Below are 115,343 nucleotides of genomic sequence, written 5' to 3'. Positions count from 1 at the left end.
AACTCTGCCAATGGTAACGCATTCATTAACAACCAAGTAGGCATGCCTTTTGGGGGAATTTATGGATACCGTAAAAAGACAGACGCTGCGGGAAGAATTATTTATGATACCAACTCTAACCTACCTCTACAAACTGATAACAACCAGTTTTTGGGCAATGGTGTTCCTCCTTACACAATGGGTTTAACGAACTCATTCAAATACAAAAACTTCTCATTAGATGTATTAGTTGATGGTAAGTTTGGTAGTAGTATCTTCTCAGTAATGGAAGTATATGCTACTCGTCTAGGATTGTTGAAATCTACCTTACCAGGTCGTGAAAATGGTTTAGCATTAAGCGGTGTTACTGCCAACGGAGATGCCTATTCTTATACAGTACCTGTGGCTAATTTGCGTAGTGCATACTATAATAACTTAAACAGATATACTGAATTATTTGTGCATGATGCAAGTTTTGTGAAACTACGTCAGATTATTATTTCTTACCGCCTACCTGCTGGTTTCTTGAAAGCATTAGGTATCCAGTCGGCAAGCGTATCATTAGTAGGACGTAACCTCCTGATTTTGTATAAGAAAACAGACAATTTTGATCCAGAGCAAAGCTTGACCAATGGTGCAGCACAAGGTATCGAGTCAGTTGGCTTACCTCGTACTCGTTCATACGGTTTGAACCTGAATTTGAAATTCTAACAAAAAGCAAGACAATGAAACAGTTATTTTCAAGATATACATTCCCTTTACTCGCAGCATGTAGCATGTTTCTTACATCCTGCGATGGAGATTTCGCTGAAATCAATACCAATCCCAATGCGGTATCCGTCCCTACTACTCCCTATATATTTAGCAAAGCCCTGTATGATGGCGCAGCCAATAGTGGAAATAAGGGTAGCCTTTTATTTGGGTTGATGCAATATACTACCAGCTATAATGACGTAGAAGGTTTTGGATCTAAGTATGTAGCATCACAAGTGAATGCTACAGGGGGCGTATTTACGAACTCTTATCCAAACCAAATTAATGAAATTGGGGAGGTAATTAAAGCAGTAAAAGATGACCCTACAAAGGTAAATCTGTATGCAACAGCGCGTATTTGGCGAGTATATTGCTTCAGTCGCCTTACCGATTTGTATGGTGATATTCCTTATTCACAAGCAGGACAAGGCTATAATCTTTCTGTATTTCAGCCTAAATATGATGCTCAGAGTACTGTTTATGCAGATATGTTGAAAGAATTGGAGGCGGCAGCTACGGCCTTGACAACTTCTAATACTACTACTTTCGGTAACTCTGATTTGATTTACCAAGGAAATGTTACTCAATGGAAAAAGTTTGCCTATTCGTTGATGTTACGTTTGGGTATGCGTTTGACAAAAGTAGATGCAGCAGGTGCACAAAGCTGGGTGACTAAAGCCGTTGCTGGTGGTGTAATCAGAGACTATGCAGACATTGCCAAAGTGAGCTATACTTCTGGGGGACAGAACATCAATAAAAACCCAGTGGCATGGCAATTGCTGAATGATAATTATTTACGTGCTGATGGTGTGAACAATACTGAAGGGGGTAAATATCAGCAGGTATTTATCAATTCATTAAAAGCTAATAACGACCCACGCTTAGGAGTGCTTTCTGTAGTATATGTAAATGGAACTGCTAGTTCAGATGAAAGTATTCAGAAAGGTATGCCTGCTACGATTAATGGAACCAAGCCTTCTGATTTTGTTACTTATTCAGAACCAAAGCAAACAACAGTATTAAAAGTAGATGCTCCTCTATTGTTGTTTACGGCAGCAGAATCTAATTTCTTATTGGCAGAAGCTGCTTTAAGAGGTTGGTATAGTGCCGAAACGGCTACTAGTTTATACGAAGCTGGTATTCGTGCATCGATGAGACAGTGGGATTTGATTAGTGGGACAACCAACGTTATTGACAGAACTCGTATTGATAGTTATGTGGCGGCTCATGCTTTAAAGACTACTGGTTCAGTAGCTACTCAAATTGAACAGATTTACAATGAAGTTTGGGTAGGCCTTTTCCCTGATGCTCAGGAAGTATATAACAACTACCGTCGTACGGGTTATCCAGCTTTGACACCAAACGTATATCCAGGTAATGCTACTGGTGGTAAAATATTCCGTCGATTCTTGTACCCTGTTTTAGAGCAGACGCTTAACAGAGCTTCATATAACGAAGCAGTACAAAGACAAGGGGTGGATGATTTATTAACCCGAGTTTGGTGGGATAAACAATAGACTATTATCCAATTTTATATAAATACTTCATCTGTATTGACGAACGCCTCAATGTTCGTCAATACGGGGTGAAGTACTAAAAATCAATAAACTTTTGTAATTTCATAAATTGCTTAATCACAATTGTTTATCATAAGATTATGTTTTTAAAAAAGATAGTAATATTCTTGATTTGTATTTGTTTTACGATACAAATTCAGGCACAAAAAGTACAAATAAATAACAAGCCAGAACGCATAAATTGGTTTCAAGATTTAGCTTTTGGGATGTTTATTCATTGGAATGTAGATGTCTCTTTAGGAGCAGTTATCAGTCATTCCTTGGCAGGAGCTTCAAACGAATATGTTGAAAAATACATCGACGAATTACCCAAATACTTTAATCCTAACAAATTTAACCCTACTGATTGGGCAAAGAGTGCCAAGTTAGCAGGCATGAAGTATGTAGTTTTTACGGCGAAACATCACTCTGGTTTTTGTATGTTTAATACACAAACCACGCCCTTCAATGTGATGAACACTCCTTATGGAAAAGACCTTACCAAAGAAATTATTGATGCTTTCAGAAAAGAAGGAATTGCCATTGGAATTTATTTCTCGCCAGAAGACTTTAACTATTTTCATAAGAACAATATCCAGATAGGTCGTTTACAATTGCCAGAGCACTTTCCTGCTAATAACAAAGGCTTGATGGATTATGATAAAAAGCAATTGAAGGAATTATTGACTAATTACGGCAAAGTAGATATTCTTTTTATTGATGGGCCAGGCGATGGACTACGTGAATATGCTTGGAGTTTGAATCCAGAATTGGTGATTACGCGTGATATCATGACAACGCCTGAGCAAAATACACCTGATGAACCGATGGCGCGTCCTTGGGAGGCTTGTTATACGATGGGCACAGATTGGCAGTACAAACCAACGAATGACCCTCATAAATCTGGTACAGAAATCATCAATATGCTCGTTGAAATCAGGGCAAAAGGAGGTAATTTCTTATTGAATGTTGGCCCTAAGCAAGACGGAGAGTTGCAGATAGAACAACAAGCACTTTTACAAGAAATAGCCCTTTGGAATTTTGCCAATGCTGAAGCCATTCATGCCGTAAAACCCCTTTCTGTCGTGCGTGAAGATAATATTTGGTACACGCAGTCGAACGATGAAAAGTACATTTATGCTATTGTGCAAAGAAGTGGATTTGAAGACTGGAGATATGGAACACGCAAAAACTTTGTGCTGACACATATAGAAGGAAATGCCAATACCAAAGTGAGTATTTTGGGCTATAAAAGCGAATTGGTAGAATACAAAAAAGATTTTGATGCTAAAATCTACAATGCTCCCACCACCATTGGGTTAGTCGTAAGTGCCGTAAATGGTCAACGCTTTTACACTAACAATCAATGGAAAAATGCGGCAGTATTGAAAATTGAAAATGCAAAATTCAGAAAACTCAATACCCCAAAAGCAACCCAAAGTTCGATAGACGGTGCGAAGTAGGACGTCAGCATATTATTACTTTCAATCCGTTATTGACAGGATAAAAATTTGTGAAAATAATTCTCTTAATTAATGCTGTAAGGTGTTCATTTATAGTAAATTAATGAAATAATTCACGGATTTTCTTCATAGAAAACGTCAGGATTGATAAGGGCAACACTTATATTACTTTTTTAAACCTTGCAAAATGCATGATGAAGGTTTTATGAAAAGCTTCATCAACACAAATTTGAAACAAAAACAATTACTATTATGAACGTTATTGAATTACTTAGTCCAGAACAATCTTTTGAAACGCTCGGATTATCCCTACCTCCAGCACCTCTTCCTTTAGGTGTTTATAAACCTTACTTAATAGATGGCAAATACCTCTACCTATCTGGACATGGCCCTGTAAGAGACGATAAAAGCTTGATCATTGGCAGAATTGGCAAAGACTTAGATATTGAAGAAGGAAAATTAGCGGCTTGTCAAGTGGGCTTAACCATGCTTTCAACCATCAAAACACATCTTGGTAGTTTAGATAGAGTAAAGCGTGTTATCAAAATTTTGGGCATGGTCAATTGCGTGTCAGAATTTGAGCGCCATCCTTACGTCATCAATGGTTGTAGTGAGCTTTTTGCCAAAGTATGGGGAACAGAAAACGGCATTGGGGTAAGAAGTGCAGTAGGTATGGGAACACTTCCAGATAATATTCCTGTAGAAATTGAGGCGATGTTTGAACTTCATGAAGACTAGGCCATGAGTAATAACACTATTGGGTACAACATTGAAAATATTAATACGCTTGATACGCCTGCATTGGTAGTTTTTCCAGACATCGTACAGCGTAATATCCAAAAGCTTGTTGCTTCTATTGATGATGTCAGCCGTTTGAGACCACACATCAAAACGCATAAAACCTTAGAAGTAACCAAGTTGTTACAAGAAGCAGGTATTCAGAAATTCAAATGTGCTACCATTGCAGAAACTGAACTCTTGGCAATTGCTAAAGCCAAGGATGTACTCTTGGCATATCAGCCAGTAGGGGCTAAATTGTTTCGTTTGATTGAAATCATCAAACACTTTCCTGAAATAAAATTTTCGTGTCTGGTCGATTCTCTGGCGGTAGCCAAAGAGATGGCGAAAATCGCTCAGGAGAATGACCTTACTTTATCGCTTTATGTCGATTTGAATGTTGGTATGAATCGCACAGGGATTTTACCAGAAAATGCATTTGAATTAATCCTTTCTTTAGAAGATATAAAAGCCTTGTCAGTGGAAGGCTTCCATATTTATGATGGTAACATCAAAGATTTAGACCTTGATGTTCGTACTCAACAATGCAATACGGCTTTCCAAGCTGTAAATGATTTAGTAGAAAAACTAATAGGAAAAGGCATTCAAAACCTCAATATTGTAGCGGGAGGAACACCAACGTTTCCGATTCATGCGAAAAGGGATAAGGTAGAATGTAGTCCTGGCACTTTTGTGTATTGGGATAAAGGTTATCTAGATTCTTTCCCTGAGCAAGATTTTGAACCAGCAGCGTTAGTGATAAGTCGGGTAATTTCTCTGCCTGATAAAAATAAAATCTGTTTGGATTTAGGGCACAAGTCTGTAGCAGCAGAGAACCCTTTGGATAGAAGAGTATTTTTCTTGAATGCTCCCGACGTAACTTTTATCGGACAAAGTGAAGAACATTTGGTGCTGGGTGTTCCCGAAAACCATAGTTATCAAATCGGGGACGTTTTTTATGGATTACCTATTCATATTTGCCCAACATGTGCTTTGTACGAAAAAGCAAATATTGTAGTGCATGAAGTATTGACAGGGGAAAAATGGAAAATTATTGCCAGAGACAGACAAATCAATTATTGAGGGCGATTAGTGAATATTGTTTTATATCATTAAATAAGGCTTGACAATTGTTATATAGACTTTCCAGAGACTTTTTAGGACTGGAAAGTCTTTTTGCGCATCATATCTGAATTCATTGAAAAATCTGACAAGTTCAACACTTGTCTTATACGAAATAGCATATGTTTACAATAGACGCACATCTTGACCTTAGCATGAATGCGATGGAATGGAATCGTGATTTAAGATTATCAGTCTCTGAAATTCGGGAGAGAGAAAAAGGCATGACCGATAAACCAGATCGTGCCAAAGGAACGGTTACTTTTCCTGAGTTAAGAAAAGGAAATATAGGATTGGTCGTAGCAACACAAATAGCACGTTTTGTAAAACCTGATAGTACCTTACCAGGTTGGGCATCGCCAGAACAAGCGTGGGCACAAACCCAAGGACAAGTAGCATGGTATAAAAGCATGGAGGAATGTGGCGAGATGGTTCAAATCAATAACCTTGAATCATTAGAAAAACACCTTGCCCTTTGGAATGATGGCACACCCAACGAAAGTAAGCCTATTGGTTATATTTTAAGCTTAGAGGGAGCAGATTCGCTAGTGACTATCAATCATGTAGAGCGAGCCTATCAATATGGTTTGCGTGCTATTGGTCCTGCACACTATGGTCCAGGACGTTATGCTCAAGGAACAGATGCGACTGGTTTTATGGGTAAAGCTGGGCAAGATTTACTGAAAGAAATGGAAAGACTCAACATCATTTTGGATGCTACGCATTTATGTGATGATAGTTTTTGGGAAGCCATGGATCATTTCAATGGGGCTGTTTGGGCAAGCCATAATTTATGCAGAAGCTTAGTGAACCATAATAGACAGTTTAGCGACGAACAAATAAAGGAATTAATTAGTAGAGATGCCGTAATTGGCGGAGCATTAGACGCTTGGATGATGGTTCCTAATTGGGTAAGAGGTAAATCGACACCTGAGGGAATGAACTGTAACTTGGCTGTCATGGTAGACCACCTCGACCATATTTGTCAACTGGCAGGGAACGCCCTTCATGTAGGTATAGGTTCAGATTTAGACGGAGCTTTTGGCACAGAACAAGGTCCTTATGATTTAGATACCATTGCTGATTTACAGACGATACCAGCCATTTTAGAGAAAAGAGGTTATTCTCAAACAGACATTGAAAACATCATGCATGGCAATTGGTTGAGATTTTTAAGAAAGAATTGGAGTAAATAGCGTTGAGCAATAAGCGTTGATTTTTTTTGTTTTTGAGGTATTATAATTTTCAAATATCTCAAAAACATTTTTCGTTTTCAATCCATCCCTTCTCATGTCAAAAATGAAAAATCGTTTTAGTCTCATTTTATCGTTGGTGTTTTTTGTAGCATCAAATGCCTCTTTTGCCCAAAGCATTGCTATTATTCCCAAGCCCGTTTCTGTTGTGCTTAATAAAGAAATATTTCAACTAAATACGAATACGACCATTGTCAAACCATCGGCTTCGCTTGCAAAAAATAGTGGTTTACTTCGCGAAGCACTTTCTTCATTAACACGTTATTCTTTTCCCATTTCAACCCAAACAAAAGCAAATTATATTAGTCTGAGAATTGATTCAAGCAAGGTTTTAAAACAAGAAGGCTATCAACTGAATATTACTAAAAATGCTATTGAAGTAATCGGGCATGATGAAGCAGGCGTTTTTTATGGGATTCAAAGCTTGATACAAATCGTTTATCAAGCTCAAAATAATGGCTTTAAGTTAGCGGGTTGTCGTGTGAATGATTATCCAAGATTCGCTTATCGTGGTTTGCATTTAGATGTTGGTAGGAATTTATTCCCATTATCTTTTCTGAAGAAATACATTGATTTACTCACCTTTTATAAAATCAACACTTTCCATTGGCACCTTACAGAAGACCAAGGTTGGCGAATTGAAATTAAGAAATACCCCCGCTTACAAAGTGTTTCAGCGTATCGGGACGAGACTATTATTGGTCATAAAAAAGACTCACCACATCGATTTGATGGAAAAAAATACGGTGGATTTTATACCCAAGAAGAAGTAAAAACATTAGTAAAATATGCTTCCGAAAAATATATTACCATCATTCCTGAGATAGAAATGCCTGGTCATGCAGTAGCAGCATTAGCGGCTTATCCGAATTTAGGTTGTACAACAGGCTCTTATAAAACGGCTACTTTTTGGGGTGTTTTTGATGATGTTTACTGTGCTGGAAATGACAGTACATTTATCTTCCTGAAAAATGTATTAGATGAAATAATCCCTCTTTTCCCTTCAAAATATATCCATATTGGGGGAGACGAATGTCCTAAAACACGCTGGAAAGTTTGTCCTAAATGCCAGAGACGTATGATAGAAGAGCATCTAGCCGATGAGCATGAATTGCAAAGCTATTTTATCAGAAAAATAGAAAAGTATGTCAATAGCAAAGGACGTGAAATAATCGGTTGGGATGAAATCTTAGAAGGTGGATTGAGTCCCAAAGCAACCGTAATGAGTTGGAGAGGCGAAGCAGGAGGCATTGCTGCGGCTAAGCAAAAGCATGATGTAATTATGACGCCTGAGAGTCACCTGTATTTAGATTATTATCAGTCACTACAAGCAAATGAGCCTACGGCAGCAGCGGGCTTCACACCACTTTCAAAAGTATATAGTTACGAACCTATTTCGGCTGAATTGAGACCCGAAGACGAACAATATATCAAAGGTGTACAAGCAAATGTTTGGTCGGAATATATGCCGACAACGAAGCATGTAGAGTACATGGCTTTCCCAAGAGCGTTGGCTTTGTCAGAAATTGCTTGGTCGCAAAAAGAACTTCGTAATTATGATGATTTTCTGGTTAGATTACGTCAACACAGAGCTATTCTTACTCAGAAGGAAGTAAACTTCTTCGACCGCTTTGAGGAATTTACGTATGATTTCTTGATGGATAAATCGGGTAATACAACGGTGCATTTAGCTAGTACATTACCTAATACAACTATTCACTATACGTTAGATGGGAAAATACCAACGATAAATGATAAGGTATATAGTAATCAGATAGTTATTGATAAAAGCGCATATTTGAAAGCCCAAATATTTGTGGGTAGTAAACCTTATGGACAAGCATTTGAGCAGGTATTTAGCTATCATAAAGCCATTGCTAAAAAGGTGACATTAGGCAATCAACCTAAAGCTGGTTACAATCCTGCGGTACCTTTTGTGTTGGTAAATGGACTGGCTGGAAATAGTAGGTACAACAATATGCAATGGGTGGGCTTTAGCGGAGAAAATGTAGAAGCAACCATTGATTTAGAAAGTGTTCAGTCAATTAGTCAGATAGGAATTAATATTTTGAAATACCATTGGCAAAGAATGTGGGAGCCGAATAAATTGGTTTTTTCATTGTCGGAAGACGGCATTCATTATCAAGAAGTATATCGTACCTCTGATTTTCCTGCGAATGGAATTAATCAAATTAGCGCTAAAATAGCCACAAAGAAAGCTCGTTTCATAAAAGTACAGGCAGAAAATAAAGGCATTATTCCAGCAGGAGAATATGGAGCAGGGGGCAAAGCTTGGTTGTTGGTTGATGAGATTTTTGTGGAGTAATATTGACAATATAATTAGAACTGGAGTCGGATCAAAATAGTAAAATCAACGGAAATAATTAAACTATAATTTAATGAAAAGTCCTCAAAAAACATTCATTTTTTGTTTGCTAATCCTTTTGTCTTTCAATGTAAAGGCTCAGCATTTCAAGTACTTAAAAGCTGCTGACGGACAACGCATTGCTTATGAAGATACTGGAAGAGGCAAGCCTGTTGTCTTGTTACATGGTTTTATCAATACGGGTGCAAACTGGCGAAAAACTTTATTATATAAAGATTTGATAGCAAAAGGCTTTCGAGTGATTGTGCCAGATTTGCGTGGAAATGGTGCTTCCGACAAGCCCCATGAGGATAAGTATTATCAAAATGATGCTGAAGTAAAAGATGTAATGAGTATTGTTTCAGCCTTGAAAATTAAAGATTATATCTTAGTCGGCTATTCAAGAGGGGCTATTGTAGCGACTAAATTATTAACGAAAGACAAAAGAGTAAGTAAATCTGTTTTGGGGGGCGTAGGTCAATACTTTACCAATCCTGAGTGGGACAGGAGAAAGATGTTTGCTGATGCCTTTAGCGGAAAAGCACATTTACATCTTGAGACACAAGGAGCTGTTGCTTATGCCAAATCAATTGGAGCAGATACGATAGCCTTAGGTTTTCTCCAAAAATATCAGCCCGTTGCCTTGCCTTCTGAATTGATGAAGCATAAAAAACCTGTATTAATTATTTGTGGAGATGAGGATTTAGATAATGGAGACCCTAAAATACTACAAACATATTTCAAAAATGCTACCTTAAAATTAGTAAAAGGGAATCATAATGGAACTTACAGAACACAGCCTTTTTCGGATGAAATTATGAGTTTTTTAGCAGAGTAAAGACATTTTCAATCTTAGGAATATAGCTGACTAACGGAACGATACAATACAGAGACATCTTCATGCGTAATTTGAAGATGTCTTTTGTATTTTTTATGGTTAGATGATTTTAATGCTTTCGTCAATTACTCTTCGATAACTAATTTAGAAGAAGCAACCCTATTCCCGCGGGTAGATTTAATAATGTAGTTTCCGCTTTTTATGTTTTCTAAGTCTATCTCTAAGGTTCTATCACAAGACTGTACTGTATAAGTTTTTTGACTGACCACAGTTCCCAACATCGAAACTACATCAATCTGTACTTGTGTGCTTGCATCATTCGGGAGTGAAATAGTAGCGTTACTTTTTGCTGGATTCGGATATAATTCTGCTTCATTCTGAGAATTTTCTGATTCATAATCAGTTGCTGCAACCCTAGCAAATGGATTACTGGCCGTTAGAGAAGCAGGGCGAACAGAAGTCTTTTGAATACTATAAGTATTATAAAAAACAATATCTTGTGACCATTGACTCACCCAATTGCCATATATGCCATCAGTAGTAATGTCATGTGAACGAGCCGCCTGACAGTCACCATTTTTAACCACTCCCCATGACCAAGCTAACCAGCCGATTTCATTCGTTTGACAAATCTGCATGACATATTTATAGTCAATATTGGTATTACAATCCCATGCTTTTTGCTGTGGTCCTTCGCCAAAAATAAATGGCATATTATTGTTTTTAGCATAATTGACCATATCCAAAAACTTAGCATTTCCGCCATCTGTCCAATAGGTATGGGCTGAGAAAATGATTTTCTTCAAAGGGTCATGGTTCAATAATTCACTCCACGTATCTTTTAACATTTGAAGGTTCTGTCCGCAACCATTGGCATCAATCATAATCGGAATAGTATATCCCGCATTGCGTAACTGTGTGATAGCACTTTTATAAGAACTTAAATATGTGGCTTTTGATACATTGCCATCTCCTGCTTCATTGGCGATATTCAAGACAGTCCACTTCTTAAAATCCATCATAGCCGCTTTGACGTCAGCTTTTAGCCAAAAATTTACACAAGTTTGTAGCTTACTAAAATCACAAGTGGCATCATTAACGGTAACTACAGGAATGGCAGAGCCTCTGGTAACGCAGTTATAAATAGAGTTCTTGAGGTCTGATACTGAGCCTGTCGTATTCCATGTAATGCGTATCATATTGGCGCCTGATTTTTTAATTTCAGGATAGGTGCTATATCCAGACTTATCTGCAGCATAAATAAACATTTCATTGACTCCTCGTGGAATCACCTTTTCATTATTTTGGGTGTACAGAAACCTACCCGTTAATTTCATTTGAGCATTAGCCATAAGCGATATAGCTAACAAGACGATTGTAAGTAACCTTGTTTTCATAATTAATTTAATTTGAGAGTTGAAATTTAATATTTGTAGTTTAACAACAGTACAAGATGATTTCAATAGTTTTGCTCATGAAATAAATGATGAATGCTGAAAATTTACATGACAATATTAATATTAAATTGAACTTTATTGTTAATGGTAAACCCTTGATTTTAAAATCAAGGGTTTACCATTAATTAAAATACATTAGCTTATGAATAAGATATTTTGATAGAAAATGCATGACCATCTCTTTAGATTTTGCTATAGAGATAACTGTACGAATGCTGTGTTTGACGATTAATTAGAAGGAAATAGGAGGGAGGGAATTAGTTATTTTGAACAACAAAGACGAGATTATTTTCCCTCATTATTATTAAAATAGCGTTCAATGTATTCGCTTGGAGACTGAGTGGTAATGCGTTTAAATACCCGATTGAAATTTGTAATACTATTGAACCCACAACTATAAGCCACATTAGCGATGGTCTCGTTGTTGCTGTTGGTTAATTTTTTACAGGCTTCATTGATTCTTACTTCGTTAAGAAACGACAAAAATGTATGTCGAGTATGTTTTTTAAAATACCTACAAAAAGCATGGGGTGTCATGTGGGCTTTATTCGCCGCATCCTCAAGTGTGATAGGCTTTTCGTATTCTTGCATGATAAAATTATAGATGTTGCTGATTCTTTGGCCTTCGTTTTCGCTGTAGTTCTGCGGTTGAGTACTCATTGAAAGGGGTAAAAGGGAGGGAATTAAAGCGATACTTTTAAGCAAATCGATAAAATGTAGCATTTGGCTAACCCCAGTACTCTTTTTAATCAATAGTATTTTATTAATTACTTCCGCTACATTTTCTTGCGGAATTTTAAAGCCATTAGAGTGTTGTTGTAGAAAACGTTTTAGTAGGTTAATTTCTGGTAAGTCGAAAAATGAAGCTAATTGTCCGCTTGGGTTAAAGAAAATAGCAGTAGCTATTACTTTCTTTTTGCTTTTTGGCTGAAAATACGAGGCTTCGCTTTTAAAAAGATGAGGTTGGTTAGCGCCCAACCAATAGATTTCATTGGAACGAAATCGGTGCATATTATTATCAGCAATCAATGTGCCTTCTCCTTGCTGAATCCACATAATCTGAATTTCCTGATGTCTGTGTAAGTGGGGATAAAAATGAGGGAGAACGTCCTTTTGAACAATGATGGTTTTATCATGAGGCACTGGAATCGTAAATGGTAGGACTTTCATATTGATTGTATTTGTTAATGAATTAGAAGCTATCATATTCTAATTACATAAAAATAAAACATTAGCTTTATTTTAACAAGTACAAGCGTAAATTATTCAAAATGATGTTAATATTCGTGTACTCATTGGTAAGATACGTTCATTATCAGGCAACTAATCATTGCCTGATAATGAACATGAGTTATTATAAATTTTTCACTTTTATATTACGCCATTTTACCTTTATGCCACCACCACTATGAATCTGAAGGGCAATAATACCTGCACGTCCTCCAATTTTATCATCATTCAGGGTGATCATTTCTTGTCCATTCACCCAAGTTGTTACTTGATTGCCCACCACTTTTATTTTCATGGTATTCCATTCGCCCATTTTCAAGGCTTTGTCTTTATCATCTGTTGGTTTAATCAGCCATCCTCTACCATAAGACTCATAAATCCCACCAGTCCAACGCCCTGGAGGAGCTACTTCTGCTTGCCAGCCTGTAATTTTTGTACCTTCTATGCTTGAGTGAAAAAACACCCCACTGTTACCGTCAGCTTCTTGTTTAAACTGAAGACTCAATTCAAAATCCTGAAAGCTTTGCTCTGTACCTAGATAGCCATATTCTTTGTCTGGTCCACTTTCACAAATCAATTCACCATTCTCAACATACCATTTTTCGGTACCATAAATCTTCCAACCACTTAAATCTTTTTGATTAAAAAGATTAATCCACTTACCTTTTTTAGGGGTTTGAGCCTGTGTAATAAAGCTTACTAACAAGCTTAGGATTAGTAAATACGCATTGATTTTTTTCATGTTTATTATGTTAAAATGACTTAAAGTCATCGTTTATTGATTTATTTATCACTCCGCATTCTAAACTCAAAATTCCTCACTTTACAAGTTTCCTTTTCTCAATTCTTTTACGGCATAATCTGCAGCACGGGCAGTAATGGCCATAAAAGTTAATGATGGATTTTGGGTTGACGTTGAGGTCATACAAGCACCATCTGTCACGAATACATTTTTACAAGTATGCAACTGATTCCATTTATTCAACAGAGATGTTTTTGGGTCTTTTCCCATACGAACACCGCCCATTTCATGAATATCTAGTCCAGGTGCTTTATTAGGCTTATCATGAGTTTGGATATTGATAAAGCCAGCTTTGGTTAACATTTCAGACATCTCATTATGAAAATCTACAATCATTTTTTCATCATTATCATCATAAGCCACTGAAATTTTCAATTGTGGAATTCCCCAAGGATCAACTAGATTGCTATCTAAAGCTACAAAATTACTTTCTTTAGGAATGGTTTCGCCCATCATGTGTGAGCCCACTCGCCAATTTCCATATTGTTGCTCGTTTAAGCTTGCTTTTAACGATTCGCCTATGCCCGAAGTATCATTTGAAGTAATTCTGCTTGAGCCAAATCCTGCGGCGTAGCCCCTTAAGAAATCCGTTTCTTGCTTGAAAATATTTCTAAAACGAGGAATGTAACTACTGTTTGGACGAATACCTTCTGTAGTAGTATTTAAAAACCCTTCGTACTCAGCCGTAATAGTAGTTCTGAAATTATGGAAAGCCATATATTTACCCAACAAACCATTATCATTTCCTAAGCCGTTCTGGAAACGATTTGATTTAGAATTCAGCAAAATCAAGTTAGAATTCAACGTAGCCGCATTCACAAAAATGATTTTAGCATAATACTCCGTCATTTCCTTCGTATGCGCATCAATCACCCTAACGCCTGTTGCTTTGTTTTTCTTTTCATCAAAAATGATAGAATGTACTACTGAATCAGGCTTCAATGTCATTTTGCCAGTACGAGCCGCCCAAGGTAGGGTAGAAGAGTTACTACTGAAATATCCACCATAAGGACAGCCACGTTGGCACAAGGAACGGTTTTGACACTGCCCTCTACCTTGTTGTAAATGAATTGGTTGAGGTTTGGTAAGGTGCGCACATCGTCCGATAATTACAGGACGAGTATTATTATAATGCTTGGCTGTTTGTTCACTAAAGTGCTTTTCTACACAAGACATCTCGTGGGGTGGTAAAAATTCGCCATCTGGTAAACTTGCAAGCCCATCTTTATTCCCTGAAATCCCTGCAAATTTTTCAACGTAACTATACCAAGGAGCAATATCTGCATAACGAATGGGCCAATCTACCGCAAAGCCATCACGAGCAGGGCCATCAAAATCATGTTCTGACCAGCGTTGTGTACCTCTTGCCCACATCAACGATTTCCCACCTACCTGATAGCCTCTAATCCAATCAAAGGGTTTTTCTTGTACATAAGGATGTTCAGCATCTTTTACGAAAAAATGGGCTGCGTCTTCGTTGAAAGCATAACATCTACTGACAATAGGATTGGCATCTTTAATCGCTTTTGGCAATTGACCAAGGTGTTCAAACTCCCAAGGATTCATCATCGTGGTAGGGTAGTCGGTAACGTGCTTTACATCACGGCCACGTTCCAATACTAAGGTTCTTAGTCCTTTTCCTGTTAGTTCTTTTGCAGCCCAACCACCGCTAATCCCAGAGCCAATCACGATGGCATCAAATGTACGGTCTTTTATAGCGTTGATATTTAAATATGACATCTTATGATTCATTTAATAATTGAGTGAATGAGTTGTGAATTAACATCACCTTAAAATTTTAGGCCGAAGCTGATGACCGACGACTGAAGGCTATCTAGGAATCGGTACACAGCCATGATAATAACCAGGAGCCATATTGAATTTCAATTGATTCACCATATAATATTCTGAATTGGTGTAGCCCTGAATTGTCAATCGTTTAATCATGTCTGCAAATTGCTTTGCTACAGGATTAGCCTCAGTATTCATTTTAAGTAATACATTGGTACGTTGATTGACATTACTTTCCAGAAAAGTCTTATTATTTATTTGTTGAGAAAGTTCATTGACTAACACAAGACCTTGTTTGAGCGTATTCTGCGCGCCTTCGCCATAACAATCATTAATCATGCGCATGGCGAATTGATGTACTTTTAATGATTTGGCACCGGGGGTATTCGTTTCTGGAATGATGGTCTCTACAATCTCAGCTAGAAGAGCTTCATCATTGATGGCTAAAGTAGAAAATTGTCCGATACTTTGGCTCGTCCAACCCGAAGCCCAAGTAGGTAAACTTACCAAGCCACCTATAGCCATCGATAAGTTCTTAATTGCAGAGCGTCTTTTCATTACATTTAAAGGTTTGTTAATATTAAATCTATACAAATCTATATTTTTTAATCTGTATACCTTACAGTGTTTTGACCTGCAATGCAATATATTGCTGATTGTTTATTTAAAATTAATCATTTTATTAATTTTAAATAGAAAAATGGATACAAATAACATATTTGTGACTAAAACAGGATAATTGTTATCTTTGATGTAATTAGTTTTGATAATCGTAATCTCAATTTTAATATTCAAATTTCATGACACTTCAAAAACAATCTATCAAAGTCCTCGTAGTGGGTTGCGGTAATATGGGAGCTTCTCATGCTATTGCATATCAGCAAACCGAAGGCTTTGAAATTTGCGGAATCGTTTCTACTGGAAAAAGTAAAGAGGTACTCAACGAACGTTTGGGTGGGGGCTATCCACTTTTTAGTGATTATGCTGAAGCACTAGCCGCTACACAACCTGATGCCGTTTGTATTTCTACTTATCCGGATACACACGAAGCATTTGCAATGATGGCTTTAGAAGCTGATTGTCATGTATTTATCGAAAAGCCTTTGGCAGATACCGTAGAAGGAGCAAAAAGAGTAGCTGATTTTGCAGCCGAAAAAGGAAAGAAAGTAGCAGTCGGGTACATCCTAAGACACCATCCTTCTTGGGAAAAGTTTGTAGAAATTGCTCAAGAAATGGGTAAGCCTTTGGTTATGCGGATGAACTTGAATCAGCAAAGTCATGGGGTGATGTGGAATGTACACCGTAACCTGATGAAAAGTTTAAGTCCGATTGTGGACTGTGGTGTGCATTATATTGATGTAATGTGCCAAATGACACGCTCGAAACCAATACAAGTAAATGCGATTGGAGCGAGATTGACAGAGGATATTCCCGAAGGAAATTATAATTATGGACAATTACAGATTCGTTTTGAAGATGGTTCTGTAGGTTGGTACGAGGCTGGTTGGGGTCCTATGATGAGCGAAACCGCATTTTTTATCAAAGACGTTATCGGTCCAAAAGGTTGTGTGTCTATTGTAGCCAAAGAAGCTGGCGGGGCTGGAAAGTCTGATAATGTAGATTCTCATACCAAAACGGAATCTTTAAGAGTCCATTATTCAGATATTAATTCCGAAAATGCTTTTGTAAAAGCTGATGAGTGGATTAACCTTACTGATGAGCCAGACCATCAGGAATTGTGTAATCGTGAACAACGTTTTTTCTTAAAAGCAATTCAAGAAGACATGGACTTGACAGACCATCTGGAAGACGCTGTAAATAGCCTTCGCATTGCTTTTGCTTGTGACGAATCTGTAAGAACGGGCTTACCTGTGATGTTATAGTGAATCTAGTTTATCTAAAATGGTAGCATCTACTGCTTCATTGAATTTACGCGCAAAGAGTTTTCCTGAGTTAAGAAGGGTTGGTAAGTCATTGATAGTAAATATTTTAGGACTAGATTGCCCTTCCGACCAGTCTATATAGCGAAGGTTATCATTTACCATATCTTTTTGGTAAATAGAATTATAAAGGAGTGTCTGAAATACGAATTCGTCACTTCCCCATGTAAGTTCAAAGAAACGTCTTACATGTTTGTGTTGTGCTAAATAATCTACGATATACTTAGCATGCGTTTGAGTAATAGCAAACCATTGAGAACGCCCAACAGGAATCAGATTGTTGGGCATTTTTCTTTTAGGCAAAAGCATATTAAGATATTTTTCTACAGTATGTTTTCTCCAAAAATTATAATTAGTTAAATGATATTTTGTTACCCTTTGAATTGCCTCGTGCCATTCTTGCTCAATAATTAAAGTCTCCATAAAAGCCTTTCCCGGATTTTCCTCAAAGTATTGGTGTATCTCAGCTGTGCTTTTTAATGGATAGTCTTGTCCACTTAGCAAATTAATATAATCGTATTGTTTTCCAGATAGTAATATCTCTTCCATGCTATTTACTGTTGCTTGTACAATACTGTACGCACCCCAATACACACTTTCACGCTTTTTGACAAGGGTTACATGGTCATTAGCCAAAGCAAGAAACGGAGTAATATCTGTTTTGAAATCTATATGGATATAAAAATCTGCATCTGGATGAGCCAGACGATTTACTAATCTTTGTAATTGCAAAGGATTTGCATGAGCTAAAATCAAATGGGCAATCTTCATTATCCAACTGTTTTGTTTTTGAATACGTACTCCTGCAATATCATTCTAATTTCGATAAATCCAGTTTTAAAAAATCCGAATAGCGTAAAATCAAGGTATTTTCTTAACCAATAATATCCAAACGCCACACCTGATAAAAATGTAAATAAAGTGGCTAAACCTACACCGACGATATTTCCGAAAACATAAATACCAATGAAGTCAAAAGTAACATTTATCGCAAGCATTACTAATACTTTATAAAAGTTAATCTTGGGTTGATGGATAATATCCAAGGTAATGCCCAGAAACCTATCTATAGGAAAAAATAGTGCAAATGACATTAAAATACGATAGACAACTACAGCATTTGTACCAGAATATTGTTTTCCTCCTAATAGCGTAATAGCAAAATCGGCGAATATAATTGCCACGACAGATACTGGAAATAACGCTAGCGTAAGCGTTCCAGCATACTTTTGCATGATTTCTACGACTTCTATTTTATTCCCTCTATTGAATGCCCCTGACATAGAAGGCATGGCTGTTGACAAAAAGCTTCTTAAAGGTATTTCTATGATTTCCATCAAACGCATCGGAACAGTGTACATCGTTACAGCGGCTGGCCCTGCTGCCCCTAAAACCGACATAATAATAAAAGTATCCGAGCTTCTAAGTAAGTTTGTGCTAATAGTAGTTCCTACACTGTATTTCCCAAAATGGAATAGCTCCATGATGCTTTCTCTTGTCCTCTTGCTCAATGTACTGATGCGTGTCCAACCTTTAAAAATACAATATAAACTTACGATACCAGAGCTCAATGCATTGATAACTAATAACAAATCAAGGCTTAGTTTCATAAAAAAGATAACAAGCAAAACCATGATAATAAATGCTCCTTGGGTAATAAAACGCAATAATAAAAGCCTATCAAAGCGTTCATCCGACTGTGAAATCCAAGAGGCAATCGCAGAAGGCAAAGTAAATAAGAACGTAATACCAAACCATTTGATAATGCTAATAATACCGATACTATCAATATAAGGCAAAAAGAATGCTGCGATAATATTTACACCAACGAGCGTTCCTGTAATCAATAAACTCAAAAACCAAACAGACCCTAATACAGTATCAGCTCTGCTTTTTTCAGCACCAGTATAAAACTTTATCATGGCAATCTGTAAGAAGCCAACCCTAAAAGTATCCAATAAAACAAAGACTGACTGAAAGAAAAACCAATAGCCAATTTCCCCAGGCTCCATATTACGGAGTAATATACTCACAGTTAACATTGCCAAAACAGACATTGAACCATTACCCAGAAGAGACAAGAAATGTTTGTTTTTTAGTTTTAAGATGATATTCTGAATGTCCATATGTGGTAGTAAATATGTTTTGCTGAGAATTCCGTGTTTGTTTTTGAATAAAAACAGGAATATATCTGTTGATTTCGTTTAAGCTAGCTTTTCAGCAATTGTTCTTGTACTGAATAAATCTGTGCTACACAAGCTTCCCAAGTATGGCTTTTTGCACAGACAATAGCGGCTTTTCTTGCTTCTTCGCTTTGTGGTAATAAAGCCTTACTGATGGCTTTATTATACCCTTCTGTTCCCAGAGCCAGCTCTACATGTGGTAAAAACATTTTCATCGCTGGTGTTTCTGTTGCTACGGTTGGTTTTCCCATGGCCAAGTATTCATCTATCTTCCTTGGGTAATTTCCTATTGTCAAAGCATTTACCAATTGAGGGTTCATGCATACATCCAAGTACTGCATATAGGATGGCAACTGGCTTGAATCTTTTGAACCTAAGAAATGTACATTCTTGATTTTGTGTAAGCGGCTTTGTTGAAACATGATTTCTTCTGGGCCGATTAGCACTATTTGCCAAGTAGGGTTTGCATCTGCTATGTTTTCAAGCAATTTAATGTCTAATCTTTCGCCTGTCAGAAAACCCACATAGCCAATTCTAGGATGAGGAATACTAGCCAAATCAGTAGGCTCGGTATAAGTAAAGTCTGCTTGGTAAATATCTGTTTCACATCCTTGACCAATATCTAAACTAAGGGGATTATGCTTTCGTGCATAGTCAGCTAAGTATGCTGAATTGGCAAAAACAGCATCTGCTAATGCGACAGTTTCAGGTTCAAGCCTAGTACCATGATATTTAAAGTAGGGATGTTCAACCAAATTATCTCTGATGTAGTAAAAACTCAATAATGGTTGGAGATATTTTTTGGTAAAAAGGCCAGTAAAGATTTGACTATCATTCAGTACTACAACTTTGTCATGATGCCACCCCAATTTTCTAAGCGCATTGTTCAAACTCTTAAAAAAACCTTTACCATTGCGTTCATTTAAGAAATTATAAAGGCTTAAATTCTTCAGCTTATTGACAGAATAGCTAATCGTAGAAGGCGTATGAACCCATAAGTTCTCGCCGACTTTGACGGTATCTTCCCCAAAACCCAGCGAAATTTTTAATCGCTGTTTTTCATGGGCAGTTTTTGTTTGAGTCAGGAGCGTCTTGATGCCCATTGCTGGATTGACATACAACACAGGTTTAGACTTGCTAAACTCCACTGCCAAGTTTCTGGCATTACTTCCCAAGTCTAATGCCCATTCTTGTTGTGCAATAACGATATATGCTTCAACTTTTTCTGACATTTCTTCTATTTTTAGTTTTTAAACCTTGCATAAAGCCCCATGTGAGGCAAATGATGGCTGGTATGGCTATGACTCCCCAAGGCATATTTTTAACTGTTTAATGCTCACTATCTCCGTGAGGCGTATGGATAAATTGCTTACGTGCTTTACCGATTTTCATCATGGCTTTCATCATAGAAATTATCGCTCCAGGTATTTGTAAAAATGCCATCAAAAGTTGTCTGTTATACCATCTTGTAGGAATCCCTAATAATAGCGAAATAGCAAAGAGAATAAATAAGCCTATGCTGTAATTTAGGTATCTTGAAGAAACAATAAAAGAAACCGCCAACCAAAGTAACATTACTGCTACAAGCATTACCCTCGGAAATATCAAGGTTTGAAATGCTTTATTAAAGAAGGCGATATTTCCTTTAAAAAGCTGTACCCAGCCTTCTACAAAGTACTTCTCTAAAACTTCAATTTGCATGGCAAACCATCTACTGCGCTGTTGAACGAATACATCTGACTTGGCTACTTTTTCGTCATATACATATTGTCCATCCAAGAAAGCTATTTGTTTACCTTGTCGGGCAATTCTAAATTCTAATTCTTTGTCTTCACCCGAAGTATCGCCAATATCTTGTATGAAATCTACAAATAATTTCCAGTCAAATGCCATTCCGCTACCAATCAATGCTGAAGGTAAGCCTACTGCTACATGACCACGGCGGAAAAAGTTGTTATTCATTTCTTCTGTACAAGCATCCAATAAGGCAAAAGGAGTTTGAAGGTTTTTAGCCGTTCTATGCCCCTGTACTACTTCGTATCCTTGTTCAAAAGCATCGTTTACGGCATGTAGGAATCCTTGCGCCATGTGGTTATCCGCATCAAGGATTAATAAGATATCGACTGGGTCATTGATGGTGGCTTCAATGGCTTTTTGTAAGGCTTTTCCTTTGGTACTTTTCTCAAAGCTTACTTCTATTACTTTGATGGGTAAAGAACGAAGAGTACTAAGAGTCTTTTCACTGAATGAGTCTGCAATGATTACGACTTCAAATAAATCTGCTGGATAGTCTTGTTTGATGGCTTCACGGGCTGTCGCAATGATAACAGCATCCTCTTTATAACCGGGAATAAAAATGCGAATTTTTCTGAGTTTACTTGCCTTTGGAAAATGTGTTTTCTTCGCAAATGTTCCTGCTAATGCAAAAAAGAGCAAGTAAAATATCTGAATAGATAAGTAAACAAGGATGATTAATTGGATAGCGGTACCTATTTGCTGTATCATTTTGTTATTTAATGGTTTTGGTTCCTTTAAAAATCATTTGAATATTCGTACTTGTCAGATATTTCGGGCGTATTTAAGGCAATATCATCTGCTTTATTGACAGGTGTATCCCATCGTGGACTCAGCCAGATTAATGCCCAACTAATATATACAACTGCCGATGTAGGCATGGTATTCAATACTTCATTGCCATAACTACATAATAATATCCCTGTTGAACCAGCACATAAGCATATCAACTGGTTTTTAAGCACGGGGTCTCGTGTTTTCCAAATAATCCCTGCTGATTTTCCAGTAATATACAACATTATTCCGAACCAAGTTAGAAAACCAACAATACCGTACATACCCCATATTTTTACATATAAACTATCAGGGGCGATATGTGAAATATACTTGTCGCTATTGAATGATTCTCCCCATTGTCCCATGGTGCCAACTCCTGCTCCAAAAGGCTTAGAACTCAGATAATCGCTTAATCGCTTTTGATTCATGAACCTTAATTGCAACGATGGGTCATCGGGGTCTAGTGAACTCCTAAGACGTACAATCTCGGCACTACCGTTTCCGATATTAGTATATTTTAGTATTCCAATAAAGGTTAGCCCAACAACAGCACCAACAATCAAGATTTCAGTTTGCTTTATCAATACTAAAAAAGCAAATCCCCCTCCAATTAAAGCAAACATTGCACCCCTAGTACCAGAAATCAACATGCCATAAAGGATAAACATCCCTGCGATAAAGTACCATAATTTTTTCTTGAAACTATACGGACCCGTAGCCAAGATAATGCACATGATAGCTAATTGAGCTTGAGAAGCTCCAAATTGGGCGGCATCAAAATAGTATGAAAAAATTCTTAATTTCCCGAAGATAACGTGTGTTACTTTCCCTCCGTTTTCCAGCCAAGTATTTTCGGCATCATCAAGTCCAATGTACAATTGCTTCATACCATACAATGCTCCAGCAAAAGAAAATAGGATGATGATATTAAGAAATAAATCAATGTCTGATCTCTTATTTAGCAATAGTATGGATAATGAAACAGTGAGAATCCAATACAACAATAGCGTTCTCATTTCATAAACCCATCCCAAGATGCTAGGTCTTTCTGGGTTTCCAATTTGCAGAATAGTCATAATTCCCCAAGCCACGATTACCCAAAACAAATCTATATTCAAATGTCTTTTTCGGAACCTGTTACTCTGATGGAATATTACGGCAAATAGGGTGACAAATAACAATGCTTCCATCCCTAAACCAACTTGTAGCCCTGCTATATGCCTACCAATGGTGGGCATAACAAAACAATAAATCAAGAAACCAATAATTCCGAGACGTGGTCTAAAAAATATCAAAATCATGAAGCCTGCGGCAAAGGGCAAAACCAACAAGAGAAAGCCAATGGCAATACCTTTTTTAGCAATGACAATGCCCATAAAAACAGCAAACATGATAGCTGGAATAAGCCAGATATTACCTAATTTATTTCTTGAAGTATAAAATAAATTTTTGTCCATGCAGGTTTTTCGTCTTCACATTACAATGATAGTTATTTCTTTTCAGTGTAAACCCAACTCTTTTTGCCAAATTTTCTGTTAATCTCTTTTGCTTCAGCCAATGCTTCGGTCTGTGAAGAGAAAGCTGCAAAAGCTACTCGAACAGAACTTTCTCCTTGTTTTGGAGTAATTATTTGAGCATTTGGGAAACCTGTGTTATTGAGCTCTTTTACATACGCTTTAGCATTGGCTTCACTACTAAAATTACCTGCAACAACAAAATAATTATTGGTAGATGATATGGGTGCTACTGTATTCTCCGATGTTTGTGCGGGAGTATTGAAGTCAGTAGTAGCGCCAAATCCATCGTCTGGTTTTGATGCAAAAGTAGTATCTGGCTGTTTCTGTACAACTAACGTATCAGCCTTTATAGCAGTTTTGCTGTTTTTGCGATACATATAAATGGCAGCTGTGGACAAAAGAATGCCTGTTATCAACCCAAAGATGACGATTAAGTTGCTTTTTTTAGCTTTATTGTTGGGCTCTTCATACCTAACACTACCAGTATGTGCATTATTTGCAGCTACTATTTTATCAATAGATTTTCTATTACCAAACTCAAACTTGGCTACTCTTTTAACAAATGCACGTAATAGATTTCTTTTCTTTGGTACTTCGCCGATATACTCTTCTGCAAAATTTATATCAACACCATTTAAAATAAACCAAGGTTTGTTACCAGTAGTTTTAGTAAAAATAGAAATCATTTCTTTATCTATTTTAGTCCAGATTCTATTGGCTCTGCATAACAAGATGGTAGCATTTAACCTTGGAAACGATTCAGGTTTGATAATCATGTTTTCTAATGGAGGAAACTCAATTAAACAAAAATCTGCGTTTAGGCTTTCTCTGAAATCATAATCATTATTCCAGCTATGTGTTTCTACGCTATAGTCTAAGTCTGTTAGTTCCTTCGCTAGTAAGTAGGCAATGGTAGACTTTCCTTCGCTTTTTTGAGTACTAATCAAACCAATAGTAACGGGTTTCTGGGTGAGGTCAACTGTTGCGAGCAATTGTTGCATTAACCTCAAGTTTGATTTTAATAAAAAAGAAGGATTTTCATTGAGCAAAGGGTATACGCCTAGTAAGGGTAGCCCGACAATATTTTTAGCCCGTTGGGGTTCCATCAAAGTTTTATTGATAAGCGCCTGCGTAAGGATAAGTGCTAAGACCAATACAAAGCCAACCAAAAAACCTACGATTACTAAAACCATTCTTTTGGATGCGTTGGCCTTCAATGGTAAGAACGGAGGGTCTACCACATTAAGCTTGGCCGTAATTTCTGTATTTTGTTGATTTAGCTTTGCGGCATTCAAATTGTGGAGTAAATCAAGGTATTCTTGTTCTGAAATAGCAATAAGTCGCTCAATTTTTTTCAACATTGCTCCCATTGGGGCAAACTTTCTATATTCTTCTTGAAACTCCGCTTTTCGTTTATCCATTACAGTTAAACGCGCTTTACTTTGTTCAAAAGCAAGTGTTGTACTTAGCCATTGGTCTAATACTGTTTTGGTTGGTATTCCACTTGGCGTCATCGATTCCACATAGAGATTCTCTAAAGATGACTTCAACTTTTTTTCAAGTCGAGCAGCCACCGTCTTTAGGCTATCCATTTGGCCGTTCTTCTCGCCTTTTTTGTTCATTAAATCTTCAAGGGCAATTTTGCTGTAGATATCTGCCAGTTTCTCTCTTTCTTTGATTACGTCGCTTCCGTATAAAGTCTGATATGTTCTACCCTTAATATTTTCGTTTACTTTGGCTAAAGAAGAGCTTGATGCCATTTTATCCATTTCTAGATTATGGTTCATCGCATATAAAACCTCTCGTTCCCCTGCTACAGCTTTGGTTTGTTCATAATAGTTAATGATGTCGTTATCTTTGTTGAATGCCAAAAATAGGCGCTCAGCAGAGTCTAATTTAGAAAACGCTTTTTTAGTTTCGATTTCAAAATAAGTCAATGCACTTGTAGTCTGACCTTCTTTTAACTGCCTATGTTTCAACATAAACACTTGCTCCAATAATTCAAGTGTACGTTTACAGATAAATGGGTCGTTAGCTTCATAAGAAATCTTAATCAAGTCACTATTACTAATTCTTGAAGACTTTATTTTATTAAGTACATCAATAGAATAGTAATGATTGTCAGAGTGAATGAGTTTGTAAATAGGGTTCTCTTCACTTTTTGACATATAGGCAACTACAGCGTCTCGTGTTTCGGCTACAGTTGATTTAACAAGTTTTCTTCTAAGAGATTCAGGAATTAGCTTTTGTAGTTCATCGTAGGCTCCCCATGTAATTACGTTAGGGTCGTGTTTTTTTAAGAAAAGGTGTTCTGAGAGTAGTTGTACAGCTACTTCTTCTTTGGTCTCTCTTGAATCAATTACGGTAAGTAAGTTGTCAAATGCGTTACTGGTAGCGAAATAATCGGCTTTTATAATTCCACTAAGACTGTAGCCAGAGGCTATCCCTGTATAAATAATAGACTCTGAAGAATATACTTTCTTTTCTTTTCTGGTAAGGTAAAAAATGGTAAATGCCAAAGCACAAGGGATTAAAATTAACCACTTTAGATTTTTGACAATTAGTCTTATAAAATGTAAAAAGCTCATTTAATCTGTTGTAATAATGTTGTAAGATTTACCCCAACCACAACTTCAAGTTGCATGAAAATTAATTGGAAATTATTGAGGGCAGTCTCATATTCTACTTTTGCTTTATTAAAGGATTCAAGCACACTTGATACTTGATCGATAGTAATCTGATTCTGTAAAAATTGTTTCTCAGCCAAAGAGCTATTCGACTTGGCAATTTGCAGGTTATTGCTATTGATGATGAATACCTTTCTTGCCAGTCTTAACTGTTGATACAAACCTATTATTTGCTGTTTAATTTCAAGCGTGAGGTTCTCTTGTTCAGCTAATGCAATGTTTACTTGCGCCTGACTCGATTTCAATAAGTGCTTTCTGTTGATAATATTGGTTATAGGAAGTGATGCTGCAACCCCAAAATTGTAAAACCCAGTTTGTGCTGTCGTAAAAGAATTTGCTCCGGGAACAGAGGTTGCTGTATTATTTACGGCTGAATAGTTTGTACCATAATTGTATGAAGAGATAAGGCCTATTCCACTAAAGATAACATTTTTGTTGGTTTTTAACGTTGATGTTGCGATATCTACGCTATTCATACTTCTCTTTATTTGAGGAGACGACTTTGTTGCAGCATCAATCAGCAAGGGCAAAAACTCTTCCGAATCTAAAGCTTTTGCTAATAAGGCATCAGCAGGAAGTGACTGCCCAGTGACCTCTAATTTACTTATCCATAATACCAAAAATAAAAAAATGCCAATAGTATATCTTCGTGACCCAACCATAAAAAAACTATTTAAAGAAATTTAATATTTCCTATCTTCTTTTAGAATCAAGAGATTCATGTTAAAATTTATTATTTACGAATATCAAATATACTTCGTTTTTAATAACTAATAAATGGCAAGGTTGTTTTTAGGCTATAATCCTTCTTCTTCCATTCTTTTTAAATCCTCGGTTACAATCTCTTTTACTTTAACTACCTCTGGCGAAAGTGCATTATAACGTCTTATTAATTCGTCTCCTGTTGGATTCCCTTTTGCATAAAGCTCATATTCATGAATTTTTGGGCTAATTTCAGGAAAGCCAATCATCGAGAAACATGGTTTAAATTGATGGGCTAATCCGCCTACTTCGGCAAACTTTTTTTGTTGTAGTTTAGTCTGAATATCCTCCCAAATAGGTAAACTATCTTCTAAAAAAGACTCAAACATTATTTTTACAATTGTTACATCATCTCCGTAAATATTATTGAGGTGATTCACATTAACTTGAGAATTAAAGCTGAACATATCTTGGATTGTTTCTTATAACTAAATTGACAAAAACTATACCATAAAAATGACTGAATTAAAAAAAACGTGATATTTGAAGAATTACTTTCTAATTAAACACAGTCATAATTCTGTTTAACAACTATTTACAACGATTAAAAGTACTGAAAACTCGACAAAATTAAAACTTATCATACAGTATTTTAAAGATTTATTTGCTTTGAACTTCTTTAAAACGCTACCCTCTAAGAATTTATTGAGGTATATTATCAAATATCATTAGTAATCAGGTAGTTATAAAAAATTCGGTTAGGGCTATCGAAAAAAATAGATAGCCCTAACCGAATTCCTAAATCTATCAATATCGCTTACTTTTTGCCTGTAAGCGCTTTAATTACCTTTACTTCTTCTGGTTTATAAGCCGTTCCGTCTGGTCTGAAAATATCATGGAACCACAATTCTGGTTCGTTTCCATTAGGCATTGGCTTGTCCCAAGCGTAAATCGTGTTGGTTTTTCCTGCTACTAAACCCCAGTTATAGGCTGCGATATTCTCTTTCTTTAATAAAGGCATAATACTGCTGAATAAGCTATTTCTGCTTCTGGCCATGTATTCAGTACAAAGCAGTGGTCGCTTTGATAATGTTCTTAGCTTCGCTATATCATCAGTATGATTCTGTAAATCACCATAATTATGATAAGTAGTAACGTCTGAGTTTTTAATCTGGAAATCAGATAGTTCTTTCAAACTCCAGTTCCAAACACCTGCAGAAAGTGGCTGGCTTGGGTTGGCTTCTCTACCCCAAATAAATACCTTTTCTAGCAACGGCATACTCTTATTGCCATAGCCTGAATTGCCAGGTTCATTGTATAAATCCCATAATACTATTCGCTTATCATTCTTAAAAGTTGTCAAAACATCTTTTACATATGCTTCTAATTTCTCAATGACTTTCGGGTCATTGAAAATCAATTCACCTGGGTCACGTACCCATCCCGAGTTATGAACTCCAGGTTTTGGCGCAGGTTGTTTCCCAGCACTGTATGTTGGGTTCCAGCAATCATCAAATAATACAAAAAGCGTAGAAATATGATGCTTGTTAGCGATTGTCAAATATTGGTTAACACGACTTTTAAATCCTTTAGGGTCAACTTCCCACGCTAAATGATGTAGGTAAACTCTCATAGAATTCATTCCGATGCTTTCAGCATAACCTAATTCTCTGTCGATAGTGGTGGGGTCAAAACTCTCTGCTTGCCACATTTCTAATTGATTGATGGCTGTGCTTGGTATAAAATCACTACCACGCAACCAGCCTTTTGTTTTGTACCAAGCATTTGCCTTTTCAACTGACCAAATTTCTCTTGGGGCTGATTGTGCCACTATACTTTGAGACAATAAACTGAAAACCAGAAGGCTCAGTAATATTTTGACAATTTTCATGCGATTAAAATTTATTTATGAATTATTTTGAATTGTTTGCTAGTGTTTTTCAATGCTTTTCATTCTTTAGATTTTTTTATTATTACAGTATTCTCATAATTAGCAGGACAAAGTGAAGAATAATTATTTGATTTTTCTGTTCAAAAGTTATTCAAAATGTCTCAATTTGTGTTAAAAATGAAATTTAGGATACCAAAAAGCTAATCTATTCTTGTAAATCTCTTTTCTTTAAGCCTTACCAAATAGATGTAATGTGATAAACTCTGCATTATCTTTCCCCAAGACCCATTAAATAAAAAACGGTTTCGACTTATCGTCCAAACCGTTTTAAAAAATATCTAAAGATTAGATTACTTACCTGCCGTTATTTCAAGTAAGTCTTTATCATGATGAAATTTTTGAACACATTCATTATCCAAAATCATAGTTGCACCATTTTCAGCAGAATATTTTTGCCAAGTTGGTAAGCCTTTGTGATTTGGATTCCCCGATTTAGCGAAGTTTATCCAAGCCTGACTGATTTTATTGGAAAGAGCATAAGCACTACTTCCGCCTCCAGTCATTTCTTCGCAACGAGCGATATTATCAAATACAAAAGGGATTTCGATACAGTGAATAGCCTTGTACATACCATCCATGATAGGCGACTGCCAAGTAAACATATACATATAAACGGGTGCGGCATCAGCAGTAGCTTTCATATTTGCTTGTTTAACAGCCCCTGGACGAAACGTTGACACATCAATATCTATTAAGTCAGATGGTTTAGTCGTATTAGGATAAGCTTTCTCCACTGCTTTTAAATAAGCTTCTGTTTTATCTCCGTATTTTTTCTGTAAAAATGCCTTCGCTTCGTCTGTTGAAAAATTTCTAATAGCAGGGTTAATCAGCGATGCCATAAATTCATTCTTTGTTGAACCAATCAATAAGGGAATATTTTTAGAAATTTCAATCCCTGCTGGATCTACTTGCTGATAAGGTAAATAGTTTCCATCATGACTTGGTCCCCAGCCTAAACCACCACCCACAAAAGCTTTTCCTTCTGCTTTCATTTTGGCTTGTACTTTTTGCTGAGCTCTTTTGCCCGCTGCATTTAAAACATCGTATGGTATTTTTTGCAAAGAATCTACTTGACTAGGCTGTAATCCTAACTCTTCTAATAAAGCTGCACTTACTTTCTGAGCATCTTCTTTTTCTAAGAAACTAGTTCTGTAACTTCCACTTTGTACAATAGCTTTCTGAAAAAAGCCTTTTGCTGAAGGGGCATACATCAACGTTGTTACTTTAGCACCACCGCCCGATTGACCGAAAATCGTTACGTTATTAGGGTCGCCACCAAAATTAGCAATATTTGCTTTTAACCAATGTAAAGCCGCCTCTAAATCCATGATGCCAACATTGGCAGAATATTTATATTTATCACCATAAGCCGATAAATCGCAAAAGCCCAAAATATTCAGACGGTGGTTTAAAGATACAACCACTACATCGCCTTTTTTACTCAAATTTTCACCATCATAAGAAGGGAGTTCAATAGAAGAACCTGCTGTAAAACCACCACCATGAAGCCACACCATCACTGGTCGTTTTTTCTGGTCGTTGATTCCTGAACTCCAAACATTAAGGCTTTGGCAACTTTCATTAGTATAGCCCCAATTGTGATTAAATGCGAACTCAATTACATCGTTTACCGAAGTCGTTGCATCCATCGGACATACTGGACCATAAGTCATTGAACTTCTTACGCCTTCCCACGCTTTTGGTTTACTCGGAGGCATAAAGCGTTCTGATACGGCATAAGGAATCCCTTTGTAAGTATAGATGCCTTTATGAACATAGCCTCTTACTTTACCAAATTCAGTCTGCACAACGCCAGTGCTAGAGTTGGCTATGATAGGAGCAGCAGTAACAGTTTTTTTCTGACTAAAACTCAACATAGGAGACAAGCTCATGAGCAATAACGACAGTATTATGGATGTTTTCTTTTTCATTGTAAATAGAAGGTTGGTATAAAATTGAATTTTTGAAAGGTAAAATTTATTATTGTCTCAATTTGAGACTTTATAAAACAAAAGTCTGAAAAAATATTGGAATTATTCAATATTTTTTCAGACTAAATAACAAAATTTGTTTAAAGATTAGTTATAAAGGTTTTCACATAAAAATGTTGAGTTAATAATTGCTAAAGTTTAACCAACATATTTTATAATAAAGTAAATTTGATAAAACAATAATATCATGGAGGCTACTTTTAAAATTCCTGTCAACGCATTACCAAATATTGTAAAATCAATTAAATCTTTATTTGGCTCTACTGTAATGATAGACATTACCGTAAAAGAAAGCGAGCAAAATAAGGATATTGATTATACAGAAATGTTTAAAAGAACGGAACTAACAAGATTGAAAAATGAAGCGATTAGTGTTCCTGAAGGTTTAGACTTATATGCCTTGGCAAATGAAGTAAACTTATAATGTTATGCTCTATTTTGATACCGATGTTCTAATCAACTATTTATTTAATCAAAACCAACTTAGCCATAGTAAAGCGATTGCCGTTTACGAACAAGCCATAAAAGATAAGGTATTTTTTACATCACTTCTAACCTTACAGGAGCTTAGCTATGTTGCTAATCGTTTAGGTTGTCGAGAATCTGATGTCGAAATAATGATTCAAGACTTTATGATTGCAAAGCCGGTTGCTTATACAACAACAGATTTTATCAGAGGTATTCAATTAGCAAAATTGATTGGCTTTCAACATATCAATGATTGCCTACATACAGCAATTGCAGAGAATAATGGTTGTACTGAAATTTACACTTTCAATAAATCTGACTTCCAAAAAATACAACGTCATACCAAAGTAAAAATCACTATCCTATAACTATGTATTTAAAATGGAGTTTTTATAGTTGTATTATTACTTCCGATAATTAAACATTATCATAACTAAAAGTATATTTGTAAAGCTTAAACCAAAATCAGCGATGCAAGAAATCTCAACTGTGGATAATCAGACTTTGGCAAATATTCAGACACTCGCTGAAAAAATAGATGCTTATGGTCGCAAAGGTTTAGAAGGTGCAGCAAATACACAAAGAGCATATCGAGCAGATTTAAAGCATCTCAAAGATTGGTGCGAAAAAAATAACCTCACAATGATGCCTATTTCGGCTACTACTTTGGCTGGCTATGCAGCATATTTAGCAGATACTCATAAGTGGTCAACTATCAATCGTCGTTTTGCAGCCATTGCCAAATTACATCATTTGAATAATGTAGATGTTCCACTGCAAGACCGCCAATTCAGAGCGGTGATGGAAGGGATTAAAAGGACAAATGGTATTCGTCAAAAGCAAGCCCCTGCTTTTAATATCAAAGAAATCAAAAATGTGTTGCGTAGTATAAAAACAGACACCCATACTTTATTACGTAACAAGGCTATTTTGTTATTAGGATTTACTGGGGCGTTCAGACGCTCAGAATTAGTGGCTTTAAACTTGGAAGATTTAACATTTTCAGAAGACGGGCTTATTGTATCAATGGGAACAAGTAAAACCAATCAATATGGCGACTACGAAGAAAAAGCAATATTCTATAGTCCAGAGACAGTCCTTTGCCCAGTACGAACTTTACAAAATTGGATGACTACATTAGAAAGAACTACAGGTCCATTATTCGTTAGGATTAGAAAGGGAAACCAATTAACAGACGAAAGGCTCAACGATAAAACGGTAAATGATTTAGTGAAAAGCTATTTAGGTGAAAAATATTCTGCCCATTCCCTTAGGGCATCTTTTATAACCATTGCTAAACTCAACGGAGCCGACGACAGTGAGGTAATGAGACAAACAAAACATAAAACATCGGCCATGATTATTCGTTATACTCGCCTTGAAAATATCAAACAACATAATGCTGCGATGAAACTTGGTTTATAAACTGATATGATGTCTTTTTAAATTAATATCTTGTTAAGAAAATTAAAAGTATTTCAATCTTATCCGATTTCTAGTAGCTTTAATCTACTTAATTATTCCCTCATATTTCATGCAAGATTTTACATTTTTCGACAGAGATATTAGCTGGTTATACTTTAACGAACGAGTATTAATCGAAGCCCAACGAAATGAAGTACCATTATTAGAAAGAATAAAATTTCTTTCTATTTATTCTTCAAACTTAGACGAGTTTTACAGAGTAAGAGTTCCAGCTCTGATGGCGCTAAAAAAGCTTTCGGAAAAAGATGAGCTGGACGATGCTGGAAAAAACAAAGAGGTTCTCAATCAAATCAAAGAGATTGTGAACCGTCAGTTGCAAAGTTTTGGGAAAACGCTTTCAGAACAAATATTACCTGCCTTAAAGGGAAACAATATCCATCTTGTTTATAATGAACCCATCCCTACTACTATTTTGGATGCTACAAGAGAATATTTCTTTACGCAAGTACTTGCCTTTTTACAGCCTATATCATTATTAAAAAGCGATAAAAGCTTTTTCCCTGAAAACAATAAACTGTATGCCTTAGCTGTATTATCATCTGAAAAACACCCAGAAGAACAAATTCAAATCATTAATATTCCATCGAATGATTTACCACGATTTCACAGTATCGTTAAGGATAAAATACAATACATTGTATTTTTAGAAGATATTATCAAAGAGCATCTTCATCTAGTCTTTAAGAAATCAACCATCACAGGTTTTTATACTTTTAAAACTACGAGAGATGCAGATTTGACATTGGAAGATGACTATAAAGGTGATTTAGTAGAAAAGCTAGAAAAACAAATTGCGAAAAGAGATTTAGGCTTTGCCACACGTTTTTTATACGATGCCAAAGTACCTAAAAACCACTTAGATACGCTAACGGAATACCTTAATCTGAAAAAACAAAGTATCATAGAAGGTGGAAGTTATCATAATTTAAAAGATTTCTTTTCCATTCCCATTCATCATGCTACTTTGAAATACGACAATTGGCTCGCTATTCCTCATCAAATTGCTGAAGACAAAACACTTTTTGATGAAATTAGTCAGGGAGATATGATTTTTCATGCGCCTTATCAGTCTTATGATACAGTACTTCGTTTTTTTAATGAAGCGGCTATCAACCCGAATGTCGAAGAAATTTATGTAACCCTGTATCGAGTTGCCAGCGATTCAAGAATCGTAAATGCATTAATTAGCGCGGCAAAAAATGGCAAAAAAGTGACTGTGTTAGTTGAATTGAAAGCAAGATTTGATGAAGAAAATAATATCAAATGGGCAAAAAGAATGAAAGCCGAAGGTGTAAAAATCATCTACAGCGTACCATCTCTGAAAGTCCATGCAAAAATCGCTTTAATCAAGAAAAAAATGGGTAAGAAAACCTATTACTTCGGCTTACTTGCCACTGGCAATCTCAACGAAAGTACTGCTCGATTTTACACAGACCATATTCTATTGACAGCTCATCAAGAAATGCTTCAAGAAATGGAATTGGTCTTTCGCTTTCTCAGTAAAAAGAAACGAAAACCAAACATTTCAGATATTAGTAATTTCAAACATTTATTGGTTGCTCAATTCAACTTACAGCATAAGTTTATCGCTTTAATAGACCGAGAAATTAATAATGCTAAAAATGGATTACCTGCTTCTATTACCCTCAAAATGAATAATTTAGAGGAACGAGTGCTGATTAGTAAACTATATGAAGCGTCAAATGCTGGTGTAAAAATCAATCTAATTATCAGAGGAATCTGCTGTTTAATCCCCGGCATTGTAGGCATGAGCGAGCATATTAGTGTACGCAGAATTATTGATAAATACTTGGAACATGGTAGGGTTTTTATCTTCCATAATCAAGGAAATAAAGAAGTATATATGGGTTCTTCGGATTGGATGGATAGAAATATTTATCGAAGAATTGAGGTGTGTTTTCCTATTTATAATGAAACTATCAAACAAGAAATATTACAAATCATTGATTTACAGCTCCGCGACACCATTCAAGCTGTTGCGATTGATGATTCATCAAACAATGTATTTTTCCCAAAAGATGAAACTGCTTTACGCTTACGTTCACAAGCGGAAATCTATCGTTTGCTAAGTAAATAGTTTTTGGATGGTCATTTTAAATTAGGATGACCATCCAAGAAAATTATTTCTTAAAATTATAGGCATTCAACATTTTATCAAAAATCTGATTGTTGAAATAAATGCCAGAAAAAGCTTCTGCTCCTACTCCATAAGCATACACAGGAATCATTACACCCGTATGACCTTTTGTAGTGAACTTTCCTTCAATATGTCCTTCTTTATCAGCATCAATCAATGAAAAACCTCCTGTTTCATGGTCGGCAGTGATGATTACTAACGTGTTTCCATCTTTATCTGCAAAATCAAATGCTTCACCAATGGCTTTATCAAAATCAGTCATTTCATTGATAATATACTGAGTATCATTAGCATGTCCACCCCAATCTATTTGTGAGCCTTCAATCATTACAAAAAAGCCTTTCTTATTCTGCTTTAAAATATTCAACGCTGTTTTAGTAGATTTTAATAACTGCTCACCTCTCCCTTCTGATATTTTTACTTGTTCTTCATCTGCTAAAAACCCTGCTAATTTGCCAGATTTTACTTTTTCTACGTCATCAATATTGTTGGCTATTTGATAATTTTTAGCTCTCAAACTATCAATTAAGTTTCTACCATCTTTACGCTTTGCAAAGTGATTTCTACCCCCCCCTACAAAAACATCAATGTCTGTTTTCAAGAAATCATTCGCTATTTCTTCAACCATACTTCTAGAAGGCTGATGTGCAATAAATGAAGCGGGCGTAGCATGGGTAATAGAACAAGTAGCCAATAAGCCCGTTGCTAAACCATTCTTCTCAGCTATTTCTAAAATACTAGGTTGAGCTTGTTTCAAGCTATCTACTCCGATAGACCCATTGTATGATTTTTGTCCAATAGCCAATGCTGTTGCCCCTGCTCCAGAGTCAGTTACAAAATCATCTGTTGCTTGGTTTTTATGAAAGCCAATGTATTGACTTCTTTCGATATTCAAATGTCCTTTGTTAGCCACAATGCCTGCATAAACTTGTGCAGTCCCCATACCATCACCAATTAATAAAATAATGTTTTTAGGATGTTTTAGCTGTTTCTTGTTTTGTGAAAAGCTTGAAAAAGAGATTATTAGCAATAAAATACAGAAAATATTTCTCATGAAATTGAAGGATTATGGTAGTGTTTATTATTCCGAAACCGTTGTCGATTTCTATTTAGCAATGCGATAATAAACAATTCTATATTCAAAAAATAAAGCTAACACAAAACATTATTAATTCTTAATAATGCTTTTATGTTAGCTTATCCATATTGAAGTGTAATAATATTAAATCTTTACTTTTACTCTACTTCTACATTTGGTGTAATTTTATGTTTTTTGTCTCCTCCTGCAAGCCTTTCAATGAGTACAAAGAGTACTGGCACTACGAAAATCGCTAAAGATGTTGCCGATAACATACCTCCGAAAACCGTCCAACCGATAGTCTTACGAGATTCCGCAGCTGCACCACTAGCAAAAGCCAACGGTAAAACCCCCAGAATAAAGGCAAGTGATGTCATGATGATAGGTCTTAAACGAAGCTGAACAGCCTCTAAAGTTGCTGGAATCAACTCCATTCCTTTATCCACACGCTCTTTCGCAAATTCTACAATCAGAATGGCATTTTTTGCCGCCAGACCAATCAAAGTAATCAAACCAATCTGAGCATAAATATTATTAGACAAGTTTGGTAATAAAGTAAGTGTTAGGATTGAGCCAAAAGCACCAATCGGAACAGCAAATAATACTGAGAACGGAATAGACCAGCTTTCATATAAAGCAGCTAGGAACAAGAATACGAACACAATAGAAATTCCAAAAATCAATGTCGTACTATCCCCTGCTTTTAACTCTTCACTACTCATACCCGAGAATTCGTAACTATAACCCGTAGGCAAAGTGCTAGCTGCTACTTCTTTTAAAGCCGTGATAGCTTGACCACTACTGAAACCTGGTTTAGGAGAGCCATTGATTTCTATAGAACGATATACGTTATAGTGTGAAATCAAAGCGGCATTTTCTACTACCTTTGCTTTTACTAAGGCTTTTAGGGGTACCATATTGCCCACATTGTTTCTTACATAAAATTGTTCTATTTTATCTAGAGACGAACGGAAGCTACTATCTGCCTGAACCATTACCCTAAAGTTTCTACCATATAGTGTAAAGTCATTAATATATGAACTACCCAATAAAGTAGAAAGCGTTCCGAAAACTTCTGATACTTGTACCCCTTGTTTTTTGGCTTGGTCACGATCTACATCAATCTGATAACCTGGTGTGCGTGAGCTAAAAAAAGTAAATGCCATCCCAATTTCTGGGCGTTGGTTTACTGCAGCCAAAAATTTACGCGCTACTTTTTCAAATTGTTGTACATTATCTGGACTAGTTGTTTGCAATAATTCAAAAGTAAACCCTGCGGTTTGTCCTAATCCAGGAATTGCTGGCGGAGCAATCGCAAGGACTCTGGCTTCTTTAATATCAGCCGTACTCTTTTTAATTTTATCAATAACCGCCTGTACTTGGTGCTCTTTCCCTTCTCTATCAGACCAAGGCTTTAGGTTCACAAAGAAAGTACCTACGTTGGTTTTATTAGAAAAACTTACAATATTCAACCCTGCAATACCACCCACTACTCTTACCTCTGGTAATACTTCTAGGCGTTTCATGATAGTATTAAATAATGCTACATTTCGGCTAGTAGATGTTGCTTCTGGCATTTCGTAGGTTACATACAAACGTCCTTCATCCTCTGTAGGAATAAAACCTGTTGGTTTAGATTTAAACAAGAATGTTAAGCCTACGAACAAACAAACCATCATCACCAACACCATTGGTGTTGCTTTAATCCATTTCGCTACGCCTCTGGTATAAGCAAAAGAAAGACTTTCAAATTTGGTATTGAACCAAGCGAAGAATTTCTCTAAACCATTTTTTCTTGCATTCTTATCTTTCGAAGGCTTCAGCATAATAGTACATAAAGCTGGTGTTAAAGAAAGTGCTACAAACGCAGAAAGCATAACCGAAACAGCAATAGTAATGGCAAATTGTTGATATAATCTACCTACGATTCCCGGCACAAAACTTACTGGCACAAACACCGCTGCAAGGATTAATGCAATGGCAATTACAGGACCAGAAATATCCTTCATAGCCTTCACCGTAGCATCCTTAGGTGTCATATCATGTTCATCCATATTATGCTGTACGGCTTCTACTACCACAATGGCATCATCCACCACAATACCAATCGCTAATACAAAGGCAAATAGTGTAAGCGTATTAATCGTAAAGCCAAAAGGAATAAAGAAAATGAACGTACCAATTAATGACACAGGTATTGCCAAGATTGGAATCAAGGTTGCTCTCCAGTTTTGAAGAAATAAGAATACCACCAGAATCACCAAAATCAAGGCTTCTACTAAAGTGTGCATTACTTCTTCAATAGATACTTTTACTACTGAAGCAGACTCTAAAGGCACAACATAGTCAATATCTTTAGGGAAAGTCTTTTTCATTTCTGTCAAAGCCGCTACAACACCTTCATAGGTTTTTAGGGTATTTCCTCCTGGAGCAAGGTAAATAATTACAAAGGCAGCTGGTTTTCCCGAAACAAAAGCATTCACACCATAGTCAAACCTCCCTAATTCTACTCTGGCTACATCTTTTAAATACACAATACTTCCTGTAGCTGGTACAGTACGCACAATGATATTTTCAAATTGATCTTTTGTATTTAAACGACTATTTGTCAGTACACTATATTCAAACGCTTGTGTAGACGGTTGAGGATTCCCCCCTACCGTACCTGCTGCAATCTGAAGATTTTGTTCTGCTAAAGCTGCTGTAATATCACTTGGCGTCATTCGCATGGCAGCCAACTTTTCTGGGTTCAACCAAATTCTCATCCCAAAATCATCTGCTCTCGATACAATATCACCTACCCCTTTTACTCTTTGCAAGGCATCTTTTACATAGATGTTCGCAAAGTTTCCAATGAATTTGGCATCATGTGTTCCCTTTGGCGAATATAACGCCAAGGCCATCATGATACTTGGATTACGCTTACGAACAGTTAATCCCAAACGCTTAACGGCATCTGGTAAAGTTGGCTGAGCCACACTTACACGGTTTTGTACATCTAGTGCGGCAATATTAACGTCAGTACCAATGTCAAATGTTACGTTAATGCTACTTTGTCCACTACTAGTACTGTTACTCGACATATAAGTCATGCCCGGAGTACCGTTGATTTGAGTTTCAATCGGTGTCGTAGTTGTTTGTTCTACCGTCTGGGCATCCGCTCCTGTAAAATTACCTGTTACAGTAACCGTTGGCGGAGTAATATCTGGATATTGTGAGATAGGCAATGTAGTCAAGGCAATGATTCCCACGATGACTAACACCAACGAGGTAACGATTGCGGTGATTGGCCTTTTTATAAAAACATCTGCTATCATTTTTATATTTTTTAAATATTGTATTAGTTTATAGCCAAGAGCTTTGAACCTCCCTAAGCTTTGATACTATTAAAATCTATTGTTGTTTTAGAAAAGAGTAAAAAAAACCTTTTCTAAACTTATCATTCTACTTATTTCTTAGCAGGTGTTGCCGCAGGGATTTCTGTAGTAAAAACTGCTCCTTCGCGTAGGTTTTGAATTCCCTCAACAATAATTTTATCTCCTTCTTTCAAACCATCTTTCACAATGATTTTTGTACCTAAGCTTGTACCTAATTGTACTCTTTTCTGAGTCACTTTACTGCTATCACCTGGCACATATACAAAGAATTCTCCCAATTGTTCTGAGATAGCTTTGTAAGGAATTACCACTGCTTTTTTAGAAGTACTCAATACCCTAACTGTACCCGTCATACCTGAACGAAGTAAGTTTTTAGGATTTGGGAAAGCTAATCTCGTCTTTATCGTTCCTGTTTGTGGGTCAACGGCTCTATCCATCAAAAGAAGTTTCCCTGTATAAGGATAAACGTCGCCACCAAAAGCAAGCGTAAAAGTTGAATCATTATTAGCTTTCCCTTTTTGGATTAAGTTGGTGAAGTAGTAAATATCTTTTTGGTCAACATTAAAGTCAACCGCTAATTGATTATCAGTAGAAACAGTATTCAATATTGTTTGGCCTGCTGTTACAGCCGCCCCTTTTTTCACTAATGAAATACCGATAGCTCCGTCAAATGGGGCATATACTTTAGTATAGCGCACATTGGTTTGCACACCCTTGATATTAGCTTTTGAAGCCTCAACTTGTTTTTTGGCTACTTCCAAGGCAGCATCTGCATTATCTACTAATTGCTTGGCAACGGCATCATTTTGAGCTAATTCATGATAACGATTAGCATCTTTTTGTGCTTTTACTAAATTAGCTTCCTGAACACTTAGGTTAGCCACCGCTTGGTCATAGTTAGCTTCATACAATTGTGTATCAATCGAATACAACAGTTGTCCTTTACGTACTCTACTACCATCACTAAAATGTACTCCTGTAATAAAACCGCTTACTTGGGGTCTTAATTCTACTACATCCAATGCTGTTACTGTGGCTGGATATTCATCATGATACGCAGCATCCATTACTTGTACGGCCTCAATCGTTACAGGAACCGCTGGAGGCGCTGGCATTTGTTGAGCTTTTTTATCACCGCATGAGCTTAATAAAAACAAAGCTGCAATGATTGAATATTGTGTTGATTTATTGAAAAACATGTTGCTTCTATTCGTTTAAGTTGTCTGTTATTTCCCTGCTCTTATTAGCAGCAGTAAATGATTTAGTATTGAAATGAGAGAAATATGAATGCTATCAAAATGTCAGCCTTTAATAGTTAAGTTGACCTAATGCTTTTTGAACATCTACTTTGCTTGATAATACCAAGTAAAGCGAATTGTAATAATTAATTCTGGCTGTACGAAGGTCGGTCTCAGAAGTGATTACTTCTAAATAGGTTTTGATACCCGAACGATATTGCAGTTGAATCAAATCATATACTTCTTTAGCAAGTTCCATGTTTTCTTTTTGTGAGAGAAACACGGCTAAATTGCTTTTGTAAGTAGCTAACGCTTGTTGATATTCTGTATTTACACTTAATTTCAGGTTCTTAACATCTAAGTCTACTCGCTTCAACTGCCATTCGGCAGAGTTGATGTTAGCTTTACGCTTTCCTCCTTGAAAAATTGGTAACGAAAGCGTTACGTTAGCAAATGAATTAGGATAGTTTTTTGAATATAAATCTGTAAAAGTGTTATTCAAGAAGTTAAGGTTATAAGCTCCGTTGAAGGAAACAGCAGGTAAATAACTCCATTTATTATACTTCAATTCAGCTTCACGAAGGTTTTTTAACGTAGCTAATTGTTTGTATTCAATGCGTGAGGTAAAATCTGACTGTTGTAAAGTATCAATCATAATATCTCTGTCTACTTGTAGGGTATCATACACAATTACTAATTCTTCATTTTCAGGATAAGCCATCAACGACTTCAAATTTTGTAATCTAGCCTTCAATAACTCTTCGTTACTTTTCTTCAAAGCCAATGTATTGTTCAACGTAATGCTTACACGTTTATAGTCTATTTTGTCAGTTGTTCCAGCACTGTATTGATTCTTAGTATCTTTCAAGCTTCTCTGCAAACGAATAATGTCTCCTTCTGTCACTTTAATCTGTTGCTTCGTTGCCAACACTGCATAAAATGCTTTTGAAACATTTGCTGCCAAATTAATTTTGGTATTTGTTGTAGCCTGACTTGCTTGCAAACGAACATCGTTTTGGCTTCTATTCGCTAAAAGAGCATCTCGGTTAAAGATATTCTGTGAAACAGAAAACTGCGCAGCCGAAGTATTATCAACCCCTAGCTTTACAGGATTGCCCCCGATGATACTTGTTTGAACCAAAAAATTATGCTGTAAATTGTAGTTAAAGTTAATCTGCGGATACCAGTCAGCCAGTTTACTCTTTATCGTGTTTTCAACGATTCGCTGGTCGATAAATGACTGTTGAATTTGTGGATGATTCTTAATCGCATATTGAACGACATTTTCGAGTGTTGCATCTTCTAGTTTAGAAGCCGTTTCTGTTTTGCTAGACAGATTTTCTTGAACAACCGTTTGAGCATATAGTTTCGAGGGAATTTTTAAAACCAATAACGTTGTCAAGAACATTATCGGTAGTATTTTTCTAGTCTGGTACATGAACATTGATAGGTAAAATTGATCGTTTTGAATAAATATTAATGCGTTTTGTATGTTATTTGGATATTAACATGACTTTATAACCTATAAAAAATGATATTCGTTCACGATTTCAAAAAAATAGACAACAAAATTGACTATTTTTTTGAAAATAGGACTTTCCCATTTTTCTTTTAAGCTCATTTTTACAAGAAATAGTCATTTACTTCTAAATACAACTGCTATTCTTAGTTAAGAATGTGTCTCTTTACCTTCCAAAATAAGTATTAATTTTCAATAAATGATGGTTTTACTGAGCCTCAATTAATAGAATAAGCATTTTCAGAAGATTAAAAGGTTTTGATGATACAATTCTTTCTACAAGCATTTTACATTGAAATAGATTGATTACATCAGGATACAAAGTTTGCTCAATAATCGAAATTAAATGGTATATAAATTACTGGAATTCCTACCTATATTCCTGATACTGTTACGTTTTGGCTAATGCTTACTAGCATTAGGAAAGGGCGTATTGTATAGCATAAATTATAATATTAACAACCTACTAAACTTAATCCTAAGGCTGCTAACAACTGATTTTGATGAAATTCAAACATTTACTAAATGATTAAGTTTTTGCTTCATTCGGCTTAATTGCTGATTCACAATGTGCTAAACATACTTAAATCTTGCTCCTTCTATTTTTCTTCAAAGTAAAATTTCCGTAAAATCTTTTCATATCTCTTTGAAGTTTTTGCGCATATTATAGATTAATTCTAATGAGTAATTGGACATAACTTATAAGATTACCCATAGTAGTTTGTTTAGGATATTTGAGGTAATAACTTTGTTTGATGAACTAAATATTGGATAAATCCTATTATGAATATCCAATTTTCAAACTGATATAATTCATTTTTTCTTTTTTTAGAGTTGTCCAAAAAATTAATTGATTTATGAATAGTACAAATAGTAATTCAGACAAGGTTCTTGATATAGTTTTGATTGGTGCAGGAATTATGAGTGCCACTTTAGGTGCCTTACTCAAAGAACTACAACCAGATTTAAGTATAGAAGTTTTTGAACGCCTAGACATTGCCGCAGCTGAAAGTTCGGACGCTTGGAATAATGCTGGCACAGGTCATTCAGCTTTTTGCGAATTAAATTATACGCCTCAACTCTCTGATGGGTCTGTAGATATTTCAAAGGCAATTTCTATTGCAGAGTCATTTGAAGTATCCAAGCAGTTTTGGTCATACCTTGTACAAAAAAACAAAGATGTGTCGCCAGATACTTTTATCAAAAGTACACCACACATGAGCTTTGTTTGGGGAGAGAAAAATGTAGAATATCTTCGTAAGCGTTATGAACGTTTGCAGGAATCACATTTATTCAATGGAATGGTATATTCTGAAGACCGCGAGCAAATTAGTGAATGGATACCTTTAGTAATGGAAGGCCGAGACCCTGCTGAAAAAGTAGCGGCTACTCGAATGGATATAGGAACGGATGTCAACTTCGGTGCTTTAACTAGAATTATGTTTGAAGATTTACAGCATGATCAAAATGTATCTATTCATTTCAATCATGAAGTAAAGAAATTGAAGAAGAAAGATGGCAACTGGAAGATAAAAGTAAAGGATTTAGCAACGGGTGATAAAAGAGTAATCAGGACCAAATTTGTATTTATTGGTGCTGGCGGTGGTTCGCTACCTTTATTAGAAAAAGCGGCTATTCCTGAAGGAAATGGTTTTGGAGGTTTTCCCGTAAGTGGACAGTGGTTGAAATGTGTAAATCCAGAAGTTATCGAACGCCATAATGCTAAAGTATATGGAAAAGCTGCCGTTGGCTCTCCGCCAATGTCGGTACCTCACTTAGATACACGCATGATTGATGGTAAAAAAGCATTACTTTTTGGTCCTTATGCTGGTTTCTCTACGAGATTCTTGAAAAATGGTTCTCTGTTAGATTTACCTTTATCTATCAAACCCAACAATATTGTTCCGATGATTTCGGCAGGTTTAGATAACATCCCACTTACAAAATACTTAATCGACCAAGTGCGTCAATCTCCCGAAGACCGTCTGGAAGCATTAAAAGACTATCTACCTAATGCTAAAATGGAAGATTGGGAATTGGAAACGGCTGGACAGCGTGTACAAGTAATTAAGAAAGACCCAAAACATGGTGGAATCTTAGAGTTTGGAACAGAAGTAGTTAGTGCTGCTGATGGTTCTATTGCCGCTTTATTAGGAGCATCTCCGGGAGCATCAACGGCTGTTTCTATCATGCTTACTTTATTAGAGCGTTGTTACCCTGAGCAATTAAGTACGCCAGCATGGCAAGCAAAATTAAAAGAAATGATTCCTTCATTCGGTGAATCGTTGAGCAAAAACGCTGAACTAAGCGAAAGTGTAAGAGAGCATACAGCTGAAACATTACAGTTAGTACATGAATAATTACTCCAATATGAACATGAGTCATCCCGAATTTTTCCTAAAATTGTGCGTTTTGGAGACAATTTGAGAGGTTTTCTAATTAATTATTGTCTAGCCCTTACTTTTCTTTCCTTGATGAAAGAAAAGTAACAAAAGAAAATCAAGAATTCCTAAACTCGCTCCGCTCAAACAGTAGGAATTCGTTGCCAATCAATCATAAAAAAGCGGTCGAAAAACTAATTTAGACCGCTTTTTTATGATTTTAAAATTTGGGATGACTCATGTTTTTGCTTTACGCCTACTGCTTCATAAAACAATACCAATTAAAAGAGGATAGAAAAAGGATGAGTATATACTTAAATTTAGCCTAACTAAATTTATACTTAACTATATCCATGATTCAGCGCAGACTATTATTAATCACCTGCTTGTTTTGCTATATGATAGCTTCTTTTGAAAGCAATGCACAAAAACGCTCTTCAACCTTCAAAATAATAGGCTTTTATACGGCCAAAAATGACCAAGCACACATTAGTTATGTTCACGAGGCTAATAAATGGTTTGCTAAAATGGCCGAAGAACATCACTTTATTTATGATTCTACCAATAATTGGCAAAACCTTAACCTTGATTTCCTTTCACAATATCAGGTAGTACTATTTTTAGATACTCGCCCCGAAGCGCCAGAACAACGAATCGCTTTTCAGCAATATATGGAAAAGGGTGGTGCATGGATAGGCTTTCACTTCGCTGGTTTTGCCCTTAACAATTCAACCTACCCTCAAAATTGGGATTGGTATCATGAGCAATTTTTAGGGTCAGGTGAATACAAAAGCAATACTTGGCGACCAACGTCGGCAGTATTGAGTATTGAAAATCCTAAACATCCTGCTGTTAAGCATTTACCAAAAACGTTCAGCTCTGCTCCTAATGAATGGTATAGATGGACAAACGATTTAAGAAAAAATGCCAACATTGACGTACTCCTTTCTATTCATCCTAGCAGTTTCCCTTTAGGCACAGGGCCTAAAGCACATGAAATCTGGCATAGTGGCGATTATCCTGTGGCATGGACAAACAAAAACTATAAAATGCTTTATGTCAATATGGGTCATAATGATATTGATTATGAACATAAAACGAATAAAGATTTATCAAATACCTTTCAGAATACAACACAAAGTCAATTTATTCTTGATGCTCTTTTGTGGCTGGGCAGAAAATAAAAAATCCCAAATGGTCATGATGACCATTTGGGGTAAACGGTTATTTCTTTTACCCTAATTTGGAAATTAATAGAACTATTACTTTATTTGACTCAATAAAAATCTACTAACTACCTTCACCTTGAACTTTTCAGAACAACAAGTAGAGACACTTGCTCCAGATACCGCTTCTTTAAAAGCGGGTAAAGCATTATCTAATGCCAATCAGTGGTTAATAAAGCAATTTAATGAGCGTGTACTTTGGGGCGAAATCAAAGGGAGTGGCTCAAAACCATACCGTACTCAAATTGATTTACAAAATATTGCTTATAAGTGTTCTTGTCCTTCCTTCAAATTTCCCTGTAAACATGGTATTGGTTTAATGCTAGCTTTTGCGAAACAACCTACACTGTTTTCAGAAACTAACAGTGAACCAGATTGGGTAAAAGAATGGATTGATAAAAGAAACTTAAAAGCTGAAAAAAAAGTAGAAGTAAGTCCTGAAACATCATTAGATACAGAAGAAAAAGCACAAAAAAGTAAAGAAAAACGGCAGAATGAACGCCTCTTACAAGTTGAAGGTGGAATAGTAGAATTGGAATTGTGGCTAAAAGACTTGGTAAGAACGGGTTTGTTAGCTTTACCTAATAAGGATGCTAGTTTCTTCGAGAAAATTGCCGCTCGTATGGTCGATGCCAAAGCAACAGGATTGGCAGGGAGGGTTCGGGCTTTTAGAGATTTAAATTATTTAGGAAATGACGATTGGCAAAAGGACTCTCTCCGGATTGCTGCTGAAATATTTTTACTCATTGAGGCCTTTAAAAATTCCTCAAAATTATCTCTGGAATGGCAACAAAGCCTTAAAAGCCTAGTTGGCTGGAATCAATCTCCAAAAGAATTATTGCAAAACCCTAATGCCGAAAAAGTAAAAGATGTATGGATTGCATTAGGGCAAGAACAACAAGAGTCGGAAGGGATTATAATACAGCGAAATTGGTTGTTAGGGGCAAAAACCAATCGTTCTGCCTTGATACTCAATTTTGGTACGCCCTATTCTCCGCTCGACAATATCGTTTTGCCAGGTGCTTTGATAGAAGCCGAATTGGTCTTTTTCCCTTCCGTTTTGCCACATCGAGCCGTTATTAATCTACAAAAAGGATTTGTCCAAAAATTAGATAAAATTCCTGAAATGTTCAATGATTGGACTGATGCATTCCAATTTCGCGCTGAACAACTCAGTAAATATCCGTTCGTCAATGACATTCCCATGGTTATCAATAATTTACGGTTCGTTTTAGACAAAAAACAACATATTCTCTGTGATGCTACCATGCATTTCCATGAAATTAGTCATTCGTGGACTGAAGAAAAAATGTTAACGCTTTATGCTTACGCAGGAAATACATCTGTGAATTTGGCAGGTATTTTTAGGCGTGATGGCTTTTTGCCATTGGGGATTTTTGAAGGAGATAATTACTTAATGTTATAAAATATGTTACTACAACTTATCAATACAGCACTCCTTGGTACAGACAAAATTGGGTTTGATGAAAAATTATTGCCTGAAAGTATTCGGATTATCGTCGAGAAAATGTCTGATACAGATAAAGAAGCTAGATTTTTAAAAACGGCTGCACTTTTGGCATTTTATGAAGAATCAGGACAAAAACCTAAACGGTTTGTAGGAGAATTCCCAATAGAAAACCAACATAATAATGCTGTAGTTTCTCCTCAAAAATTTGCTGCTATTTTGAATGAAATTTTGGAGATGCCATACAACCTTAGGAATGATTTATTAGCTCTTTGGCTTGATAAATTGATAGAAAGGGAACAAGTATGTACTGCAAAATCAACTGTTTCGCTCTTGATTTTGGCAGAAAGTTTACCTAAAAAATTCCATTCTAAAATCATTAAAGTACTTAGTAAAAAAGGGTTAGACTTATTGACTTTCAAAACGAGTATTACGTTAAAAGAACTGGCTTCGGAAGAACAAATCTGGAAAGAAGGAAAGCTTGCAGAACGACGTGAATTATTTATTGAGCTTAGAAATGAGCACCCTCAAAAAGCTTTATCATTGTTAGAAACGACATGGAAAGAAGAATCTCTGAACGATAAAAGGGCTTTTATTGAGACCATAAAAACAACTTTTCAATTGTCGGATGTAGCTTTTTTAGAAAGTATTATTCCCGAGTTTACTTTTAAAATAAAAGAACGCAAGACCCAAAGAGAAATCAGGGTAATAATAAAAGGCTTGCTAATGGGCATTGTGGATACTGATACTTATATCTACACAACCAAAGCCTTAGAAATATACTTTAACCATGAAAAAGCCAAAGGGATTATGGGTTGGGCTGGTAAAAAAAACATAGTTATTTCATTATCTAATGATGACGATAGCTTTATGAATATCAGCATGATGGAATCTGAATATGGGTTTGAAGTATCTCCAGACATTGCCATTTTCACGACAAATCAGCATTATTGGCTTGCCTGTTTTCTAGAATATTTACCTTTTGATTTTTGGATTAATCACTTAGAAAAAGATTTAGAAGCAACAGTAGAATACTTTATTTCATCACCATTTAAGGTGAAATTATCAGGAAAGGAAGTCTCATTTTTTTTAAATGCTATCATTAAAAATGCTCTTCTCTACAAAAATATAGCTTTGGCAAAAGTTTTATTTAAGATTACTACTTTACAAGACCAGCGTCTACTTTTAGGCTTATTACCTAAAAGTGAGCAAGAGCAATACATCATTTCAACCAAACAGTTAACTTCCCTTCAAGTCTTAGAAGCCTGTTTTGCTAATTGGAATGGCACATGGTCAGTAGGATTTTCTGATAAAATATTAAAGGAGACTTATACTATCCTCATTGAACAAAATACTTTTATTCCAGAGCAACTTGCTATTTTCATGGTAAAACATTTACATCCATCTGCTATCAGTTTCTTACAAAATGCTAAAGTATATCCTATTGTTTCGGCAAATCCATATTACAGGAATCATTGGGAAAAACATTTTGTAGATGCAATCATGAAAGCAATGGAAATAAAACAAAAAATATATTCGTAGAGACGCTCTAAGTAACGTTTTTACTTTAAACAATGATAACATGAATCTTATACGCCAACACGCAGAAGTACAATTTTCGGAAGAATTAGCTGAACTCAAAAAACAAGATACTGGACATTTGCCACCCAACTGGTTACTAACTCCACAGGCAGTAGTTACGTATTTAATGGGTGGAAAGCTCAAAAATGGCTTTGAGGTTTCACCAAAATACATTGGTGACCGTCGTTTAATGGAAATCGCAGTTGCGACACTCACAACAGACCGAGCTTTGTTACTTTATGGTTTGCCCGGAACAGCCAAATCGTGGGTTTCGGAACATATTACCGCTGCTATATCAGGTGATTCTACCTTATTAATTCAAGGAACGGCAGGAACTGGCGAAGAAGCCATTCGTTATGGATGGAATTATGCTCGTTTATTGGCAGAAGGTCCAACCGAAAAAGCCTTGGTTACTACACCCATGATGACTGCCATGAAGAATGGAAAAATTGCCCGAATAGAAGAATTAACTCGTATTTCAGCCGACGTTCAAGATACGTTGATTACAGTACTTTCTGAAAAAACAATGCCTATTCCAGAATTGAGCATGGAAGTACAAGCAATCAGAGGGTTTAATGTAATAGCCACCGCTAATAACCGAGACAAAGGCGTTAATGAGCTTTCTGGAGCATTAAAGCGACGTTTTAACACCGTTATTTTACCCCTTCCAGATAGTGCAAATGAAGAAGTAGACATTGTACGTAGGCGTGTAGCCAGTCTTGCAAAGAGTTTAGAATTGCCCGTACAAGCTCCTGCTTTGCAAGAAATTGAACGCATCGTAAAGATTTTTAGAGAATTAAGAAACGGCGTAACTGAAGACGGTAAAACAAAATTGAAATCACCAACAGGTTCACTAAGTACTGCCGAAGCTATTTCAGTAGTGAATAACGGATTAGCTTTAGCCGCTCATTTCGGTGATGGTAATATGAATGCTCAAGACTTAGCCGCAGGAATCATGGGGGCAATCGTAAAAGACCCTGTACAAGATAAAATTGTTTGGAAAGAATATTTAGAAACCGTTATAAAAAGCCGAGAGGGATGGAAAGATATTTATCGAGCATGTAGGGAATTAAGTTAGAGCAAAACGATTCAGATAGAATATTTTACAACAAAAACACCTGCAAATCATATACTTATATCATTTTTAATAAAGAATGATGATGATTTTTTGACTCATGAATTTAACAATCCTCGGTATTCGTCATCATGGTGTGGGGTCGGCAAAAAATGTGGCTGAACGTCTGGAACAATTGCGGCCTGATATGATTTTGATTGAAGGTCCACCCGAAATCACAAATGCGTTAACACTAATTGGGCATTCCGACTTAAAACCGCCTGTTTCGGTGATGATTTATAACACTGAAAATCCCAAGCAATCGTCTTTTTATCCATTCGCTGAGTATTCTCCTGAATGGGTTGCGGCCATTTATGCCAATAAAAATAACATTCCTTTGCGGGCAATGGATTTGCCTGCCGCAATCTCTTTCCAGATAGCTTATCTAAAACAGCAAGAAGCTCAAGCTGTTGCTGAAAAAGATAATGATACCCCGATTATCGATACTGAGCCTATCCATTTGCTTGTCCCTCGTGATCCACTTAGCTACTTAGCCGAAATCTCCAACTTTAGTTCTGGAGAGGCTTTTTGGGAACATTATTTTGAGAAAAACTATATTAAGGATACCGAAATTGACCATTTTGATGCTGTTACTTTGGCCATGACTTCTCTCAGAGAACAACAGATTTTATCATCTTTAGATGAAGAAAATGTCTATCGTGAAGCCTATATGCGTGAAATTATTCGGAAAGCACAGAATGAATTATTTAGCAATATCGTCGTGATTTGCGGGGCTTGGCACGCACCCGTATTACAAGAATTGAATAAATCTGCAAAGGCTGATACAAAGATTTTAAAGACTTTGCCCAAAACTAAAATCAAAGTATTGGCAACTTGGATTCCATGGACAAATCAACGACTATCGATACAATCGGGTTATGGAGCAGGGATTTATTCGCCGGGTTGGTTTGAACATATCTGGAAAACACCCCATGAATATGATTTACGTTGGCTGACCAAAGTAGCAGAAGTTTTCAGAAAAAAGAATGTAGATATTTCTACTGCTCATATCATTGAAGCTGTTCGCTTGGCAGAAAATTTGGCAGCCTTACGGAACTTTTCTAAGCCCAGTTTAGAAGAACTAAATGAAGCCGTTTTAGCCGTTATGTGCATGGGTGATAAAATCATGCTGAATTTAGTACGAGAGCAACTAATTATAGGGAAAAAATTAGGCAAAGTACCTTCTGATATTCCAAAGGTACCTTTACAAGAAGATTTTGAGCGAATCATCAAATCTCTCCGTTTACCACTGACTGCTAATGCTAAGCAATATGATTTGGATTTACGCAATGAAAATGATTTAAAAAGAAGCATTTTTTTGCACCGGCTGGAGATTCTAGGAATTCCTTGGGCAAAACGAATAGATAGTAGAAGCAAAGGTACTTTCAAAGAATCATGGAAATTAGAATGGGAACCTGAAATGATGATTTCATTGATTGACAAAGCATTTTTTGGCAATACTATCCAGATAGCTACACAGCAAATTATTGTGAACCAATTAGACAATGAAACGTCGGTCGGAAAGGTTGCCGAATTGATTCAGAAAACAATTCCTGCTGAATTATTTGATATTATTGGCGTGCTTTTAAACAAAGTAAACGAGCTTGCTACTATTTCAGCCGACATCATGGATTTAATGTTTGCCTATCCCCCATTAGTACAGGTAAGCCGTTATGGAAACGTTCGTAAAACCGACCTTTCAATGATACAAGGTATTGTCGATAGCCTAATCACTAAAATATCCATTGGCTTATCTAATGCCTGTTATGGATTAGACGAAGCCAATGCTGAGAATATGTTTTTAAAAATTGGACAAGTAAACGACGCAGTTCTATTGAGTGATAAGCCAGAGATAGACCAAATATGGATGGATGCGTTGAGTAAACTACTAGATAAATCAGGTGTAAACCAACTCATAAAAGGCTGTACCTGTCGCTTATTATTAGATGCACAATATCTTTCAGAAGAAGAAACAGACAGACAATTATCTTATTCATTATCAGCCAATAATGAACCTATTGAAGTAGCAGCATGGATTGAAGGGTTTTTAAGGGGTAGTGGAATGATTTTGATTTATGACCATAAATTATGGAACCTAATTTATCGTTGGGTAGGTCAAATTCAGGAAGAAGTTTTCATGGAATTATTGCCTATTTTGCGTAGAACATTTTCCAAATTTGAATATGCTGAACGCCGTCAAATTGGCGAAAAAGCAAAAGAAGGAATTATTACGCAAGATTATACGAAAGCATCCAAGATAGAGCAAGAATTAGACAAAAACCGAGCAGAAATGGTTTTGCCTGTGTTGGAAATGTTGTTATTCTAAACGTGAAGAAAATACTAAACATTATTAACAATGAATGAAGAGCAAAAAGGCAATAGTTTAACTGAACAAGAACAAAAACTAGAGCTTCTAAAAGTTAGAAATATTATTTCGGGGTACTCGTGGGTTAATACTAATCAAAAGAGCCTCATGAATGCTGTTTTTGATTATTTATTAGGTTTAGATTCTTTTCCTCAAGGTATTATTTATGGCACCATTTCAAATTATATTATTCCGAATAAAATCATAGAAGCAATAAATCCATTAGATGCTCTGACAGATATTGATGATAGATTTTTTAACCTTGTAACATCTTATTGGAGCATGGGGGAGGGATTAATGATTCAATATTTAGTGAAATATATTCCTTTTGAAAATGGAGTAAATTTGATTGATTTATTATCATTAAAACTTTCAGGATATCAAGTTTCCATTAGCAAAAATAATCTATTAAGGAGTTTATTGTATAAAGGGGGTAATGTATTACGGAATGGAGAACGCTTAACTTCTGGTGGAATCTTTGTCAAAGAACAAATAACCAATGACTTTAATAATGCCTATCAAGTACCTTTTCAAGATAATAAAGAACATATTTTTTGGGATTTTTTATTTTTTGCCAATCCTAATCTTGCGGAACAGCATATTGAAAGGTTTTTTGCATCAAATTGTAAGATTGCAGATACGTTATTGGTAATAAAAATTCTATTAGAGAAGAATACAGAAAAATATTATCCTCAGATAATAGCCTTTCTCAATGAGAAAAAGAATGCTAATTTACTTGCTTCTTGTTTTGGCCTTTTAGAGGAATATGCTCCAAAACATTTTGAAGAAGATGAGCTAGAGCTTGCAAAAAAATATTTTGAATTTGGGTATAGCTTTTACTTTTACGAAACAATAAGTATAGACCCATTTTCTGTGTCGTTAAAAATTATTTTGAAGCACTGTAAATCTTCAGAGGATTTCCTTATAAATTACCCTAAAAAAGGATTAGCAATTACTTTATCGGAAAAATATCTCATGCTAATATTTGAGGCTTATGGCGACAAAAGTCAAATTATATTTGAAGAATTATTTGAAAACCATATTTCTGAGAAAAGTAATAATAAAGCAATTTTTGAATTTATTGCGAAATTCAACTTCAATCATCTCATTCCCAAACTCCTTGTTTTTGTAAGGAGTGATAATAGAACATGCCGAGATCAAACCGTAATTCTATTAGCAAAACTTGGCGACCAAATTATACCTGAGGCAGTGAATTTGTTAGAGGAGAAAAATATCGAGAAACGGAAATCTGGAGCAAAAATTTTATCCTTAATCAAATCTGAAAAAGCCCAAGAAATTTTAACAAATTTTATTGATACAGAGAAAAATGATGATACTCGTGACACCATGTTAGAAGGTATCATAGCCATTATTTCTAACCAAAATACACGAGAAGACATTCTCCAGAAAGTCCAAAAAGCAAAAGCAAGAGAAAAATTAGAAAAGCCTTTAGAAAAATGGCTAGATGAATCAACACTTCCTGCTATATATTGGAGTAGCTCTAATCAAATAATTGATCTTGAAACAATTAGGTTTTTGTTTTACCGTATGAGTAGAACAAAAGATATTCGTACCGATATTGAAGCCAAGCCATTAATTATGTTGATTGATAGAACGTCGAGTGGTGATTTCGCAAAGGCTTTGATTAAAACGTATTTTGCAAATGGTGCAGATGCAAAATACAAATTTTGTTTAACCTTGGGTGGGCTTTTAGGAGACGATGAAATTATCGATTTATTGTATAAAAAGGTAATCGAATTTGCCGAAACGAGTAGAGGAAAAATGGCAGAATATACAGTGAAGGCACTAGCGTTGCAAGGTTCAACAAAGGCTTTGAGAGCTGTTGAGTTTTTTTCCAGAAAGTATAAAGCTAAAAATAAAAATATTGGAGCAGCCGCTAATGAATCTTTTATACTCGTTGCAGAAGAGTTAGGTATTTCGCCTTATGATTTAGCCGATTCAATTATTCCCAATTTTGGTTTTGATGGGTTATTTAGACGATTTGAAGTTGGAGACGAAATTTTTCGTGCTTTTATTAATACTGATTTTAAAATCATGTTTTTCAATGAAGACAATAAATTATTAAAATCCCCTCCCAAGGGCATCAACAAAGAATTGGCAGAAGAACTAAAGGAAGTTTCAAAAGAAATCAAAGATATTGTAAAATCTCAATCTAATCGATTAGAACAATACTTAATCATTCAACGAAAATGGTCTTCTGAAAAATGGCAAAGCTTTTTCCTAGAAAATCCAATCATGTTTGTATATGCTGTTCGACTGATTTGGGGCGCTTATAATTCATCAGGAGAATTACTATTTACTTTTCGATGTGAGCAAGACCAAACACTTATTAATGAAGATGGCGATGAGATAGAATTATTACCAGTATTGCAAATTGGAATGGTGCATCCAATTTCACTTTCATCTCAAAGTATTGATTTTTGGAGTAGTAGTCTTTATGATGCTAACCTTATGCCTATTTTCCCGCAACTTAACAGAATGGTAGTATTGTTAAAAGAGGAAGAGCGTTCATTAAAAATGAGTGAAGAGTTTAGTAATGTCAAAATTGGAGGCTATTCTTTTGTAAACAAAATGGATAAATTAGGTTGGATTCGAGGGTCGATAGTAGATGCTGGCGGAATAGCTAGTTATTATAAAGATTTTTCAGAAGCAGGAATTACTGCTATCATCATACAAAAAGGAGTGATTGGCATAGGTTATCTCGAAGAAAATGCTGAATTAGGAAGTTTGATGTTTGTTCATAAAGGAAAAGTTGCATTTGGAAGTTATGTTTATGACGAGCCAGAAAATATCTACGATACACGTCTAATTGACTTTGAGAATGTTCCATCAATTGTTTATTCAGAAGTTATGGCAGATATGATTTCATTAAAAGCAATTCAGGTTCAATAATGGAAAACGAAGAACAACTTAAAAAGTGGCGGTTAATTCTAGGTGGGGATGAAGCCGATGGTATTGGTTGTCAATTATCTGATTCAGAAATGCAGATAGATAAAGCTTTGACTGCTTTATATGATTTCGATAAAAAGCAAAAATTTGATTATACTCAGTCAAAAAGTAAAGGTGGTAGCGAAGGTTCAAGACCAAGTGTTGCTCGTTGGTTGGGCGATATTCGTAGTTATTTCCCACAATCAGTTGTGAAAGTCATGCAAAATGATGCCTTAAAACATCCAGAATTGCAGAGAAAGATGATGCTTGAACCCGAGATTTTAGAGCAAACTACACCCGATGTTCACTTGGTGGCTACGCTGATGGAATTAGGGAAATTAATCCCTGAAAAAACGAAAGATACTGCTCGACGAGTGGTTGAAAAAGTTGTAGATGAATTGATGCAAAAATTAGAACAAAAAACAATTGCAGCTTTGTCTGGTGCATTAAATCGTTCTGTCAGAAATTATCGTCCTCGCTACAATGAAATTGATTGGAATACTACTATTAGAAAAAATCTAAAACATTATCAGCCTGATTATAAAACCATTATCCCAGAAGTAAAAGTAGGTTATGGACGTAAAGCAAAGCGTTCACTCAAAGATATTGTACTTTGTTTAGACCAAAGTGGTTCTATGGGGACATCAGTAGTGTATTCGGGAATTTTTGGAGCGGTGATGGCTTCTTTGCCTAATGTAAAAACCAAGATGGTTGTATTTGACACACAAGTGGCTGACCTTACTGAAGACCTACAAGACCCCGTTGATTTACTTTTTGGCGTGCAATTAGGAGGTGGAACTGATATTAATTTGGCTTTACAGTATTGTCAAGAGATTATAAAAAAACCTGACGATACCATTTTAGTACTGATTACAGATTTATTTGAGGGCGGAAATCTTGAACAGATGAAAAAACGTGCTGTCGCTTTAGTCGAATCGGGCGTTCAAGTGATTTGTTTGTTAGCTCTCAATGATGATGGAAGTCCTTCTTATGAGCCTTCAAATGCTAAATTCTTTTCTCAGCATAATATTCCTGTCTTTGCTTGTACACCTGATATATTTCCCGATTTGATGGCTTCTGCTATCCAGAAAAAAGACTTGTTTCAATGGGCAGGCGAAAATGATATTGTGTTAAAAGGAATTTCATAAGCCAATAAAAAGAGCTTTAGAAAAGAAGTGCATTCTTGGTACATACCAGATTCTTTCTTTATACTAAAGCTCTTTTAAATAATTTATCTTTTAATCTTCTTCTAAATAATCCAAATCTTTACCATGCGTTTCAGGAATGGTTAAAATAGAATAGAATGCTAGGATAAAACAAATTATGCCAACAATAGCAGCGGCATGAAATACACCTATTCCTACTTTCAACTTTGCATAAAGTAAGGTCATCCCGATTACCGTTCCGCGTACCATATTCGGAACAGTTGTTGCGGCTGTTGCTCTAAGGTTTGTTCCAAATTGTTCTGCTCCGATAGTAACAAACATTGCCCAATATCCTACTGAAAAACCCATACACATACATAATGTATATAAACCAGAGGCTGTAGAAATACCCGCATAAAGGAAGATAATGCTACAAATCAATGAAAGGATTAATAGAATTGTAACGGCTTTCTTTCTAGATTGTAATACCTGACTTATTACACCGCTAGATAAGTCGCCTATGGCAAGACCTACATAACAAAACATAATAGCTTTGCCTGGCTCAATGTTTTCTGGAATACCCAATTTCTTTCCAAATTCATCAGCGAATGTTGCCAAAATACCTATTACAAACCATGTAGGCATACCAATGGCAATACACTTTAAATATCGTTTTAATCTATCAGCATTGGTAAAGAGCGAAAAAAAATTGCCTTTACTGACATGTTTCTGTTTCTTAGCATTTTCAAACATACCCGATTCAAAAACACTTATTCTCATCAATAAAAGGATAATTCCTAATCCGCCTCCGATAAAGTATGCATTACGCCATCCCCCAAATTGAGTTACGGTAAAATAAGCAGCTACGGCTCCGAATAAGCCAACACCAGCGACTAAAGAAGAACCTAGTGCTCTTAACTCTTTAGGCAATACCTCCGAAACTAATGTAATGCCTGCTCCTAACTCGCCTGCTAAACCTACGCCTGCTACAAATCTTAAAATAGCGTAAGTAGTAGGGTCTTGAATAAAGCCACAGGCGATATTAGCAATAGAATAAGTAATGATTGACCCAAACAATACAGACAATCTTCCTTTTTTATCTCCTAAAACACCCCATAAAATTCCTCCAATTAATAAACCTCCCATTTGCCAATTAAGGATATCTTTTCCGACCGAGGAAATTGCTTCTTCATCCAAACCTAGGTCTTGTAAACTTGATCGACGAACAATGCCAAATAGAAGGAGGTCATAGATATCTACAAAATAACCTAAAGAGGCCACAATCACTGGGATACTTAAAAGATGTTGTAAAGGAGTTTTTGAAAGCGTGGTAGTCATATTCAATTTGTTAAAAACGGGTTTGTTACAAAAATCGTAAGGAAAAATAATCAATCCTATTTTATTTTCAACATTTATAGCACTAGTCAGATTTTGTATATGATTTTAATCAGATTTAATATAAGACAATATCATAGCCTTGTGCAATCTTTCCATAGTATTATTGTACAGACAATTTATAATAGGTATTTTTTTGTTACTCTTTTCAATCAATTTCCGACTAATGTCTTTGAAATCTCGTATGTATTTTTGAAAGTAGTTTTTTTAGCAAAATTTTCTAGAAAATAGAAATTAGAAGAATAATGGTTATGAAAATAACCATTATTAAGTTCAGCGTTAAGAAATCATTTTTTTTAGACCTTAAAATACATTTTTTGTTAAAAATTTTAATATTTTTTTGCAATTTTTATAAAAATTGCAAACTTAATTTCTTAACTTAGAATAATAAATTCTTCATTTGCTTCAAAAAGGCAAATAAAAGTTATAAATATTATTGAATTTATCTTATTTTTTTTCTTTTTATTCACTCCATTTTTAACCGCCAATAAACAATGGAAAGACGCTTACTTTTGCTTGTGCTATTTTTAATAGCACCACTTGCTGTTTTTTGCCAAAGCCCAGAACGCATTAAAATTTCTTCTATTACTCCTAGCGAAAACACAGGTCAAGATTTTAGCCCTTGGTTAAATGATGATTTAAACAACCTTGTTGAATTTGTTTGGTCTGGTAATTTCAAATGGGTAGATGTTACCTTGAAATTAGAAAAACGTAGCAAAATCACTAAAGTCTCTTTATACGACCATCAAGGTTCTTTCGAAGGTACTCCCGTTTCTGTATATGCTTTAGACGGAACTACTAAAACTTTATTGGGAACTTTTAATGGTACTGCCTATATGTCTTTTGTGGACATCGTGGCAAAAACACCATTAGATGCTGATGCTATTATCATTCACAAATATGCTAATGCTATTCCGCAAAAAGTACAGGTATATGGCACTGCTGCTACTACAGAAGCTGCTAAACCAACAGAACCTGTAGTTACAATCCCTGAACCTGTAGTTGTAGTAACGCCTACTCCAGCTCCTGTTGTTTCTACAGTTGTTGCTCCAGAACGCATTAAAATTTCTTCTATTACTCCTAGCGAAAACACAGGTCAAGATTTTAGCCCTTGGTTAAATGATGATTTAAACAACCTTGTTGAATTTGTTTGGTCTGGTAATTTCAAATGGGTAGATGTTACCTTGAAATTAGAAAAACGTAGCAAAATCACTAAAGTCTCTTTATACGACCATCAAGGTTCTTTCGAAGGTACTCCCGTTTCTGTATATGCTTTAGACGGAACTACTAAAACTTTATTGGGAACTTTTAATGGTACTGCCTATATGTCTTTTGTGGACATCGTGGTAAAAACACCATTAGATGCTGATGCTATCATCATTCACAAATATGCTAATGCTATTCCGCAAAAAGTACAGGTATATGGCACTGCCGCTACCACAGCCGCTGCTAAATCAGCAGAGCTAGTAGTTACAACCCCTGAACCAGCGGTTACCACTCCAGAGCCCGTAGTTGTAGTAACGCCTACTCCTATTGTAGAAACTCCTGCAATTGTTGCTCCAGACCGTGTTAAAATTGCTAAGATTTCAGCTAATGAAAACACTGGTCAAAACTATACTCCTTGGTTGAATGATGATTTGAACAATTTAGTTGAATATGTTTGGACTGGTAACTCTAAATGGGTTGACGTAAGATTAACTTTTGAAAAACGCAGTAAAATCACTAAAGTTTCTTTGTATGACTATGAAGGTACTTTCGCTGATAATCCTGTTTCGGTATATGCTTTAGATGGTGCTAATAAAATTTTCCTAGGCTTGTTTGAAGGCCTTGCTTACAAAACATTTGTAGATATTATCGTTGCAACTCCTTTTGATGCAGATGCTATCGTAATTCATAAATTTGCGAACAATATTCCTCAAAAAGTACAGGTATTTGGCTTAGAGGCAACTAGTGTTTCTACAGGTTTAGTGGATGATAGCCCAGTTGTTACTACTCCAACACCGACTCTTCCTGTAGTGGTAGTAGCTCCAGCACCAGTAATTGCTGGTACTAAAATAGAAATCAACCCAAAAAGATGGTATCAATTAAACAACAATAGCAATGGTTTAGAACAACTTTTTGACGGTATCTTAGATGCTTCTGTGAATACAGGATGGGGAAAAATATTAGATAATTATGATGCTTATTACCCACTTCTTGACGACGAGCAAATGACATTGCAAAGTATTCGTTTTTATGACGGACAAGGTATCTTCCAAGATAAGCCTATGACGCTTTCTGTGATTACTGATACTTGGGAAAGAATTCAGATTGCAAAATTCACAGGAGATTTATACAATGCTTGGGTAGGTCCAGATCCTCTTAATCCAAATACATTTTCTTTGAGCAATATTCCAGCAGGTAAAATCAGATATTTGGTAATCAACACTTACGGAAACTTACCTACAGAAATGGAGTTGTATGGTACACACATAGCAAGTAAAAAAGCTGTTACAGCAGCACCTTTGAAAGCTATTAAAATGAAAGATGGTTTTGGCGTAAATGGTTTTGAATGGGACTTTTTTGACCCATATCACCCAGATTATGTTGACGAAACAAAGGTTAAAGCTATCAAATCATTCTCAGGTTTCCGTCACTACATAGATTGGGATAAAATTGAGTTCAGTGAAAACAAATATACATTCAACCCAACATATAGCGGTGGTTGGAATTATGATGCAATTTATGAGCGTTGTAAAACTGAAGGTATTGAAGTATTAGCTTGTATTCAAGTTGCTTCAACTTGGTTGGTTAAAACATATCCTGAAAGTATCCAAGATTATAACGTTATTCCTGTAAAATACGGAAAGTCTATTACAGACCCTGCTTCATATATTGAACAAGCTAGAGTAGCGTTTCAATATGCTGCCCGTTATGGAAGCAATAAAAATGTTGACCTGTCTCTTTTAAGTGTTTATGACAAACCAAGATGGACTTTTGATAACATCAATACGGTAAAAGTAGGCCTAGGTGTAGTAAAATACATGGAATGTGGTAATGAGCGCGACAAATGGTGGAAAGGCAGAGGTGCTTACCAAACTGCTCGTGAGCATGCTGCTAATTTATCTGCTTTTTATGATGGACACAAAAACACAATGGGCCCTGGCGTTGGTGTAAAAAATGCTGACCCTAATATGAAAGTGGTAATGGCTGGTTTAGCATTCGCAAAAACTGACTATGTAAGAGGTATGATTGACTGGTGTAAAGAGTTCAGAGGTTATAATGCTGATGGAACTGTTAATTTATGCTGGGACATCATTAATTACCACCAATATTCTGATAATTCAGGTTCTAAACAAGATGGTACATCTTCTCGTGGTGCTGCTCCAGAAGTATCAGAAGCAGCAAAAACAGCGAAAGAATTTGTTCAAATGGCTCATGATTATGCGAATGATATGCCTGTTTGGATTACAGAATTAGGCTTTGACCTTAACCAAGGGAGCCCATTAAAAGCTATTCCAATTGGCGATAAAAGCGAATATGTTACTCAGGCAGACTGGGGTTTAAGATCATCTTTGATGTATAACCGTTTAGGTGTTGAAAAATCTTTCTTTTATGAAATATATGACGACAACTTTGAAAACCCTATTCAGTTTGGTTCATCTGGCTTAATTGGCCCTAATCAAAAACGCAGACCAATTGCAGATTACCTCTATCAAACAAACAAATTAATGGGGAACTATGTGTACAAAGAAACTATCTCTCAAGAGCCAATGGTAGATCGTTATGAGTACAATGGTAAATCTGCTTATGTTTTGTTTATCGCTGACGAAAAAGGACGTACTGCTGATTATACGTTGAATCTTGGTAATGTTTCAAAAGCAAATTTATATAACTTAAAAGTGGGTGCAGATTCAATGAGTGTTTCATCTTTGGCTGCAAACGGCGGAAAATTTACATTAAATGTTACTGAAACGCCTATCTTCTTGATTCCGACAGAGACAGCCTCTACAAATCAAGCTGGTAATGTTAAACCAACAAGCAATGTAATTCCAACAACAGAAATGAATAGCCGTATTGCAGTTAGTGAAAAATCAGGTCCAGAAACACCACTATTGGGTTCATTAAATACATATCCAAATCCAACTACTGATTATGTATTATTGACGCTAGATAATGAAAGTACTGAAAACCTTGAAGTAAAAATTAGTGACTTGACATTCGGCAGAGTGATGTTACAAAATATATTCGAAAAATCTGGAAGCAAATTTTCTGAAAAATTAGACATCAGAAACTTACCTGCTGGAAACTACGTGATAGAAGTAATTCAAGGGAAAGAACAAATGGTTAAGAAAATTGTAAAGGCGGGTTAAAACAAGCTTAGCTGTCCTAAAATCTTTTTAGTGGCAGCTAAGTATGGTTTTCTTTTCCCAGAAATTATCAATTTAACATCTGTTCTGAAAACTGTACCAACTTGCATTTGATTTCGTTGTTTTCTAGAACAGCTAACCCACAAAACAGGCACCTTCTGCCCCTCTGTAGGACGAACCCTGATTCTCTTACTTTTGGCGTCGTAAGTAGTTAAAAGGCAAACATTGGTAAAATAAATTGATTCGGCCATAACTGTTTAGTATATAAGCGATTACAATTTAACAAAAAACATTCATATTCAGTAAAAGAAGACTTCTAATTAATTAGGAGTCTTTTTTTGTTTTAAACCCACATTATACTCTGACAAACCTTTAAAATGCTGTTATCTACTATTTTAAGCATTTTATCTACTTCAAAAGAAGTAATATTTTACTTTTAAATATTTTTAATATTATATTTTTTATTGATAAAATTCTATAATTTTGCAAAACAAAATACTTAACCAACAACGATATACTTTAAAAGTAAATAAGAGATATAAGGCTTCCTGAGAGTTTGTTTATTGTATGAAGAACTGTTTCTTTAAAATTTAGTTATGTTACATTTAAAATACGTTTTCCTTTGCTTATGCTGTATGCTGAGCATGGAACTATTGGCTTCACCTACCAAGCAATTAACGGTGGCAAAAGATGGCACTGGTGACTATAAAAGTATCCAAGAGGCCTTTGATGCAGTTCCCCTTCATAATAATAACCCTGTGGTTATTTTCGTTAAAAATGGTACTTACAAAGAGAAAATAGTACTAGATTCTACCAAAAACATGGTAACGCTTGTGGGCGAAAGTGCGTCACAAACTATTTTATCTTTTGATGATTTTTCTGGTAAAGTAGGGGCAGATGGTATAAAAATTACGACTACCACATCAGCATCTACTAGAATTGTGGCAGATAATTTTACTGCCGTAAATATCACCTTCGCTAATACCGCAGGGCCAGTTGGGCAAGCGGTAGCAATGTTAGTGGACGGTGATAAAGCTCGTTTTATCAATTGTCGCTTTCTAGGCTTTCAAGATACCTTATATCCCAAACGTGCTGGAACCAGACAATACTATAAAAACTGCTATATTGAAGGCACTGTTGATTTTATTTTTGGTTGGGCCATTGCATTTTTTGACCATTGCCAACTAAATGGCAAATTAGATGCGGGCTTTTTTACAGCAGCATCAACACCTCAAGATCAATCTTATGGCTTTGTCTTCAATCGTTGTACTTTGACAGGGAGTGCACCAGCAGCCACTTATTATTTAGGAAGACCTTGGCGAGATTATGCCAAAACGGTTTTTTTATGTTGCGAAATGTCAAACATTATTAAGCCTGAAGGATGGCACAATTGGCATAAAACCAATGCCGAGAAAACAGCTTTTTATGCAGAATATGACTCTAGAGAAGCTGGTGGTATTTCACAAGCAAGGGTAGAGTGGTCTAAACAATTAGTAAAATCTGATGTTAAGAAATATACGATTCAGAATGTTCTCGGTGGAAACGACCAATGGAGAGCCGCTAAAGGGCTATCTAAGTTGGCTAAAATAAAAGTTTAGAACCCTCTTTGCTTTCAATTTGTAATTCAGCCTTGTGTCGTAATGACGCAGGGCTTTTTCTTTTCATTAAGTTAATATTAAGGTATCTATTGATAAAATGTATGTACTTCAAATCATTATAAAATTATACTTTTACTTGTCACAAGTGGAACCCATAATTTGAGCAACAAATGAAAAGATATCGACCATTACAACGCAGACTTTTTTTGATAGGTTTCTTCCTAATGACCTATCAATCAATCACTTTTTCTCAAATCTCCACAACAGATTTGTATCAACAAAGTAGTGAAGTCAATAATGTGATGACTCAATATTATGCCGACAAAGGCATACTTTCCAGATTTTACTTTGTAGAAAACTCTCCTGAACGAAGAGAACGCCTAAAAAAGCTTATTTCCGACTATCAAAGTCAATTATCAAAACTCAATTTTAATCAACTAAATACTGGTACTAAAGTAGATTACATCTTATTCAAAAGGAACCTGGATGAAGAATATTATCAATTTACGCTTGAAGAGAAAGAGTATGACGCCTTGAAGAAATGGTTTCCTTTTGCTGATAGCCTATATGCAGTAGAAAAAATAAGAAGAAGAGGAACGCCTTTAGATGCTCCTAAATTAGCTTTTCAGTTTAATGAAATAGCCAAGCAACTCGTTTTACTGAATACTAAATTGACCAAAGACAGCTCTTTAACCAACAGCTTGGGAAAGCGAGGTGCAGGCATTACTATAAGTTTACAGAAAGCGATTAAGTCTGTTTATGGCTTTTACAATGGCTACGACCCTTTGTTTACTTGGTGGATGCCCCAACCTTATGCTCAGTTGGATTCGCTGTTAAAAGTATATGCTATTAATTTTCAAAAGAAAGGGAAAAACCTCTCAACACAAAAAATAGATGCTAGTGGTATTGTAGGCAATCCGATTGGTAAAGAAGAAATCGTCCGTCGATTACAGCTTGAAATGATACCTTATTCTCCTGAAGAATTAGTTGATATTGCCAATAAAGAATTTGCTTGGTGTGATGCTGAAATGCTCAAGGCAAGTAAAGAACTTGGTTTTGGCGACAATTGGAAAGCTGCCTTGGAATACGTAAAAACTAAATATGTCCAGCCTTCTCAACAGCCACAAGAAATGATGAGGTTATACAATGAATCGGTTGACTTCCTAAAGAAAAATCAATTAATAAGTATTCCAGCACTGGCAGAAGAAGCATGGCGAATGAATATGATGTCACCAGAAAGACAATTAGTTAATCCATTCTTTTTAGGCGGTGAAGAGTTCATTATCTCCTATCCAACCAATACCATGACTGAAGACCAGAAGTTAATGAGTATGCGTGGCAATAATCCTCATTTTTCAAGAGCAACCGTACATCATGAATTGATAGCTGGGCATTCGTTACAGTATTTTATGCTGAATAGATATAAAACGTATCGTCAGTTTGACACTCCTTTTTGGATGGAAGGCTGGGCATTGTATTGGGAATTGCTATTATATGACATGAATTTCCCAAAGACACCAGAAGATAAAATAGGCATGTTATTCTGGCGGATGCACCGTTGTGCAAGAATTATTTTCTCGCTTAATTATCATACGGGTAATTGGACGCCACAGCAATGTATAGATTTTTTAATCGACCGAGTTGGACATGAAAAAGCCAATGCAGAAGGCGAAGTAAGGCGTTCATTTGTAGGTGGGTATGACCCGCTGTATCAAATTGCCTACATGATTGGGGGGGTACAATTTAAGGCCTTGAAAAGCGAATTGGTTGACACAGGCAAAATGTCTTACAAGCAATTTCATGATAGTATTATGCAAGAAAACTCGTTGCCCGTAGAAATGATTAGGGCTATTCTCACAAAACAATCTTTGGGCAAAGATTTTAAAACAAATTGGCGATTTTACAAATTCAAGTAAGCAATTAATCATTTAAGATATGAAAAGTGTAGTAGTAATCGGAGGTGGAATTATTGGTTTAAGTACGGCATATTATTTACAAAAGGCTGGAAATCAAGTAACGGTTATCGACAAAGGTGATTTTTCAGATAATTGTTCGTATGGCAATGCAGGCTACGTTTGCCCAAGTCATTTTATTCCCTTGGCAGCCCCTGGCATTATTTGGCAAGGCTTAAAATGGATGCTGAATCCTAAAAGCCCGTTTTATGTAAAACCATCTTTGAATCCTGCTTTGATAGATTGGGGTTGGAAATTCATGAAAAGTGCTACTGAAAAAAATGTAGCCGCTTCGGCCATTCCCTTGAGAGATATTTCCTTATTGAGTCAACATGAATTTGCCGAATGGGCTTGTTTACCTCACTTTGATTTTGCTTATGAACACAAAGGAATGCTAGAAGTGTTCCAGACAGAAGACGTACAAGCCCATGCACATCATACCGTTGAGAAAGCACAGGAATTAGGCTTAGACGTTACTTTATTGAATTATGACGAATTACAAAGCCTTGAACCACAAGCTAAAATTAACGGTCTTGGTGCGTTATTTTTTAAATGCGATGCCCACTTGTACCCAGACAAGTTGATGCGTGTGTTACTACAAGATTTAACAAGCAAAGGCGTAGTATTGAAAGCGAATGAAGAGGTGATACGCTTTGAAAAAAACAATGGGAACATCACGAAAGTAATCACCCAACAACAAGCTTATGAAGCCGACAGTTTTGTGATTGCTACGGGTTCATGGAGCAGAGAATTGGCAGAAATGGTAGAGGTAAGTTTGCCGTTAGTACCGGGACGTGGCTATTCCATTACGTTAGAGGACTCTCCCTATAAAATAAATCATCCTATTATCTTAGCAGAAGGACGAGTTGCCGTAACGCCGATGGATGGGAATAAAATTCGTTTTGGAGGTACGATGGAAGTAGTTTCTACCAAAACACCACCACAGTATCATCGCGTTGAAGGCATCTTAAAATCGGCGAAAGATTTCTTTCCTGATTTTGATATTCCGATGCCTAGCAATGATAAAATATGGTATGGATATCGTCCTTGTTCAGCAGATGGGCTACCTTATATTGGTAAAACGAAGAAACATAAAAATGTAGTAATTGCCACAGGTCATTCGATGATGGGTTTAAGTCTAGGGCCAGCAACGGGCAAATTAGTAGCCGAATTAGTGAATGAACAGCCTACAAGCATTGATATGAAAGCTTTTGATGTACAGCGATTTGGATAAGATAATTAGAAAATAGTAGTATTTTTGAGGAGAATCTAAATCTTTCAAGCAACTTAAAGGTTGTAGTACAACATGAATTCACAAGCTCCTCAAAGTACTTATTTCGAACAAATTAATAAAAGTGTTTGTAAAAATGTAGCGTTTTCGGAAGAAGAATTACGCATTTTCAATGAACATCTTCAATACAAAAAGATTAAAAAGAAGACCTTTTTATTACAAGAAGGTGAGATTTGTAATTTCGAAGCCTTTATCATAAAAGGTTGTATGCGAAAATATTATATCGATAAAAATGGCTTTGAAGTAATCTTACAATTTGCCATTGAAGATTGGTGGGTAAGTGATATTGCTAGTTTTCATGAACAAAAACCTTCTGACCTGTTTATAGAAGCCTTAGAAGACTGTGAGATTTTTGTGTTGACGCCTGATAAAAAAGAGGATTTATTAACGAAAGCCCCTCGATTTGAAAGACAATTTAGATTATTGGTACAGAAAAACTTGTCGGCAACACAAAGTAGGTTAATCAATTCTATTGCCCAGACCGCTTATGAACGATATGCTGATTTCCTGAAAAAGTATCCAAAGATTCCTCAGCGTGTAGCACAACATTATATCGCTTCGTACCTCGGTATTTCTGCTGAATTTCTCAGTAAGGTGAGGGCGAAAATGGCGAAAAACAGTTAACATAAAAAAGGTTGAGACTTTCATCTCAACCTTTTTTATTTGATTAATAACTCGGGTTCTGAGTTAAATATCCTGGAATATTTGAAGCTCCATCAATCGCAGTTTGCGGAATTGGGAAGATTCTTTTGTTTCTATCAGTATTTGTTTTCTCTGTCCATTTATCTTCGAATTTACCAAAACGAATCATATCTGTACGGCGATGCATTTCCCAATAAAGTTCAAATCCTCTTTCACGATATAAGATATCCAATGACATTGCACTAAGTGCTGGAGCTGGCTTAGACGACGTTCTGGCAGCTCTAATCATATTTACATCTGATAATGCACTAGCCACATCATTACTTTTACGCAACTTTGCTTCTGCTCTCATCAAATAAACATCGGCCAAACGAACAATGCTAATATCAGCTTCACCAAAGTTTCTACCACTTACAGATTTCTTACTGAATTCATATTTTTCTACTCTGTAACCAGTATTATAATTACTTCCTGCTACTGTAAAATCAATTTGTTCTGTAAAATTTACCGCTAATGTTGGCTTATTTCTAGTATCATAAGCCAATTTACCCACTTTCATTTTTCCATCAGCACATTTCAAGAAAACACCATTTTTACGAATCAAGCCATATTGTTGTCCTCTTAAAATACCACGGTTGATATTGAAGTTTTCAGCCGCTACGCAAGAATCCGCAGGGTTTGAATAGATAGACAAATTTTGTTTGTAAAATCTAGGGTCAGCAGTTGGGTCTTGTGGTGCATAAGCATTCACCCACGTACGGTAATAGTCAGAAGTAATCGCCGGTCCATCCGTTCCGTTAGCATTCGGATATGCTGGTAATGGGAATTGGTCTCCAGAAAGAGAGAAATATGCCAAACGGTTATGTCCATTTAACTCTGCACGCTGATCAACTGCAAAAATCAATTCTTTGTTGGTATGATTATCTGAGTTGAAGATTGAGAAATAATCGTTTGATAATTGATATTGACCCGAAGAAATAATTTTATCAGAATATTCTATTACTTTATCCAAATCTTCATTTTTGAACGTAATCGTTGCAGCATAAGGATCACGATAAACCGCAGCATTTAGGTATAGTCTTGCTAATAACCCCCAAACAGCACCCTTCGTTAATCGTCCCGGTCCTACAGATGTTTCTAGGTTTGGCTCTACAGCTAATAATTCACTTTTGATGTATTCAACAGCTTTGTCACCTCTCAAAATAGTAGAGTTTTCGCCAATGTCATCTTTTACGAATACTAAGCCAAATAAATCAAGCGTCAACATTGAATAATAAGCTCTCATACCTCTTGCTTCAGCCAAATAGGTTTTAGCGATTGGGTCTTTTGAAGTTGGCAATGTATTAATAGCCGTAATAGCACGCGACATTCCCTGTAATATAAAGTTCCAAGTGGATCTTAAGTTAGGGTCAGTACTTGTTTGGGTATGAGCATGTAGTGCTAAATAGATACCATTATCACCCCAGTCTGTACCCCCACGATATGGCAAAATGGCCTCGTCTGTAGAGATTTCTTGGATTGCGAAGTAGTTGGTATGTAGGAAAATATCTGGAAGCCTTGCGTACACAGGAGCAATAATTCCATCAGCAGCTTGTTTATCCGAAAGATTTGAAGTGAAAGATTCATCCAATACTACTTCTTCTAGATTGGTACAACTTTCAATGAATAAAACGCCCATTAGGGCCAATAGTACATATATTTTCTTTTTCATGATTTCGACGATTTGTAATTTAAAAATTTGGTGATTTGAAGATTTGAAAATGAATTATTCTCAATCATCACATAAACCAAAGATTGAACAGATAACAGGTCTGTCAATTAAAATGAAATATTTAAGCCAAAAATAACTGATCTAGCTTTTGGATAACTTAAATAGTCGATTCCGTAAGAAGTAATACCATTAACAGTTCTGTCTGTATTTACTTCAGGGTCATAGCCATCGTATTTTGTAAATACTGCTAGGTTCTGACCTGTTACTGAAAGTCTCAATGTAGATACCCATTTGTTAATACCCAATGCTTTAGTATTTACATTATAACCTAAAGTCAAGTTATTCAAACGAAGGAAAGCACCGTCTTTCAAGTATCTTGTAGAAACTGGAGCTGAGTTGTTAACTGATTCATTACTTGAAGCAATGGCTTCGGCTGTAGTGTTAATTCCTTTTGATAGTCTTAACTTATAGAAATTGGCATTAGCTGTATTGTCATACACTTTATTACCAGCAACACCATTGAAGTTAATCGACAAGTCAAAACCTTTGTAGTTCGCACGACCAAAGAAGTTAAACTGTTTGGTTGGTAATGCACTTCCTGCTGCAATACGGTCTTTGTCAGTTACGATTCCATCTCCATCTACGTCACGGAAAGTACTGATTCCTTTATCATCAAATCCTGTAAATTCTTTCAAGAAGAACGTACCTATTGGTTGGCCACTCACATAACCATTAATAGTAGCCGAAGTCAAACCAGAACCAGAAGCAGAACCAGAAGGGATAACTGAGTAAGGTGAGTTTTTAACAACATTATCAATAAAAGTAATGTTTCCACCTACTTCATACGTAAAACCACTTGCTGATGCACGACGGTAGTTCAATTCTAATTCTAACCCTTTGTTGGTAATTGTCATGTTGTTTACATTCGTCCAGAATGTACCTGCTGGTTGAACTGGGTCAGCTGGAATTACTTCTAACAAAATATCTCCAGATACTTTATTGAAAGCATCAATTGTACCTGTCAAAGCACCGTTTAAGAATCCAAAATCAATACCGATATCTGTTTGTGTAGATTGTTCCCATTGAATATTTGGGTTGGCTAATCTCGTATAAGACGTTCCAGCAGGATATGCTCCTGTTTCAGTTAATGGATAAGAAGTACCCGCAGAAACCACTGAAGTAAATCTAGCCTGAGTAATTTTTGAAGGAATTTCTTGGTTACCAGTACGTCCCCAACCTGCTCTTACTTTTAAATTACTTAAAGCAGAACCTTTTAAGAATTCTTCTTCAGAGATTCTCCAACCTGCCGAGAAAGAAGGGAAAACACCATATTTATTGTTTGCTCCAAATTTTGAAGAACCATCTACCCTTAAAGTAGCTGTTAATAAATATTTGTCTTTAAACTGATAGTTTACTCTTGAGAAAAACGACTGTAATTCATCGTTAGTGGCATAACCTGTTGGCTTGTTGTTTGCCAAAGTAAGGTCTTGTCCTAATCCTGGATTATAGATAGGCTCGATGTCTGAAATTGGAAATTTGTTAATACTATAAGAACGTCCACGGAATACGAATTTCTGATACGAATGTCCTACTAAAGCCGAGAAGCTATGGTCTTTAATTGACTTAGTATAAGTCAAATAGTTTTCAATCAAACGGTTAGTATTAGTAATATTGATTGTCTCTAAACGACCATCTTGCAAAGGCACTGCACTTGCCAATGATTGTAAATCACGAGATGAGCTTGAATTATCAATCCCAAAGTTCAATTTATATACTAAGCCATCAATGATTTTGATAGAAGGAGAGATATTTCCGATGATACGTGTAATAGAAGTAACGTCTTTCTCTAACTTCAAAGTAGTTAATGGGTTTACGCCATTCACATAAGAATAAGGTTGACCTTTATCGTCGTAAGCAGGATAAGTAGGATTGGTAGAAATAGCTGTACCAATAATCCCTGAAATTGGAGGACGTTCGTTATTAGTATTAGTAGCGTTTAAGTTTACATCAATGCTGATACGGTCGTCTAATAATTTTTGTGTTACATTAATACGGCCCGTATAACGATCTAGTTGATTGTTTTTCAAAATACCTTCTTGATTCTGAAGCCCAAATGAAGCATAATAAGTAAGCTTATCAGCACCACCACCTAATGAGATATTATGGTTTTTAGTAAGTGCCGTTCTTGAAATTTCTTTTTGCCAATCGGTTGATGCTTTCAAATCTTCTAACACACCACCTACAGCAGGTACTTGTTTACGGTATTCATCTGCCGAGAAAACAGGTAAAGCCCTCGCCATCGTAGAAAAGCCATAACTAGTAGAATAATTGAAAGAAGAAAAACCTGCTTTCCCTTTTTTAGTACTAATCAAGATTACCCCATTTGCACCTCTTGAACCATAAATAGCTGTTGCCGAAGCATCTTTTAAAACATCTATTGATTCAATATCCTGAGGGTTCAAAAAGTTAAGAGGGTTTGTTGCTCCACCACTACTTGAGTTATCCAAAGCCAAACCATCTACCACAAAAAGTGGTGTACTTCCTGTTCTTACACCACCTGGTCCACGAACACTGATATTTTGTACTCCTCCGGGTTCACCGCTGGCAGAGGTAACATTTACGCCCGACACTTTACCTTGTAACAGTTGTTCAGGTGAGTTAATAATCCCTTGGTTGAATTCTGCACTTTTCAGTGACTTCACCGACCCTGTAATATCTTTTTTCGTTGAACTTCCGTAACCAATTACGACTACCTGTGCTAAGTCTGATGCACTCGATACTAACGCTACCTCAATTGTACTTTTCCCAGCAATAGCTACTTCTTGTTTTTCATAACCAACAAATGTGAATACTAACGTAGCTTTTTCGTCAGCGGTGATACTGAAGTTACCATTGGCATCTGCATTCACCCCACGTTTGCTATCTTTTACCAGAATATTACATCCTGCCAAAGGCTCTTTGGTTTTAGCATCAATTACTCTACCTTTTACTGTAATCTCTTTGAGAGCTTTGTTTAGTAGTGTTTTTTCATTAGCATACGATTTATTGATTGTGAAAAGGGAAGCATTGTTGGCAAAAGTTGGACTAGCAGAAATGCCAACTGTCGCCCCAACTAAGACGCCAAGAATCAACGTCGATTGGGTCTTAAAAAAAGGTTTTGTGTTCATTTTAGTTCTGTTGTAAATGGAATTTTCATATTTAATCACAATATAATTGAATTGTAATTAAAAAGGAAAAAGTAAGGATTTGCTTTTTAATTGAGGGCGCAAGTTATTCACGTAAGATTTCTGGAAAGTAAAGGCATTGTTATCAAAATATGATTTTTACGTAATATTGTCTTAATATCTATCCTCGATGATAGATATTTTAATGGAGTGGTAGATTCATAATCAATAAATAAAAACTAAAAAGATATTTTGTTTAAATTTTACAATTTTATTATATATTTTATCTATTAAGTATGCATATATTTATCAAAATATCTAAATATTGAAATACATAAGGATAATATATCTATTATATATTTATCATTAATACCTTTGCTTAGTAACTCAGTAAACACCCGTCAATCAGGAGGTTGGTTTTAAGTGAAAGAATAAACCTTTCACCATAAATTAAAAAGGAATCGTGTGAAAGTCACGAGCAGACGTGCTACTGTAAGTAACGGTTTCGAGCAGAAACAATTTTTCTTCCGCTTAGCCCATTGTTCTTTTCAAAGAATGAGAAGGGGGAAGAAAATGTTACAAGTCAGGAGACTTGCCTACCTTCTCAATGACTATTCCCTCACGAAATAGGGCTTAGTTCACGCATTGATTTTTATAAAATACTTGTCGAATATTACTCTGTTTCAGCAATGAATCAGCGTGTGCTTATGCTTTATGCATGACGGTGTGGTGTTTTCAGTTCCATTCGGTGTGTTTTAGAATACGCCAAAATGCTTTATCAACACTTGATAAGGCACGAACCTTAAAACAACAATTACTATGTTTACACACAATTTAGGTTACCCTCGTATTGGTAGCAAAAGAGAATTAAAACGTGCTTGCGAGCAATTTTGGGCAGGAAAATCTACCAAAGATGAATTGCTTCGCATTGGTCGCCAAATCAAAAGACAAAACTGGCAACTTCAACAAGAGGCAGGAATAGCATTAATTCCTTCTAATGATTTCTCTTTATACGACCACATTCTGGATACTGCGTTATTGGTCGGAGCTATTCCTGAGCGTTACCATGCTTTGGTTGATGGACAAACTAACCGAGAATTAGATATTTATTTTGCGATGGCAAGGGGCGTACAACGTGACGGTCTCGATATTAAAGCCATGGAAATGACCAAATGGTTTGATACAAACTATCATTATATCGTTCCGGAATTTACTAAAAATCAACACTTTAAAAGATATTCTGATAAAATCATCATCGATTTTGAAGATGCCAAGCAAATGGGATTTGTTACAAAACCTGTGTTGATTGGGCCTGTTTCTTTCCTGCTATTAGGCAAAGAAAAAGAAGCTGGCTTTGATAGAATAGATTTATTGGAAAAACTATTGCCTGTTTATATTGATATTTTACAAGAATTGTCAATACGTGGAGCAAATTGGATACAACTAGATGAGCCTTGCCTGACGCTAGATTTGACAGAAAATGAACAAATAGCATTCCAACAAGCCTATCAAAAAATCAAAAAGGCTGTTCCGAATTTAAAAATATTGGTTGCAACGTATTTTGAATGTACTGGTGAAAATATTTATGTAGCTACTACTTTAGATATTGATGCGCTACATCTTGACTTAGTACGTTGCCCTTCACAATTAAGTGATATTTTTGAACAAACAGATTTTGCCAAAACGGAAAAAATCCTTTCGCTTGGTGTCGTAGATGGACGTAATATTTGGAAGAATGATTATGCTAAATCATTGACATTGATTCAAAAAGCAATTGATACCTTAGGACAAGAGAGGGTAATGATTGCGCCTTCTTGCTCATTATTACACAGCCCTTGCGATTTGGATTTAGAGCAAAACGAAGAAGTACTTACGCCAGAAATCAAAAATTGGATGGCATTTGCTAAACAAAAATTGACCGAAGTGAATGTATTAAGAAAGCTTTCAGAGCCAGCGTCTGCACCTTTGTTTGCGCAACATTTCGCTGAAAACCAAAAAGCTATACAAAGCAGAAAAGATTCAGCCTTGATTCATAAACCACAGGTAAAAGCCAGAGTTGCAGCTTTAACGGAGCAAGACGCTCATAGACCAAGTCCTTTTGCGGTTCGTCAGGCTTTGCAGTTAGAAACGTTAAAATTGCCACTTTTCCCAACCACAACAATTGGTTCATTTCCGCAAACAGATGATGTACGTGTATTGAGAGCTAATCTTAAAAAAGGTGTTATTTCTCAAGAAGAATATGATGCACAAATTGCGGTAGCAATTGAAAAGTCTATCCGTTGGCAAGAAGAAATTGGTTTAGATGTGTTGGTTCATGGTGAGTTTGAACGCAATGACATGGTAGAGTATTTTGGTGAACAATTATCGGGATATGTTTTTTCGCAAAATGGATGGGTACAAAGTTATGGTAGCCGCTGTGTAAAACCGCCTATTATTTATGGTGATGTAGAACGCCCAGTTGCTATGACAGTCCGTTGGTCAGAATTCGCACAATCTAAAACAGACAAGTTAATGAAGGGCATGCTTACTGGACCAATTACGATTTTGCAATGGTCGTTTGTAAGAGATGATCAAGCACGAAAAACCACAGCCTTCCAAATAGCCATGGCGATTCGTGATGAAGTATTAGATTTAGAAAAAGCAGGTATTAAAGTTATCCAAATTGATGAGCCCGCTATTCGTGAAGGATTGCCCTTGCGTCGTGCCGATTGGGAATACTACCTTCAATGGGCGGTAGAAGCATTTCGTTTGAGTGCCTCGGGTGTAAAAGACGAAACACAGATTCATACACACATGTGTTATTCTGAGTTTAATGACATTATCAAACACATAGCCGATATGGATGCCGATGTGATTACAATTGAAACTTCTCGGTCACAAATGGAGCTATTGGATGCTTTTGTTGACTTTAAATATCCTAATGAAATCGGGCCAGGGGTGTATGATATTCACTCACCAAGAGTACCAGAAACAGAGGAAATGCTTAGTTTATTAGAAAAAGCTTTGGTAAATATTCCTACCAGAAATTTATGGGTAAATCCAGATTGTGGCTTGAAGACTCGCCGTTGGGCAGAAACAGAATTAGCCTTAAAGAATATGATTAAAGCTACTGAGCTTTTAAGAGAAAAAGTAAAAGAGGGTGTTTGTTAAAACTGTAGGGCGAGATTTTATCTCGCCTTATTGTTTTTTTTATGCTAAAAGAACTTCTGCTGGAATACCCAAACCATGATAAAGATTTTTTACCATTTTTAAAGCAAGAGGTCTCTTTTTATTAAGTACCTCAGAAACTCGATTTTGTCCTCCAAAATACTTTGCAATTTATTTTTGAGAAAGATTAAGCATTTCTATCCTTTGTTTGATTGATTCAATTGGATCAAGCTTCTCAATTGGGAAATGTTTTTTCTCATAATCTAATGCTAAAACAGATATTGCATCTAAAATATCTAAGGCTTTATTTCTTGTCGCTTCATCTTCAATAAGGTCAGCATCGACTAAAGCATCAATTAAGGTAGATGCCCTCTCAAAATCTGCTTGATTAGTAATCGGCTTGATTACTATTTCATCAAGATTAATACCTAATTCTTTCATTTTTATCAATTTAAATGTGAGAAATAGGCGGAATACTATTCCACTCTTTTTATTTTCCTCCTACCAAGTTTAACAAATCATCTTTCGTCAAAGACTTCAACATGGATGTATCCGTCTTGATTAAATCGTTGACTAAATCATTTTTAGAGGCTTGCAACAGCATGATTTTTTCTTCGATAGTATTCGGACAAATTAGCCTGACAGCCACTACATTTTTCTTTTGTCCAATTCTATAACAACGGTCTATTGCCTGATTTTCAACGGCTGGGTTCCACCATGGGTCAACTAAGTACACATAATCGGCTTCTGTTAAATTCAACCCTGTTCCCCCTGCTTTTAAGCTAATCAGGAATACTCTTACCCCTTCGTTCTCCTGAAATTCATTTACTTTATCAGCACGATTTTTAGTCTCACCCGTTAAGTATTCAAAAGAGATACCTCGTTTTATTAATTCCTTTCTAATTAATTCAAGCATGCTTACAAATTGCGAGAATACTAATATTTTATGTTCGGGAGATTTGTTCTCTATTTCTTCTAACAGGGCTTCTATTTTAGCAGATTCATTCCCATAAAATTCATCTTCACTTAATAAGGCTGGCGAATCGCAAATTTGACGGAGTTTCGTCAAACCTGTTAAAATATGCATACTTTCTTTGGGAATATCTCCTTCTATCTGGTTATTCAAAAATTCTCTGAATTCCTTTTCATAAGCATCATATACTTTTCTTTGCTGTACACCCATTTCGCAATACACAACTACTTCTGTTTTCTCTGGCAATTCTTGGGCAACTTGTTTCTTAGTCCTTCGTAAAATAAACGGGGTAATTTTCTGCTGTAATTGCCTTGCTCTTTTCTGGTCTTTGAACTTATCAATCGGCATAGAATAATGGTCTTTAAAATGCTGACGACTCCCTAATAGCCCTGGACAAGCAAATGAAAGCTGACCGAATAAATCAAAAGTATTGTTTTCTATCGGCGTACCTGTCAGAACGATTTTATTACGAGAAGACAATAGACAAGCCGCCTGATAACGCTGTGAGGTTGGGTTCTTTATGGCTTGAGATTCATCCAGAAAAACATAATTGAAATGATACTTTTTCAAGAAACCAATATCTGATAATAGTGTTCCGTAAGATGTCAGAATGATTTCGTAATGATCAAAACTCTTCGTATTCTTTACCCTGTTACTCCCATAAACACTTAGTATTTTAATAGAAGGCGCAAATTTTGCTACTTCTGCCTCCCAATTGAATATCAAAGACGTAGGGACTACAATCAGGTTAGTATTTTTAATATTTTTATTCCGCTGAGATAATATAAAAGCGATAATCTGAATCGTTTTCCCTAAACCCATATCATCTGCTAAGCAACCTCCAAAGCCAAATTCATCCAGAAAGTTTAACCAGTTTAGCCCTTCCTTTTGATAATCCCTTAACGTTGCATGAAGCTCTTTCGGAATCTCTACACGCTCAATTTGCTTAAAGGTTTTTAGTTTTTCAGCATAAATCGTCAATTCACGTTTTACTTCATCCGCCAAAAACGCTTCTTTATACATCCTTGCTATTTCAGAAAAATTACTCTTCGGAACCCGAATCTTTTCTTCAACAATAACACCTTCTTGAAAATATTCTGTGAATTGTCGTATCCATTCTGTTGGTAAAATACCTAAAGTGCCGTCACCCAATTGTACATATTTTGTCCTATTTCTAACCGATTTTTGTAGTTGTTTTAAAGAAACTTGTTGTTTTCCATAACGCACAGATAGTTCGGTTTCAAACCAGTGAATACCACTCGTTACACTGACCGATACCCTTATTTTATTGTAATTTCGCTTATTTTCTTTGAGCTCATTAAAGCCTAAAATGGTAATACCTTGGTTTTGCCATTCTTCAAAAGCATCTAAGAACCAACCTTCATCCAAAAACTGCCCTCTATGTAAATAGAAATATTCGTGGTCTAGTTGTTCTTCAAAGGCCTGATGTTGTTTCAATAAATTGGCTGTAAATTGGACTTCTGCGTCTTGGTCTCTTTCTAACAAAAACACATTTTCATTAAAATCGCTTACATATCTCTGCTTTTTAGAAAGAATTGGCACTTCTGTTTTCCCATATTTTATTACTGGCGTAATTGAAATATAGTCTTCTGAATCAGACAGATAAATGATTTTTTGCTGACTTGTATCGAAGGTATTTTCTTCAATTTGGGCAGGCGTTGCGGGTCTGATATAGGAATAATTTACCTGTATTTTATGTTCAAGCTTGTTCAGAATATTGTGCTGAAACTCTTCAAACTTGGTATGATGAACTAAAATTTTATGGTTATTCTGCTTGAAAAAAGTAATGATTCTTAAAAAATCAGGGTTTTCAATCAGATACAACGTATTGGCAACTTGGGTAAAATAATCGAATTTGACAGTAAGGTTTTTTAGCTCATACGCCTTTTCATTAATAAACAATTGAGCCGAAACTTCATGAAAGATGTCTTTGTAATCTATTTGCATCTTCACGTCCATTTTTAGCATTTTTAACTCAATCGGGACAATAGTATTAGCATTTACTTTGTCTGAGAGTTTAGCATCATGAAAAAAGACATCAAACTTTAACGGATTTTTAGCCAAGGCTTTTAATCCCTCAAAAAGTGTTTTAGACGATTTTTCATGATTAGGTTGTTGAAACTTGATAATGCTTGAATAAAATTTAACTTCCTCTATATCAGTAGTTTTCCAAATAAAATCAAGTGGGTCAACGATTTTGAGCGGGTTTTTCACCTTACCATCTTTGGTCGTTTGAACTTCATATAGCTCTACCACCAGATGGTCATAATAGCGGTGTTTCCCCAACACAATTATCTTTTTGGTTGTTTCTTCCAAAGAAAACAAGGACAGTTTTTTGGCAATAGGCTGTGGTAACAAAGACGTGCTTAACAACGAGTTAGTCGCTTGATTAACCGCTATCAGTTCTTTCAATTTGGGCTTTATCGAAAGTTTGAATGGGTTGTATTCTAACTGGAAATATTCATCCAAGTTTTTCTCTTGTTCTAAGCCATAATCTTTAGCAAAAGCTAACATTTTATTATACCGCAAAGCATCATCAAAAAACACCCTAAGGTTTTGGCGTTCAGTCAGATTGAGTAATACTTGTACTTGATGTTCACAGAGATTCTTGATGGGAGCATTACATTCACACGAAAGCTTGATGGCATTCTCTTCTTGCCTGACGGAAACAGTAATGAAGTCTGTCCGAGTAAGATAAACAGGTATTTCTGCAATGTTTAGTTCAATCTTGTCAGGTTGAAGGTCAAAAAAACCTTTTTCATCCGTTGAAATAAGCGAAGAACTATGCTTTAAAATCGTCAAATAATTAAGATTTGCAATACTAAGGTTTTCAAAAATATATGTTAGTTGACGAGGGTTCATTTTTTGGGCTTTAGGCTGTAAGCATTAGGCTTTAAGCTTTTCTTTTAATCGCTTAATGCTTACAGCCTAAAGCCTACCGCTTCAAGTTCAAACATTTAAGCAACTTCTCAAAAATAGTATTATTTTCATAAAATCCACTGAAAAGTTGTGCATTCGGGCCATAAGCAACTATTGGAACCATAATGCCCGAATGATCGCTGGTACTGAAATTCCCTTCTATTTTACCCGTTTTAAAATCGCCATCTAATAATGATAAACCTCCTGTTTCATGATCAGCCGTAATCACGATAGTCGTTTCTCCATTTTTATCAGCATATTCAAGGGCTTTACCTATTACTTTATCAAAATCCAGCATCTCGTTGGCAACATAATTTAACTGATTGGCATGTCCACCCCAGTCAATTTTTGAACCTTCTAACATCAGAAAAAAACCATTTGGAGAAGTACGTTCTAATTGTTTCACTGCGGCGTCAAAAGCTTCAGAAAGATATTCACCCCTTCCTTCGTGCTTAGGGCGCACTTCATTTTTATCAACAAACACAAAGGTTTTCTCTTTCGTATTTGCCTTTTTCAGTTCTTCAATGGTCGTAAATACTTTCCCATTTTTCTTTAATTTCTCTAATGTCTCCGCCCTAAAGGATTCTATACCAGCCCCAATCGTTAATGAAATTGGGCTTTTAGGCAAGTCATCTGCAATTAGCTGGAACCAATCTCTTTCTGGTTCGTGGGCATAGAAACTCGCTGGCGTTGCTCCTGTTATTTCTTCAGAAACTACTAGCCCTACTTTTATCTTCTTTTTGTCTAAAATTTCTGAAATATTTTCTAACGGTTGCTGTTGGGTATTCATCCCAATGTAACGATTATTCGTTTTCTCACCTGTTGAAAAAGCTGTTGCTCCTGCCGCAGAATCCGTACAAAAGCTATCTGCCGAATTAGTTTTAGAGAAACCAATATTTTTAAAATTCGTCCAGTTTAATTTTCCTCCATTAGCAGCTATTCCACTATAAATTTGGGCTAACCCCATGCCGTCTCCAATCAAGAAAATGACATTCTTAGAAGGCTTCTTTATTCCATCTGATTGATAGGTAGGCAAATATGGAATGTGTTGAGCAATTGGCTTGCCAGAAAAAGCGGTTAAGTTTTTAATATAGTTCGCCAATTCTGATAAATTATCCGAGCCTATGTAATCAACCTCTAATTTCATTAAAGCTTTGTAAGCCGTAAGCGAATTAGGTACTGCCCAAAACCGAACTTGTTTGCCAATATGATGAACAGAATCAACAAAATTCTTAATCTTTAGATACTGCGGTGCTGTAATCAAACCCTTACCATTCCAGCGTGTAAAGTCCGTGATACTAGTACTGATTAAAGCTACTCTTTCAAAACTCCTAGGCGAATAGCTTTGTCTAGGGCGACCATCGAAGTAGAAAATATCATCATATTTATCAAAATCTGTACTTAATGGCATATCGCCACTGATAACAATCTGCACCGCATTAGGATTATGCTTTAAATCAAAATAATTACGATAAGGCTTTAATTGTGTTTCTAAAAGCTTCAAGGCTTCCGCTCCATCTTCTTTAATATCAATTAATATCTGTAGGCGTTGTCCGTCTTGATAGGCCTTACCATTATTCTGATTGATTTGCTTCAATAATGGTTCAAGGTATAATGCTTTGAAAGTACGATTCAGAAGAATAGATTCTTTTTCATGTGCCACGACCAATTCTTCTCCTTGTTTGAAAACATCGGCTTCAATCATCCCAAAATGTAAGGCATATGCTTGATAAAAAGGTAAATCATGCAGGTAATCATTATGTGCATGGGTGTTTTTCATAGAATAGCTCATGGGTTGAGCCAAGACCTTTGTTGCGATTGTAAAGAGTAAAAAAAGGAGGATGTGTCTTTTCATATTGTTGATAGCAATGAAGATTGTTAAAAGTTCAAAATTATCCTTCTAATGTTAGGAAATCGTTATCTGTAAATTAATCAATCAGTTAATAAGACTATTACGATGAACTTTCAAAAGAGAAAAGATATTATTTAAAGTAAGACATAAAATTAACCAATTCTTGATTTATTTATATTTTTTTATTTTTTCTAAGAAACATTCTATTCCCGTTTTTTTCAAGGGTAATATATTTCCAAACAGCTTATAAATATATCAAAATGATACAATAGCCTATAAAGCAAACCAAAATGTTTGAATATATTTGGTCAACCAAATAGACTATCAGCATGAGCACTTCCATTCAATAGCAATACTTAATATTATGATTCAAATAAAATACCAACGCATTTTATTATTTTTCGCCTTTCTGTTGCCTTGCAGGTTTTCACTTGCACAAGACCATTTCTTGAAATTAACAGATGCGATTCAGCTTGGCTTAGAAAATTACAATTCCATTAAAGCCAAAAACAGTTATCTAAAAGCGTCACAAGCCTTGGTAATAAATGCACAAAAGCAGTTTCTTCCTGATGTAAACGTGGCGATTCAAAATAATTATGGTACAGCAAATGGTCAGTTCGGCTCACTATATTCTTATAGAGGTGTAGGGATGGCAGCATCTGGGCCTAGCTCAGCAAGCCAAAACTGGAATACGGCTTTCGGAGCTTTGTATGCCTCCAACGTCAATTGGGATGTTTATACCTTTGGTCGTTTAAAGGCGACCGTAGATATTGCCAAGTCGCAAGTATCAAGAGATTCCTTAGATGTTTTGCAAGAAAAATTTGCGCATACTATCAAAATTACGGCAGCGTATTTTAATCTATTGGCGGCACAAAAATTTGTAGAAATCAGCCAACAAAACCATAAAAGAGTAGTGGCCTTGCGTGAAGTAATTAAAGCTAGAACTTTAAGTGGGCTGAATGCAGGTGTAGATTCTTCCATTGCTAATGCGGAAGTTTCTAATGCGAAACTTAGCCAAATTGATGCACAAAACCTTGAAATACAAGCAAGTAATCAATTAGCTATTTTATTAAATACGTCGGCTAAACATTTTCAATTAGATAGCCTATATTTCACTAAAATTCCTAGTCAACTTGGTTCTTCATTAGCCATTGAAAATAACCCAACGTTGCTGTTCCTTAAATCTCGTATTGTAATCGCAAATAATACGCAAAAATTGTTGAGTAGAAACAAACTACCGGTCATCAGCTTATTTGGTGCTTTTCAGTCTAAAGCTTCTGGTTTTGACTATGACTATTCTCCTGATAATCATCACGTTGATCAAAGTTATTTTTCAGGAATTGCTCCATCCAGAAGCAATTTCATTGTAGGTGCTGGTATGTTCTGGAATTTTATGTCACCGACTAAAATCAATCATCAAATCAAGGCACAACAATTTATTAGCGAAGGCTTAAAAAGTGAATATGATTTGACGGAAAATCAATTGGAAAGTCAGATGATTTTAGCAGACCAACGCATCGAAAATGCTTTACTTACTTATAAAGAATCTCCGATTCAATTAGAGGCCGCCCGCAATGCTTATGAACAAAAAGCCGTATTGTATAAAAACGGATTATCAAACATCATCGACCTCACGCAAGCTTTATTTGTATTGAACAGAGCCGAAACTAATATTAGTGTAGCTTATGCCAATGTTTGGCAAGCTTTAGTCCTTAAAGCTGCCAGCAACGGAGATTTCGATTTACTCATCAAACAAGCCAGATAATAATGAATTTAATTAAAACAGCTTTACGCAAACCTATCACAATACTTGTATTAGTAGCGGGCTTGTTATTCTTTGGTATCAATGCCATTCGGAATATCAAAATTGATATTTTCCCAGATATGAATATGCCCGTAATTTATATCTCTCACCCATTTGGTGGCTATACGCCTACCCAAATGGAGTCTTTTTTCGGGCGTCAGTATGTCAACCTTTTATTATATGTTTCAGGGGTTAAAAGTATCGAAACTAAGAACATACAAGGCTTAACCTTGATGAAACTTACTTTTTACCAAGGTACTAATATGGCTCAGGCCGCAGCAGAGGTTTCAGCCTTTAGTAATCGAGCCCAAGCTATTTTCCCGCCAGGTTCACAACCGCCTTTTATTTTGCGTTTCGATGCTTCTACACTACCCGTAGGGCAATTAGTACTAAGTAGCCCGATACGGTCGAATAATGAATTATCAGACCTTGCCAATACATACATCCGTTCCTCTTTTACATCCATTCCGGGGTTAATTTCTCCTGCTCCGTTTGGAGGAAACGTGCGAACGGTAGTCATCAAAGCTGACCCAGAACTGATGCGGTCGCATAATATGACGGTCGACCAAATTGTTGAAGCCATTCGTCTTAACAACCAAACATCTCCTTCTGGAAACGTACGGGTTGGTAATTATAATTACATTACGCCAGCCAACACAACCATTAAAACGATTAAAGACTTTGAAAACATTCCTTTATTCAAAGGGGGTGTACAAAACCTTTATATGCGTGATGTTGCTGTAGTAGAAGACGGTGCCGACATTACAGGTAGTTATGCTTTAATTAATGGCAAACGTTCTGTATATCTGGCCATTACCAAATCATCTACTGCTTCTACTTGGGAAGTTGTTCAAAACCTTAAAAAGAACCTCCCTCGCTTACAAAGTCTTTTGCCAGAAGATGTAAAACTCTCTTATGAGTTCGACCAATCTGTTTATGTTATCAACGCTGTAAAAAGCTTGATGTCCGAAGGTGCCATTGGTGCCATCTTAACAGGCTTAATGGTTTTATTGTTTTTAGGGGATGCCCGTGGTGCTTTGATTGTAATTCTAACAATTCCAACGTCAGTTATTGCTGGGGTACTATTTTTGCAACTAAGTGGACAAACTATTAATATCATGACGTTGAGTGGTCTTTCATTGGCCATTGGTATTTTGGTCGATGAGTCCACAGTGACCATTGAGAATATTCACCAACATCTAGACCTCGGTAAGCCCAAGGCATTGGCGATATGGGATGCCTGTAAAGAAATCGCCTTTCCGAAGCTATTGATTCTTTTCTGTATTTTAGCGGTGTTTGCTCCTGCTTTCACGATGACGGGTATTCCGGGTGCTTTGTTTTTACCCTTGGCACTAGCCATTGGGTTTTCGATGTTGGTTTCCTTTCTTTTATCACAAACCTTTGTGCCTATCATGGCCAACTGGATTATGAAAGGGCATAAGCATGAAAATCAACATACAACCAATTTGCCCGATAACGAGGATTTTATTGCCTCTAATATTACTGTTGAATCAGAATTTAACCAGATTACACAGAAGAAAGGTTATGTGGAGCATCCTACTAAAAAACTAAGTTTATTCGACCGATTCAGAAATTCTTTCCTATCATTCCTTGAAAGAATTATTCCTTTTCGTAAACTCGTGGTGGTTGGTTACTTAGTCATTATTTCAGGAGCAGCCTTTTTATTTCTAAGTACGATTGGTAGAGATGTTTTACCAAAAACTAATGGTGGACAATTTCAAGTACGCTTACGTGCTAAAGAAGGAACAAGAATTGAACGGACGGAACAGAAATTGATTCAATCGATTGCCATTCTTGAAAAAATGGTTGGTAAAGAAAATATTTCCATTACATCATCATTCATAGGGCAACACCCTGGACTTTTCTCGACGAGTCCGATTTACTTATTCATGAGTGGCCCTCAAGAAGCAGTTTTACAAGTTCAGTTAAATGAAGAATATGAAACTGATTTAGAGGAATTAAAAGATGACTTTAGAAAAAGAATCAAAGCTACTATTCCAGATTTGAAGCTTTCTTTTGAACCTATCGAATTGACTGAAAAAATATTAAGTCAAGGTTCGCCAACGCCTATTGAAGTGCGTTTAGCAGGTAGAAGTAAGAAGAACAATGAAGAATATGCCAAGAAGCTTATCGAAAAATTAAGTCAGATTAGCTATTTGCGTGATGTACAGTTAGGACAGCCTATCAAGTACCCAGCCATTAACATTAATATCGACCGTGTTAGGGCTTCGCAATTGGGCGTTGATATGAACGATATTTCTAGAACGCTCACTGCCTCAACTTCTTCTTCACGTTATACAGATAAGAGCGTTTGGGTAGATGAAAAATCAGGATTGACTTACAGTGTGCAAGTACAAATTCCTGAAAACAAAATGACGAGTATAGGTGACATCGGAGAGATTGCTTTGTTGAAAAACTCAGCAAGGCCTATTCTAAGTGATGTAGCCACGATTCAAAGTGATACCATTTATGGCGAAAACGATAACTTAGGAGCTATGCCTACGCTTTCGGTAACAGCCAATTTATACAAGAAGGATTTAGGAACAGCTACGGCAGATGTAAGTAAAGCCATTGCTTCACTAGGAGAATTACCTCGTGGATTAACCATTGAGCCAATTGGTTTGAGTAAGGTTTTGACAGAAACATTGGATAGTTTACAATCAGGATTATTAGTAGCTATTATTGTTATTTTCTTGATGCTGGCAGCAAACTTCCAGTCATTCAAAGTATCTATCGTGATTCTCACCACTATTCCAGCCGTAGTACTAGGCTCGTTGGTGATGTTGAGATTAACGAACTCTACCTTGAACTTACAGTCATATATGGGTATCATCATGTCGGTTGGGGTATCTATCGCCAATGCTGTTTTATTGATTACCAATGCCGAACAATTAAGGAAAGTCACAGGCAATGCTTTGGAAGCAGCCAAAGAAGCGGCTGCCTTAAGAATTCGCCCTATTTTAATGACGAGTGTGGCCATGGTAGTAGGGATGATCCCGATGGCTTCTGGCTTAGGCGAAGGTGGCGACCAAACTTCTCCACTGGCACGTGCCGTTATTGGTGGGTTAATTGCTTCAACCTTTGCAGCATTAATTATCCTGCCTTTGGTATTTGCTTGGTTCCAAGAGAAAACATCGATAGAATCTGTTTCATTAGACCCAGAAGATGAGGAAAGCAAACACTATATTCCTACGATTTATAAAAGAGACATTGGTAATTAGTTAACATTATCAGAGACATAGATATAACTTAAAAGCTAAAGGCTCAAAGCTTTTAGCTTACAGCTAAAAAATAAGACCATGAAATCAAAAGCTATCAATTCCATTTTTACTATAGCTGGCTTCTTTACGGCCACAATACTTTTAAACAGTTGTGGTTCTTCTGAAGCTAAAAAAGAAGAGAAGACACAAGCTCCAACGGTGCATAGCATAGAAACTTTTTCTTTGGAAAAAGGAATGATGTCAACCAATATTCAAATTCCGGGAGAATTAATCGCCAAACATAGCGTTGATTTGTATGCCAAAGTAAACAGTTTTGTCAAGAAAATGAATGTAGATGTTGGCTCAGAGGTAAGAGAAGGACAATTATTGGTCACGATGGAAGCACCAGAATTATCAGCCCAACTAGCCACTTCAGCATCAAGGTTACAATCACAAGAAGCGATATATGCGGCTAGTAAAGCTAATTATGACCGTCTTTTACAAACTAGTAAAACACCTGGGACAATTTCGCCAAACGAGTTAGACCAAGCTTTAGCACGCAAAAATGCTGATTTTGCACAATTGGATGCTGCTAAATCAGGCTATAAAGAAATTGCTGATAACAAGAATTACCTAGAAATCAGAGCCCCTTTTAATGGTTTTATTACTGCTCGTAATATTAGTGTGGGTGCTTATGTAGGTCCTTCAGGAAAAGGCTCTGAGTTTCCACTGTTTACTTTACAAGACCAGAAAAAATTACGTTTAATTGTATTAATTCCAGAAGCTTATACTTCATATTTAGGCGAAAAAAATGAGATAACTTTCACCGTAAAAGCATTTCCAAGTGAAGTATTTAAAGCTAAAATCAATCGTGTAGCAGGAGCATTAGATACAAAATTCCGCTCAGAACGAATTGAAATGGACATTGACAATAGTAGCAAAAAACTATTGCCAGGTATGGTTGCCGAAGTAAAAATATCCTTCCCTGCTACAGAAAAGACGTTTGTCGTTCCTAAAGCTGCTGTAGCGAATGCTCCAGAAAAAGTATTCGTTGTGAAAATTGTAGATAACAAAGCTGTTTGGGTAGAAGTAAGAAAAGGCAGAGAGGCAGATGGCAAAGTAGAAATCTATGGCGACTTATCAGAAGGCGACCAATTAGCAAAAGTAGCTACTGAGGAAATTAGAGAAGGCGTTGAAGTGAAGGTTAAGAAATAAGTTTGAGACTTTAGGATTTTTGGACTGGAGGACTAAAAGAACACATACACACAAAACAAAATCTTTTAACTTAAAGTCATAAAGTCCAACAATCTTAAAGTCCCAAAATCCTAAAGTCTAAAAATCCTAAAGTAAGACTCATTGCTTCTAACAAAAAACACTGTATTTTTGCATCCTGATATGCAAAAAAAATCTTTCATAATACGGTTATTTAGCACATTCTTGGTGTGTCAGATACTTATGTTTTCGGTTTATGGACGAACGCTTTCGGTACAACAAGCACATCATTTTGGTAAAAATAAATGCAAAATTGATAGCCCTAGCGAACGCCATCATATCAATGCTAACATTCGCATATTACTTGACTTAAATACCGTTGCTACTCACCGTGAGATTTTCCCTTCGATTTATTCTCTTAGCAATATTTCGCCATTAGCCTTCCAATTTGAATCAACTTCACTTTTTAGATACCATTTTTATCAAATTTTATTTGAGCATTTTATTGCCAAAAATGCCCCGTGAGTTCTTTATTTTTAAACAATTTCATAAAATCTTTACAATGACTTTGATTGTTTTCGTTATTCAATCATTAGTTTTATCAATTTATCGCTTTTCTTAATTTAGCACAACACCTAAAATAAAAAGCAACCATTAGTTTCCCCTGAATATTTTATTCAGGAAATAATCCTTTTGTAATACATCAGGGTTCCAAAATCATATTATTATGTGGAATACAATTGCCAAATTAATCATCCAATATCGCCTTCTTTGGATAGGAATCATTCTTAGTTCAACTGTTTTTATGGGTTTTGAAGCTAGTAAAATTGAGCTCTCGTATGAAATAGCAAGGATTTTACCTTCATACGACCCTATCGAAAAGGAATACCAAGATTTTCGTAAAAAATTTGGCGAAGATGGTAGCATCATGGTGATTGGCTGGCAATCACCCAAACTTTTTGAATTAGAAAAGTATCAACAATTAGTTAAGCTTACAGAAGACATTAAGCGTTTAGAAGGTATCAAAAATATCATTTCAATCGCTAATCTATACGAACTGAAACGAAATGATTCTCTCAGAAAATTTGAAGTAGTCCCGATTCATAGTAGTTCGACGATATCACAGGCGGAGCTCGATTCTATTCAGAAAAAAGTATTAGCATTGAAGTTCTATGAAGGCATGGTTATCAATCATGAAACTAACACGGCTTTGATGGCTATTACCTTCAATGAAAAAACATTGAATTCTTCTAAAAGAATTGCCATTGTAAATCAGATCAAAAAAATAGCGAATGATTTTTCAATAAAGACTCAAACAGAATTACACTATTCGGGTATGCCTTTTATTCGAACGGCCACCATGCTGAAAGTCTCTAAAGAAATGAAGCTTTTTATGGGTTTAGCCATTTTGATTACGGGCTTAATCCTTTGGTTCTTCTTTCGTTCTATTCGTTTTACGATTCTATCCATTTTTGTAGTATTGATTGGGGTAATCTTTTCACTAGGAACACTCCAATTATTGGGTTATAAAATCACGATTCTTACAGGGCTTATTCCACCATTATTAATTGTAATCGGGATTCCGAATGCCATCTTTTTAATTAATAAATACCAAGCTGAATTAGTGTCACATGGCAATAAAGAAGTTGCCTTGACCAATATGGTTACGGGTATCGGGCTTTCTACCTTCTTGGCAAACGTTACTACGGCCATTGGGTTTGGTGTTTTTTACTTTACTAATAGTAGCCTTTTAGTTGAATTTGGAGTAATTGCGGCGCTTAATGTCATCATTACTTATCTTATTTGTATTTCTTTAATTCCGATTGCATTATTCTATATGGGACTGCCGAAGTCTCGCCACTTAAAGCATTTAGAGGTAAAATGGATTAATACATTTTTGTCTAAAATCAATTACTTGGTACATAACAAGCGAAGTGTAATTTATTCGGCAGTTTTTGTGGTAGTCTTAATTTCTGCTTATGGTATTACCAAAGTACAAGTAATTGGTTATGTAGTAGATGATTTACCTAAAAATGACCCTATTTATACCGATTTAAGGTTTTTTGAAAAGAATTTCAATGGTGTTTTACCTTTTGAAATTATGATAGATACCAAAAGACCTAACGGAATTTTTGATAATCAGGCTCAAACATTATACAAAATAAAGGCATTGCAAAACAAAATGCGTGCTTATAAAGAGTTTTCAAGGCCTTTGTCGATTGTAGAAGCTACTAGATTCCTGTACCAATCTTATAAAGGTGGCGAAGCCAAGTATTTTATCTTGCCAAACGTTTTGGAACTTTCTAAACTAACGGAATATGTACAAAATGGCAGTGCATCATCTAAGCAATTCAAATCGTTTTTGAATGAAGATAAAAGCGTTACGCGTATCAGTTTCCAAATGGCAGATGTTGGCTCCTTGCGCATGAAAGAGCTTATTGATGAAATTCGCCCACAAGTTGATGCTATTTTTGACCCTAAAGAATATAAAGTAAGCCTTACGGGTCATAGTTTGGTTTTCTTGAAGAGTAATGATTATTTGTTATCGAATCTATACGAAAGCTTATTGATTGCCATTGGCTTAATCGCTGTTGTAGGAATGGTTTTATTCCGTTCTATTCCAGTAATTATTCTATCAAAACTTCCTTGTTTAATTCCCTTGGCACTGACAGCGGGATTGATGGGCTTTTTAGATATTCACTTTAAGCCTTCTACTATTTTAGTATTCAGTATTACTTTCGGTATTGCTTCAGATGGAACGGTTTATTTCTTAACAAGGTACCGTCAGGAATTATATGAAAAAGGACATACTGTGTCACAAGCCATCACCAACAGTATTTTCGGTACAGGTTTAAGTATGATTTATACTGCCATTATCCTTTTCTGTGGCTTCTCGATTTTCGCAGTATCAAGCTTTGGAGGTACAGCAGCAATGGGTGTAATGGTTTCTATTACGCTTTTAGTAGCGATGATTACTAACTTAATATTATTACCCTCTTTGTTATTAACAATCGCTGAATATCAGAAAAAGAAATAAGTTTTGTAATACATAAAAAAACCGTCGTCTGTTAAAATACAGACGACGGTTTTTTTATTGTTCATTTTCTCTAAAAACGTTCTTAGATATTAGTTTTTCAAAGAATATAAATTACTATCATTCAAATACTTATTGATTACCGAACGAATTTCTGCTTGACGTTTCGTTGCATTTTTCTCTCCCTTCGCTTTCAAAGATTCTACTACATCATCTAATTCTTTCCACAACATCTTTCCGTCGTCTGATTTTGCTTTTAAACTTATTCCTTTGTTCTGAGCAATCAATTGTCCCCATACAGTACGAACATCAACCCAATATTCACGGTTTTTAGCCCAGAATTCAGTAGCTATCTTACATTTTTCATCATCAATTTTTTTGTAATCGTTCAAGCCTTTTTCTTGTGCCAATAGTTTATCGCCTGAAGCATTACGAATCACTTTATCATTATCTTGCTCGTGTAAATAACCATCAGGCGTTACATGGATACGATTGTTTCTTCTCAATACCTGATAGTCTGAACGCTTAGTATATTCTCTTCTTGGAAGTGGCGCATCAGTAATATTTGCCCAAAGGTGTTGACCATCTTTATGAATCCAAGAGGCAGTACCTTCATAACGTGGCATATCGTTTACTTCAAAAACAGATTGAGACCATTGCCCTTTTACCTGATTTTTAGGCAACTGCGTAGCCTTCCACGTCAATCCTTTGTCAAAAGCCAATAGGTCGGTATTTTCATACTGCCAGTCTTCACGCCAATGTTTTATAACCATCGTATCGTTAATAACCAACAAGTGCATCAATACTAATTTGTCTTTGCTTTCTTCATCCACAAAAACCCATTCTCTACCTCCTGTTACATAACGATCATGATATTGATAGTTTTTATCGGGTGCAAAGGTTTCTGCATAACTAAATTTTATATCAAAACAACCACATTGCCCTTTAATGGCAGCAATATCTGTACTTTTTTGAGCATTTGCTAAGATTGATACTCCCATCAATACCATAGCTAAGAATAGTTTTTTCATGATTTTTTTAGACATTATTTTTATGATACTTTCTGTGAATGTTTATATTTTTTTTAGCCCTTAAAAATATAAAAGCTTATACGCATAGCATCGCAACAATGATGGAGCCATAAAAACTAGATTATACTCGTAATAGGCCCTAGTGCTATACGATATTCACTATACGTTACACTGATTTTTATTATTAATCAAGCACAAAGGTTGTTTCAGATTTATATCTAATTGTTTGATAATCCTTTCCTTTAAAAGTACCAGGAGTATTATCAATCCATTCTAATTCTACCAAGTACATTCCTTTGCCTGTTGGGGTAAAAGAACTTTCTCCTTTTTCATTGGTGAATAATGATTTCTCCCAAGTCTGTGGGTTAATAACAGTTACTTTAGTTTTAGGCAAACCCTTTTGGTCTTTATACGTTGTCAAAAGAACCTTGTCTTTTTCCTTACTCACGGTAATATCTAAAAACTGAAGCTTGTTCTTTGCGCTATTTGTTTTACCAACTTGATAAATGGTACGCAAGAACTGCACAGGGCGCGTAACGCCTAAATTGTGTTTTGTCCAATCTTGTACCTCACGGGTATCGTTGATGGCCAAAACCTGATAAGTTCCTTCTTTTTTTGGCGTAAAGGTTCCTTCCCAATGGGTTTCTTGCTGAGTCATAGTAATAGCCGATTGGTTTCCATCTCCATCAATTACTGAAACACTAAGTTCATTCATTTTATTGAGCCTATCTCCTTTCTCTCTTATTCCAGAAGCGTATTCTCCGTAAAACATCAGAATTTTGACGGGACTTCCTATTTTACCAGAACCTTGTGTTTCAAACCAATATCCATGTGCCATGGATAAAAAAGGGAGACACATCATGGTAAATAAAGAGACCATTTTGAATAATATTTTCTTCTTCATTTTTAACTGTTTTGGGTTTGATTAAATAATACAATAGGTACTCTGAGGGTTTTAAATTTAAAATCAAGTGCGTTTTTTTCTTCTCCCCCACCAAATCAACACACCAGAAATAGGCAAACTAGCAGCTACTAAGCTCACTAAAAAGGCTAATACTTTTCCTGCCAAACCAAATATTGCCCCTACATGAATATCATAATTCATTCGGATAGCTTTATCAGCGAATTTTGCTGCTGGAAACCTTCCATAAAGGTGATTTACGGACAATTCTTTTAATGAATATTGGTCAAAATAACGGTAATCAATTTTCCACGTTGTGCCTTCTTCCATATTTACATTGACAGCAAGCGATGCTGAATCTGACTCTGGAATATGTACTTCAATCGTTTTGGCAAGTGGCTGTTCTGCAAGCATTTTATACCAAATACGGTCAATAGCAGGCGATTGTTTTGTTAAATTTTCTTTCTGTTTTTTATCTGAAAAAACTTCTGTATACATCGTTGATTTTTCACCTCCCAAGCCTCCATACACAGTATTAGCAAACCATTCAAAGCCCCAGACTAAACCCGTTAAGGCAATAATCAAGACAATCCAAGCTGAATAAAAACCTAAAATATTATGCAAATCATAATTTTTACGTTTCCATTTTGTTGCATTTTTCCACCGAAACCAAAAGCGTTGTTTGGCAGCACTTTCGTTTTTGGGCCACCATAAAATAATACCAGAAATCAACATGACCACAAAAACCAATGTTGAAGTAGCCACTATCGGCTGACCTATCGTTGGTGGGAGCCATAAATAGTAATGCCCCATTAATACTATTCTAAAAAAATCGCTATCCATATCTTTTACTTCCAATACTTCTCCATTATAAGGATTGAGGTAGGTGATATAATAATAGGATGGTTCATAGTGATAAAAAATAGCTTGTGCTGACTGACTTTTACCTGAATACAGAATCGCATGAAGCTGTTTATTCGGCAAAGTTTTTAACGCTATTTTTTCAAGGGCTGATGGTCGTAAAAAAGGTTTATTTTGGACTTCTACAAAGCGAAAAGGCTGAGTGACATTCTGTATTTCTTCCTGAAAAGCATACAAACAGCCCGTTATAGAAACAATAAACACCACCAAGCCAGACGCAAGCCCAAGCCATAGGTGAACCTGTCCTATAATTTTTTTAAAACTCTTCATATATTTATTTAAAACTTATAGCCAACCGACAAACGTACATTACGTAAAGCTTCTGTTTGGTAGTAATAATAACCTGCTGAGTAATAAGCTCCTGAATACAAATAAGCATTCAGAATATTATTTACATTCAATGCAATTGAGAAGTTATTTGATTGATAAGAAACTGCTCCATCCATACGGAAGTAATCTTTCAATGGTTGGGTTGTTCCATCAAATACATACCATGACGAACGTCCAGCTTGATATTGCCCTCCTAAAGAAAGTCCCCATCCTTTTATTTTTCCGTTTGTGGCCTTATACGATAACCAAGCATTCGCAATATTTTTTGTTGAGCCTGCTACAGCAACGCCTACCTTCTCTGCATCTGTATCTTTAGTTACTTTTGCATTAGTATAAGCGTAGTTCAAAGTCAAATCTAGACCATGAGTAACTTGTCCACGTAAGTCAAATTCAACACCTTCTGTTTGCGTTTGCCCTAGTTGTACAGAGAAGTTTGGATTACTTACATCAGCAGTTAACACATTATTTTTAGTGATGCGATATGCCGACAATGACGTTGTCCATAATCCCCCAAGCCATTCTCTTTTTAAACCTAATTCTTTGTTATTTCCTGTGATTGGGTCAAATTTTTTGCCATCTTTATCACCTCCAGCTTGTGGAATAAAAGCCTCGTCGAATACTCCATAAACTGTAGTATGTTTGTCTAAAGAATAACTCAAACCTATACGAGGCGTAAATTTATCAGCCTTAGCTAAGCCAGCATAGGGATTTCCGTCTGTTGAAGTAGTATATCGTCCTGCTAAAGTTAATCTTAATTTATCTTCAATTATATGAATTTCATCTTGTAAATAAATCCCTGTATAGGTTTGGTAATAATTTACTCCACGCTCACGAAGGCTCAAAGAACGGTCGAATTTAGGATATGTCGAAGCAGATGTTACACCATATTGAGGATTATAAATAGCTAATGAACTGATGTTTCCTGATTGCATCCAATCGTGGAAATAACTTTTGCTTCCCATATCTACCCCTCCTAACAAAAGGTGTTTTACATTTCCCGTTTTAAAATCACCATTAATGAAAAACTGTCCTAATTTATTGGTTCCATCAATATCCCAAATTGCCATATTTCGGTGCAGTGTGTCGCCATTTGCGGAGAAACCACTTGGCCACATAGACTGCCCAACTTGGCTATAGTTCATATAAGCTACTTGTCCTGTAAATTTCCAGTTTTTATTGATAGCATGAGCCAAAGTCAAAAAAAGCGTATTGTCGTTAATGTTGGTAGCTGGCATATTGGCTTCGGCAGTTGTAAAGTTTACTGGTAAATCGCCATAACCTCTTGTCGAGAAAGAATAGTTAGAACCAATCATCGACATTTGATTGTACTGATAAGTATATTCAGCCGTCAATGAAGTTTTATCATTGAATTGATATTTGATTACTGGGGCAACTGATACACGATTGTTAAATTCAAAGTCACGATGTGAACCTTTCATTTGTCCCATTAAGTTTAATCGGTATAATAATTTTCCATCTTTACTTAATTTTCCATCTAAATCTATCGTTGAACGATACGTTCCAAAGCTTCCAACTGTCATTGTCGCTTCTCCTTTGGTCATACCTGTCGGTTTTTTCGTTACTACATTATAAAAACCTGATGGCTCGCCATTAGCAAGCATAAACCCTGCTGGCCCTTTTACAAATTCTATTCGCTCAACCATACTCATATCTTCAGCCAAAGGTCCCCAAAACATTTGCACGTTCATCCCATTACGGAAAGCACCTATTTGAGAACCGCGCATATTTAGCAAAGCATAATTATCCCAGTGTTCCAAACGAGTAACTCCACTTACGTTACGAGTTACACCTTCCAGCATATCAAAAATTTGCTGGTCTTGTAATAGTTGTTTCGTTACTACCTGAATATTCTGGGGTATTTCTAAAAGTGGTGTTTTTAAGCGAAGTGAAATTGATGGATAATCCGTAACATATTTGCTAGGATTCGATACCACTATAACTTCTTTTAGCTGTTTACTGTCTTCTGTTAGTTTAAAGTCTATTTCTTTCGTTTCTCCCGCTACTAATACCACACTTTGGCTTTGGGCTTCTAAGCCTACAAAACTTGCTTGCAGTGTATATTTCCCGGGTTTAATTTCTGTGATTTCATAGTAGCCATTCACATCTGCAATTACACCTTTGTTGGTTCCTTTTAGTACTACATTTACAAATTCGGCTGCTTGTCCGTCACTTGTTACAACTTTTCCTTTGACAGAGGCTGTTTTTTGAGCTACAGAAGATATACTACTCAGTAATAGAATACTGCTAAAAATAACACTAAAAATGTGTGCTTGTACTTTTTTATTCATGACATTATTTGATAAGGATAAAATTATTCTAAGACTCCAAGTGTGGATTTGACTCTGCAAATATTATACTTATTTAGACTAAATCAAAATAATTTTAGTTTTTATTTGGAATCTTTCTAAATAATACATTACCTTTGTCATGTTACTTTTGAACAAGAAAGTTTTGGTGACTTTGGGATTATTGGACTCGAAGACTAAAAGATATAAGACATTAGATGTAAGACACTAGACTTGGAGATTTTAGATTTTGGAGTTATTGGACTATAAGATCTAAGACGCTAGACTTAGGGATTTTAGGTTTTAAGACTATTAGAAAGGAAACAAGAATTGGATTTCTCTATATTATCCAACTAAAGATTTATATCAATCACTAACATTGAATAATGCTGAGGCTAGCTGCTGAAAGCTAATTACCCGAACATCTTATGAAGTGTATAATTACCTTATTGTTTATATATAATGCTTTAAACGTGTTTGGACAACAGAAACATGTTTTAAGTGATAGTTTAAAAACAAGTAATTTAAATGAAGTTGTTGTAACCGCTACTCGCAATGAAAGGGCTTTAAATGCTTTACCCATGCCTGTAACACTGATTGGGCAGAAACAGATTCGGGCGATGGGTTCATTGCGATTAAGCGAAGTACTTGCAGAACAAACGGGACTTTTTATTGTAAACGACCACGGGCAAGGGCTTCAAGTTCAAGGGTTTAGTCCAGATTATACGTTAATTTTGTTGGATGGTGAACCTTTGGTTGGAAGAACGGCTGGTACGTTAGAATTATCAAGATTGGCAGTAGCTAATATTAAACAAATTGAAATCGTAAAAGGGCCTTCTTCTAGTTTATATGGCTCAGAGGCTTTGGCTGGAGTAGTAAATATCATTACTGAAAGGCCTAATGGTACAAAGGGTTCTTTTTCAGCAAGATACGGAACGAATCAGACAACTGATTTATCTGGAAACATGAGCATAAAAACGAAAAAGTCAGGGTTCAATCTGTTCTTAAATCGCTATGCTTCTGGTGGATACGACTTTACACCTGAAACTTTTGGACAAACAGTTTCACCTTTTCAAAATTATACGATTACCCCAAAATTTACCTATGATTTTTCAAAAAATGTAAGTTTGAATGTATCAACAAGATATAATATTGAAAATCAAGAAAGTAGCTTATTAGTCGGAACAGACCAAATAGTAGGAACAGGTTCAGTAAAAGACTGGAATTTTAACCCAAGTTTAAGGGTTTCTTTTCACCAAAACCTAAAAGCTGTTTTTAGATTTTACAATACGCAGTATAAAACAAATTCTGAACTTTTATTTCAGAAAGACAATAACGTATATGATGCAACGTACTTCAATCAGAAGTTCCTAAGACCAGAAGTTCAGGTAGATTATGCCATAGGCAATAAACAAGTATTAACGCTTGGGGCTGGTAAAATCTGGGAGAGTGTAGCAGCAACGAGGTACGATGATGTTAAAAGATTTGAAACCAATTATGGGTTTTTTCAATACGAAAATTTACTGGTGAGTGCTCTAAACCTAACTATCGGTGGTCGTTTTGACGCTCACTCCGCTTACAAAGCTCAGTTTAGTCCCAAGGTTTCGGTGGCTTATGATTTATCTAAAAAGGTAAGGCTCAATGGCTCTATTGGAGTGGGTTTCAAGGCACCAGATTTTAGACAATTGTACCTCAACTTTACCAATGCCGTAGCTGGTTATAGCGTGTTTGGCACACAAGAAGTAGCGTTAAATTTAGCTCGTTTACAGGCTGAAAATCAGATTGCTGAAGTATTATTCGATGTAAGTAAACTGGGTGAATTAAAAGCCGAAAGCTCTTTAGCATTTAATTTTGGCGGGAAAATTGATTTAGATAACGGTCTGAAATTCAAGGCAAACGTTTTTAGGAATGACATTTCAAACCTAATTCAGACTCAAGCCGTAGCCCTAAAAACGAACGGACAAAGTGTTTTTAGTTATATGAACCTTACCAAAGCATTTACACAAGGGATAGAATTAGACGCTAGTTATACGATTGCCAACAATAAGTCGCCTATTACATTAAGTGCTGGTTATCAGTTTTTGGAAGCAAAAGATAAAGACATAGTAGATAAAATAGCGCGTGGTGAATTATTCAGACGTGACCCTGAAACGTTGGTAACGGTTAGAGTAAAAGCTTCTGACTATGAAGGACTTTTCAATCGTTCTAGGCATTCAGCCAATATCAAAGTGTTCTATGAAGATATGAAAAGTGGCTTAACAGCTTCGCTAAGAGGGATTTATAGAAGTAGATATGGTTTTGCTGATTATAACGGAAATGGGATTGCTGATGTTAGCAATGAATTTGTAAATGGATACATCCTTTGGAATGTATCTGCTAGCAAAACCTTCCAAGAAAGGTTTAGATTACAAGCAGGTGTTGATAATGTATTAGGCTATACCGATACTAGAAATATTCCAAATTTGGCAGGAAGACTAATTTGGGTAAGCCTTGGTATCAACCTTGAAAAACACAAAATTACAGAACAGTAGAGTAGCATTCGGGGGGGGCATTTATCCCGAATTCACGAGATTATGGTAAATAGTAAATGACTCTGATTTTATTGAAGTCATTTCTGAGCATCAATCGTTTTTTTCTTTTCGTTCACATTGTACAAAAACAGTCTTGAATTATCGAGACTGTTTTTAAAAAAGTTTTCTACTAAATTTTATTAATATGAAAGATACACAACAACATATCATATTAGTTGAAACGGATAATGCAAGTGCTTGGCAATGTAAATGTTGTAATGAAATACAAGTTCAATATAAAAACTCTTTGATGACTTTTGAATGGACAACGATGGTGACGTTTTTAAGAAAATTAAATGAAGCCCCGCATGCAGAAAAGTTTTATATCATAGAATTATGCAATTTAAGAAGCGTACCCAATATACAAACAGATATATTTTCAACAGGTCTATTTTTAAATAACACAGAAATGAAAGAGTTTTTATTTGTGTTACATAAGGCTTGTGAGAAGGTTGATTTAGCGCTAATTTTTAGGAATACATTTCACAATAACTAAGCTAATGGTACAAATTGAAACACATTTTAAATGTCCTGTTTTTTCGATGAAAATTAGTGAAAAAACAACGCAGGAAGATACCAGAAGCTATTTGTCAGAAATGAGTAAGCTAATTAATAAAAACGAAAGTTTTGGCTTACTATTCGACTATCCAGAAGGAAATCTATGCCGCGAAAGAGGTGTCGTAAAATTAGAAACCACTTGGTTTAAACATTATCGCAGAGAGTTTTCCAGACAATGTTTTGGAATTGCAATCGTCACGAAATCATTTTTTATGGCAAACGTCTATCACCATATTGTACAATATTTAGCTAAGCGTACCTATGGCTGTCCTGTAAATATTTTTGAAAATCGTTCTGATGCTCAAAGATGGTTAATGGACTTGTACTTAACTCCTAAACAATAAAATTAGTCAGATGGAAACATTAATGTTCAAAACAAACATTACCTCTCCTATTGGTATACAAGCCATTTGGGATGCCCTCAAGTCAGTAGGAATTAGCAATTTCAATATTGACTTTCATGATGTGAACAAAGTTTTAAAAATTGTATCTGAACAGTTTACACCGAGCGAAAAAATTATTAATGCCCTTGTTGGGCTAGGTTACCAATGTGAGAAAATATCATAAACTCATCCCTTTATTTAAATACAAAAAACATGAATTCTTTACAAAAAATTGCCTTGTCAGCTTTAGTTATTAGTACGCTCTTTATTGCTTGTAAGAAAGATGATGAAGTAGTAGTACAACCCGTAAAATCCGAAACAGTAAAAGATTTAGCTGCCGACCCTACTACTAACGTTAGTGCTACTGGTCAGCCTACAGGAACAGGAAAATATACTTTCTTTAGTTTCAAAAATGGTATCGTTGCTAGTTCAGACTCAGCAACCACGAAATGGGATATTGGCGTTAGAGCTACTACAATTATTACAAATGGTGGTGGTTCTGGTAGTGGTCAAGGTGGTGCAGTAGTAATCACGGGTATTTTCGATGAAATTAAAGAAGTGCCTGCCTCTGCCACTTTTGCACAAGATACTAAAACCACATTTGCTATTCCAACAGGTGCAGGAAATGGTTGGTACAACTATGCTAATGGTATTATCACGCCAGCGGCAGGAAAAGTAATATTAATAAAAACTGCCGACGGTAAATATGCTAAAGTAGAGATTTTGAGCTACTATAAAGGTGCTCCTACGACTCCAACTACTACTGATGTAGCACGTTATTATACATTCAGGTATGTATATCAACCAGAAGCAAGTACAAAGTTTAACTGATGATATTGAATCGCTCAATGAGAGAGTAAAAGACATCGCTCTCTTATATAAACTACCACTGCTTTGCGGTGGTAGTTTTTCTTAATAGTATTATCATAACCGACCTCATTGAGGTCGTCGGATTCCTTTTACGAAAATTTCGCTACGTTACTTAATTTTTTCTGTTCGGCTATTATCTAAAAAGCTTTTCTTATGGAAAATTCACACGATTTCAATACGTTAACCGAAAATGAAAACGGTTATATTGGTTATTGTCCATGTTGTAAAAAGTATAACCTTGCCTACAAAAACTCTTTGTTTATCCTGAATGAATTTGAGTTTGGTGCTTTTCAAGAAATGTTAGAAAACAAAATAGGCATTCATGATTTTTGGACTTCGCATGGGAAGGAATATATGATGCGCACGCCCCTGAAAAACTATTTTGTTCTGTGGAAAGAAAGTGAAATAGACGAAGTATTAGATATGATGGAAGAAATTGCCTTGCTAGTAGAGGCTCATAGAGCAGTTAATATCAATAAGAACTAAATATATTCAAGTTTTAAGTGCGGCGTAATTTTTCTATCTCCGCACTTAAAACTTGAACTCAATTATTCATTATTACTTAAGTTGTTTCCCTGCTATATCTTCCCATTTATAGAAATGAAAAGTACGGTCGTCGCTCATGGCGATAAATAATCCTTTCTTGAAAGTATTATTCAAAGGCACAGAAACCGTTTCAGAACCATCACTTTTATTCGCTTTTACCTTCACGACTTTCAGTAGCTGATGGTCGTTTGAATTCTGTGCTGTTCCCTCTCTGCTAAACACATGGAATTGGTTCGCTCCTTGATCCGACACTAAAATATAACCAGTCGTTGGTGAGGTTTGATAAATAGAAATTCCCTCGTGGTCTTCCGTAAAACCTGTGGTAGCAAACAATGCTAATTCTTGGTTACCCTTTGATGGTTCAGCATAATATTTTCTTACACCAACACCTTCGTCGGAATAATAGACATAGCCAAGCTCATCATCCACAGCGATAGATTCTATTTCTTTTTTTCCGCTATATACTCCAAACTTTCTTACTAAGGTAGCTTTTACCTGTCCAGCTCCATTATCTTCTAAAAGATATTGCCAAAGATAAGAGCCATCTGTCGGGCCAGATTTTCTACCTACAATTGCGTAAATTTTGCCAGCTTTATTTTTGTATAAAGATATTCCCATCAAATCACGAAACTCTGCTCCTGTCTCGTTCTCAAATACCTCAATACCTCCATTATCAACGGCTTTCATGTCTGGTAAAGCATAGATACGAAGTTTATGCGTAAGGCGTTCTGTAGCCACGGCAATGTCGGTAGCTTTGTTATTTAGCATCAACCCATACTCAATATCCACATTATCAGGTCGCTTTAACCCATGGACTACTTTATCCGTTTGAATTTTCCCTTGTAAATCATACACATACAAAGCTCCATCTACGTCTTTATCTGTACCCACTATTAGGCTTTTACTGGCATCAGTAGGGTTTATCCAAACGGCAGGGTCGTCAGTATCGTGTTGTACAGGTTCAGTGATAAAAGTGGGCTGTACAATGGGTTGTTCGCTAGCGGTAGTATTTGTTTGAACAGCCACTTGTTTACAAGCGTTAAGCGAAAAGGCAAGCAAAAAAATGGTTAAAAACCTATGGTTCATTATTCTTTATAGTTGTTTAATTGTGAGTTAGTGATTGAGTGAGTTATGAATCTACAATTCATAATTCACTCAATCACAACTATTTACTTCGTTCCAAAAGCTCCAATATACGATGCTGGTTCAGGCGATTTGTAAGTCTGACCATTAATCGTGATACCGTCTTTATAGTTTCTAGTGAAGGTAGTAATTCCTTTATTCAACGCTGGCGAACCTGTAGCTAAGTGAAAGTCCCAAGTAGTTGTGAAATCAGCATTCGACTTATCAGTACTTACTGGATAATTCACAAATTTAGGGTCGTTATCACCTGCTTTTGTGCTAATAATATCGTTCTTTCCTGTTAAAATTTCAGTACTTGGTTGGAATTGATTTACTCCCTCTTGCGTATAGCCATAGTACAACGAATTACTAACTACCGAACGAGTATCTTCTGGTTTTTTAACATCTCTCTTAATACCAAAACGAGTGTTTGCCATTAAATTATTGTACAAATCTGCACGAACACTTGCTTCAAGCCAAATAGAACCTCCTTTGATAGTTGGTCTTCTCCAGCCTGTATTCACAATCGTGTTGTTATAAGCTACCACATAAGCCTGAGGAGTACGGTCACCAGCATTTGATAATTTCAAGGCATTTGTATTAGTGCTGTAAATTAAATTATAAGCTACGTCAGCAACACAACCTGATTTGATGTTGATAGCTTCTCCACCACTTTCACCTGTTGTATGAAAAGTGTTGTTGCTAAAAATGATACTTCCACCTTCTAAATAAGTACAGTCATCATGCCAAAAACGAACGATAGAGTTTTGCATTACTAACTTTCCTGCTGTATTTGAAAACCAAATAGCTGGGTCAAATTCACCACTAACGGCTTTGTATAAACCTTGTTTTACCGAGGTAGATGATTCTGTTGTAACAGCTCCACCGTACTCCATAATTACATTATTTAATAACAATTCTGAACAAGTTTTTGAGGCTAAAATTCCACCCCACAACTTACCGAATTTGTTTTTAGTAATTCTTGCACTCTCAGGAACAGTCATTTTAACAGGGTTTGCCGTGCTTCCTGTTATGTACAAATTACCATTTACGATAATTTCAGGCTTGCTTGTAGTATCCATCACTACTGTTACGCCTTCTTCAATCGTTAAACTTTTTCCTGCTGGAATGATGATGTCAGTTTTTACTTGAATGATAGAACCTTTTACCCAAGTTCCTGATACTTCACCCGTTACCGACTGCTCTACAACTGGTGTTGTTTTGTTTTCGTCTTTACTACAAGCACTAAACAATGTGGCTAGTAAGAATGCTCCTACTAAGATTTTTGAATTTTTCATGACATTAATAAAGTTGAATTTTGAATATTTTAGTATTTGAATTTTATGCCTATTAAATAACTTCTTTGGTAATAATCTTCACGAATCAAGGTTTTATCATTTCCTCCTTTTGATTGCTCTGGTATATTGGCATTGACTGGATTGGTATTTTTGATAAATACTCTCATTGGTGTATTTAATAAATTGTTGGCTTTGCCAAAAATCACCCAACGGTCACTTAATTTTTTTTCTATTGAGAAATCCATCTGAACGAAGGCTTCTTGCCATAAATCATTATCTAAAAACTGTGAAACTGTATTGATACGCTCACCTGTATACGACGCTGCTAATTGTGCATCCCATCCTGTTTTTGAATTTCTATAGAGTAAAGAAAAATTACCGATGTGTTCCGACTGTCCATAGAGTGGGCGCGTTTGATTAACGGAGATAGATTCTAGGTTACCCGAACTATTACGAACCCTGATATTCTTTTTGGTTGTAATAGACGAATGTGTGTAGGTATAGTTTGCCTTGATGCCAAAGTTTTTGAAATACTTGATTACATCTAACTCTAAGCCATAATTATTGGCATTCCCAAAATTCCCTGGTGTATAGAATACGTCTTGGCCACGAGTCTCATCCACTTGTAAGGTATATTCTATCGGGTTTTTAATGTATTTATAGAAAACGCCAGCCATTATTTGGTCAGATGCATTCGGGAAATATTCATATCTCAAATCAATATTGTCGGCCACAGCACGTTGCAAATCAGGATTTCCTCTTTCTTGAAATTCTTCATTGACTACTTTCCCTGGAACAATCTCGAAAAACCCAGGACGATTGATTGAACGGAAATAGGAAGCACGCAAATTTTGAATGTTATTTAAACTATGCTTGACGTTTAAGCTTGGCAAGAAATCAGTATATACTTGGTTTCCAGATGGATGAAGTTCGCCAAGTGGAAATAACATCTGATATCCTTGGTCTGTATTTTCAACCCTAAGTCCACCAATAAATTGCGTTGCTTTGGTATTTAGTTTTGCCATTAAATACCCTGCTGCTATTTTTTCAGTAGCATCATAATTCAATGCCGAGGCTACTGTTCCTCTTGGGTTTTGAACGGTAAAATCTACTTCGTTATAATTGTTAAAGTCTTTACCAAACACTGCAAAAGGATTTGTTGGTTGAAGTACATAGTTATTATAAAAATTACTTCTCTGTTTATCACGATACAATACTCCTGTACTGATTTCTAGCGGGTTACTCTTCCATGAACTTAAATACGTCAAGTTTAAGTAAGTGGCTAAATCGCGGTCATCATTATGTTCCCAACGGCGACTACTTTGCTGAGGATAAATTTTAGTTTCTACAAAGTTTTCTCTTTTACCCAAGACGCTAAAGCTAGTATTGTCAGGCACTTGGTTAGAAGCCGTAGAATATACTGCCGACCAATTGAATTTGAATTTATCTGATAATTGATGTGTACCTTGTAAAGTACTATTGAAAATTTGTTGTTGCGTAAGCCTTGAACGAACCCCAAACGTTAAGCCTGCATTTCCTTTTTCTGGGTCGTAGCCTCCTGATGAGTATTCTGTGGTTTTAGTATCCCTTAATTGCTCGTTAATCAGGTTCATATAGGCATTGTACCACTGCAACTTATTTCGCTCGTTTAATCGAAAATCAATTTTTGCATGTAAGCCCAAACGTTCTTGTCTTTCAGAATATTGACGTTCAGCTAAACTGGTAATTCTTGAAGTCTTTTCAGTATCATAAACCGTTGAAGAGAAGAATTTACTATTGCTACCACGATACGTGTTTTGGAAACTCCCTGCTAAAATTACACCTAAACGGTTTTGTAAAAAACGATTCCCTATCGATAACCCTCCTACGATATTAGGAATTGGATTTTTAGTTTGCAGTGTCAAAGTGCCTTTCGGAAAATCTTTTGATGTCGCCGAATAGGTACTACCATTTAATTCATAAGGCGATTGCTTTTGAATCTGGCTTGCATCAAAACTTGTAAATCCACGATTCATGAATAACTCATTGTATCCTCCTGCTAAATTCCCTTTAATTTCTAATTGATTAGGTGCATCTTTCATCACCATGTTTACGACACCTCCTACGGCATCGCCTTCTAAATCAGGCGTTAAGGTCTTAAATACTTCTAAACGACCTAACAGTTCAGAAGGGAAAATATCTAGCGGCACATAGCGATATTTGTTATCTGGGCTAGGTATTTTGATCCCATTCACCAAGGTATAATTATAACGCTTATCCATTCCTCGCAGAATGGCATATTGTCCATCACCATTACTATTCCTTTCAATAGAAATTCCTGATACTCTTTGAATTAAGTTCGCCACCGTTAAATCTGGAGAAATTTCTATCGCCCTACCAGAAACAATGTTCATCAGCTGATTCGCTTTACGTTCTGAAAAACGAGCCGAATTTTCCGTTGATTTATCGGACGTGGCAGTCACAACAACTTCATTGAGCGATTGTTTTAAATCAGGTACTAAACTCAATTTTAGAAAAGTATTGTCTTTACCGATGATTACCTCTTGCGTAATAGTTTCGTAAGCAACATAGCTAATTTTCACTTGGTATTTCCCTGCTGGAAGGTTCTTGATGCTGAATGAACCGTCTAGTCCAGTAGCATCATAAAAACCTTTTTTATCTAATCGTACATTTGCTCCTATTAGCGGTTCTCCCGTTTCTTTATCAATCACTATTCCACTCAATGTTCCCGAGAAAGCAGTAAAAGTGATTAATATAAAAAAACTAATTAGGCTGTATATTTTGTTCATTTTGTTTTGTGATTTATTTTTAATTAGCTTTTTCGTATGAGCTTAGTTAAAAATTCTTTCGACAATCATTTTTTTGATGTAACAAAGGTTCAAATACAAAATGAATACAACCAAATTTGGGGCGTTACAAAAAAGCAACAGCGTTACAAAGGGCATAAACAAGAAGGCAACAATAGAAACAAATAACAATCAACTAACTGTATATCAATACATTAAAAACAACCAATCGCTACATTATCAAATTGTTACCGTTACATTTCCAAATCATTAACAACCTATAATGCTTGAATAAATGCCGAAAGACTATCTCCTTGAGCTAAATTCAATTTCTTCCTCAAACGGTACCGAACTACCCGCAGGCTGTCTTGAGAGATACCTAGCAACGAGGAAATATCCGCAGAATTAAGATTCATTTTTAACAAAGCCACCAATCGTAAATCGTTTGCGGTAAGGTTATCAGTCGTAGCTTTTAGCTTATCAAAAAAGCTCTGATGTACTTGCTCAAAAATACCCCTAAATTCGTCCCAATATTGGTCATGATTAAAACTTTGATTAATTTCCTGCATGATTTGCCTAAGCTGTCTTTTAGGGTCACGACGCTCGTCTTTAATCATTTCTTCTAGTTTGTTATATAGCTTTTCAAGCAATTGATTTTTCTGGATAACATGCAGGGTGTGCGAACTCAATTCTTTGGTTTTTACTTCCAGTAGATTTTTAAGATTTTCTTCCTCCAATACTTTATTTCTCAAAGCTACCTCCATCAATTCCTTTTGGGTTTCATATACATGATTTCGCTCTTCATTCAAAAATCGCTCACTTTTTATTTTCAAGCGTTGTCGACTAATAATTACCGTCGCCAAAGCCGCCAATAAAATCGTTACGATTCCGATAGCAAAGCCAATAATTTGGTTTTGCTTTTTCGCGTTATTCAATTGCTGTATTTCATTGTTCTTTTTACTGATATCATACATTACTTGTAGCAAAGCCAATTGCTTATTACTATTCTCATCATAAATATCTAAGGCTGTTTTTCGGCTTAATTCTAAGTAATGATAAGCACTATCGTTTCGTCCAAGTAAGTTATAGGCTTTTGCAATATCACGATACGCTCCTGATAGCTGATAATTTTCTTTTGTATCCAATGCCATAGCCAAGGCCTTTTTAGAATACTGTAAGCTTTCTTTTACTTTATCTGTTTTTCTAAAAACATCTCCTAGGTTATTCAATACTTCTATTTGGGCTATCTGATTGTTTGTCTCCTTATTAAGCGTAAAAGAACGTTGATAATAAAAATAGGCTGAATCGTACTTAGCAAGGTCTTCATAAATACTTCCAATGTTTTCATAAATCTTAGACATCCCTTGACGATTATTAATCTTTTGGTAATGCATCATTGCCCGACGCTGATAAACAAAGGCACTATCATATTTTTGCTGTTTTTCGTATAACTGACCAATCTTCCCCAACGTATTGGCCATCCCTAATTCATTTTTGGTATTTTTATAAATCCCCAACGCTTCATCATAATACTGACGAGCCAAGTTTCGCTGATGATTGTAATAATATAAAACACCCAAATCGTTTAAATTACCGGCCAACAGTTCTTTCTTTTGGTTGGCCTTAAATATCGTACTGGCCTGTAAATGAAAATCCAATGCCTGAGGGTAATGCCCAAAGTGATAACAGATTTGCCCCATTTGTTGTAGATAAAGCCCTGCTTGAACAAAATCCTTTTGCTCGTTTGCCTTATTATACTTTTCTTTTAGCAAGCGAAACGTGGTATCTGGATTATGGAAATACAGCCCCAGATTTTCTTTATCTTCCTCCTTAAATGTTTGTGAGCAGAGATTTGAAAGATTATTTACTAATAAGCATATAACAAAGAAGCCCTTGATAAAGCGACGCGAAGAATAATATTGGATGAAATTCATAATGAGTATTAGCCGAAAAATTTGCTAAATTTCTCTCTTCAATGCGTCAAAATCATTATTTCAATTAGAAGTTTAACAAATATTTAATATGGTGGTGATGTACCTAACCTTTATAAATTTGATTTTTGTGTCCATTTGATGTTTGGTTAAACAACAGATATGAATAAGTTTTTTGATTTTTGATTAAGAATGGACTAAATTGCTTTAAGAGATTTTATTAATCATCAATTCACTTCAACAAATTTTAAAGCCTATCAATTTGTGATAGTATTTCAAATGAAAAAATCAATACTCCATCTCCTTTTTGTCTTGCTATGTTTCTGTGTTTCTAATACCATTGCTCAAGACTTAACGCAGCAAATCATTCCGAATCGTAGCAATAGCCTAGCTCAACAACAAAAGCCTTATGTCATTTTGATTTCTGCTGATGGTTTTCGTGCAGACTTTACTGATAAGTACCAAGCCAAGCATCTTCGTAAATTGAGTAATGATGGCGTAACAGCTGCCTACATGCTGCCCTCTTTTCCTTCTCTTACTTTCCCCAATCATTATAGTATCGTAACGGGAATGTATCCAGCGCATCATGGCTTGGTTGACAATTCTTTTTATGATGCCCAACGCCAAGAAAGTTATGGAATGGGAAATAAAAAGGCTGTTGCTGATGGTTCATGGTATGGCGGAACGCCTTTATGGGTGTTAGCAGAACAACAACAGATGATAAGTGCTAGTTTTTATTGGGTTGCTTCTGAAAGCAACATTCAGGGAACTTTACCTACTTATTATTACAACTATAACGATAAAATAGATATTGATACGCGTATTAAAACGGTTAAAAACTGGCTTCAATTATCTGAAGATAAGCGTCCGCATATGATTACTTTTTATTTCCCTGAGGTTGACCATGAAGCCCATACTTATGGCCCAGACTCAAAAGAAACCGAAGAAGCAGTACATTTTGTAGACAATAGCATTGGTAAATTGGTTGCCACTGTTGATTCATTACATTTGCCTGTAAACTTCGTGTTTGTTTCTGACCACGGTATGACCAAAGTTGAATACGAACATCCTATGCTTTTACCTAAAGCAATCGACCCTGAAAAATTCATTATTCCTCGTGGAGATGCATTGTTGCAATTGTATGCAAAAGATAAAAAAGATATTAAGCCAACCTACGAGGCTTTGAAGAAAGAAGCAGTTGACTTTGATGTATACTTAAAGAAAAACATCCCTAGCCGTTGGCATTATGGCAAAAAAGACGATAAGTATAATCGTGTTGGCGATATTTTACTTGTGCCACATTTGCCTAAAGTATTTGGTATTACAGGTAAATCTACGACGCCAGGGAAACACGGTTTCGACCCAGCCATTGAAGATATGCACGCTACATTCTTTGCTTGGGGCCCAGCCTTCAAACCTCAAACAAAAATAGATGGTTTTGAAAACGTAAATATCTATCCAATGATTAGTAAGATTCTTGGCTTAGAATACAGCCATAAAATAGATGGGAAACTAAAGGTATTGGATACTATTTTAAAGAAATAAAACATAAAAAATCCAGATGGTCAAAATGACCATCTGGATTTTTATCAATAATGCTTTTCTATTTAGTTTACCTAATGGACATTTTGACCATCTGGCAAATATCAGTTTAAAATCAATTTAAATTCCTGTAAAGCAAGTTCAATAGCCTCAAAAGCTCCTATATTTCTACTAGCATATGCTTCGTTAATAGCACCTAATACTTTATTATATTTCTCTTGAGCAATATCGTTTGAATCATTCTCCGACTTTTTCTCTTTTGTATTGCTTTCTTGTTGTAATAGAATTTCCTCTACTTTCTCAATATCATCAATCGATTGGTTTTTCTCATTCGACTTGGCCAATAATTGTATTTTACTTTTTTCAACTTTCTTTTTGCCAGAAAGCACTTCATTACGAAGGGTAGGCGTGAGTTTTTCTAAGCCTTCAGCAAAGGCAGCATCTCTCCTAATTGTTTTTTCGCCTACATTATATTCTTTGGCTAATCTTTCGGCAGTGGTAATTTTTACAGCATTTTCCAAATGGTCATTTTGACCATCTGATGAAAATCCTTCTTTTTTGCCTTGTAAATTATCCGAAACATCATTTTTCTCGGTATTATAGCGTAATCCTCTCAAATACGATGCTTGTTGTGCATTTAGGTTTCTTCGTCCCAATTGCAAATCAATCATGTGTTCTTTTACTTCTTTAAACGAGTTAAAAGACAACAATTGCACATTGAAAGAAACACCAAATTCTTTGCATATTCCATAACGATTGTGCCCATCTATCAACACATAAGCTGGCTCCGTTACGTTGCCTTCACCAATAACATCCTTGGTTGTTTCCCAAAGTAAAAGTGGGTCTTTGCATCCATTTGCTAACAGATTAGCCTTTAACTGCGCTAATTCTGAATCTAGCAATGGGGGAATGAAGCTTCTTAATTCTTCAAGGACTGTTATATTTTGTTTTATCGACTCTAAGGGCGAAAAACTATTTGTGATAGACACCCTTGCTTTTTCTGCAATCGACATTTTTATGTTCTTTGCCATTTCTATAAAATGTTAATTGGATTAAAACAATGATAGGTATTCGTCACAAAATTCTTCATAACATCTTGCAGCTTCTGAATCTTTATCAAATGTTCTGATGGGTATCTGTTCTATCTGAGCTTTCTGAAAGGCAATCAAATGTTTAATTTCCTTGCTGAATACTTTAATGTGTGGGAAAATGCTTCTTACTGTTTCTTTAATCCCATCATGAACAGTATTTTTCCTAACCATGGTAAATACAATGCCATCTACTTGCAGGGCTGGATTAAAAATTTGGCGAGCTTCCGAAATACGCTCCAACAGGGTATTTAATCCTTTTAAAGCCGACATTTCTGGCAAAAGGGTAATTAAACAACTGTTAGAGGCTTGCATGGCACTCATCGTAAGAATGTTCAAAGATGGTGGACAGTCAATCAAAATAAAATCGTAGTTCTGGCTAATCCTTGCTATCAATATTTTCAAGCGTTGTTCACCACCTACTTTATTCACCAATTCTGTTTCAGCTTTTGCCAATTCTATATCCGACGGAGCAATGTCTAGATTTTCGCCGATGTTGTAGATAGGCAAATCTGCTAATTTTACTAAACTATGATAAACTTGCTTTTCATCTTGCAGGTTTATATCAAAAATCTGACTTAAATTACCTTGCGGATCTAAATCAATAATTAATACTTTAAAGCCCATTTTAGCGATTGCCTCACCCAAATATCCCGTTGTCGTAGTTTTACCTACTCCGCCTTTATGGTTGATAACAGATACCACTCTGGCTTTTTCATATAAATTTGTTGAAAACCCGTACGAAGTTATTACGGGTAATAAGAGCTCTAAATGCTTTTCACTTAAATTCCGTTCTCCTTTCAATGCTTTAGCCAAAGTATCTTTGGCAAGTCCTGCTTCTCTTTCCAATGTCGCCACTGAAATAGCATTTCTTCTTCTGAGAAATCTCAATAATAACTCTTGAGTCAACATTTATGTAATGATTAGAAATGAAAAGATTATCAAAGTTACACTATTTGCATGATATATTATACAATAATAGCACTAAAGCATAAAATTTCATACAAATAATTATTTTAGCTTTTATTCTTTTCTTTATTAAAAATAAAAAAGAATAAAAATCGCTCTCTCAATTTTTCCTTTTTTGAGAGAGTTTTTTAATATATTTTTAAAAGAGTTTTTTAATATATTTTTTAGCACCTCTGTAATTGACTGATAATCAATTTATTACACCACTTTTTGGCAACAAATTGTAGGTAGTTTGGCAACAAATTGTAGGTAGTTTGGCAACAAATTGTAGGTGATAGGCAACAAAATGTAGGTAATTAAGCAACAAATTGTAGGTAATAGGCAACAAAATGTAGGTGCTAAGCAACAAAATGTAGGTGTCGTAAATAAGAGCGTATTTTAATGAGATGTTAAGTGGATGATTTTTAGTTATTTATAAAATAGTTTGGCAACAAAATGTAGGTTTAGGTATAAATTACTACTAAAAAGCTTGGAAATATCAAGGATTTGCCACGTTTGAATAATTAGGCAACAAAATGTAGGTGATTTGATATTTTTTAAAATCAATTATTTAAAAATAATCTCTCATTTTCTGATTTTAGAGGGGCATGATTTGATAGTAGGCAGCAATATAAAAAGATAAATTTCCTCTAGATATGTTTGGCAACAAAATGTAGGTGTTTTTTGCCTTTTAATATTCTTTCCTCTGACTTTATTAAGCAACAAATTGTAGGTAAAACACCTTGTGAAAGGCTTACAAATGTATTGCTCCGTTCAAAGGGCTGTCTATGTTGTTAATAGGCAACAAATTGTAGGTATTTTTTAGCTAAATACTATTTCTACCATCTGTATTATACATATTCTGAATATTGGCAGGTTTCAGATATTGACTGATAAACCATGTCAATATCTTTATTATGCAACAAATTGTAGGTATTCTTATGGTATATGACAGTTTTATCCGCCTTTTTTCATATCACGTTAGGCAACAAAATGTAGGTATGTAAATGATCATGGTTATTAAGCTAGCTTATTACCAGCTCCTAAATAGGTGAAAAATTTACAGAAATATGTAGTATGTTTGGAAACATTTTTTTGTAAAGTTGCCAAAACAAATTAGTTTTGTATAGGTAACCAATATGCAGATGAAAAATGAATTAGACTCAAGCTTAAATATTGAATTGTTTCAGAATAATCCTGATTATCTGATTTTCAATAATCCGTTGGCCAATCCTAAATTCATTAGAAGAATTTCTAAGAATGAATCGGTCTCTGTAGATGATATTTATACAAGGAAATTATTCATCGAAATCGCCTCTCGTTTAAAGCCATCACATTTGTTCGGAATGGAACAGAATGAAAGCGTATGTTTTACCATTCATATCAAAGATTTTTTAGAGAGGATAGGAGTAACCCATAAAAAAGGCTACAACTATTTAATAGAAAGTGCCGAAATGCTTCAAACTACTTTATTAAAGTGGCGAGAAGGAAAATTAGAAGTAAGTACTACCATTATTTCTCAAATGATTCACGATGAAGGGTCAGGGAAGATACAGCTCTTTATCGTGCGAGATTTGGCTCAGAAGATTTTAGAGGTAAACGAGCGAGAAAACTTCAGCTTTTTAAAAGAGAATTTCTTTAGGTTACAGAATAGCCAATCTATTAAACTCTATCCATTCTTTAAATCTTGGTTAAACAAAGGGTTTTATGAAATAGATATAGAACGTTTCAAAATTCAATTTGAATATAACACTAGTGGTTATTTAAAGTTTTCAAATCTTGAAAAGCGAGTATTGATACCAGCCATTGAAGAAATCAATGATAAAACAGACATTTTTATTACGTATCAGAAAAAAGGGACTAACCTTGATAAACTACGTCCAAAAATTACGGGATTATTATTTGTAATTAAATTGAAAGATAAAACGCCTTTTTCCGAACAGGATGAATTTATAAAACAAATTGAGTTCAAGAGCTTCTCTGAAATGATGGAACCTTTGAAACAAGAAGAAGAGCCAGATAATAACACCCGTCTATATGCATTATTTAAAAAAGTTAATTTACAAGAAAAACCAGAAGTCAATACCATTGAAATAGAAATTGATGCTTATGTTGACAAATATGGGAGAGAGCTAGTAGAAGATTGTTTCAATGCATTAATAGATAAAAAAATAGTAGTACGGAGTATGGCGTACTTCAGTACTAGAAACCTGTTTGAACAGCACGAAGGTTATACCAAGCAAAAAAGGAAGAAAGTAGAAGAGAAAAAACAGAAGATAAAGCAAGAAGCCGAAAAGGCCAACCGTCAAGAAGAACTAAAAAGACTAGTCATGCTTTTTAAAGAAGCAGAGCTGAATTACTTTGAAAGGAGATATGATGTATTGAGTGATGAAGACAAACTTAGTTTGATGAATGAAATGATGGAAGCAGGGCGAAATAGCGAATGGTACTTTGATGCAAATGCACAGCCAACACAAATAGCCAAGCAACACATGGGAATGATTTTCTCATTAAGAGATTTATACAATCCATATAACAGGCTAGAGAAGTTTCAATACTGGATGAGTAAGGAAGGAAAAGAGATGGAAATCTCAGATGAGATAATACAATTGCTCAATTATTGAGAAACAGAGAAGAATATCCAAACTTTCAGCAAGAGGTTTGGATATTTTGGTTTTAAACCCAATCAATTTCAGAATAGGCACAAATTCAAATATGCTTATTTAAAGTATTTTTATGACAATTTTAATTGACTAAATTTGAGTAATTTCTACGCATCTTTTTTTGAGTATTTTTCTTGCTTTTTTTTTATATCCTAACAGTTTAATTTTCAGTACAGTTGCAGTTTATTTTGTAAAAACTTCAAAAAAAGTTTTGATTAAGGTATTGTTATTAAAAAAAAAGCTTGCATCTTTGCACTCCCAAACGACGCCAACGGGCAGAGAGAGGGAAGTAATTAGGAAGATAATTACGACGAGATTTAAGGGTTACAACGGTAATTTTTAGGTTAAAGAGTTCTTTGATGTATTGATAGAAATGATTAATAAGATTAGCTTTTAATAGACAGGTTGTTTTTTGTTATTGATTCTTTATTTTAGAATAGGGAGCATAAGAAGACAACGAAACTATAGTAAAATATTTACAATGGAGAGTTTGATCCTGGCTCAGGATGAACGCTAGCGGCAGGCCTAATACATGCAAGTCGAACGGTGTAGCAATACATAGTGGCGCACGGGTGCGTAACACGTATGCAACCTACCTTATACTTAGGGATAGCCTTTGGAAACGGAGATTAATACCTAATAGAACATTAGACTGGCATCGGTTATATGTTAAAGATTTATTGGTATAAGATGGGCATGCGTCCAATTAGTTAGTTGGTGAGGTAACGGCTCACCAAGACGATGATTGGTAGGGGAACTGAGAGGTTAATCCCCCACACTGGCA

Annotated in this window: 77 protein-coding genes, 1 rRNA gene and 1 riboswitch (1 of these 79 running past the window's edge); of the genes, 42 read left to right on the top strand and 36 right to left on the bottom strand. The window is 35.8% G+C overall.

The window, feature by feature from the left end; genetic code table 11:
* The 8 genes from VB264_RS10470 to VB264_RS10435 all read left to right on the top strand — a co-directional run.
* Positions 1–690, top strand: partial view of a SusC/RagA family TonB-linked outer membrane protein gene (locus VB264_RS10470; RefSeq protein WP_323249127.1) — the 3' portion only. The gene continues 2,511 nt to the left of window position 1, outside the view; only the last 690 of its 3,201 coding nucleotides appear in the window; its start codon lies off the left edge, out of view; the stop codon is at positions 688–690.
* 14 nt (positions 691–704) lie between these two features.
* Positions 705–2,249 carry a SusD/RagB family nutrient-binding outer membrane lipoprotein gene (locus VB264_RS10465; RefSeq protein WP_323249125.1) on the top strand — a complete coding sequence of 515 codons (1,545 nt, stop codon included), beginning with the start codon at positions 705–707 and terminating at the stop codon, positions 2,247–2,249.
* A gap of 140 nt (positions 2,250–2,389) precedes the next feature.
* The gene (locus VB264_RS10460; protein WP_323249122.1) at positions 2,390–3,751 is read left to right on the top strand and encodes an alpha-L-fucosidase; all 1,362 of its coding nucleotides are present in this window, start codon (positions 2,390–2,392) and stop codon (positions 3,749–3,751) included.
* A 252-nt stretch (positions 3,752–4,003) separates the two neighbouring features.
* A complete protein-coding gene (locus VB264_RS10455; protein ID WP_309924478.1) occupies positions 4,004–4,489 on the top strand; it encodes a RidA family protein in 486 nt (161 codons plus the stop codon).
* Positions 4,490–4,492: 3 nt separating this feature from the next.
* Entirely contained in the window at positions 4,493–5,611 is a 1,119-nt protein-coding gene (locus tag VB264_RS10450; protein ID WP_323249120.1) for a D-TA family PLP-dependent enzyme, read from the top strand.
* Positions 5,612–5,772: 161 nt separating this feature from the next.
* Positions 5,773–6,846 (top strand): dipeptidase, encoded by a 1,074-nt coding sequence (locus tag VB264_RS10445; RefSeq protein WP_323249118.1) that lies wholly within the window; start codon positions 5,773–5,775, stop codon positions 6,844–6,846.
* A 94-nt stretch (positions 6,847–6,940) separates the two neighbouring features.
* A complete protein-coding gene (locus VB264_RS10440; protein WP_323249117.1) occupies positions 6,941–9,229 on the top strand; it encodes a beta-N-acetylhexosaminidase in 2,289 nt (762 codons plus the stop codon).
* Positions 9,230–9,302: 73 nt separating this feature from the next.
* The gene (locus VB264_RS10435) at positions 9,303–10,106 is read left to right on the top strand and encodes an alpha/beta fold hydrolase (protein ID WP_323249115.1); all 804 of its coding nucleotides are present in this window, start codon (positions 9,303–9,305) and stop codon (positions 10,104–10,106) included.
* Between the two features lie 125 nt (positions 10,107–10,231).
* On the opposite strand, the gene VB264_RS10430 is transcribed toward VB264_RS10435, so the two are convergent.
* The 5 genes from VB264_RS10430 to VB264_RS10410 form a co-directional block, all read right to left on the bottom strand.
* The gene (locus tag VB264_RS10430) at positions 10,232–11,503 is read right to left on the bottom strand and encodes a T9SS type A sorting domain-containing protein (protein WP_323249113.1); all 1,272 of its coding nucleotides are present in this window, start codon (positions 11,501–11,503) and stop codon (positions 10,232–10,234) included.
* Between the two features lie 345 nt (positions 11,504–11,848).
* Positions 11,849–12,733: an AraC family transcriptional regulator gene (locus VB264_RS10425; protein ID WP_323249111.1), complete on the bottom strand. Its 885-nt coding sequence runs from the start codon at positions 12,731–12,733 to the stop codon at positions 11,849–11,851.
* Between the two features lie 184 nt (positions 12,734–12,917).
* Positions 12,918–13,535: a 3-keto-disaccharide hydrolase gene (locus tag VB264_RS10420; protein ID WP_323249110.1), complete on the bottom strand. Its 618-nt coding sequence runs from the start codon at positions 13,533–13,535 to the stop codon at positions 12,918–12,920.
* An 81-nt stretch (positions 13,536–13,616) separates the two neighbouring features.
* Positions 13,617–15,335 (bottom strand): GMC family oxidoreductase, encoded by a 1,719-nt coding sequence (locus tag VB264_RS10415; RefSeq protein ID WP_323249109.1) that lies wholly within the window; start codon positions 15,333–15,335, stop codon positions 13,617–13,619.
* A gap of 90 nt (positions 15,336–15,425) precedes the next feature.
* Positions 15,426–15,944 carry a gluconate 2-dehydrogenase subunit 3 family protein gene (locus tag VB264_RS10410; protein ID WP_323249107.1) on the bottom strand — a complete coding sequence of 173 codons (519 nt, stop codon included), beginning with the start codon at positions 15,942–15,944 and terminating at the stop codon, positions 15,426–15,428.
* A 242-nt stretch (positions 15,945–16,186) separates the two neighbouring features.
* Here VB264_RS10410 and VB264_RS10405 point away from each other — a divergent pair, with 242 nt between their 5' ends.
* Positions 16,187–17,269, top strand: a complete 1,083-nt coding sequence (locus VB264_RS10405; RefSeq protein ID WP_323249106.1) for a Gfo/Idh/MocA family protein — start codon at positions 16,187–16,189, stop codon at positions 17,267–17,269.
* On the opposite strand, the gene VB264_RS10400 is transcribed toward VB264_RS10405, so the two are convergent.
* The 10 genes from VB264_RS10400 to VB264_RS10355 all read right to left on the bottom strand — a co-directional run bounded on the left by VB264_RS10400 (position 17,264) and on the right by VB264_RS10355 (position 30,868).
* Entirely contained in the window at positions 17,264–18,097 is an 834-nt protein-coding gene (locus VB264_RS10400; RefSeq protein ID WP_323249104.1) for a beta-1,6-N-acetylglucosaminyltransferase, read from the bottom strand. The genes VB264_RS10405 and VB264_RS10400 overlap by 6 nt on opposite strands.
* Positions 18,097–19,452, bottom strand: coding sequence for an oligosaccharide flippase family protein (locus VB264_RS10395; protein WP_323249103.1), 1,356 nt, complete (start codon positions 19,450–19,452; stop codon positions 18,097–18,099). Before VB264_RS10395 ends, VB264_RS10400 begins: the two co-directional genes overlap by 1 nt.
* An 83-nt stretch (positions 19,453–19,535) precedes the next feature.
* A complete protein-coding gene (locus VB264_RS10390; protein WP_323249102.1) occupies positions 19,536–20,741 on the bottom strand; it encodes a glycosyltransferase in 1,206 nt (401 codons plus the stop codon).
* Positions 20,742–20,838: 97 nt separating this feature from the next.
* Entirely contained in the window at positions 20,839–22,014 is a 1,176-nt protein-coding gene (locus tag VB264_RS10385; RefSeq protein WP_323249100.1) for a glycosyltransferase, read from the bottom strand.
* A 26-nt stretch (positions 22,015–22,040) separates the two neighbouring features.
* Complete coding sequence (locus VB264_RS10380; RefSeq protein ID WP_323249099.1) at positions 22,041–23,537, bottom strand: O-antigen ligase family protein; 1,497 nt, start codon at positions 23,535–23,537, stop codon at positions 22,041–22,043.
* Between the two features lie 32 nt (positions 23,538–23,569).
* Positions 23,570–26,116: an SPOR domain-containing protein gene (locus VB264_RS10375; RefSeq protein ID WP_323249098.1), complete on the bottom strand. Its 2,547-nt coding sequence runs from the start codon at positions 26,114–26,116 to the stop codon at positions 23,570–23,572.
* A gap of 65 nt (positions 26,117–26,181) precedes the next feature.
* Complete coding sequence (locus VB264_RS10370) at positions 26,182–26,946, bottom strand: TolC family protein (protein WP_323249097.1); 765 nt, start codon at positions 26,944–26,946, stop codon at positions 26,182–26,184.
* A gap of 135 nt (positions 26,947–27,081) precedes the next feature.
* Positions 27,082–27,453 carry an Hpt domain-containing protein gene (locus VB264_RS10365; protein ID WP_309923882.1) on the bottom strand — a complete coding sequence of 124 codons (372 nt, stop codon included), beginning with the start codon at positions 27,451–27,453 and terminating at the stop codon, positions 27,082–27,084.
* 350 nt (positions 27,454–27,803) lie between these two features.
* Positions 27,804–28,877 carry a glycoside hydrolase family 2 TIM barrel-domain containing protein gene (locus VB264_RS10360; protein ID WP_323249096.1) on the bottom strand — a complete coding sequence of 358 codons (1,074 nt, stop codon included), beginning with the start codon at positions 28,875–28,877 and terminating at the stop codon, positions 27,804–27,806.
* 350 nt (positions 28,878–29,227) lie between these two features.
* The gene (locus VB264_RS10355; RefSeq protein ID WP_323249095.1) at positions 29,228–30,868 is read right to left on the bottom strand and encodes a carboxylesterase/lipase family protein; all 1,641 of its coding nucleotides are present in this window, start codon (positions 30,866–30,868) and stop codon (positions 29,228–29,230) included.
* Between the two features lie 247 nt (positions 30,869–31,115).
* Between VB264_RS10355 and VB264_RS10350 the strand changes: the two genes are divergently transcribed.
* From VB264_RS10350 to ppk1, 4 genes are all read left to right on the top strand, one after another.
* Positions 31,116–31,352: a hypothetical protein gene (locus tag VB264_RS10350; RefSeq protein ID WP_323249093.1), complete on the top strand. Its 237-nt coding sequence runs from the start codon at positions 31,116–31,118 to the stop codon at positions 31,350–31,352.
* Positions 31,353–31,356: 4 nt separating this feature from the next.
* The gene (locus VB264_RS10345) at positions 31,357–31,764 is read left to right on the top strand and encodes a type II toxin-antitoxin system VapC family toxin (RefSeq protein WP_323249091.1); all 408 of its coding nucleotides are present in this window, start codon (positions 31,357–31,359) and stop codon (positions 31,762–31,764) included.
* A gap of 103 nt (positions 31,765–31,867) precedes the next feature.
* Positions 31,868–32,821 carry a site-specific integrase gene (locus tag VB264_RS10340; protein ID WP_323249090.1) on the top strand — a complete coding sequence of 318 codons (954 nt, stop codon included), beginning with the start codon at positions 31,868–31,870 and terminating at the stop codon, positions 32,819–32,821.
* Between the two features lie 109 nt (positions 32,822–32,930).
* The gene (gene ppk1, locus VB264_RS10335) at positions 32,931–34,979 is read left to right on the top strand and encodes a polyphosphate kinase 1 (protein WP_323249088.1); all 2,049 of its coding nucleotides are present in this window, start codon (positions 32,931–32,933) and stop codon (positions 34,977–34,979) included.
* Positions 34,980–35,022: 43 nt separating this feature from the next.
* On the opposite strand, the gene VB264_RS10330 is transcribed toward ppk1, so the two are convergent.
* From VB264_RS10330 to VB264_RS10315, 4 genes are all read right to left on the bottom strand, one after another.
* Positions 35,023–36,093: an alkaline phosphatase gene (locus VB264_RS10330; RefSeq protein ID WP_323249087.1), complete on the bottom strand. Its 1,071-nt coding sequence runs from the start codon at positions 36,091–36,093 to the stop codon at positions 35,023–35,025.
* Between the two features lie 182 nt (positions 36,094–36,275).
* Positions 36,276–39,434 carry an efflux RND transporter permease subunit gene (locus VB264_RS10325; protein ID WP_323249085.1) on the bottom strand — a complete coding sequence of 1,053 codons (3,159 nt, stop codon included), beginning with the start codon at positions 39,432–39,434 and terminating at the stop codon, positions 36,276–36,278.
* Between the two features lie 131 nt (positions 39,435–39,565).
* Positions 39,566–40,693 carry an efflux RND transporter periplasmic adaptor subunit gene (locus VB264_RS10320; RefSeq protein WP_323249083.1) on the bottom strand — a complete coding sequence of 376 codons (1,128 nt, stop codon included), beginning with the start codon at positions 40,691–40,693 and terminating at the stop codon, positions 39,566–39,568.
* Between the two features lie 109 nt (positions 40,694–40,802).
* Positions 40,803–42,170, bottom strand: a complete 1,368-nt coding sequence (locus VB264_RS10315) for a TolC family protein (RefSeq protein WP_323249082.1) — start codon at positions 42,168–42,170, stop codon at positions 40,803–40,805.
* Positions 42,171–43,108: 938 nt separating this feature from the next.
* On the opposite strand from VB264_RS10315, the gene VB264_RS10310 reads away from it, so the two are divergent.
* The 8 genes from VB264_RS10310 to VB264_RS10275 all read left to right on the top strand — a co-directional run bounded on the left by VB264_RS10310 (position 43,109) and on the right by VB264_RS10275 (position 56,483).
* The gene (locus VB264_RS10310; protein ID WP_323249080.1) at positions 43,109–44,611 is read left to right on the top strand and encodes a malate:quinone oxidoreductase; all 1,503 of its coding nucleotides are present in this window, start codon (positions 43,109–43,111) and stop codon (positions 44,609–44,611) included.
* A 419-nt stretch (positions 44,612–45,030) separates the two neighbouring features.
* The gene (locus VB264_RS10305) at positions 45,031–45,816 is read left to right on the top strand and encodes a ThuA domain-containing protein (RefSeq protein WP_323249078.1); all 786 of its coding nucleotides are present in this window, start codon (positions 45,031–45,033) and stop codon (positions 45,814–45,816) included.
* Between the two features lie 121 nt (positions 45,817–45,937).
* Positions 45,938–47,284, top strand: coding sequence for an SWIM zinc finger family protein (locus VB264_RS10300; protein ID WP_323249076.1), 1,347 nt, complete (start codon positions 45,938–45,940; stop codon positions 47,282–47,284).
* Positions 47,285–47,287: 3 nt separating this feature from the next.
* Entirely contained in the window at positions 47,288–48,868 is a 1,581-nt protein-coding gene (locus VB264_RS10295; protein ID WP_323249074.1) for a DUF5691 domain-containing protein, read from the top strand.
* Positions 48,869–48,908: 40 nt separating this feature from the next.
* Positions 48,909–49,985 carry an ATP-binding protein gene (locus VB264_RS10290; RefSeq protein WP_323249072.1) on the top strand — a complete coding sequence of 359 codons (1,077 nt, stop codon included), beginning with the start codon at positions 48,909–48,911 and terminating at the stop codon, positions 49,983–49,985.
* 97 nt (positions 49,986–50,082) lie between these two features.
* The gene (locus VB264_RS10285; protein WP_323249070.1) at positions 50,083–52,347 is read left to right on the top strand and encodes a DUF5682 family protein; all 2,265 of its coding nucleotides are present in this window, start codon (positions 50,083–50,085) and stop codon (positions 52,345–52,347) included.
* Positions 52,348–52,377: 30 nt separating this feature from the next.
* Positions 52,378–55,299 carry a DUF4132 domain-containing protein gene (locus VB264_RS10280; RefSeq protein WP_323249068.1) on the top strand — a complete coding sequence of 974 codons (2,922 nt, stop codon included), beginning with the start codon at positions 52,378–52,380 and terminating at the stop codon, positions 55,297–55,299.
* The gene (locus tag VB264_RS10275) at positions 55,299–56,483 is read left to right on the top strand and encodes a VWA domain-containing protein (RefSeq protein WP_323249066.1); all 1,185 of its coding nucleotides are present in this window, start codon (positions 55,299–55,301) and stop codon (positions 56,481–56,483) included. The genes VB264_RS10280 and VB264_RS10275 overlap by 1 nt, the downstream gene beginning before the upstream one ends.
* 90 nt (positions 56,484–56,573) lie before the next feature.
* Here VB264_RS10275 and VB264_RS10270 read toward each other — a convergent pair whose 3' ends face one another.
* Positions 56,574–57,818, bottom strand: a complete 1,245-nt coding sequence (locus VB264_RS10270) for an MFS transporter (RefSeq protein WP_323249064.1) — start codon at positions 57,816–57,818, stop codon at positions 56,574–56,576.
* 551 nt (positions 57,819–58,369) lie between these two features.
* Between VB264_RS10270 and VB264_RS10265 the strand changes: the two genes are divergently transcribed.
* Positions 58,370–62,227, top strand: coding sequence for a T9SS type A sorting domain-containing protein (locus VB264_RS10265; RefSeq protein WP_323249062.1), 3,858 nt, complete (start codon positions 58,370–58,372; stop codon positions 62,225–62,227).
* On the opposite strand, the gene VB264_RS10260 is transcribed toward VB264_RS10265, so the two are convergent.
* Positions 62,224–62,475, bottom strand: coding sequence for a hypothetical protein (locus tag VB264_RS10260; protein WP_323249060.1), 252 nt, complete (start codon positions 62,473–62,475; stop codon positions 62,224–62,226). The two genes, VB264_RS10265 and VB264_RS10260, sit on opposite strands and share 4 nt — an antisense overlap.
* Positions 62,476–62,820: 345 nt before the next feature.
* Here VB264_RS10260 and VB264_RS10255 point away from each other — a divergent pair, with 345 nt between their 5' ends.
* From VB264_RS10255 to VB264_RS10240, 4 genes are all read left to right on the top strand, one after another.
* Positions 62,821–63,822, top strand: coding sequence for a pectinesterase family protein (locus VB264_RS10255; RefSeq protein WP_323249058.1), 1,002 nt, complete (start codon positions 62,821–62,823; stop codon positions 63,820–63,822).
* Positions 63,823–63,992: 170 nt separating this feature from the next.
* Positions 63,993–65,738 (top strand): DUF885 family protein, encoded by a 1,746-nt coding sequence (locus VB264_RS10250; protein WP_323249056.1) that lies wholly within the window; start codon positions 63,993–63,995, stop codon positions 65,736–65,738.
* A gap of 19 nt (positions 65,739–65,757) precedes the next feature.
* Positions 65,758–67,008, top strand: a complete 1,251-nt coding sequence (locus tag VB264_RS10245; RefSeq protein WP_323249054.1) for an NAD(P)/FAD-dependent oxidoreductase — start codon at positions 65,758–65,760, stop codon at positions 67,006–67,008.
* 72 nt (positions 67,009–67,080) lie between these two features.
* On the top strand, positions 67,081–67,689 hold the full coding sequence (locus VB264_RS10240; RefSeq protein WP_323249053.1) for a Crp/Fnr family transcriptional regulator: 609 nt from the start codon (positions 67,081–67,083) through the stop codon (positions 67,687–67,689).
* Positions 67,690–67,732: 43 nt separating this feature from the next.
* Here VB264_RS10240 and VB264_RS10235 read toward each other — a convergent pair whose 3' ends face one another.
* Positions 67,733–69,418 carry a RagB/SusD family nutrient uptake outer membrane protein gene (locus VB264_RS10235; RefSeq protein WP_323249051.1) on the bottom strand — a complete coding sequence of 562 codons (1,686 nt, stop codon included), beginning with the start codon at positions 69,416–69,418 and terminating at the stop codon, positions 67,733–67,735.
* Positions 69,419–69,525: 107 nt separating this feature from the next.
* Positions 69,526–72,585, bottom strand: a complete 3,060-nt coding sequence (locus VB264_RS10230) for a SusC/RagA family TonB-linked outer membrane protein (RefSeq protein WP_323249049.1) — start codon at positions 72,583–72,585, stop codon at positions 69,526–69,528.
* 394 nt (positions 72,586–72,979) lie between these two features.
* A riboswitch (cobalamin riboswitch) is annotated at positions 72,980–73,196 on the top strand.
* A gap of 205 nt (positions 73,197–73,401) precedes the next feature.
* Here VB264_RS10230 and metE point away from each other — a divergent pair.
* Positions 73,402–75,732 carry a 5-methyltetrahydropteroyltriglutamate--homocysteine S-methyltransferase gene (metE, locus tag VB264_RS10225; RefSeq protein ID WP_323249047.1) on the top strand — a complete coding sequence of 777 codons (2,331 nt, stop codon included), beginning with the start codon at positions 73,402–73,404 and terminating at the stop codon, positions 75,730–75,732.
* Positions 75,733–75,900: 168 nt separating this feature from the next.
* Here metE and VB264_RS10220 read toward each other — a convergent pair whose 3' ends face one another.
* The 3 genes from VB264_RS10220 to VB264_RS10210 all read right to left on the bottom strand — a co-directional run bounded on the left by VB264_RS10220 (position 75,901) and on the right by VB264_RS10210 (position 81,497).
* Positions 75,901–76,170 (bottom strand): hypothetical protein, encoded by a 270-nt coding sequence (locus VB264_RS10220; RefSeq protein WP_323249045.1) that lies wholly within the window; start codon positions 76,168–76,170, stop codon positions 75,901–75,903.
* Between the two features lie 49 nt (positions 76,171–76,219).
* Positions 76,220–79,585 (bottom strand): DEAD/DEAH box helicase, encoded by a 3,366-nt coding sequence (locus VB264_RS10215; protein WP_323249043.1) that lies wholly within the window; start codon positions 79,583–79,585, stop codon positions 76,220–76,222.
* A gap of 73 nt (positions 79,586–79,658) precedes the next feature.
* Positions 79,659–81,497, bottom strand: a complete 1,839-nt coding sequence (locus VB264_RS10210) for an alkaline phosphatase (protein WP_323249041.1) — start codon at positions 81,495–81,497, stop codon at positions 79,659–79,661.
* 361 nt (positions 81,498–81,858) lie between these two features.
* On the opposite strand from VB264_RS10210, the gene VB264_RS10205 reads away from it, so the two are divergent.
* From VB264_RS10205 to VB264_RS10185, 5 genes are all read left to right on the top strand, one after another.
* The gene (locus VB264_RS10205; protein ID WP_323249040.1) at positions 81,859–83,259 is read left to right on the top strand and encodes a TolC family protein; all 1,401 of its coding nucleotides are present in this window, start codon (positions 81,859–81,861) and stop codon (positions 83,257–83,259) included.
* Positions 83,260–83,261: 2 nt separating this feature from the next.
* Positions 83,262–86,540 (top strand): efflux RND transporter permease subunit, encoded by a 3,279-nt coding sequence (locus tag VB264_RS10200; RefSeq protein ID WP_323249039.1) that lies wholly within the window; start codon positions 83,262–83,264, stop codon positions 86,538–86,540.
* A 78-nt stretch (positions 86,541–86,618) separates the two neighbouring features.
* Positions 86,619–87,734, top strand: a complete 1,116-nt coding sequence (locus VB264_RS10195; RefSeq protein ID WP_323249036.1) for an efflux RND transporter periplasmic adaptor subunit — start codon at positions 86,619–86,621, stop codon at positions 87,732–87,734.
* A gap of 240 nt (positions 87,735–87,974) precedes the next feature.
* A complete protein-coding gene (locus tag VB264_RS10190; RefSeq protein WP_323249034.1) occupies positions 87,975–88,256 on the top strand; it encodes a hypothetical protein in 282 nt (93 codons plus the stop codon).
* A 202-nt stretch (positions 88,257–88,458) separates the two neighbouring features.
* On the top strand, positions 88,459–90,768 hold the full coding sequence (locus VB264_RS10185) for an efflux RND transporter permease subunit (RefSeq protein WP_323249032.1): 2,310 nt from the start codon (positions 88,459–88,461) through the stop codon (positions 90,766–90,768).
* Between the two features lie 89 nt (positions 90,769–90,857).
* Here VB264_RS10185 and VB264_RS10180 read toward each other — a convergent pair whose 3' ends face one another.
* The 4 genes from VB264_RS10180 to VB264_RS10165 all read right to left on the bottom strand — a co-directional run bounded on the left by VB264_RS10180 (position 90,858) and on the right by VB264_RS10165 (position 96,257).
* Positions 90,858–91,796 (bottom strand): DUF6607 family protein, encoded by a 939-nt coding sequence (locus VB264_RS10180; protein WP_323249031.1) that lies wholly within the window; start codon positions 91,794–91,796, stop codon positions 90,858–90,860.
* A gap of 184 nt (positions 91,797–91,980) precedes the next feature.
* The gene (locus VB264_RS10175; protein ID WP_323249029.1) at positions 91,981–92,700 is read right to left on the bottom strand and encodes a DUF4198 domain-containing protein; all 720 of its coding nucleotides are present in this window, start codon (positions 92,698–92,700) and stop codon (positions 91,981–91,983) included.
* 63 nt (positions 92,701–92,763) lie between these two features.
* Complete coding sequence (locus VB264_RS10170; RefSeq protein ID WP_323249026.1) at positions 92,764–93,888, bottom strand: PepSY-associated TM helix domain-containing protein; 1,125 nt, start codon at positions 93,886–93,888, stop codon at positions 92,764–92,766.
* A gap of 8 nt (positions 93,889–93,896) precedes the next feature.
* Positions 93,897–96,257: a TonB-dependent receptor gene (locus VB264_RS10165; RefSeq protein WP_323249024.1), complete on the bottom strand. Its 2,361-nt coding sequence runs from the start codon at positions 96,255–96,257 to the stop codon at positions 93,897–93,899.
* Between the two features lie 425 nt (positions 96,258–96,682).
* Here VB264_RS10165 and VB264_RS10160 point away from each other — a divergent pair, with 425 nt between their 5' ends.
* The 6 genes from VB264_RS10160 to VB264_RS10135 all read left to right on the top strand — a co-directional run bounded on the left by VB264_RS10160 (position 96,683) and on the right by VB264_RS10135 (position 101,121).
* Positions 96,683–98,785: a TonB-dependent receptor plug domain-containing protein gene (locus VB264_RS10160; RefSeq protein WP_323249021.1), complete on the top strand. Its 2,103-nt coding sequence runs from the start codon at positions 96,683–96,685 to the stop codon at positions 98,783–98,785.
* Between the two features lie 184 nt (positions 98,786–98,969).
* On the top strand, positions 98,970–99,320 hold the full coding sequence (locus tag VB264_RS10155; RefSeq protein WP_309923797.1) for a hypothetical protein: 351 nt from the start codon (positions 98,970–98,972) through the stop codon (positions 99,318–99,320).
* Positions 99,321–99,324: 4 nt separating this feature from the next.
* Complete coding sequence (locus VB264_RS10150; protein WP_323249019.1) at positions 99,325–99,726, top strand: STAS/SEC14 domain-containing protein; 402 nt, start codon at positions 99,325–99,327, stop codon at positions 99,724–99,726.
* A 10-nt stretch (positions 99,727–99,736) separates the two neighbouring features.
* Positions 99,737–99,949: a hypothetical protein gene (locus VB264_RS10145; protein ID WP_309923791.1), complete on the top strand. Its 213-nt coding sequence runs from the start codon at positions 99,737–99,739 to the stop codon at positions 99,947–99,949.
* A 29-nt stretch (positions 99,950–99,978) separates the two neighbouring features.
* Complete coding sequence (locus VB264_RS10140; protein ID WP_323249017.1) at positions 99,979–100,596, top strand: HmuY family protein; 618 nt, start codon at positions 99,979–99,981, stop codon at positions 100,594–100,596.
* Positions 100,597–100,788: 192 nt separating this feature from the next.
* Positions 100,789–101,121, top strand: coding sequence for a DUF6686 family protein (locus tag VB264_RS10135; RefSeq protein WP_323249015.1), 333 nt, complete (start codon positions 100,789–100,791; stop codon positions 101,119–101,121).
* Between the two features lie 72 nt (positions 101,122–101,193).
* Here the strand turns inward: VB264_RS10135 and VB264_RS10130 are convergent, their stop codons facing one another.
* The 3 genes from VB264_RS10130 to VB264_RS10120 all read right to left on the bottom strand — a co-directional run bounded on the left by VB264_RS10130 (position 101,194) and on the right by VB264_RS10120 (position 106,390).
* Positions 101,194–102,267 carry a phytase gene (locus tag VB264_RS10130; RefSeq protein ID WP_323249013.1) on the bottom strand — a complete coding sequence of 358 codons (1,074 nt, stop codon included), beginning with the start codon at positions 102,265–102,267 and terminating at the stop codon, positions 101,194–101,196.
* 83 nt (positions 102,268–102,350) lie between these two features.
* On the bottom strand, positions 102,351–103,601 hold the full coding sequence (locus VB264_RS10125; protein WP_323249011.1) for a right-handed parallel beta-helix repeat-containing protein: 1,251 nt from the start codon (positions 103,599–103,601) through the stop codon (positions 102,351–102,353).
* A 29-nt stretch (positions 103,602–103,630) separates the two neighbouring features.
* Positions 103,631–106,390 carry a TonB-dependent receptor gene (locus VB264_RS10120; RefSeq protein ID WP_323249009.1) on the bottom strand — a complete coding sequence of 920 codons (2,760 nt, stop codon included), beginning with the start codon at positions 106,388–106,390 and terminating at the stop codon, positions 103,631–103,633.
* 36 nt (positions 106,391–106,426) lie between these two features.
* Here VB264_RS10120 and VB264_RS10115 point away from each other — a divergent pair, with 36 nt between their 5' ends.
* Positions 106,427–106,576 carry a hypothetical protein gene (locus tag VB264_RS10115; protein ID WP_323249007.1) on the top strand — a complete coding sequence of 50 codons (150 nt, stop codon included), beginning with the start codon at positions 106,427–106,429 and terminating at the stop codon, positions 106,574–106,576.
* An 89-nt stretch (positions 106,577–106,665) separates the two neighbouring features.
* Here VB264_RS10115 and VB264_RS10110 read toward each other — a convergent pair whose 3' ends face one another.
* Positions 106,666–108,321, bottom strand: a complete 1,656-nt coding sequence (locus VB264_RS10110; protein ID WP_323249005.1) for a tetratricopeptide repeat protein — start codon at positions 108,319–108,321, stop codon at positions 106,666–106,668.
* A gap of 276 nt (positions 108,322–108,597) precedes the next feature.
* Here VB264_RS10110 and VB264_RS10105 point away from each other — a divergent pair, with 276 nt between their 5' ends.
* A complete protein-coding gene (locus VB264_RS10105) occupies positions 108,598–109,863 on the top strand; it encodes an alkaline phosphatase family protein (RefSeq protein WP_323249003.1) in 1,266 nt (421 codons plus the stop codon).
* Between the two features lie 101 nt (positions 109,864–109,964).
* Here the strand turns inward: VB264_RS10105 and VB264_RS10100 are convergent, their stop codons facing one another.
* Both VB264_RS10100 and VB264_RS10095 read right to left on the bottom strand, forming a co-directional pair.
* Positions 109,965–110,891, bottom strand: a complete 927-nt coding sequence (locus tag VB264_RS10100; RefSeq protein WP_323249001.1) for a ParB N-terminal domain-containing protein — start codon at positions 110,889–110,891, stop codon at positions 109,965–109,967.
* Positions 110,892–110,912: 21 nt separating this feature from the next.
* Positions 110,913–111,860, bottom strand: a complete 948-nt coding sequence (locus tag VB264_RS10095; RefSeq protein WP_323249000.1) for a ParA family protein — start codon at positions 111,858–111,860, stop codon at positions 110,913–110,915.
* A 1,181-nt stretch (positions 111,861–113,041) separates the two neighbouring features.
* On the opposite strand from VB264_RS10095, the gene VB264_RS10090 reads away from it, so the two are divergent.
* Both VB264_RS10090 and VB264_RS10085 read left to right on the top strand, forming a co-directional pair.
* Entirely contained in the window at positions 113,042–114,520 is a 1,479-nt protein-coding gene (locus VB264_RS10090) for a replication initiation protein (protein WP_323248998.1), read from the top strand.
* A gap of 517 nt (positions 114,521–115,037) precedes the next feature.
* Positions 115,038–115,343, top strand: a 16S ribosomal RNA gene (locus VB264_RS10085); the annotation flags it as partial.

Source organism: Arcicella aquatica, assembly GCF_034928825.1.
Classification (GTDB): domain Bacteria; phylum Bacteroidota; class Bacteroidia; order Cytophagales; family Spirosomataceae; genus Arcicella; species Arcicella aquatica.
The sequence above is the reverse complement of the archived record's forward strand: the minus strand, read 5'-3'. Positions and strand labels throughout refer to the sequence as shown.

Bases quoted from the DNA above. Each gene is read 5' to 3' on its own strand.
- VB264_RS10465 (WP_323249125.1), top strand. From the start codon at position 705: ATGAAACAGTTATTTTCAAGATATACATTCCCTTTACTCGCAGCATGT.
- VB264_RS10460 (WP_323249122.1), top strand. From the start codon at position 2,390: ATGTTTTTAAAAAAGATAGTAATATTCTTGATTTGTATTTGTTTTACG.
- VB264_RS10455 (WP_309924478.1), top strand. From the start codon at position 4,004: ATGAACGTTATTGAATTACTTAGTCCAGAACAATCTTTTGAAACGCTC.
- VB264_RS10450 (WP_323249120.1), top strand. From the start codon at position 4,493: ATGAGTAATAACACTATTGGGTACAACATTGAAAATATTAATACGCTT.
- VB264_RS10445 (WP_323249118.1), top strand. From the start codon at position 5,773: ATGTTTACAATAGACGCACATCTTGACCTTAGCATGAATGCGATGGAA.
- VB264_RS10440 (WP_323249117.1), top strand. From the start codon at position 6,941: ATGTCAAAAATGAAAAATCGTTTTAGTCTCATTTTATCGTTGGTGTTT.
- VB264_RS10435 (WP_323249115.1), top strand. From the start codon at position 9,303: ATGAAAAGTCCTCAAAAAACATTCATTTTTTGTTTGCTAATCCTTTTG.
- VB264_RS10430 (WP_323249113.1), bottom strand. From the start codon at position 11,503: ATGAAAACAAGGTTACTTACAATCGTCTTGTTAGCTATATCGCTTATG.
- VB264_RS10425 (WP_323249111.1), bottom strand. From the start codon at position 12,733: ATGAAAGTCCTACCATTTACGATTCCAGTGCCTCATGATAAAACCATC.
- VB264_RS10420 (WP_323249110.1), bottom strand. From the start codon at position 13,535: ATGAAAAAAATCAATGCGTATTTACTAATCCTAAGCTTGTTAGTAAGC.
- VB264_RS10415 (WP_323249109.1), bottom strand. From the start codon at position 15,335: ATGTCATATTTAAATATCAACGCTATAAAAGACCGTACATTTGATGCC.
- VB264_RS10410 (WP_323249107.1), bottom strand. From the start codon at position 15,944: ATGAAAAGACGCTCTGCAATTAAGAACTTATCGATGGCTATAGGTGGC.
- VB264_RS10405 (WP_323249106.1), top strand. From the start codon at position 16,187: ATGACACTTCAAAAACAATCTATCAAAGTCCTCGTAGTGGGTTGCGGT.
- VB264_RS10400 (WP_323249104.1), bottom strand. From the start codon at position 18,097: ATGAAGATTGCCCATTTGATTTTAGCTCATGCAAATCCTTTGCAATTA.
- VB264_RS10395 (WP_323249103.1), bottom strand. From the start codon at position 19,452: ATGGACATTCAGAATATCATCTTAAAACTAAAAAACAAACATTTCTTG.
- VB264_RS10390 (WP_323249102.1), bottom strand. From the start codon at position 20,741: ATGTCAGAAAAAGTTGAAGCATATATCGTTATTGCACAACAAGAATGG.
- VB264_RS10385 (WP_323249100.1), bottom strand. From the start codon at position 22,014: ATGATACAGCAAATAGGTACCGCTATCCAATTAATCATCCTTGTTTAC.
- VB264_RS10380 (WP_323249099.1), bottom strand. From the start codon at position 23,537: ATGGACAAAAATTTATTTTATACTTCAAGAAATAAATTAGGTAATATC.
- VB264_RS10370 (WP_323249097.1), bottom strand. From the start codon at position 26,946: ATGGTTGGGTCACGAAGATATACTATTGGCATTTTTTTATTTTTGGTA.
- VB264_RS10365 (WP_309923882.1), bottom strand. From the start codon at position 27,453: ATGTTCAGCTTTAATTCTCAAGTTAATGTGAATCACCTCAATAATATT.
- VB264_RS10360 (WP_323249096.1), bottom strand. From the start codon at position 28,877: ATGAAAATTGTCAAAATATTACTGAGCCTTCTGGTTTTCAGTTTATTG.
- VB264_RS10355 (WP_323249095.1), bottom strand. From the start codon at position 30,868: ATGAAAAAGAAAACATCCATAATACTGTCGTTATTGCTCATGAGCTTG.
- VB264_RS10350 (WP_323249093.1), top strand. From the start codon at position 31,116: ATGGAGGCTACTTTTAAAATTCCTGTCAACGCATTACCAAATATTGTA.
- VB264_RS10345 (WP_323249091.1), top strand. From the start codon at position 31,357: ATGCTCTATTTTGATACCGATGTTCTAATCAACTATTTATTTAATCAA.
- VB264_RS10340 (WP_323249090.1), top strand. From the start codon at position 31,868: ATGCAAGAAATCTCAACTGTGGATAATCAGACTTTGGCAAATATTCAG.
- ppk1 (WP_323249088.1), top strand. From the start codon at position 32,931: ATGCAAGATTTTACATTTTTCGACAGAGATATTAGCTGGTTATACTTT.
- VB264_RS10330 (WP_323249087.1), bottom strand. From the start codon at position 36,093: ATGAGAAATATTTTCTGTATTTTATTGCTAATAATCTCTTTTTCAAGC.
- VB264_RS10325 (WP_323249085.1), bottom strand. From the start codon at position 39,434: ATGATAGCAGATGTTTTTATAAAAAGGCCAATCACCGCAATCGTTACC.
- VB264_RS10320 (WP_323249083.1), bottom strand. From the start codon at position 40,693: ATGTTTTTCAATAAATCAACACAATATTCAATCATTGCAGCTTTGTTT.
- VB264_RS10315 (WP_323249082.1), bottom strand. From the start codon at position 42,170: ATGTACCAGACTAGAAAAATACTACCGATAATGTTCTTGACAACGTTA.
- VB264_RS10310 (WP_323249080.1), top strand. From the start codon at position 43,109: ATGAATAGTACAAATAGTAATTCAGACAAGGTTCTTGATATAGTTTTG.
- VB264_RS10305 (WP_323249078.1), top strand. From the start codon at position 45,031: ATGATAGCTTCTTTTGAAAGCAATGCACAAAAACGCTCTTCAACCTTC.
- VB264_RS10295 (WP_323249074.1), top strand. From the start codon at position 47,288: ATGTTACTACAACTTATCAATACAGCACTCCTTGGTACAGACAAAATT.
- VB264_RS10290 (WP_323249072.1), top strand. From the start codon at position 48,909: ATGAATCTTATACGCCAACACGCAGAAGTACAATTTTCGGAAGAATTA.
- VB264_RS10285 (WP_323249070.1), top strand. From the start codon at position 50,083: ATGAATTTAACAATCCTCGGTATTCGTCATCATGGTGTGGGGTCGGCA.
- VB264_RS10280 (WP_323249068.1), top strand. From the start codon at position 52,378: ATGAATGAAGAGCAAAAAGGCAATAGTTTAACTGAACAAGAACAAAAA.
- VB264_RS10275 (WP_323249066.1), top strand. From the start codon at position 55,299: ATGGAAAACGAAGAACAACTTAAAAAGTGGCGGTTAATTCTAGGTGGG.
- VB264_RS10270 (WP_323249064.1), bottom strand. From the start codon at position 57,818: ATGACTACCACGCTTTCAAAAACTCCTTTACAACATCTTTTAAGTATC.
- VB264_RS10265 (WP_323249062.1), top strand. From the start codon at position 58,370: ATGGAAAGACGCTTACTTTTGCTTGTGCTATTTTTAATAGCACCACTT.
- VB264_RS10260 (WP_323249060.1), bottom strand. From the start codon at position 62,475: ATGGCCGAATCAATTTATTTTACCAATGTTTGCCTTTTAACTACTTAC.
- VB264_RS10255 (WP_323249058.1), top strand. From the start codon at position 62,821: ATGTTACATTTAAAATACGTTTTCCTTTGCTTATGCTGTATGCTGAGC.
- VB264_RS10250 (WP_323249056.1), top strand. From the start codon at position 63,993: ATGAAAAGATATCGACCATTACAACGCAGACTTTTTTTGATAGGTTTC.
- VB264_RS10245 (WP_323249054.1), top strand. From the start codon at position 65,758: ATGAAAAGTGTAGTAGTAATCGGAGGTGGAATTATTGGTTTAAGTACG.
- VB264_RS10240 (WP_323249053.1), top strand. From the start codon at position 67,081: ATGAATTCACAAGCTCCTCAAAGTACTTATTTCGAACAAATTAATAAA.
- VB264_RS10235 (WP_323249051.1), bottom strand. From the start codon at position 69,418: ATGAAAAAGAAAATATATGTACTATTGGCCCTAATGGGCGTTTTATTC.
- VB264_RS10230 (WP_323249049.1), bottom strand. From the start codon at position 72,585: ATGAACACAAAACCTTTTTTTAAGACCCAATCGACGTTGATTCTTGGC.
- metE (WP_323249047.1), top strand. From the start codon at position 73,402: ATGTTTACACACAATTTAGGTTACCCTCGTATTGGTAGCAAAAGAGAA.
- VB264_RS10220 (WP_323249045.1), bottom strand. From the start codon at position 76,170: ATGAAAGAATTAGGTATTAATCTTGATGAAATAGTAATCAAGCCGATT.
- VB264_RS10215 (WP_323249043.1), bottom strand. From the start codon at position 79,585: ATGAACCCTCGTCAACTAACATATATTTTTGAAAACCTTAGTATTGCA.
- VB264_RS10210 (WP_323249041.1), bottom strand. From the start codon at position 81,497: ATGAAAAGACACATCCTCCTTTTTTTACTCTTTACAATCGCAACAAAG.
- VB264_RS10205 (WP_323249040.1), top strand. From the start codon at position 81,859: ATGATTCAAATAAAATACCAACGCATTTTATTATTTTTCGCCTTTCTG.
- VB264_RS10200 (WP_323249039.1), top strand. From the start codon at position 83,262: ATGAATTTAATTAAAACAGCTTTACGCAAACCTATCACAATACTTGTA.
- VB264_RS10195 (WP_323249036.1), top strand. From the start codon at position 86,619: ATGAAATCAAAAGCTATCAATTCCATTTTTACTATAGCTGGCTTCTTT.
- VB264_RS10190 (WP_323249034.1), top strand. From the start codon at position 87,975: ATGTTTTCGGTTTATGGACGAACGCTTTCGGTACAACAAGCACATCAT.
- VB264_RS10185 (WP_323249032.1), top strand. From the start codon at position 88,459: ATGTGGAATACAATTGCCAAATTAATCATCCAATATCGCCTTCTTTGG.
- VB264_RS10180 (WP_323249031.1), bottom strand. From the start codon at position 91,796: ATGAAAAAACTATTCTTAGCTATGGTATTGATGGGAGTATCAATCTTA.
- VB264_RS10175 (WP_323249029.1), bottom strand. From the start codon at position 92,700: ATGAAGAAGAAAATATTATTCAAAATGGTCTCTTTATTTACCATGATG.
- VB264_RS10170 (WP_323249026.1), bottom strand. From the start codon at position 93,888: ATGAAGAGTTTTAAAAAAATTATAGGACAGGTTCACCTATGGCTTGGG.
- VB264_RS10165 (WP_323249024.1), bottom strand. From the start codon at position 96,257: ATGAATAAAAAAGTACAAGCACACATTTTTAGTGTTATTTTTAGCAGT.
- VB264_RS10160 (WP_323249021.1), top strand. From the start codon at position 96,683: ATGAAGTGTATAATTACCTTATTGTTTATATATAATGCTTTAAACGTG.
- VB264_RS10155 (WP_309923797.1), top strand. From the start codon at position 98,970: ATGAAAGATACACAACAACATATCATATTAGTTGAAACGGATAATGCA.
- VB264_RS10150 (WP_323249019.1), top strand. From the start codon at position 99,325: ATGGTACAAATTGAAACACATTTTAAATGTCCTGTTTTTTCGATGAAA.
- VB264_RS10145 (WP_309923791.1), top strand. From the start codon at position 99,737: ATGGAAACATTAATGTTCAAAACAAACATTACCTCTCCTATTGGTATA.
- VB264_RS10140 (WP_323249017.1), top strand. From the start codon at position 99,979: ATGAATTCTTTACAAAAAATTGCCTTGTCAGCTTTAGTTATTAGTACG.
- VB264_RS10135 (WP_323249015.1), top strand. From the start codon at position 100,789: ATGGAAAATTCACACGATTTCAATACGTTAACCGAAAATGAAAACGGT.
- VB264_RS10130 (WP_323249013.1), bottom strand. From the start codon at position 102,267: ATGAACCATAGGTTTTTAACCATTTTTTTGCTTGCCTTTTCGCTTAAC.
- VB264_RS10125 (WP_323249011.1), bottom strand. From the start codon at position 103,601: ATGAAAAATTCAAAAATCTTAGTAGGAGCATTCTTACTAGCCACATTG.
- VB264_RS10120 (WP_323249009.1), bottom strand. From the start codon at position 106,390: ATGAACAAAATATACAGCCTAATTAGTTTTTTTATATTAATCACTTTT.
- VB264_RS10115 (WP_323249007.1), top strand. From the start codon at position 106,427: ATGAGCTTAGTTAAAAATTCTTTCGACAATCATTTTTTTGATGTAACA.
- VB264_RS10110 (WP_323249005.1), bottom strand. From the start codon at position 108,321: ATGAATTTCATCCAATATTATTCTTCGCGTCGCTTTATCAAGGGCTTC.
- VB264_RS10105 (WP_323249003.1), top strand. From the start codon at position 108,598: ATGAAAAAATCAATACTCCATCTCCTTTTTGTCTTGCTATGTTTCTGT.
- VB264_RS10100 (WP_323249001.1), bottom strand. From the start codon at position 110,891: ATGGCAAAGAACATAAAAATGTCGATTGCAGAAAAAGCAAGGGTGTCT.
- VB264_RS10095 (WP_323249000.1), bottom strand. From the start codon at position 111,860: ATGTTGACTCAAGAGTTATTATTGAGATTTCTCAGAAGAAGAAATGCT.
- VB264_RS10090 (WP_323248998.1), top strand. From the start codon at position 113,042: ATGAAAAATGAATTAGACTCAAGCTTAAATATTGAATTGTTTCAGAAT.